Origin of the sequence: Corynebacterium sp. MSK204 (assembly GCF_030229885.1) — a bacterium.
In the GTDB taxonomy this organism is placed as follows: Bacteria; Actinomycetota; Actinomycetes; order Mycobacteriales; family Mycobacteriaceae; genus Corynebacterium.
The window spans coordinates 56,810-172,152 of the sequence record NZ_JASPGQ010000002.1 but is presented as its reverse complement, the minus strand read 5'-3'; the positions used below and the strand labels follow the sequence as shown (position 1 = coordinate 172,152).

Sequence of the window (115,343 nt, the reverse complement as noted above, 5' to 3'; positions counted from 1 at the left end):
GCACAGCATCCACGTGCATGGGAATACCGGATTGTTGCGCGAGGGAGGCAAGCTCCTCGATCGGCTGAATCGCACCGGTTTCGTTATTGGCCCACATGCAGGTGGCAAGATCGGCAGGTTCTGCGAAGGCGCCCCCATCGCTGATATGCCCGCTGCGGTCCACGGGGAGCAGGTCCACGGTGGCGCCGGCTTGGGCAAGCTTGCTCACGGTATCGCGCACGGCTGGGTGCTCAATATCCGTCGAGATGATGCGGTTGGTATTTCCCGCCGCATAAAGTCCCTGGATAGCGATATTATCCGCCTCGGTACCAGAGGAGGTAAAGATGACCTCGATGGGTTCGCACCCAAGGAGGGAGGCGACTTTCTCGCGGGCATCGTCAAGCACGGAGCGTGCCCTGCGGCCAGAGGCGTACTGGGCGCTGGAGTTGAGCGAGCCGGAGGCGGCAACCCATGCGTCGATGGCGGATTGGCGCATCGGCTGGGTTGCTGCGTAGTCGAAATAGTGCGGCATTACTGGCGCGCCTTCAATTCCTCGGTCAGGGCTGGGGCGATTTCGTGCAGGTCACCGACGACGCCAAGATCAGCGATCTGGAAGAACGGCTCATCCTGGTCTTGGTTGACCACCACGATGGTGCCGGAGGTCTGCATGCCCGAGGTGTGCTGAATGGCACCGGAAATGCCCAAGCCAATGTAGAGATCTGGCGACACGGTCACGCCAGTCTGGCCCACCTGGTGGGTGGCATCGTAGAAGCCTTCATCGACGGCGTCGCGGGTGGCACCGACGGCGCCACTGAGGGCATCGGCAAGCGGCTCAACGATCTCGGCGAAGTTATCGCCCACGCCGCGGCCGCCGGAGACCACGACCTTGGCTGCGGTGAGCTCGGGGCGGGCGGACTTCTCAGCGGGAGTAAAGGAATTAACCTTGACGTCTTTCTCGGTTGCCGCAGGCAGCGGCATGGGGGCCGGCTGGGCTTCCACCTGCTGGGGCTCCGCCGCAACGGAACCAGGCTGCAGGGTATAGATCGGGCAGCTGCCGGAAGCCTGCGAGGTGGTCTCGTAGGTGCCACCGAAAATGGTCATGGTTGCAGAGCCATCCGCCTTGATGGAATCCACATTCGCGAGCGCGCCGGAAGCCAGGCGGGCAGACAGGCGGCCCGCAATCTCGTTATTCGTCGGGCTGGCGGCCAGGACGATGGGCGCCGGATTGGCTGCGCCCAGGGCGTGCAAGGCATCAACCTCAGGGGTCACCAGGCGCTGCTCATAATCCTCCGCCGTCGCCTGCACCACCTGGGCGGCACCGAGGGCAGCTAGTTCGGCATCGAAGGCATCTGCCTGCTTGCCGACGACCACCGCAGACACCGTACCCAATTCGCGTGCGGCGGTAATGAGCTCACCGGTGACGGGGAGAATGCTGTCTGCATCGTGTTCAACAAGTACGTAAACGTGAGACATTTTTACTCCTAAATCAAGTTCTTTGCGGCTAGGAAGTCAGCAATCTTCTTCGCAGCATCCTGCGGCTGCGGCTCAGAGATAACCTCGCCGGCCGTGCGCGGCGGGCGCTTGGAAGATTCGGTAACGGTCGTGGTGGGCGCAATGGCTTCGATGCCCAAGTCCGCCACGCTCAGAGTGGTGATCTCCGCCTTCTTTGCGGCCATGAGTCCCTTGAAGTTGGGGAAACGCGGCTTATCCGCCTTATCGGTGACGGAAATAATCGCAGGAAGGGCGGCCTCGAGCTCCCAGGTTCCGCGGGCGTCCTCGCGGCTGCCTTTTACCGTACTGCCCGAAAGCTCCACCTGGTGCAGCTCGGTCAAGGCGGGCAGCTGGCGGTATTCAGCGAGCAATCCCGCGAGCGTTCCGGTCGAGGCATCGGAAGCCTCATTGCCCAAGGTGATCAATTGAACATCCTCTAGCGTGTTAATCGCTGCGTTCAGTGTCCAGGCGGTAGACAGTGCATCGGCGCCGGCTAGGGCGTCATCGGATACGAGGACCGCGTCGTCTGCACCCATCGCAAGCGCCTTGCGGAGGGCCTCATCTGCTTGTGCGGGGCCCATCGTTACAGCGACAACACGGTAGTTTTCATCCGGATTTTCATCGCGCAGGCGCAGCGCCTGTTCCACGGAGTATTCATTAATCTCATCAATGATGTTGTCCACGGAGGTGCGATCCAGGGTGTGGTCATCCTCCAAAGATTTGGTGGACCACGTATCCGGTACATGCTTGACCAGAGCCACAATCGTTGGCATTAAGGGCACTCACCTTTCCGATAGATTTATATTGCGTAATTATCTTCGGACGATAATACTCGGGGTTGGCAGAGCAAAGCGATACCCTGTGAGCCAATTCGCGTAATGATGACCGCGAAAGGCCGCGATCCCTTCAACTTCATCTGTTTTCTTAGCTGGTCAGGGTCCACATCTACGCCGCGCACAAGGATTTCTAGGCTGCCTGCATCATAGGCCTTTAGTACAGATTTTAGGCGCTTTAGGGGGACCTTTTCTATGAATGGAAATCCCGACGTTCCCTGTGGAATGCGCTCGCCCGTCAGGTACGCAATTCGCGGATCAATCTGCCACAAGCCCTCGCGCGCCGCATAGTGCTGCACGAGTCCAGCGCGCACCACTGCCCCATCTGGATCAATGAGGTAGGTGCCGATCTCGCCAGCCTCTGGCAGGTTCTGCTCTTCATCCGTGAGGACATCAACTGACTCGCCCTGAATCATCACCGCGTGCCTGCCCGTTCCGAGGCCTGGTGTGTAGAGGCACGCTTCCTTAACTGCCCCATTGACGCTGCTGACGGTGACCAATCCGTCCCAGTCACTGAAATCAAGGCCGGGTGCGCACTTAATGGCCACGTGGGCGTCCCTGTGCGCGGCGATCAGATCCGGTAGCGGTGGCAGCAAATCCTCCGGACGGGAGATGCGACGCCCCGCCTTCCTACGGGCGGGATCGGCGATAATGACGTCCGCTGTGGTGGTCGTAGTGAGCGCATCTGCTTGAAAGAACGCGTTAGATGCCAAATTATGCCGGGCCATGGCAAGGCGCGAGGCATCGATATCGGAACCGAAGTAGTCAAGGCTCGTTCCATACCCTTCGGTGCCGATGGAACACGTGACATCGTGGACGGTGCGCATTCCCCGCTGCCGCAAGAACTCGGACCGATAGCGCGCGACGGGCAGCGGGGTGGCTTGCTGGGCGGAATCGGCATCCATAAGCCAGGTCTCGGGCAACTTTCCGCCCCGCCGGGCAGTAAGTAGCTCCATGGCACAGCGCGCATAATCGCCGTAGGCCGCTTTCAGCTTTTTCAGATCCTTCAGCTGCGAAGCCTTGCTCAGCTCCAAGTCCAAGCTAGCCAGTTCGGCGTTGTGCTCGCTTAAGAAACGGACTTCATCGAGGTTAAAACTCATATGCGCTCTGTAGGGGTGGTGGCGAAATATTCCGCATACTGCGGGTCATCGCGGGGATCGCCGATGACGGGGCGAAGGTCGGACGAGGAGGCATCATCAAGCACCTCCTGGACGGTGGAGTACTTGCATAACCGTTGCATTTGCGCCCACGTGGGAACTACAAGGCGGACGAGGCCTGCCCGCCAGCCTTCTAGGATGAGCTGCGGCGAAAACCATCCGGCATCATCCGCCTCGTGAGTGTCCCCGTCCGGCTCCTGCCCGCTCGGAAGCAGGCCAACGAAGAAAAAAGTATCAAACCAATGGTTTTTGCTTTGCCCCACCCACCGAGCCCAGGGAAGGAGCATATCGGCATCGACGCGCATCCCGTTATTGCTAAGGAACTCGGTGAAGGAGATGGTGTGGCTTTCCAAGAGACGTCTCTCTCGGTGATACCGGCGCGCATTAGAAATCGTGCCGTCATCCCGGATCGCAAACAAGGTACCAGATTCCTCGAAGAGCTCGCGGGCCGCGGCGAAGACGAGGGCGTGGGCCTTGTATTTGGTGACTCCCATCCGCCGAGCCATAGCCACAACAGACTTTCCGGCCCACAAGTCACCGGAATCCCACGAACGCGGTGGGAAATCGCGCGGGTCTACCCCACCGCCAGGAAATACGGCATGGCCTGGGTAGTTGCGCATGGTGCTCACGCGTTCTTGCACCCAGACCTCGAGCCCGTCGGGGCCATCGCGAAGCAAGAGCACAGTCGCCGCCATGCGCCCACCGTTAAACCCGGTGGTATCGCTGGCGTCGATCGCATCGAGCCGGTCATGAATCTCGTTGTTCATTAAGATATCCGGCGGGCAAAGTATCGCTGCCCAATGCGATCTACCTGAATGGGCTGGTGGAAGGCCTGGGATAGATTCTCCGAGGTCAGCACGGAGTTAATGAGACCCTTTGCTACCACTTCTCCTTCATCCAGAAGCATCGCGTGGGTAAAGCCGTACGGGATTTCTTCCACATGGTGGGTAATCATGACGATGGCTGGGGCGTCCGGATCCATCGCGAGATCGCCCAAGTATCCCACGAGGTCCTCGCGCCCGCCGAGGTCCATGCCGGCCGAAGGCTCATCGAGGATGAGTAGCTCCGGGTTGGACATCAAGGCGCGGGCGAGGATGACGCGCTTCTTCTCGCCTTCCGAAAGCGTCGTCCACGTACGGTCCTTTAAGTGGCTAGCGCCAACCTGGGCCAAGATGTCATCGGCGCGGGAAAAGTCCATGTCTTGATACTCTTCGCGCCACCGGCCCAAGACTGCGTAACCGGCAGAAATGACGAGGTCATAGACCCGCTCATCCGCGGGAATGCGCGATTGCACGGCGGCAGAGGAAAGACCAATCAGCGCGCGCAGATCACGCATATCGGTCTTGCCAATTTGCTCGCCCATCAAAAAGGCCGTGCCCTTGGAGGGAAATTCCTCCGCGGCCGCCATGCGAACCAGGGAGGTCTTTCCGGCACCGTTCGGCCCGATGATGACCCAGCGTTCATCGAGCTCGACCTGCCAGTCCACGGGCCCTACCAAGTTCTTGCCACCGCGGCGAAGCTCCACGCCACGGAAGTCGATGAGCCAGTCTTGATCAGTTGGGGTTACGTCGTTCACGCCTTCCATTGTGACTGATCTATTCACCGCCCGCAGTAATTGACACAGCTCCGCCGACTTTAATACAGCGCGCTTGCCAGCTTCGTGCGCGCTTCAAGAACGCGCGGATCATTGCCGGCAAAGAGGCCAAAGAGCTCAAGCAGGCGTTCCCTGAGCTGCGCCTTTTCATCACCGGCGGTAACCTTCATGGCCTCGATGAGGCGGTCAAAGGCCTTTTCAGGGGCACCTGCGACGACTTCTGCATCGGCGGCACGCATTTGCTTATCGATGTCCCCCTTATCCCCATCCGCAGCAGCAATCGGGTCCTCGGTTTGGTTGGCCGGGTCCAGCCGCTTGAGAAGCTTCGTTGTGTCCCGCGCCTGCTTAATCTGGGTATTATCCGGTTCCGATTCCAAGATGGATTCGTAGACCTTAATAGCGCCGTCGAAATCGCCGGAGTTCAGGAAGGATTCTGCCTCCTGCAGGCGAGGGTCGTCCTCTTCTTCCTCCTCCGCTGCGGCCGGTGCGGACTCAAGCCCCTTAAGCTGCGGTCCGACGTTTTCTACCAAGCTATCCAGCCACTGCTTGAGAGCATCCTTTGGCTGGGCTCCCTCGAAATTAGTCAGCGGCTGGCCTGCGCCAATGGCTATCACGGTAGGTAGGTTCTTCACGCCGAAGGCCTGCGCGACCTGTGGAGTGGCATCCGCATCCACGTAGCCTACGAGGAAGCTAAGGTTTCCCGCCGCGGCTAATTCCTGCAGGTCCTGCTTCAGCTGGTCGGACTGGGTAGAGCGCGGGGTGCCGACAAGGACGACGACCGGCACCTCAGTGGAGCGGCGCACCACCTCGGTCTCGAAATTCGCCTCGGTGACCGTAAAAAACGGCTGGACTCCGTTAGACTGCGGCTGCTCTTGCGCCTGCTGGCGGGCTTCCGCACGCGCCTTGACCTGGCTAAGATCGAGGGCGCCGCCTACATAAGCATTATTCGCAGAAGTCATTAATCCTCCTTAGCTAAACGACGATTCACGGCGTCTACTTTATCTGTCAACTGATTCGTCACGCCTTCGCGGATATCGGCCTTAATAACCAACGAGGTGCGCGGCGATACCGCACGTACCGCTTCGGTGGCCTTCTTAATCGTGCCGAAAACCTCGTCCCACTCGCCTTCTACAAGGGTAAACATGGCGTTGGTTTCATTAGGCAGGCCGGATTCCCGCACCACGCGGACCGCCTCCGCCACGGCATCGGCCATCTCGCCGGAGTCATTATCCACCACTGCGGGTGCTACTGAAAATGCAACAATCATGCCCGTAAGTCTACCTTCGCTCCCAGCAATGCCGGTGCCAATGACGGCGGTCATCGCCCTGCCTGCCGGTATCGCGCGGCCAGGCGACGATGTGGGCAACCCCAGGCGGAATATTTTGGTTACATCCCGGGCAGATATAGAACTTTTGCGCCCGCGCGGAACCAATGTGCCGCATGATATAAGGCTCCCCGTGCGTCCAGCTGGGGCCCTCGACCGTCTGCGAACCGAAGAAGGTGGAGCCGTCCTTGGGCAGTGGCCGGAATTCCTGCGGTTTCCGCCTATTTCGCCGTGGCATTAAAACAACCGCAATTCTTTCGACTCGAGCCCGCGCAGCTCTTGGTAATCCAAGACCACGCAGCGGATGCCGCGGTCTTCGGCAAGCGTTCGAGCTTGCGGCTTAATCTCTTGCGCAGCAAAGATGCCAGATACCGGCGCGATTAGTTCATCGCGGTTCAATAGCTCGAGGTAGCGGGTCAATTGCTCTACTCCGTCGATCCCGCCGCGGCGCTTGACCTCCACGGCAACATTCCGGTTATCGGCATCTTTAGCCATGATGTCTACCGGGCCAATGGCCGTGGGGTACTCGCGGCGCACGAGGGTGAAATTGGAACCCAGCGTGTCGATCTTTTCGGCCAAAAGCTCCTGTAGGTGTGCCTCCACGCCGTCCTTTACCAGGCCGGGGTCTTCGCCCATCTCGTAGGAGATATCCTCGTGGATTTCCGCGATAGTGATGCGCAATTGCTCACCCTTCGGGTTTTCCACTAGCCACAAGACCTCGCCGGTGTCATTGCCATCCACGTCCTCGATGACGGATTCTTGCACCGTACACGGCGGCGTCATCCAATTGAGGGGCTTATACGCGCGGTCATCGGCATGCACAGATACCGAGCCGTCTGCTTTGACGATGAGCAGGCGGTCCGCCAAGGGCAGGTGGGCGTCGAGCCGTCCCACGTAATCAACTGAACAACGGGCGATTACTAAGCGCATGGCTACTACCCTAGCCTGTTGCTATTGGCGCTTGGACTGCCGGGTGGCTCGCTCCCGCAACTGCTTGTAATCAAAGCGCTGTTGCCGTTTGGACGGCGCAGCCTCGACCCAGGCTTCGAAGGCCATGATCCCGCGGGCATCGGAAGCCAGCTCGTATTCCGCATCCCCGGTGCTAAAGTGCACCACCTCGGTGGCATCAGACATAAAAGAAGCCTCGTCATCATCCAAAGAACGAGAGTTCAAAATCGTGATGTCGAGGCGGTTAAACCACAGGTTATAGCGTGGGAATACGGAGCGCAGTTTGAAGTATTCAACAACTTCTCCGGTATAGCGCAGCACGCCATGGCGCCAGGAAAAGCTATCCTTCGCCGGCATTGAGCGCAGCAACACCGCGGTGCCGCGCGAGCGCAGGGTAAAAAATCGCAGGGCCGCCAGCAAGACCACCAGCAGTACCACCAACGCTAAGGCCCACAGGACCACCGAGATAACCGTTGAATTCATGGGCTCCACACGCCATCCTTGGTTAGTGAAAGAACAATTATTTGGATTGTAGCGCCTGATTCCTCCTCCGCGCCAATAAGAAAAGGCAAAGAAAACGTGAAAAAGCGCACCGGATACATTCCAGTGCGCTTTTCTGAGAGCAGGAAGGGCGGCTATTGCTGCCCTCTCCTACCAATCCAAGGTTTATTCAGCCTTTGCTGCGCGGCGAAGTGCACGCAATGCAGCCTCACCGCGGGACTTGGTGAGCTCATGAGCCGAAGAGGAGTCCTCTTCCGCCTGGGCCTCATCCACCTCATCGGACCAGATGGCCCAATCAGCGAGGACGGTAATCTTGTCCTGGGTAACGGAGAGGAAGCCACCCTGGACGGCGGCAACGCGCCGCGCGCCATCAACTGGGTGGATGGTCACTACGCCATTGTCGATCAACTGACCGATCACAGGCTCGTGACCGGGAAGCACGCCGATCTCACCCTCGGTGGTCTCAGCCGTCACTATGGAGGCCTGACCAGACCACAATGAGCGCTCGACGGAAACCAATTCGGCGGTGATGTCAGCCATGTGCCTCTCCCTACTTCTCGTTCAACTTCTTGTATGCAGCTTCGACGTCGTCCAAGCCACCCAAGCCGTTGAAGGCCTGCTCTGGGTAGTGGTCAAACTCACCGTTGCAGATGCGCTCGAAGGCATCGATAGTGTCCTGCAGCGGCACGTAGGAACCCTCCAAACCAGTGAACTTCTGCGCGACGAAGAAGTTCTGGCCCAAGAAACGCTCGATACGGCGGGCACGCTGCACGGTCACCTTATCTTCTTCAGACAGCTCGTCCATACCAAGGATGGCGATGATGTCCTGCAGTTCCTTGTTCTTCTGCAGAATACCGATGACGCGCTGTGCTACCTCGTAGTGCTTCTCGCCCACAATGCCTGGCTCGAGGATACGAGAGGTAGAGGTCAGCGGGTTCACTGCCGGGTAAATACCCTTGGAAGCAATGGCACGGTCCAGCTCGGTCGTCGCATCCAAGTGGGCGAAGGTCGTGGCTGGGGCCGGGTCAGTGTAGTCATCGGCGGGCACGTAAACGGCCTGCAGAGAGGTAATGGAACGACCCTTGGTGGAGGTAATGCGCTCCTGCAACACACCCATCTCATCAGCCAAGGTTGGCTGGTAACCCACGGCGGAAGGCATGCGACCCAGCAGGGTGGATACCTCGGAGCCGGCCTGGGTGAAACGGAAGATGTTGTCAATGAACAGCAGCACGTCCTGGTTCTGCACATCGCGGAAGTACTCCGCCATGGTCAGGCCGGACAGAGCCACGCGCATACGAACTCCTGGTGGCTCGTCCATCTGGCCGAAGACAAGGGCGGTATCTTGCAGAACGCCCATCTCTTCCATTTCCAGGAAGAGGTCGGTGCCCTCACGGGTGCGCTCGCCGACGCCGGCGAAGACCGACGTACCGGAGAACTCGCGGGCAATACGGGTAATCATTTCCTGAATCAGGACCGTCTTACCCACACCTGCACCACCGAAGAGGCCAATCTTGCCACCCTTAACGTAAGGGGTCAGCAGGTCAATGACCTTAATACCGGTTTCGAGGATCTCGGTCTTGCCCTCGAGCTGGTCGAACGCTGGTGGCTCGCGGTGGATACCCCACTGCTCGCCATCGCGGCCGAGGCCTGGCTCATCGAGGCAGTCACCGAGGGCGTTAAAGACGTGGCCCTTGACGACGTCGCCGACCGGAACGGAGATAGGCTCTCCGGAGTCGACTACCTCGGCGCCACGGACGAGGCCATCGGTAGGTGCCATGGACACGGTACGAACGAGGTTGTCACCGAGGTGCTGAGCGACCTCGAGGGTGACGGTCTTTGCCACAGCTTCGAGCTTAATCTCGACGTGGAGTGCGTTGTACAGGGCCGGAAGTGCCTCGCGTGGGAATTCCACGTCCACCACCGGACCGATGACGCGCACGACACGACCGGCGACTGCCGAAGACTGTGCATTCTGCTCTTGCAGAGCTGTAGTCATAATCTAGTCACTTTCTGCGCTGTCAGATAGCGCGCCAGCGCCACCGACGATCTCTGAAATTTCCTGGGTAATCTGCGCCTGACGGGCCTGGTTGGCCACACGAGACAGGTCATTGACCATCTCGGTTGCATTGTCAGTTGCAGATTTCATAGCTGTACGGCGTGCAGCGGACTCGGAAGCCGAAGCCTCCAAGAACATAGCAAACAGGATACGCGAGACGTACTGCGGAAGCAGCGCTTCCATCAGGGTATCCGCGTCCGGCTCGAACTCGAAGTCCGCGGAAATGTTTTCCGTCGGCTCCGGATCTTCCAGTGCGGAGTCACCCATCTCGTACTCCTCGCCCTGCACTACCGGCTCAACAGGCAAAAGCTGCTGTGCACGCGCGGTTTGAGTCAGCATGGACTCAAACTCGGTGTAGACGACGTGTACCTGGTCGAAACCGGTGACACCTGCGCCTTCACCTTCCGCATGCAGGCCCTCGCGGCCCTTGGTAGTGCCCTTCGAACCAGCAACGAAGCCATCGATCATGTGGCGACGCACATCGTGGGTGCCCTCCCAGGTTGGATCCTGAGAGAAACCATCCCAGCTGCCTGCTACCTCTTCCTCGCGGAAGTTGTAGTGGCCGATGCCCTTGCTGCCGGTGACGTAGCGAACTACCTCGTAGCCCTTGCTTTCGAGGAGGGCCTTGAGCTGGGCTGCCTTCTTGAAGACGTTGTTGTTGTAGCCACCGCACATGCCTCGGTCAGAGGTGATTACGAGAATCGCGGCGACGTTGCCGTCTTCACGCTCGCGCAGCATAGGGTGCTCTAGCGTCGACGCTGCAGCCAACCTGTTCATGACATTGGTCAGCTCAGTCGCGTACGGCTGAGAGGCTTCCACCCGAGCCTGCGCTTTGGTAATGCGCGAGGTAGCAATGAGCTCCTGGGCTTTAGTGATCTTCTTAGTCGAGTTCACGGACCGAATGCGGTCGCGCAATTCGCGAAGATTAGCCATCGTTTCTCCTCCCTTCTTTCATATAGACGGTTAATTACGAGAGCTGAACTCTACTTAGCCGTCTTCCGGGAGACGTTGAGCTCGGTGCTTTTCACGTCATTTTCGTCCAAAGGATCTACAGGCTCTTCGGTACCCAAGTTGTGGCCCTCGGAGGTGCGGAACGTAGGAGCGAACTCCTTGGCTGCGGCCTCGAGTGCTTCCTTGGACTCATCGCTGAGCGCCTTGCCGCCGGCGATCTGCTCAAAGACCTCTGGAGTATTGGCGTTGAGGTACTCGTGCACCTCGGCCTCGAAGCGGCGAACGTCTTCGACGGGAACGACGTCGAAGATGCCTGCCTCGGCGAGGTAGATGGATACCATCTGGTATTCCACCGGCTGCGGCGAGGATTCGGACTGCTTCAGCAGCTCGACCAAGCGAGAGCCGCGCTCCAGCTGTGCCTTGGAGGCAGCGTCCAGGTCGGATGCGAAGGCAGCGAATGCCTGCAGGTCACGGTATGCAGCCAGGTCAAGACGGAGGTTACCGGCAACCTTCTTCATACCCTTGGTCTGTGCCGCACCACCAACACGGGAGACGGACACACCGACGTTAATAGCCGGGCGAACACCCTGGTTGAAGAGGTCGGACTCCAAGAAGACCTGACCGTCAGTAATGGAAATGACGTTGGTCGGAATGAAGGCACTGACGTCATTGGCCTTGGTCTCGATGATGGGCAGTGCGGTCATGGAGCCGGCACCCATGTCATCGGAAAGCTTGGCAGCGCGCTCCAGCAAGCGGGAGTGCAGGTAGAAGACGTCGCCTGGGTAAGCCTCACGTCCCGGCGGGCGGCGCAGCAACAGCGAAATTGCGCGGTATGCCTCAGCCTGCTTGGTCAGGTCATCGTAGATAACCAGGACGTGGTTGCCCTGGTACATCCACTGCTGGCCCAATGCAGCACCGGAGAACGGTGCCAGCCACTTGTAGCCGGCGGAATCAGAAGCCGGGGCCGCCACGATGGTGGTGTAATCCAGCGCGCCGTGCTCCTCAAGGGTGCGGCGCACGCTGGCGATGGTCGAGCCCTTCTGGCCGATGGCGACGTAAATACAACGGACCTGCTTGTCCTTGTCGCCGGACTCCCAGTTAGCCTTCTGGTTCAAAATGGTATCGATGGTAACCGCGGTCTTACCGGTCTTACGGTCACCAATGATCAGCTGACGCTGACCACGGCCGATCGGGGTCATCGCATCGATAGCCTTGATGCCGGTCTGCATTGGCTCCTCAACCGGCTGGCGCTGCAGCACGGAAGGTGCCTGCAACTCGAGGACGCGCTCCTCTTCGCTTTCGATTGGGCCCAAGCCGTCAATGGGCTGGCCCAGTGGGTTAATAACGCGGCCGAGGAAGTCCTCGCCCACGGGGATGGAAAGGACCTCGCCGGTCCTCTTAACCTCGTCGCCCTCCTTGAGGGACTCGTAGTTACCCAGGACCACGACACCGATGGAGTTGGTGTCAAGGTTCTGTGCGACGCCAATTACGCCGCCGGGGAACTCGAGCAGCTCATTCGCCATAACGGATGGCAGGCCAGAAACCTGCGCAATACCGTCAGCTGCCGAAATGACCACGCCGACCTCCTCACGGGAGGCCTCCGCGGAGTAGCTCGAGGTGTAGTTCGCAATCGCACTACGGATCTCGTCGGAGGAGATCGTCAGCTCCGCCATGTTCTTCCTGCTCTCGGTAGTATCTTCCAGCACTTACTTAAATCGTTTCTGTCGTTTCGGCTATACCATCTGGGCACGGAAGCGGGCAATCTTGCCTGCCGTCGAGCCGTCAATGATTTCATCGCCGACGCGGATGCGCATGCCACCGAGGAGGCTGGTGTCAACCTCAGAGTGAATGGACATCGCACGACCATAAATTTTGCCCAGCTTCTCAGCGAGTACTGCCTGCTGGCCTTCATTCAATTCACCCGCAGCGACCACGCGCGCGATGGTGCGATCCTGCAGGGCTGCTGCAGTATCGGCCAATCCGGCTACGTCATCAATGGGGTTTTGCTCTGGGCGGCTGATGGCCTGCAGCGCGAGCGCCTCAGTAAACATCGTAACCTTGCCGTAGAGCACGTTTGCCAGCAATCCGCGCTTGCGTGCGGATTCAGCAGTTCGATCGGAAAGCAGCTGGGTAAGCTCGCCCTCGCGGTCCAGAATCTGCGCCAAGCGGAAAAGCTCGTCTTCGACCTGGCCCAACTGGCCCTGCGCCTCGGCTGCGCGCAGCAATGCGCGGCGGCCCAAGGATACAAGCCCGTTGACGAAGTCCTTCGGCGAAGACCATTGGTTCGCCGCAGCTTCCTGCAGGATGCTCAGGGCACCCGCAGAAATCTTGGAGCCAAAGAGATTCTCGGCCAAGGACTTGCGTGCTTCAGCCGGGGCTGCAACGTCGATGAAGGACACGCGCAATTCGCGGTCCCCATCCAAGACGTCGGCGACCTCGAAGATATCCAGGCCCGCTTGGACTGCACTAGCGACATTCTTATCGCCAGCGAGGATTTCATCCACACGGGATTGTGAGTTCGCGAGTGCTTCGCGGCTAGCTGCCTTCATAGTTGCCTACTTTCCGGCCGGTGCCACAGAGTCGAGCTCGGACAAAAAGCCATCGATGGTAGAGGACTTCTTGGAGGCGTCAGAAAGCTCGCCGCCCAGAATCTTTTCTGCCAGGTTGATGGAGTTCTGTCCCATTTCGGAACGCAGCTCAGTAACAACCTGCGCACGAGAAGCTTCCAACTGCTTTTCGCCATTGGCGACGATGCGGCGGGATTCCTCTTCCGCTTGGCTCTTCGCGTCAGCCTCGATCTGCTTGCCGCGCTCGCGCGCCTGCTCGCGGATCTCGGCTGCCTCTGCGCGGGCATCAGCCAGCTGAGCATTGTACTTTTCTAGAGCAGCCTTGGCCTCGGCCTGCTGGGCCTCAGCGCGCTTCATGCCGCCCTCAATCCGGTCTTCACGCTCTTCGAGCAACTTGGTGTAACGAGGAAGTACGAACTTCCAGAACAGCCAGAGAATTACGATGAAGCACAGCAAAGACCAGAAAATGTCATAGTTCTTGGGCAGAAGAACGGAGAAGCTACCCGAACCTGGGTTCTCCTCGCCCTCTGCTGCAAGCATATAAACGACGTTATTCATAGGTCTCCCGTCTTAAAAGTTTCGGTTTGGAAAACTCGTACTTTTAGAACAGGAAGCCGGCAACCAGGCCGATAAGGGCCAGGGCCTCGGTGAAGGCGATACCCAGGAACATGGTGGTACGCAGCTGGCCGGCCATCTCCGGCTGGCGAGCCATAGCCTCAACGGTCTTGCCGGCAACGATGCCGATACCGATACCTGGGCCGATAGCAGCCAGGCCATAGCCGATGGTGCCGAAGCCCTCGAACGTCGTAGCAGCATCCTGTGCCAGAATGATTTCGTTCATGGTGAAAGTCGTTCCCTTTCGTAAAAATCTTCAGTCCGAACCGGACCGAATGTCAGTGTTGTGTAATTAGGTGGATTACTCGGTCGCGCTCGTCGACCTCGTCCTTAGTGCGAATCAGCGTGCAAGGACAACTCGATGTACACCGCCGTCAACAAAGCGAAGATGTACGCCTGCAAGAAGATAACCAGAATCTCGAACAGGCTCATAGCCAAGCCCAAGACCACGGTCAGCCCAGACAGGACGGTCCAACCATTTAGCTGCCAGAAGAAGAAGTTCGTAGCAGAGAAGAGAAGAACCAAGATGATGTGTCCAGCAAGGAAGTTCGCCATGAGACGAATTGCAAGGGTAACCGGTCGCAGAATGAACGTAGAGAAGAACTCAATCGGTACCACCAAGAGGTGCAATGCCGGTGGCAAGTTCGGAATCACTACGGAGGAGCGAATGAACTTACCAAAGCCGTAACGCTTGGCGCCGGCGTAAATCATGACGATGTACGAAACGGCTGCCAACACAATTGGCATACCAATACGACCGTTGGGCGAGACGTTAAGTCCCGGGATAACGGTCGCGACGTTCATAAACAGAACCGCGAAGAAGATGCTAGCGATAATTGGCAGGAATCGCTTTCCCTCCTTCTTACCCAAAATGTCCTCGGCGATGTGGACGCGGACGAAGTCGACCGCGTTCTCGCCCACATTCTGAATGCCAGAAGGAACCAACTTAGGGTTCTTAAAGGCAGCCCAGAAAAGGATCACCACAATTAGCGTCATCAAAATGCGAATCAGCATCAGGCGATCAAGCGCGAACCATCCGTCGGCGAAGTCACCAAAAAACAGATGGTCGGCATCAATTTGCCCCGGGAAGAATTCTTCACCTAGATCGGGCGTATGGAAGTGCCCTTTCATAGCCAATGTTGTAACGCTCAGCGTTCTCTCCCGTGTTCGGGCCACACAGCCAATAGCTGGCTTCTGTGGTGCGATGGACGTCTCAAACTCTCTGCCTTGAACACGGACTCCGTCGCACATCAGCGTGAACAAGACAGGGATTTACCGTGCAGGATAAAAGCGCAACACTTAACCCCGCGGTAACCCGAAGCAAATCGTATCAGCTGGATCGACAGTTTTCGCACGTGGGGGCCCCATAAGCCACACCCGATACCGCCATATCCGCCTTTTGGCAGACAAAACCGCGTTATTCCTGCCTAATTCACAAACGTGCATTTGATCACACCCCCGAGCCGACACACCTCCTCGGGGGTGGTCACCTTCCATTAATGCCAGCATGCAGGCATAAAAAGGCCGCCGCGCACCACCCCAGTGCGCGACGGCTAAGCCCTAATGTGGGCACGAATTAGGACACGTAGGTGACCCGAGAGGTGACCACGGCCCAGACTTCCGAGCCTAAGGTAACGATGAGCGCGACGACGACGGTAAGAAAGAGCGCCCACGTGTCATAGAAATCCATGTCCCGGATAATGGCTAGCACGCCGATAAGCACGATCAGCTTGATAAGCCAGCCGCCCAATACCACCGCGATAGTGGTTGAGGGTGTCGAGTTCGCGGTAAAGAGGACCGACAGCGCGGTAAACAAGACAAAGCCGCCGCCGAGGGCAGCACCGACGATAACGCCCCAGAGCCCGGCGACACCTTGTGCCCCTCCCCAGACGGCGAGGGAAATGATGGTAAAGATGCCGAGGGCGGTAGCCCCCTTCTTTACGGCGCGCTGCAGCGGCAGGCGCGGGTCATCGAAATTAGCATTTTCCGTTGTGTCACTCACGGACATTCACCCTACATCACGCGCTCGCAGAGTCATGCAATACGCAATCATCCGAGGACCTTAGACCAATCTTGCCCTGCCGCAGTGGAATCAAGGTCGTGCCAAAGGCAACCAATAATGCCGTGATGGACAAGCCGACCGCTACCGGGGCCGGCACGATGGAAAAGGACACCGCACCGAAGGCCACCGCGGATACCCAGAGGTACAGCACGAGCACAGTGCGCCGGTGCGTATGCCCCAACGACAACAGGCGGTGGTGGATATGCGCCTTATCCGCAGAAAATGGCGAACGGCCCTGGGATAGGCGGCGAATAACCGCCCAGACAAGGTCTAAGACTGGAATAAACACCGCTGCGATCACCACGAGGATGGGCGACATTAGCGCCACCATGTCCACGGTGCCGTAGAGAGACATATTGATCTTGCCCGAGGCCGAAGTAGAAGCCGCGGCGAGCAAGAGCCCGATAAGCATGGAGCCGGAATCGCCCATAAAGATTCGCGAGGGTTCAAAGTTATGGGGCAAAAAGCCCGCACACATCCCCACCAGAGCGGCGCTGATAATAGCGGGTGGATAGGCCGATACCGCCCCGCCCTGGTCATGCAGGACGGTGAGCGAAAAGACTAAGATGGCGCCACCGGCGATGAGGCCAAGTCCTGCTGCGAGGCCATCGAGGCCGTCGACGAAGTTGATGGCATTGATAAGGAGCACGGTGAAAAACGCGGTAAGCAACGTGCTTTGAATCTGGTCGAGCACTACCGTGGTGCCGCCGCCGAAGGGGATGAAAAGCAGCGTCCACGTCAGGCCCAGGCCACTCATGAGCGCGGCGGCAAAGAGCTGCCCGAAAAGCTTGATGAGGGCGCCGAGTTCCAAGTAGTCATCGGCAACCCCGACAAGCACGATGGCCAGCGCCGCCCACATCACCGCGCTCATCTCCGGGGTGACGGGCATAAACCCGCGAGTCAAGGCTGGAAGCTGGGCTGCGAGGAATATCGCCGCGCCAAAACCGGTAAACATGGCGAGCCCGCCCATGCGGGGCGTGGGCTGGGAGTGGGAATCACGCAGGCGAATTTCTGCCACCCGGCCCGTGCGGACCAAAAAGGATCGCACCACTCCGGTGGTCAGGTAGGTAAATGTCGCTGCTACGAGGATGACCAAGGCCAACTCGCGCAGCGGTACGCCAGTGCCGCTCACGCGAAATGCTCCTTCTATCCTTGGGGCCGGGTCCGCAGGGAATCAGCGGAGACGCCGAGGACCTCACCGATTTCCTCCGCGGATAATGCACCCTCGCGCAGTAGGTATGGATGATCACCGGAGAGATCGATAATGGTCGAGGGCTTGCCGATGTCCGTTTCTCCCCCATCCAAGTACACGGTGACGGCCTTGCCCAATTGGTCCTTGGCCATTTGCGCCGTAGTTGGTGGTTGGTGTCCGGAGATATTGGCAGATGAAACCGCCATCGGTCCTACCTCGCGCAAGAGCTCGATGGCAATCGGGTGAAGGGGCATCCGCAGCATGACGGTGCCGCGGGTATCTCCCAAGTTCCACGGCAAGGATGGCGCCTGTGGCACCACGATGGATAGCCCGCCTGGCCAAAAGGCCTCGACGAGGTCGCGGGTGGAATCGGGGTACGAGGCGACGAGTCCGCGCACGGTATTCCACGAGCCAACGAGCACGGGAACCGGCATATCCGGCCCGCGCTGCTTGGTGGCGAGCAGGTTGGCTACCGCGTCATTATCGAAGGCATCGCAGCCCAAACCGTACAGCGTATCGGTGGGCATGACCACGAGCCGCCCAGACTTTGCGGCCTTGGTGGCGATGCTCACGCCTTCCTCACGCTCGGTGTCATCGGCGCAATTATAAATTTTTCCTTGCATCAATTATCCCCTTCTTGCCCGACGGTGATGCCTTAGTCTACCGTGCGCTGAGCGGTAATAAAGCGCGGCGTGCCTGTTAAGTCCCTAAGCGGCGCGATATGGGCAAAGCCACCGTGGTCACGCACCGCATCGCGCACGGCATCGCCAGTCGTATCGTCGTGTTCAATCGCTATGAGCCCACCGGGCCGCAAAAGCCTGGCGATGGTGGGAATCAACCCGCGGATTACTCCCATGCCGTCATCGCCACCGAAGACGGCCACGTGCGGATCGTGATACACCTCCAGTTGCAGGTTCGGATCTTCCGGTACATAAGGCGGGTTGGTCACTACGAGATCGACCGTGCCATTCCAGTCCGCCAGAGTCTGACTGTCGGTCGCGTCCGCCTGCACCACCTCTACCCCGGTGCCGAGAGTATTGGCGCGGGTGAACTCGAGGGCGGCATCGGAAAGCTCTACTGCCTTAACCTCCGCCTGCGGTACGTAATGCTGCAGGTAGAGCGCCAGCGCGCCCGAACCCGAGCACAAATCCACCATGCGCGGGCCTGGTGCGTGGTGGACCGCCCAGTCCGCCATCACCTCCGTTTCCGGGCGCGGAATGAACACGCCTGGGCCCACCTTTAGGTCTAGGGGCCCAAACCACGCCGTACCCAGCACGTATTGCAGCGGCTCGCGCTGTTCCCGCCTGCGCAAAAGCGCCTCAAAAGCCACCTCGAAGCCGGGCATGGGTGGCTCGTGCAGCGGGATATCCAAATGCCCGCAGTGAATGAGGTGGGAGATGAGGATCCGCGTATCCCACTCGGGACTTCCTACTCCAGCAACGCGAAGGCGCTGCACCCCATGGCGCAGCGCCTCACCGTACGATTCCATCGACCGCGATTACCCCTCGGCCTCAAGGCGCTCGGCGCGCTCCTGGTCCTGCAGGGCCTTGATGAGATCCTGCATATCGCCGTTTAGCACGGAATCCAGGTTATTGGCCTTGTAGCCAATGCGGTGATCCGTGATGCGGTTTTCGGGCCAGTTATAAGTGCGCACGCGCTCGGAGCGATCCATGGTGCGCACCTGGGAGGCGCGCTGCTCGCCAGCCTCGGCCTCGCGGGCCTCGCGCTCCATCTGGTCCAGGCGAGCCTGCAGCACCTGCAGGGCGCGGGCCTTGTTCTGGATCTGCGAACGTTCCTTCTGGCAGGTAACAATCAACCCCGTGGGCAGGTGGGTAATGCGCACCGCGGAGTCGGTGGTGTTCACGCCCTGACCACCCTTACCGGAGGAGCGGTACACATCGACGCGGATATCCTTGTCATCGATATTGACCGATTCCACCTCTTCGGGCTCCGGGTACACCAGCACGCCAGCAGCGGAGGTCTGGATGCGGCCCTGCGATTCCGTGACCGGCACGCGCTGCACGCGGTGCACGCCGCCCTCGAATTTGAAGACGGACCACGCGCCATCGCGCGTCGGAGACTTAGCGCGGAAGGAAATGGTCATGTCCTTTACGCCGCCCAAATCAGACTCGTTAAGGCCCAAGACCTCCCACTTAAAGTCGATCTTATCGGCAAAACGCTCGTACATGCGGGCCAAGTCGCCGGCAAAGAGCGCGGCCTCTTCGCCGCCGGCGCCGGCCTTGATCTCCATGATGATATCTTCCGAGTCCTGCTCATCGCGCGGGGCGAGCAGGTCAGCCAGCTTTTCTTCCAGCTCTTCCACCGACGCTGCTAGGCGGTCCGCTTCTTCCTGGAAGTCGTGGTCTTCATAAGCCATCTCCTTGGCGTCCGCGAGATCCTCGCGCGCCTGGGTCAGCTCCTCGTTGACCTTGATGATGGGGCGCAGCTCCGCGTACCGCTTGGATAGCTTGCGAAAAGCCTGCTGATCGCCGGCGATTTCTGGGTCGCCCATCTGCATTTCAATGCCCTGGTATTCCGACACAATGTCATCAACCATGGAAACTTGATTAGACATAGTCTTCCTCGTCCTTATCCGCAGCCATCGGTGCAGAAGAAGCCACCTGCATGAGGAACTCGCCATTCGAGCGGGTCTTCTTAAGCTGCTTGATCAACAGGTCAATTGCCTGGTGGGAATCCAGGGCCGACAGGATGCGGCGCAGTTTGGTCATGATGCGCGCCTCTTCAGGCACCAGCAGGAGCTCGTCCTTGCGGGTTCCGGAGGGGTTGACATCCACAGCTGGGAATACGCGGCGTTCCGAGATCCCGCGGTCCAGCTTCAATTCCGCGTTGCCCGTGCCCTTGAATTCCTCGAAGATGACGGTATCGCCGGTCGAACCGGTCTCCACCATCGCGGTGGCGATGATGGTGAGCGAACCGCCCTCTTCGATATTGCGGGCAGCGCCCAAGAAGCGCTTTGGCGGGTAGAGCGCATTGGAATCCACACCACCGGACAGGATGCGGCCCGATGCCGGGGAGGAGTTGTTGTACGCACGGCCCAAGCGGGTGATGGAATCCAGCAGCACCACAACATCCTTGCCCTGCTCCACCAGACGCTTTGCGCGTTCGATGGCCAGCTCGGAAACGGAGGTGTGCTCTGATGGCGGGCGGTCAAAGGTCGAAGAAATGACCTCACCCTTCACGGAGCGCTGCATGTCCGTGACCTCTTCAGGGCGCTCATCCACCAGCACCACCATGAGGTAGCACTCAGGGTTATTGGTGGCAATCGCATTCGCGATATTTTGCAAAATCGTGGTCTTACCGGCCTTTGGCGGCGAGACGATGAGCGCGCGCTGGCCCTTACCAATCGGCATGATCAGGTCGATGACGCGGGTGGTGAGGATCTTTGGATCCGTTTCCAAGCGCAGGCGCTGGTTGGGATACAGCGGCGTGAGCTTATTAAAGTGCGGGCGCTGCTTTGCCTCTTCGGGATCGATCCCATTGACGGTATCGACCTGCACCAACTGGTTGTACTTGCGGCGGTTGCGGCCATTGCCGTGCGTGTGGGTAGGCCCAGCCACCTTGACCTGACCGGTAATGGCATCGCCAGAGCGCAGGCCCAAACGGCGCACGATGTTCTTATTAACAAAGACATCCGCATCGCCCGCGCGGTACCCAGTGGTGCGCAGGAACGAGACGTTATTGTCTACGACATCTAAGATGCCGCCGACAGCCTGCAGCTCATCGCCCTCGCGTACCTGCAGGTCATTGCCGCCGCCGTGGTTATCATTATTGCCCCGGCCGCCCCGGCGATTCCGGCGGTTGCGACGGCCACGGCGGTTACCGCGGTCAAAATTATTATCGTCATTGCGATTATTGCGGTGATTATTATCGCCGTTCTTATCGCCCTGCTTGTCTCCCTGGTTATCGGAACCATCCTGGGAGTCATCGCGGCGATCCTGGTGGCGATTCTGGTTCTGGTTGTGCGCGTCGCCCCGGTTATTCTCGCCCCGGTTATTATCGTCCTGCTCTAGACGCTCCTGGCGGCGGGCGCGGTTGCGGCGGGCACGGCGGGCCTGCGACCGCGATTCATAGCGCTGGTCGTCGCTGTTGTCCTTGCGGTCTTTGCCGCGGTTGTCCTGCTGTTCGCTGGACTTGCCGTTATCGCTCTCGCCGCGATCGTCCTTCTTAGACGGCTTATCTTTCTGCTTGGCAGGCGCCGCATCCTTAGCGGATTTCTCGGCCTTCTCGGCCTTCTCGGCCTTTTCTGCCTGCTCTATTTTTGCCTTCGCCTTTGGGGGAACCTGACCGGTCTTAATGGCGGTGATGAGATCCCCTTTGCGCAGGGCAGAGACGCCGCGAAGGCCGCGCTCGGCAGCCATTTTGCGCAATTCCGGCAGCTTCAGGGATGCGAGATCCTGTGCCGCGGTGTTGTCCGTATCGCTCACGGATATCCTTTCGTTGCTTGACCAGGTCCATAGTTGGGATCCGCCCTCCCCCACTTCAGGGAAGCTTGGGCGGTTGCACTGGAAGCCGATGTGTATTTTTCTTATCTTTTCGCCCTCGTGCCAAGGCGCTAGCGCACCCTGCCGGGCAATAAGCATGAGGCCTCTTCCGGTTACCGTATGGGAATTCCCCCTTGTAGCTCGTACGCGGGGCGGAAGAATTCAAGAAACGACTGTGGGCAATGTTTAACGATGGGACCTGTCACTGGGCCCGATTGCATAGGATTGGGAAGATTTCCCGCTTTCCTATCAGTCGATGGCAAGTATAGCGCATTCGCTACACCGTGAGTACTTGGACACCGCTACAGTGGAAGCATGCTTTCCACAATGATGGATATTCCCCTGTCTTTAACCCGTATTTTGGAATACGGCGCGTCGGTGCACGGCAATACCACTGTTACCACCTGGCACGGTGAGGGCACCGGATCCGAGTTTGGCCCCGCAGAAAAGGTCACCTTCCGCGATATCGCCGCCCGCGCGGCGGCCTTTGCCCATGTTTTACACGATGACCTTGGCATTACCGGTGATCAGCGCGTGGGCAGCTTCATGTGGAATTGCGCCGAGCACCTCGAGGTCATGTTTGGCTCCGCCTGCAAGGGCGCGGTTTTTACCCCGCTGAATAAGCAGTTGATGAATGACCAGATCCGGCACATCATTAGCCACGCTGAGGTCTCCGTCATCGTGTGTGATCCCCGCCTCGCCCCGCAGTTGGGCACGGTTTTACACGGCGCGCCATCCGTGTATTCGGTGATTTTCACCGGCTCCCAATCGCCGCAGCGCTTTGCCCACCATTTCCCGCGCGGCATCGAGTTTTATTCCTACGAGGCGCTGCTAGATGGCCGCTCTACCATCTACGATTGGCCCGAGCTCAATGAGCGCACCGCCGCCGCTTTGTGCTATTCCACCGGCACCACCGGCGCGCCGAAGGGCGTTTTATATTCCCACCGCTCGCTGTACCTCGAGGCCATGCAGCTGCGTTCCTCGGATTCGCTGTGCATTACCCACGGTGAGACCTTCCTGTGCTGCATTCCCATCTATCACGTGCTGAGCTGGGGCGTTCCCTTTACGTGTTTCATGACGGGTACCCCGCTCGTGCTTCCCGATGCCGATGTTTCCGCCCCCACCCTTGCCAAGGTCATTGCGGCCACGTCGCCGCGCGTGGCCCACGGCGTGCCCACCATCTGGATCCAGCTCTTCGTGCACTACATGCACAATCCGCCAGAGCGCATGACGCTGACGGAAATTTTCGCCGGCGGCTCCCCTGTGCCGCCGCAGCTTATCAAGATGTGGGAGGAGCATTACGGCGTCGACGTCGTGCACGTGTGGGGCATGGTCGAAACCTCGACGGTCGGCAGCGTTGCCCGCCCGCCACAGGGCGCGTCCGGCGATACCCGGTGGGCCTATCGCATCTCCCAGGGAAAGATCGCCGCCTCGCTGCAGTACCGCGTGGTCAATGATGGCCAAGTGGTATCCAAGACCGACCGCAATGCCGGTGAGCTCCAGGTGCGCGGCAACCTCGTGACCGGTTCTTATTATCATTCGCCCACCGCCGAGCCGGGCGAGGTGGCCTCCGAGTTCCGCGGCAAGCCAGTCGAGGCCGCGGAATCCAAGTTCACCGCAGATGGTTGGTTGCGCACCGGCGATGTCGGTTCCGTGACGAAGGACGGCTTTCTTACCGTTGAGGACCGCGCCCGCGATGTCATCCGCTCCGGCGGCGAGTGGATCTATTCGGTACAGCTGGAAAACCTCATCATGGCCAATTCCGATGTGGTGGAAGCCGCGGTGATCGGCTACCCCGATAAGCAATGGGTGGAACGCCCGCTTGCCGTCACCGTCTTGGGCGAGCAGGCCTCGCCCACCATCGAGACCGCCGAAAAGTTGCGCCAGAGCCTGCGCAAGGAATTGCCCAGCTGGATGCTGCCGGAGTACTGGACCTTCGTAAAATCCATCGATAAGACGTCAGTGGGCAAGTTCGATAAGAAGGATTTGCGCGCCCACTTGGCCGAAGGCGATTACAACATCATCCGCCTCAAGGGCCCGGGTGAAGCCCAGCGCCTTGACGATATCGACGAAAGCGATTTTAACCGGGAAAACGAGGAATAATCCCCGGCCAGGTGGCGTTGTAGCTTGGTGTACCTTGTTCCCCACTCTTAGACTGGCAGCAATGACTTCACCAACGCCTTCTTCTTCAGCGGTCTCCCTGCCCCTGCCCACCGTGGGCCGGTCGCAGCCGCCGGAGGACTTACCTGCCGCAGCAAGCGACGGCACCCGCGCCTTGGTTGATCGCTACGGCCGCAGGGCCCGCGACCTGCGCGTGTCGCTTACGGATCGCTGCAACCTGCGCTGCACGTACTGCATGCCGGCCGAAGGCTTAGAGTGGATGCCTACGCAGCAAACGCTATCCGATGAAGAAACCATCCGGCTTATCCGCCTCGGCGTGGAAAAGCTCGGCATCCGCCAGGTGCGCTTTACCGGCGGCGAACCGCTGTTGCGCAAATCCTTGGCAGATATCATCGCCGCCACCAAGGAACTCACCACGGATGAAGGCATCGCACCGTCCACGGCGCTGACTACCAATGGGTTGGGTCTGGAAAAGCGCGCCGCAAAGCTTGCCGCCGCGGGGCTCGACCGCATCAATATCTCGCTGGATACCATCGATCCTCAGCGCTATGCCGCACTCACCCGCCGCGACCGCCTATCCCACGTGCTCGAGGCCATCGCCGCTGCGGCCGATGCCGGATTGAATCCCGTCAAGATCAATGCCGTGGTCATGCCCGGCGTCAACGAGGAAGATATCGTCCCGCTGGCGGACTATGCCCTGCACCAGGGCGCCCAGCTGCGCTTTATCGAGCAGATGCCTCTCGGCCCGCGCGAAAAGTGGCGCCGCGAAGACATGGTCACCGCCGATGATATTTTGCTCAGGCTCCAGGACCACTTTTCCATGCGCCCGGCGCGGGAGCCGCGCGGATCGGCCCCGGCCGCGTTGTGGGATGCTATCGCCCCCGATGGCACCGCCGGCAAGCTGGGCATTATCGCCTCGGTAACCCATCCCTTCTGTGGCGACTGCGACCGCACCCGGCTTACCACTGATGGCGCCGTGCGCAACTGCCTTTTTGGCAATTCCGAAACCCAATTGCGGGATCTTATGCGCTCCGGGGCCAGCGACGAGGAGTTGATGGAGGCATGGGCCGGGGAAATGTGGACGAAGAAACCCGGCCACGGCATTGATGATGAAGGCTTTTTGCAGCCGGATCGTCCCATGTCTGCCATTGGCGGCTAATCTAATTATTTATGTCCGCATCGCGTTCCATTTCTGAGCACCTTTCCGCGGTTCTGGCGCTGGCGCCGGCCCCGCGCGCAGAGTCCGTTCCCGTGGGCCCAGCGCTGCGCGGCCGAGTATTAGCAGAGGATGCCACCGCGCGTTTTCCCGTCCCGCCGTTTGCTAATTCCGCCATGGATGGATTCCTCGTCCGCGCCACTGATATTTCGGGCACGGGCCCGTGGACGCTGCCGGTCGCAGGCGATGTCCCCGCCGGTGCAACCGCTCAGGCAGTTCCCGCCGGCCAGGCCGTTCGCATCATGACCGGCGCGCCGGTGGGTGATGCCACTGGCTTAATCGTCGTCCCAGTAGAAGACACCACCGTCCCGCCTGGGCCCACACAGTTGCCGAGCGAGGTCACCATCACCGCCGCGCCCACAAAATCGCATATCCGCACCGCAGGCGAAGATATACAGCCAGGCATCATCGTTGCTACGGCTGGGATCACCGCGAATGCCGCCGTGATCGCAGCGCTTATTTCCACCGGAATCTATTCCGTGGAGGCTTACCGGCGCCCGCGCATCGCGGTGATTTCTTCCGGCAATGAGCTATCCCCGTATCCGGACGAGCTTTCCCCAGGGCGCCTGCCGGATTCCAATGGACCGATGCTCGCCTCCCTTGCCTACACGGAGTCCTACTCCCACGTCGGCGACGACCCCGCGGAGTTATCCCGGCTGCTTGATGAGCTCACCGAATCCCACGATCTCATCATTACCTCCGGCGGGGTATCGACCGGCGCCTTTGACGTGGTGCACGGGGTGCTGGGCACGGGCGATGATTCGTGGTTCGGGCACGTTCATCAGCGGCCGGGCGCGCCGCAGGGCATCGGCACGTGGCGGGGCGTTCCGGTGCTCTCGCTGCCGGGCAATCCGGTGGCGGCGTTCGTCGGTTTCCAGCTCTATGCCCGCCCGCTTATCGCCGCCTTATCGGGCCAGCCGCACCCGCGGGAGGCCGTCCAACTGCGCGCGGAGGTCGCGGTACCGCTGCCACCTGCACACACGCGCCCCTGTATCGTTCCGGTCACCGTCAGCTTTGCGGGAAAACCCAGGATTACTGGCGCGTTAAGCCGCGGCAGCCACCGGGTGGTCTCGCTGGCAGGTACGAATGGGTATTGCATCATCGATGGACCTGCCCCCGCCGCGGGCGAAGAGACCACCGTCTATCTGTATTAAAGAGGAGAATTTTCTATGGAGTTTACCCACCTCAATTCCGCCGGCACCGCCTACATGGTCGATGTGACCGAGAAGCAGCCAACCGTGCGCACCGCCACCGCCGAGGGCGAGGTCGCCTGTTCCCCGGAGGTCATGACCGCGCTGCGCGAGGGCACCGTACCCAAGGGCGACGTGCTGGCGGTCGCGCGCATCGCCGGCATTTCCGCGGCAAAGAAGGTTCCAGAACTCCTGCCACTCGCCCACACCATTGGCGTGCACGGCTGCGCGGTAGATCTTGAGCTTGCCGATACCCACGTGAAGATCACCGCCACCGTGCGCACCGCCGACCGCACCGGCGTGGAAATGGAGGCGCTGACCGCGGTCAACGTTGCCGCCTTAGCGCTCATTGACATGGTCAAGGGCGTTGATCGCTCCGCCTTTATCCGCCGGTGCGGCATCGTGGCGAAATCGGGCGGCCGCTCCGGCGATTGGTCTAGGACCCTCCCGGAGGCTTAATGGACGGCGCGATCATTCTGGCCGGCGGGCAATCGCGCCGCATGGGCGGGGCCGATAAGGCACAGGTGCGCGCCTTTGGCCTGCGCCTGGTGGATCGCCTGCGGCACCAGCTTCCCTATGGCATGCCGTCTATTGTTATCTCCCCGTATTACCTCGGCCTGCCGCAGGTGTGCGAGTCCCCACTTTTCGGCGGCCCCGTCGCCGGCATCGAGACCGGGGCGCGCGCACTCTCCCAGTGCGACCGCCTGGCGCTCTTCGCGGTGGATGCGCCCGATTCCCCACAGCTGCTGCCATGCCTTGATAACGCCTTAAACGCCGCGCCCACCGCCGGTGCCGCGATTACCCGCGCCGCGGATGGGTACTTACAACCGCTGTGTTCGTTGTGGCATACCGCTGCGCTCTTTGAGCGCTTGGGCGCGCTGGAGTCGACCCGCAATGTCTCCGTGCGCAGGCTTATCCGCGGCGCCGATTTCGTCGAGGTGGCCGGCACCGGCGCCGAGCGCGATTACGATACCCCTGCCGAATTGCAGGCCATTCCGCCACACCCCGCCCTTCGCGCTCACCGGCGCGGCTAATCTAGCCACACTCCACCCACCCCGTGAGCGCGAAGGGCGGGTTACGGGGAGGGGTGAGAGAGATTATTCGCCGCGGGAGCGGAAGACATCGGCAAGCAGCGGCGCAATAACCCCAAGGGCATCTGCGACGGCGCCGGTGGATGAGGCGCAATTGATGATGAGGCTGCCGCCGCCGTGGTCGGTCATGCCAATGATCCCGCGGGAGAGGCCCGCCTTGGGCGAGGACCCGAGCCCGCGCAGGAGCACCTGGGTCTCCAGGCCGTAGAGGCGGGCCTTGATATAGCGCTCGGTGACCTCTGGGGTCAGGTTCGTCGCCCCGATGCCAGTGCCGCCGATGACCACGACGATATCGGTGCCGGTATCCACGGCGGTGCGCAGCGCGTCGTCGACTGGCGTATAGCCCTCCGGCACGATGCTCGGTGGCGCGACATCGATGTCGTGGGTGCGCAGGATTTCTGCCGCTTTCTCCCCGGCGCGGTTCGGTTTTTCCCCGGACAAAATGCGGTCCGAGCTGACGATTATCTGTGCCTTCCTTTGGGGCATAAGTCTCATTCCTTTCCCATTGTGGAGTGTGGTTAATATCACATTATTCAGTTTTCGATACCAACACACTTGGGACATGGGGCTAACCTGCGATATCGGAATCGATCAAGAATTACGCAACATTTGTATGCCGTAATTAGATACGGATTTTACCGTTTTTATTTATCTGTTCGAGCATAGTCGCCGGTAAATTGAGGAGTCGAACGACCTACTACCTGTGAGGAAATCATGACTGCTCTTGATACCTCAGGCAAAGTCATCCAAGGTTGGGATCCAGAAGATTCTGACCACTGGGACTCTAAAATTGCCTGGCGCACGCTGTGGATCTCCACATTTGTCCTTATCATTGGCTTTGCCACCTGGTACCTCGTATCGGCAATTGCCCCACAGTTGAACCAGATCGGTTTCGACTTATCCCGCAGCCAGCTCTACTGGCTGACCGCCATCCCCGGATTGGCCTGCGGTATCTTCCGCCTCATCTTCATGTTCTTGCCGCCCATCCTGGGCACGCGCAAGCTCGTCTTCAGCTCGTCGCTGCTATTTATCATCCCCATGCTGGGTTGGTTCTTCGCGGTGCAAGACTCCTCCACCCCATACTGGTGGCTGCTGACCCTCGCCTTCCTCTCCGGCATCGGTGGCGGCGTGTTCTCCGGATTCATGCCCTCGACCGGTTACTTCTTCCCCAAACGCCTGTCCGGTACCGCGCTGGGTATCCAGGCCGGCATCGGTAACTTCGGTATCTCCTTTATCCAGCTGGTCGCCCCATGGCTCATGGGCTTTACCCTGCTGGGCGTGGGCTTTGTCGCCCCGCAGCGCACCGATGACGGCGAAATCTTTGTCCACAACCCCGCCATCTTCCTGGTGCCGTGGGCCATCGTCGGCGCATTCCTCGCGTGGACCCTGCTCAAGGACGTTCCCGTGAAGGCGAATTTCCGCCAACAGATGGACATCTTTGGCAATAAGAACACCTGGATTCTTACCGTCGTCTACTTCATGACCTTTGGCGCATTTTCCGGCTTCGCGGCGCAAACCGCGCTGCTTATTAACCAGATTTTCGGCGAAGGCTCCGAATTTGCCGGCACCTACGATAACCTCCCTGCCGGCGCGAGCTACGCCTTCCTGGGACCACTCATCGGCGCGCTCGTCCGCGCGCTGTGGGGCCCGCTGTGCGATAAGTTCGGCGGCGCCATCTGGACCTTCATTGGCTGCCTGGGCATGACCATCTTTACCGTCGTGGCCACCTTCTTCCTCACCCCGGACGAGCCGGATGAGGTCTGGTGGTTCCTGGGCACCATGCTCATTTTCTTCTTCTTCACTGGCCTGGGCAATGCCGGCACGTTTAAGCAGATGCCCATGATTTTGCCCAAGCGCCAAGCAGGCGGTGTCATCGGTTGGACCGGTGCCATCGGCGCCTTCGGCCCGTTTGTCGCGGGTGTCTTGCTCTCCATGATGTCTGCACCGACGTTCTTCTGGGGCTGCGCCGTCTACTTCGCCATCACCACCGTGCTGGTGTGGATCTACTACGCCCGCCCCAACGCCCCTTTCCCCGGATAATTAGGAGCTTTCATTCCCCATGACTGCATACTTCGCGCCCGAAAAAGGCAACTCAAATCCACTCTTTAAGCTCGGTGCCTACCTGCGCAAAGGCGAAGCTACCGATTCTGGTCAGCAGCTTTTCTTAAAGGGCGGCCGCCAGGCAGACGTCTTCTACCGCAACCGCTGGGCCTTCGACAAGATGGTGCGCTCCACCCACGGCGTGAACTGCACCGGTTCATGCTCGTGGAAGGTTTACGTCAAAGACGGCGTCATCACCTGGGAGTCCCAGGCGGTGGATTACCCCACCACCGGCAATGACATGCCGGAATACGAGCCCCGCGGCTGCCCGCGCGGCGCCTCCTTTTCCTGGTACACCTACTCTCCTACCCGCGTGCGCTACCCGTATGCCCGCGGCGTGCTGGTGGATATGTTCCGCGAGGAAAAGGCAAAGCACGGCGATTCCGTCCTGGCATGGCGCGCCATCCAGGAGGACCCAGAAAAGCGCAAGGCGTATATCTCCCAGCGCGGCAAGGGCGGGCTTATCCGCATCTCTTATGAAGAGGCCATCGATATCGCCTCGGCCGCGCACGTCTACACCATCCGCAAGTACGGGCCGGACCGCATCAACGGCTTTACCGTGATCCCGGCCATGTCCCAGATCTCCTATGGCGCGGGCATGCGCTTCCTGCAGACCATCGGCGGCGTCGCGCTCTCCTTCTACGACTGGTACGCCGACCTGCCCCCGGCATCGCCGCAGACCTTCGGCGACCAGACCGACGTCCCCGAATCCGGCGACTGGTACAACTCTTCCTACCTCATGATGTGGGGCTCGAATATCCCGGTCACCCGTACCCCGGACGCCCACTTCATGGTGGAATCGCGCTACAAGGGCACCAAGGTCGTCGTGGTCTCGCCCGACTTTGCCGATAACACCAAGTTCGCCGATGAGTGGGCTCGCATCGAGCCGGGCACGGATGCCGCCCTCGCCTTTGCCATGGGCCACGTGATCTTGAAGACCTTCCACGTAGACCGCCAGGAACCGTACTTCCTGAACTACATGCGCAAATACACCGACTCACCCTTCCTGGTATCCCTGGAAGACCGCGGCGACGGCACCTACACCCCGGGCAAGTTCCTCACCGCCTCGCAGCTTGCCGATGCCACCTTGAATTCCTCCCCCAACGCCACCCACCGTGGCCTGGTGATGGAGGAAGACGGGTGCATCGTTGACCCAGGCGGCACCGTGGCAGACCGCTGGGATAACGAAAGCGCCAAGTGGAACCTGGCGCTAGATAACGCCGATCCGGTCATGTCCATCGCAGAAACCGATAGCTTTGATACCGCCGAGGTGCTCTTCCCGCGCTTCGACCTGGATACCAACCCAGAGGACGTGGGAACCGATAAGCCCATTGGCGCGGGCATCGTCCACCGCGGCGTGCCAGTCCGCGAGGTCGACGGCAAGCTGGTTACCACCGTCTTCGACATCATGCTCGCCCACTACGGCGTCAACCGCGAGGATCTCCACCTGCCGGGTAGCTGGCCGAAGGACTTCCACGATTCCAGCGAAGTCGGCACCCCCGCCTGGCAGGAAGAGCTCACAGGCGTGGCCGCCGATACCGCTATCCGCATCGGCCGCGAATTCGCGCAAAACGCCGCGGATTCTAAGGGCCGTTCGCAGATCATCATGGGCGCTGGCGTCAACCACTACTTCCACGCCGATAATATCTACCGCACCTTCTTGGCACTGACCTCCATGTGCGGTACCCAGGGCGTCAATGGCGGCGGTTGGGCGCACTACGTGGGCCAGGAAAAACTTCGCCCGATCAACGGCTGGACCCAGTGGGCCATGGCCGCCGACTGGCAGCGCCCGCCGCGCCACATGATTTCCACCGGCTTCTACTACTTCGCCACCGAGCAGTATCGCTACGATAATTCGCGTGCCTCCCACTTGGGATCGCCGCTTGCTAGCCACGGTTCCATTGGGGACAAGATGGTCTCCGATACCATGGCAGAATCCATGCGCCGTGGCTGGATGCCGGCCTACCCGCAGTTCAACCGCAACTCCCTCTTCCTTGCCGATGAAGCCGATGAGGCCGGCATGGACATCAACGACTACGTGGTCCAAGAGCTAGAAAACGGCCGCCTGGAATTCTCCTATGACAACCCGTCTGCCGAGGAGAACTGGCCGCGCATCCTTCTCAACTGGCGCACCAACCTGCTCGGCTCGTCCGCCAAGGGCACCGAGTTCTTCCTGCGCCACCTGCTGGGCATCGACTCGGACGCCACCGCGGAAGAACTAGCCCCCGAAGACCGCCCACGCAGCATTAAGTGGGTGGATGAGGCACCGGAGGGCAAGTTGGATCTGATGATGACCACGGACTTCCGCAATACCTCCACCACGCTGGTCTCGGATCTCATCTTCCCGGCCGCTACCTGGTACGAAAAGCACGATATGTCCTCTACCGACATGCACCCGTACCTGCACTCGTTTAACGCGGCGATTAACCCGCCGTGGGAGGCACGCTCGGACTATGAGGTCTTCCGGGACCTGGCCGCGGCACTCTCTGATAAAGCCACCAAGTGGCTTGGCGTGCAACGCGATGTCATTACCCAGCCGAGCCACCACGACAGCCCAGACGAGCTCGGCATGCCCAATGGCATCGTCCCCGACCCCGAAGAACAGGGCCTTATCCCTGGGGTCACGATGCCGAAGCTGCATGTGGTCGAGCGCGATTACACCAAGGTCTACGAAAAGTGGGCCCACCTGGGCCCGCTTCCCGCCAAGGCCGGCACCGGCGTGCACGGCACCAAGTTCAACGTGGAAAAGCAGGTCAAAGAGCTCGAGCTTATCTGTGGCACCACGGAGACCTCGATGGGCGAGCTGGTGGACCTATCCAAGGACACCAAGGTCATCGACGCCATCCTGCACCTTTCCGGTGTCTCCAACGGCGAGCTAGCCAAGCAAGGCTTTGAGTTCCTATCCTCGCGCACCGGCAAGGATCTCACCCCGCTGGGCGCTCCCGATGAAGACGTACGCATCACGTGGGACGACATCAAGGAACGCCCGAAGGAGGTCATCACCTCCCCGGAGTGGACCGCCGATAAGCGCAATAAGCGCCGCTACACCGCCTTTTCCATCAACGTCGAGTTCGACAAGCCCTGGCACACGCTGACCGGCCGTATGCAGTACTACATCGACCACGACTGGTTCATGGACTACGGCGAAGCGCTGCCGATCTTCCGCCCACCGCTCGACCACGTCCACATGCACGGCGAATTCGCGCCGGGCACGGAATTGACCAATGACCGGGGCGAGGCCGAGGTCACCCTGCGTTACTTGACCACGCACAATAAGTGGTCCATCCATTCGCAGTACTTTGACAACCTGCACGTGCTCTCCATCTCGCGCGGTGGCCAGGTGGTCTGGATGTCCAATAAGGACGCCGAGAAAATCGGCGTGACGGACAATGACTGGGTCGAGGTATATAACCGCAACGGCGTCGTCTCCGCCCGCGCCATTGTTTCCCACCGCATTCCGGAGGGAACCATGCTGTGCAACCACGCACAGGAGCGCACCGTGGGCACACCTATCAACGAGCACACCGGCCGCCGCGGCGGCACGCACAACTCGCTGACCCGCATTTCCATCAAACCGGTGCACATCGCTGGCGGCTATGGCCAGCTGACCTACCACTTCAACTACATCGGCCCTACCGGTAATAACCGCGATGAAGTCACCCGCGTTCGCCGCCGTTCCCAGGAGGTATCCTACTAATGAAAGTCATGGCCCAAATCTCCATGATCATGAACTTGGACAAGTGCATTGGCTGCCACACCTGTTCAGTTACCTGTAAACAGGCATGGACCAACCGCGAAGGCACCGAGTACATCTGGTTCAATAACGTCGAAACCCGCCCCGGCCTCGGCTACCCGCGCACCTGGGAAGACCAGGAAAAGTGGAAGGGCGGCTGGGAGCGCACGGCGTCCGGCAAGATCAAGCCCAAGGCCGGCGGGCGCCTCAAGAAACTGGCTACCCTCTTCCACAACCCCAACCTGCCCACCATCCAGGATTACTACGAGCCCTGGACCTACCAGTACGAGGACCTGATGGGCGCCGAGGCGGGCCAGAAGACCCAGCCGACCGCCAAGCCGGTCTCCCAGATCGACGGACGGGACATCGGCAAGATTGAATGGTCCTCCAACTGGGACGATAACCTGGGTGGCTCTACTGCCACGCTTGACGATGACCCCGTTCTCCACAACATGAACCTCGAGGTCAAGAAGGAAATCGAGGACTCGTTCATGTTCTACCTGCCGCGCATTTGCGAGCACTGCATGAACCCGACCTGCGTATCCTCCTGCCCCTCCGGTGCGATGTACAAGCGCACCGAAGACGGCATCGTCTTGGTGGACCAGGACCGCTGCCGCGGCTGGCGCATGTGCGTATCCGGTTGCCCGTATAAGAAGGTCTACTTCAACCACAAGACCGGTAAGGCCGAAAAGTGCACGCTGTGCTACCCGCGCCTCGAGGTGGGCCAGCCCACGGTGTGCTCCGAGACCTGCGTGGGCCGCCTACGCTACTTGGGCGTTATCCTCTACGATGCCGACCGCGTCGCCGAGGCCGCCTCCACCGAGAATGAGCAGGACCTTTTCGAGGCACAAAAGTCGATCATGCTCGACCCCCACGACCCAGAGGTAGTCCGCGCGGCCCAGGCGGAGGGCATCCCGCACTCCTGGATCGATGCCGCGCAGCAGTCGCCGATCTACGACCTCATCTTCAAGTACGGCGTCGCTCTGCCGCTCCACCCGGAGTACCGCACGCTGCCGATGGTCTGGTACATCCCGCCGCTGTCGCCCATCGTTGACAAGGTGACCGCAACCGGCAACGACGGTGAGGACCACAAGATCCTTTTCTCGGCGCTATCGAATATGCGCATTCCGCTGGAATACTTGGCGGGCCTATTTACCGCCGGCGATACCGTCCCGGTGGAAAAGTCGCTGCGCCGGCTCGTCGCCATGCGTTCGTATATGCGCGATATCAACCTGGGCAACGAGCCGCAGGAGGAAATCGCCCAGGCAGTCGGCATGACGGGCAGGGATATGGAAGGCATGTACCGCCTGTTGTCCATCGCTAAATACGATGACCGCTACGTTATCCCCACCGCCTCGCCGGAATCCCCGCGCGGCATTACCGATTTGGATCCGTTCGGCGATGTGGACCCGGCCAAGGCCTCCGAGGACGTCTTCCACGACCTTGGCATGGGCGCGCCCGAAGCTTGCACCCACGGCGCCGAACCGCAAGGTAAGGTCTCGCTGCTCTCCTGGAGCGGCGACCGCCCCGATGCCATGTTCCCGCCGCGGAAGTAGGTTAGCCGTGAATATCTTCGATAAACTCCGCAAGCGCCAGGAATCCCTGCAGCGGCAATCTGCCCCGCAGGGTGCCGATGCCCCCGTGGCCGGGTTCGGAACTCCCGCCGGCATCGGTTCCATGGGCGGTGCCAAGGACGTCGAAAAGACGCTGCGCACCCACACCGGTCAAGTCCCGCGCGAATTCGTCACGCCTGTCGAGGTCACCGAAGACCAGCGGCGGATAGTCGCCATGGCCGTGTCCGTGCTGCTTAATTACCCAGGCGAAGACATCTTTGACCGCCTCTCCGTGGTCGAAGACCAGGTAGATGACCTGCCGCTGGCCATTGTCACCGACTTCATCAACTTCGCCGAATGGGCCCGCAGTATCGGCCCGCGCGGCTTGGAAGAGCACTACGTCGAGACCTTTGATCAACGCCGCCGCTGCGCGCTGTACCTGTCCTACTTCGCCGTCGGCGATACCCGCCAGCGCGGAATGGCCATCTTGTCCTTCCGCCAGCAATTGGAATCGCTCGGCTTCGAAATTTCGGATGAAGAACTACCCGATCACCTCTGCGTCGTCCTCGAAGCCCTCGCCATGAGCGAGGGGGACACGCACGAGCGCGCCGTCGAATTGGTAGCCAGCTACCGCGAGGGAATCGAGGTGCTGCGCGCGGCCCTCGCCCACGAGCGCTCGCCGTACGTCAGCTTGATCGTGGCGCTGTGCAAGGCCCTTCCAGAAGTCGATTCTGATACCGCGCAAAAGTACGTCGATCTCATCCGCACCGGCCCACCCGCCGAGATGGTCGGCATTGCAGACCTTCCCTTCCCCACTACCCAACCAGACCTCGTCTAGGAGCCACATCATGTTTGATAACTTCCTCTGGGGTGCCTTCCCGTGGTTAGCCATCGCGGCATTCTTCGTGGGCATCTTCTGGCGGTGGCGATCCGACCAATTCGGCTGGACCACCCACTCCTCCCAAATCTATGAATCCAAGCTGCTGCGTTTATCCTCGCCGCTCTTCCACTGGGGCATGGTTTTCGTGGTCATCGGCCACCTGATGGGCTTGGCATTCCCCAAGTCCTGGACCCAGGCCGTTGGCATCAGCGACCACGCCTACCACCTCCTGGCCACCATCCCCGGCTCCATCGCCGCACTGGCGGTCCTGCTGGGCTTTGCCGGATTGCTGTACCGCAGGCTAAAGAACCGCTCCGTATTCTTGTCCACCTCCACCTCGGACAAGGTCATGTACGCGCTGCTCGGCCTCGCGCTGGTATCGGGCTCGTTTGCCACCTTTACCCTGCAGCTTTTTGACCTCGCTGGCACCGGCGGATACGACTACCGCGAGACCATTTCCCCATGGCTGCGCCAGCTGTTGATTTTCAACATTCAGCCCGACCTCATGGCCAGCGCCCCGTGGCAATTTAAGGTCCACGTCCTCTGCGGTTTCACCATCATCGCAGTATGGCCCTTTACCCGCCTCGTCCACGCATTCTCGGCACCGGTTGGCTACGTCACCCGCCCCTACGTGGTGTACCGCTCCCGCGATGAACGCACCACCCCGATGCGCTCCAATACCGCGTGGGAGCCTATCCGCTCCAACCGGAAGCAATTGGAGGGAGAAACCCCTGGCCACGGTGCCTAGGTAGTTCCTCGGTCCTTTTCACCACCGCGCGTCGTCCAGTATTTGGATGGCCCGCGGCGGTTTCCTTATGTCTGAATCTACTCCGACGCTACCCACGCGCCCACCCCGCGCCCCCACTCGCCCTTCGCGCTCACCGGCAAAGCGGCGCGGCCGTGAAATCACCACCCGGTGAGCGCCAAGGGAAGGTGCCGATCAACCCCCGCACCCTTCGCGCTCACGAGGAAAGCGGCGCGGCCGTAGATACTTCCGCCCTGTGAGCGCCAAGGGGGAGGCTGCGATCAAAGGACCCCCGCCCTTTGCGCTCACGAGGAGAGGTGGATCTATCTCTCTACAGTGCCCTGGTGAGCGCCAAGGGCGGGGGAACGAAGTGCGCGGGAACGAAGGGCGGGGAACTAAGGCCGCTTTATTCGGTGACGACGAACTTGCCGTGCTGTCCCTTTTCCGCGTTAGTCATGATGTGGTTGACAAAGGAATACGTTCCAGGCTCGTTGAAGGTCATCTCCACGAACCCGCCTTGTGCGGGGAGCAGGTCGAGGGCTTGCGAACCGGTCTTATCCTCGTCCTTGATGAGGTAAGCACCTTCCTTATAGGCAGTATCGAATTGCTCGCCCACCACGTGGAAGCTAAGCGGCTGATCGGGGCCCACGTTCAGGATCCACAACCGGACGGTATCGCCCACCTTGGCCTTGATGGGGTCGACGTCGTACTGGCTGGGGTAGTAATTAAAGGCCATGAGGTCGAAGTCGCCATCGGCCACGCGCTGGGCGTCGGCGCCGGTCTTTTCCTCACCGAGGAATACATCGTTGGCGATGAAGTTGTACTCGGCATCTACGTCCTTGAGATCTGGTGGATCGATGATGACGTTACCGGCCATGCCGTTGGCGATGTGCAGGGACATCGGGGCGGTTGAGCAGTGATACATCCAAATGCCGGAGCGATTCGCGGTGAATTCGTAGGTTAGTTCTTCCCCGGGCTGGATGGACTTCATGTTTTCATCCGGGTTGACCTCACCGGCGTGGAAGTCGATGGAATGGGCCATGCTGCCCTCGTTCTTGATGGTGATCTTGAACTTATCGCCCACCTTGCCGCGCAGCGTCGGCCCTGGCGCCTGGCCATTAAAAAGCCATTGCATCTGCTTAACTCCTGGGGCTACCTCAACGATTTCCTCGGTCATCGACCAGGTTTCTTCGTGCGTGGTGGTATTAGCCGCCGGCGCCAGGGAGGCGTCATAGGCGCTAAAACCTTCGCGGGAGGCACCGAGTTCGGCGGCGCTCGGAACATCAACGTGCGGGTTGGATGCCCCTGCCACGGCGTGGTGGTGATCGTGCCCGCCGGTGCTTGGCGCGGAATCGTCCACGTTGACGTCAAAGGTCATACCTTGCAGGCGGTGACCGGCAATGGTGCAGTAGCCTTCGATGCTGGATTCGATGACACCGGCATCGAGCTGCACGGTATCGCCGGGATCGACGCGGCCGGTTTCGGCATCACCAATCTTTAGATCGTGGACTTGGTCCCCGGTATTGGTGAAGTTAACCACCAAGTGGGTGCCGGGATCGATATCAACGTGGTTGGGGACGAAGGCCATACCATCGACTTCTACGTCAATGGTGTGGGTTTCACCTTCGGCAACAGAGCCCGCCGGTTGAGAGTCCTTAGAGATGGTATTGACTAGGGCGAGCGCGATCACCGCGGCCAGCGCGATACCGATAAGTAACCACGAGGCCCATTGGGAGTTACCGGACTCCGGCGGCTTATCCTGTGGCTGTGGGGAAGAAACACTAAGCATTTAATTCTCCAGATTCTGTTGTTGGTAGACGGCGCGTCCCACGGCAAGCACGTTTAATGCTAAGCCTATCCCCATGAGGATAAGCCCAGCAGAAAGGGCGTTGACAAGGCTCAGCAGGGCGCCGAGGTTGATGAGGACGAGTCGGGCAAAACCGGCGCGGTCCGCGGTATCCCGGCCGTGGTGCACCTTGGCAGGACCGCCTCCCACCAGCGTGGGCAAGAGATGGTGCAAGACGCCGGTGACCAGCTGCAAAATGCCGCCGCCGATGAAGGCCGGAACCACAAACAGCGTGATGACGCGCGGGTAAGCGCCGAGCGCTGCGGCGACGGCATCGCCGGCGCACAGGGCCACCATCCACAGCAGTCCTGCGATAACGGATACCGATGCTGTGGTGAGCCGGGGGTTGCACCCCAGCACAGTGGCCAGTACCGGTTGGATGATCATAATTGCAGCTAGCACGACAAGCAGCTGGGCGATGCCCGCCGCGCGCGTCCACCCCACCGCGCCACAGACCATGGTCAGTATTAGCCCGGTGCAGTGGACGATGAGCCCGCGTGTGCACCGCATCCGCGCGGTGGGCGAAATCGCGGTATTAGACAAGGTGGGAAGCAGCGTCACGATGGTGCCCACGATGGTCAGCCACGCAAACCCCCAGACCATGCCGCGCGAGTGCGCTGCCACTAGGAAGGAATAGTTACCCACGCCATTGCCGCTTAAGATCACGAGCACCACGGAGGCGATCATGAAGATGGATGCGGCCGCATAAAACGGCACCGTCACCGCAAAGGATCCGGAAAGCGAGCCGCGCAAACGCGTATAGGTGAATACGAGCTGCCAGGCAAGGGCGGCGATGATGAGGAGGGAGGCGGCATCGGCAAGCAGGCCCCAGTCATAGCCCGCGCGATCGATCATGAGCAGGATGAGGCCCACCTGGATGAGCGCCACGCGCGCGCCCACGCCGCGGTAACCATTATTGGCGGTGCGGGTGAGCGCCTCGGTGAAATGGGTGGAAAATACGATGATGGCGGTGGTCAGCGCGCCAATGGTCAGCGGGTGGATGAGTTCCCACCACACCACGGGGGCGCCCAGGTGGCCCGCCACGTTGATGCCGATGCCGATGAGTACCCACGCGCCGATAAGCGCGGCGGTAAGGATATGCCAGCGGCTGCGGGCGGCCAGGGAGATGTCATTAATGCGCACGGTGGGCCTCCTTCACCGTCAACGTAATGCCGCAGGCGAGGAATACCAAGACGGCGGCGATGGTGGTCAGGCCACCTACCTGGTAGGCAACGGTGTGGCGGGCGACATCGGCAAGAATGCGCAGCGCCAGCCCGCCGTGCAGGACCGCTACGGGGAGAAAAAGCACCGGATGGTAGGGCAAGTGGCGGCGGATGACGGAGGTAATGATGATGGGGGCATGGGCAAAAATCATGGACATGACAAAGCCTAAAAAGATGGCGTGCACCGAGGCGTCGTAGGCAAAGCCCGAGCTTTCGCCATAAAGCAGCCAGAAATATCCGCCCAGGGCCAGCCAAAAATACCCGGCGAGCATGCAGGCTGCGGAATAGCGCGGCAGCCCGCGCGAGCGCACTAGGTTCTTCGCCACATCCACGCGCACGGTAGAAACCGCAACGCCGATAAGCGCCGCACCCATCGCGCGGTAGCCCACGGCCGGGGAAAGGATATAGACCACGCTGAGCGCCGCCAACCCCAAAACCCACAGGGTAATGCGCTTTTCCGCCTGGGTGCCGGCCATGGTGATGCGGGCAAGCTCCATGCGCTCGCCGATGATCGTCGCTACCACGTAGAGCACGCACAGCGGCATCGCCGTAGAAAAGGCCGGCTCCATGGCCCACAGCAGTGCCGCTGCTACCCCACCGATGACGCCGGTGGCCTGCACAATGATGGGCAGGGCCGGCTGGCGCCGGTGGATGGTGGCATAGATCAACCCCAGCACGATGAAGCCGGCGGCGAAGCACAAGGCCGGGACCTGCCGCGGTAAGCCTGCCACGATGCCCACGAAACCGGCTACGTGGAAGATGGGTCCTGCCCAGGCCCACCGCGTGCGCACGGCGACGGCGCGCTCTAGCCCAATGGCGCCGCCGACAAAGCCAAAGACCATCAGCGGGCCGTGATCGGCGGCGACGGAGGCTGCCGACGAAAATCCCACGCCGAGCAGGGATGCCCCGGCGGCGAGCCCAACCAGCAAGGACAGCCCCGCGCAGGCAAGGAAGAAGAAGCGGTGCGCGAGCCTATTATTTATCACGGCTTTAATCGTACTAATATTGGTGGCAAGGTAAAACCCTCGCCCCACCTCCGAAAGGATGATCCTCGCCATGGAACTTCCCATCACCGATTCCTCCCAGCAGAACTCCATCCCCACGCTCAACGCCACCGAAATCCCCCACGCCGTGCGCCACGGCGCCATCCACGGCGCTTTGGGTACGCTGAACGTGGGCCAAGCCATGGTCCTCATCGCCCCGCACAACCCGCTGCCGCTGCTCAAGGAAGTAGAAGAGCGCGCGGAGAAATTTGAGCTGTCGTACCTCAAGGAAGAAGAAAACGACTATCACATCAAGTTCACGCGAATTTCGTAACGTATTTCCTTGCAAGTCGATACGCTATGTGCTGATAACTCCATCTCTTATACCCTGTTGCCTACATAACACGGAGCATTCACTATGAATAAGAAATTTGCCGCAGCCGCCGTTGCTGCGACCGGCTTGGCGCTCTCCGCCTGCTCTCCCGATACCTCCACCACCTCCGATGCAGAGCAGACCAGCTTGAACCTCTTGGCTGCATCATCCACCCGCGTCATCAACGACGAACTAGAAAAGCGCGCTTCCGAGCTCGACACCCCGGTTGACCTCGAGTTCCAAAATGGCGGCTCTTCTGACTTGGTCAATAAGCTGAGCGAGGGCGCTCCTGCGGACCTGCTGCTTACCGCGTCCAAAAAGACCATGGACAAGGCAATCAATGACGGAACTGTGAAGGACCCGAAGGTGCTTGCCACCAACGTCATGGTGATGGTCGTACCGAAGGGCAACCCGGGCAATATCCACTCCATCGAGGATCTGCAGAACGAAGACCGCTTCGTCATCTGTGACCCGCAGGTTCCCTGCGGCGATATCTCTTCCCAGATCATCGAAGAAAACGACCTGGACGTAAAGCCCGCCTCCCAGGAGCAGCAGGTCGCTGACGTTTTGGGCAAAGTCGTCTCCGGTGAGGCCAATGCCGGCTGGGTCTACTCCACCGACGCCGCGGCCGCTGGCGATGATGTAGAGGTCATCGAGATCCCGGATGCTGATAAGTTTGCCAACCAGATCCTGGGCGCAGTCTCCGCCGAGGCTGAGCACCCAGAAGAGGCACAAAAGGTCCTCGACCTGTTGGCCGATGACTTTGATAAGACCTGGGAAGAGTACGGCTTTAACCCAGCAGATTAATCAATGACCCCTCCCCAGCCCATTCGCCTTCAGTCTCCCCTCGTTATCGGCCTTATCGGCCTCATCGCGGTCGTTGTTATCCTCGTTCCCGTAGCCTCGCTGGGTCTGCGCGTACCGTGGGACCGCATCGGCGAATACCTCGCCAAACCGGAAATTTGGGACATGCTCAAGCTGTCCTTCACCGCGGCATTCCAATCAATGCTGCTGGCGATGGTACTGGGGACCGGTCTTGCCTTATGGGTCCAACAGCTTGGCCGGGGCAGCGGCGTTATCCGCCTATTCATCTATTTGCCCCTGGCCATGCCACCCGTCGTGGGCGGTTTGGCGCTGACCGCCGCCATTGGCCGCCGGGGCTATTTGTCCCCGCTTCTTGACGCCATCGACTTCCATTTTGCTTTTGCTTTCCCGGGCGTCATCGCCGCGCAGTGCTTCGTCGCCTTGCCCTTCGTCGTGGTGGCGGTCGATTCCGCCCTGCGCCAATTGGATCAGGAGATTTTGGCCTCTGCCGCCAGCATAGGCCTTTCCCGCTGGGAGGTACTGCGCAAAATCACCATCCCCTCCATCGCCCCTGCCTTGGCCACCGGCGCCGGCCTTGCCTTTGCCCGGTCCCTCGGCGAGTTCGGCACCACGCTGACCTTCGCGGGCTCCCAGCCGGGCGTGACCCGCACGATGCCGCTCGGCATTTACTTGGAGCGCGAGGTCGATACCGATGGCGCCTACGTGCTCTCCGCCATCCTCATCGCGATGGCGATTGTCTGCCTCGCCCTCGCCGGGCTGCCCTCGCTCCTCCAGCATTCCTATCAGGCGCAGGCCCGCGAGCTGCACAGCATGGACTACGAGAAACTCCGCGCCCTGACCGCCCCGGATAATGCCCCTGCCCTATCCGTCACGGCGGATGGGGAGACGACTGAATTTACTCCGCGCGCGATCACCACCATCGTCGGTTCCAATGGATCGGGCAAAACCACGCTGATGAGCCGCATCGCCGGGCGTCTGACCGGCGCGGAGATTAGCGCCAACCAGGATGACATCGTCCTGCTGACCCAGCGCCCCGGCCTGCCGCCGCAGGCTACCGCCAACCAAGCCATCGCGATGGTCACCCGCGATAAGCAGCGCGCCACGCAGTTGCTGGAGGCTGCGGGCTTGCGTGAGCTTAACGATGTCCCCGTGCCAGCCCTTTCCGGCGGCCAAGCCGCCCAAGTCGCCTTCGTCCGCGCGCTCGCCGCGCGGCCCGCCATCCTGATTCTAGATGAGCCCTTGGCGGCCATCGACGTGGAATCCGCCAGCAAGTGGCGCCGCTTCCTGCGCGCCACCCGCCGCGACCGGACCACGCTGCTGGTGACCCATAATGCGCTGGATATTGCTGGGCTTGCCGATGACATGGTGGTCATGAATTCCGGCAACGTCATCGCCCACGGCTCGGCTGCGGATTTACTCGATGTCCCGCCCACCGGCTTCGTGGCTTCCATCGCCGGGCTCAACCGCGTAGAAGGTACCGTCAAAGCCGCCACCGCTACCGAGACCATCGTCTCTTGCGGGAGCACAACCATCACCGGTGACGCGAGCGATCTCCGCGCCGGCGATAAGGTAGTGGTCACGTTTAAGCCAAGCGACATGCACCTTACCTCTGAAGCCTCTACCGGGGTCAATCACTGGTCTACCAAGGTCATCGCGGTGGAAGCGGCCAGCATGGCGGGTGCCCGGCTGAGCCTGGATATGGGCGGACACACCATTACCGTGCCGGTCAGTAGGCAGACGGCTTTAGGCATTGATACAGGAAATACCGTATCCTATAGCGTGGCTAAAGATAAGATTTCTGTTAATCAAGCCCCTCATCAGCACCCAGAGATACGAAGTTAATCGCATGCCCAATTCGCTCCCACGCCCCAGCTCCGACCTTTTCCCAGAAGCGCTCAAGCTATCTCCTAAGCAGCGCGAGGTGCTCACGCAGCTGCAGCATTATTCGCGAGGAGCCCGTGCAGCGGAGGTAGCAAAAGATTTAGGCATGCACGTCAATACCGCGCGCGGGCACATCGATGAGCTCATTCAGGTTGGCGCCATCACCGCCGTTCCAGAACGCAGCTCTGGGCGCGGGCGCCCTTCCCTGGTGTACCAGGCCCGCGTGCCGGATAACCGTGCCATCGCAGAGGAATACGTCAGCCTCATTAGCGTGCTGACCTCCATGCTCGCGGGCAAGGAAGAGCTCGATGATTTCTCTTCCCCACAGGCCCGGGAATTGGGGCGGCAATGGGCGCGCGCTACGGGCGCGGATATCCAGAGCGGCGCGCTCGATACCCTCTTTGCCACCCTGCGCGATATGGGGTTTGATCCTTCGCAGGGCGCGGATCCTTCCGAAATCGAGCTGAATGCCTGCCCGTTCGTCTCCTCCGGGACCACGCCGAGCCCCTTTGTCTGCGCCATACACGCTGGCTTTTTGCAAGAAGCCAGCGGCACGGACACGGACATTGCCTTAACCCCGATGCAGCGCCCCGAGGTCTGCCAGATCGAGATTAAGCCTGTGTAACTTCCACGCGGACTGGGCCCGCGACCTTGAGATCGAAGACGCGCAGGCCCTGCTCGCGGGCATCATCAAGAATGCTCTCGTCGATGTCCTCCGTGTGCAGCACCATCACCGTCGGCCCCGCCCCAGAAAGATAGGCGGCGTACCCGCGGTTGCGCAGGCGGTTCACCCACTCCGCGGTCACGGGGAGCACGTCTGCGCGATACGGCTGGTGCAAGCGGTCGCGGGTGCCTTCCCACAGTAATTCCGGGTAATTCTGCAATGCGGCTACCTGGACGGCGGTGCGGGAGACGTTAAAGGCGGCATCGGAATGCGTCACGTGCGAGGGCAGCACGCGGCGCACCGCCTGGGTGGAGGCGTGGGAATCCGGCACCAACGCGGTCGCCCGGATATCGGGATGCACGTTGATGGTAGCGGCCTTGTATTCCGGCAAGGAGCGGCCATCGACGGGCACCGTCGTCCACGAGACCACGGCGCTGCCCAGCACCGAGGCCGCGGCATTATCCGGGTGTCCCTCAAACGCCGAGGACAATTGCACCAGCTGTTTTTGGATCAGCGGGCTGCCTGCCAACGCATTGCCCGCGGCCACGCCGGCGACCGCCGTGGAGGCAGAAGAGCCCAAGCCGCGCGATTGGGGAATCGTATTATGCGATACCACGCGCAGCCCTGGCACCGTGGCTTCGGCGGCAGATAGTGCGGACCGGATGGCCTTGACCATCAGGTGCGATCCATCGCGTGGGAGCTCTTCTGCCCCCTCGCCAAAAATCTCCACCTCGAGGCCGGAGGGAATGACCTCCACCTCGGCGGTGTCGTACATGCTCAGTGACATGCCGAGGGTGTCATATCCCGGTCCCAAATTCGCCGTGGAGGCGGGGACGGTGACTATCGCTTTGGTGCCGACTTCAACTTCGATGCTCATGGTGACTAATATATCGAACCGATTTAGCTGCCCAGGCGGATGACCGAGTGAACGGCCTTGACCTCATCGAGCTCGCCCAAGGCGGAGACGATGTTTTCCAGGGTTGCTTCCTTGGCGGCGTGGGTGACCACGATAAGGCGCGCGGTGTCCTCGCCGTCTTCTTGGCGCACGGTGCGCAGGGATACCCCATGCTGTGCGAAGAGCGCCGAAATGGCTTCCAAGACGCCGGCGCGGTCCTGGACTTCCATATCGATGTGGAAGCGGGTATCGACCTCGCCAAAGTCTGCAATGGGCAGGTTGGCGTAGGTATTCTCGCCAGGCGCGCGACCGCCGTGCACGATATTGCGGGCGGCACCGACGACATCGCCAAGCACTGCCGAGGCAGTAGGGTTGCCGCCGGCACCATTGCCGTAGAACATGAGCGACCCGGCGGCTTCAGCCTCGACGAAGATGGCGTTATAGGACTCACTGACAGAAGCCAGCGGGTGATCCTTAGCCACCAGGGTCGGGTGCACGCGCGCGTTGACCACTTCGGATCCATCCTCGCGGCGGAGGCGCTCACAAATGGCCAGCAGCTTGATGGAATAGCCGGCATCGTTTGCCGCGGCGATATCGTCTGCAGTGATATCGGTAATGCCCTCGCAGTGCACGTCCTCGAACTTCACGCGGGTGTGGAAGCCGATGGAGGCCATGATGGCGGCCTTCGATGCTGCGTCGTGGCCCTCCACGTCCGCGGTGGGATCCGCCTCGGCATAGCCCAAGCGGGTAGCTTCCGCCAGGGCTTCGTCATAGGTGGCGCCGGTGGACTCCATGGCATCCAGGATGTAGTTGGTCGTGCCGTTGACGATGCCGGAAATGCGCTCGATTTGGTCGCCCGCCAGGGAGCGGCGCAGCATACCCACAACCGGAATGGCGGCGGCCACGGCGGCCTCAAAGTAGAGGTCAACCCCGGAGCGTTCCGCAGCCTCGGCCAATTCATCAGCATGCGCGGCAACGAGCGCCTTATTAGCCGTCACCACAGACTTGCCGGAATTAAGCGCGGTCAAAACCAGCTCGCGCGGGAAATCGATACCGCCGATAACCTCCACCACCATGTCGATATCATCGCGGGAGATCAGGGCCTTGGCATCATCAGTCAGCAGCTCATTAGGCACGCCCGGGCGCAGCTTGTTCTTGTTCTGGATTGCGATGCCGCGGATCTCTGCCGGCCCGCCGATGCGGTGAGCAAAGGCATCCGCATTTTCATCTAAGAGGCGGAAGACTTCCGCGCCCACGGTGCCGAATCCAAGCAGTGCAATGCCAACGGTTTCGCCTTCGCCCTTGCCGGTACGCGAATGTAGCTGTAGCTCACTGTTTGAAGCATCCATAGTCCGTCTCCATGTTGGTTTAGTGGTGGAAAATGTCCCCCGCTTTACGCGGCTACAGGACACTATACAGAACGAGCTGTCTATATTGCGACATGCGGGGGATAATATTCGTTCAGCTACAGAAAACCCCCGCCGCACGGGCCGAATGCGGCACCTGCTTAACGGGGGTAGTACTGACTTAATCCACTTCCAAGGACAAGAGGTCCTCGATGGTTTCGCGCCGCAGCATGGGTTTGGTATTTCCCACGCGCGTTGCCACCACAGCCGGGCGCACCGCGCCGTTATACCGAGACGACATCATGTACTGATACCCACCGGTGGCCGCGAAGGCGAGCAAGTCCCCCGACTGGATATCATTGGGCAATTCGCCTTCTTCTAGCAAGATATCGCCGGATTCGCAGTGGAAGCCCACGATGCGCGAGGGCACCATCTCACCATCGCTAAAGCGGTTCACCAGGCGCACATCGTATTCGGAACCATAGAGCGCGGGGCGGATATTATCGGACATTCCCCCGTCGATGGAAATATAACGGCGCACCGGCAAATCGGCCTTGCCGGTTTCCACGTCCTTGACCGTGCCCACGCGGTAGACGGTCACGGCAGAACCCGCCACCAAGGAGCGACCCGGCTCCACGAGGAGGAACGGCGCCTTAATGTCGAGTTCTTCCGCGGTTTGGTCCACAGCTCGCAGCATGTCCTTTGCCACGCGGTCAATATCCAGCGCTTCCTCATAGGGCATATATGGAATACCAAAGCCGCCGCCCAAATCCAGCTCGGCAAGGTCAACGCCCAGCTCGGTGTGGATTTGGCGGTAGAGCTCCAGCACGCGCTCGGCGGCGAGCTTAAAGCCCTCAGCATTAAAGACCTGGGAGCCCACGTGGCAGTGCAGTCCGCTCAAGTGGAGGTTATCCACCTCGAGGCAGCGCTTCGCGGCAGCAAAAGCCGCACCCGTGGCCAGGGAAATACCGAATTTCTGGTCCTCGTGCGAGGTGGCCACGAACTCGTGGGTATGCGCGTCCACGCCCGGCTTGACGCGAATCATCACCGGCTGCACCACGCCCGCCTCACCGGCGATACGGTTGAGCTCTTCGAGCTCCTGCTCATTATCGATGACCACGTGGCCCACGCCCGCATCCACGCACAGGCGCAGGTATTCCTCGTCCTTATTATTGCCGTGCGCGGTAATGCGCGCGGCTGGGAACTCTGCGGCGAGCGCAATCTTTAATTCATTGAGCGCGGCAGCATCGAGGCACAGGCCCTCTTCATTGACCCACTGCACTACCTTTTTGGAAATGAACGCCTTGGAAGCATAGTGCACGTGATCCGGCCCGCCGAAGGCACGCGCCATATCTTGGCACCGCGAGCGGAAGTCGTCCTCATCGAAGACGTAGAGCGGAGTCTGGAATTCCTCTGCCAAATCCGGCAAGGGCACTTCCGCCACGGTAACGACGCCGTCCTCTTGGCGGCTCACGTTCCGCGGCCACACGTGCGCGGGTAGCTCGTTGAAATCAGCCATTTACATCTTCTCCGGTGCGCTCACGCCCACCATGGTCAAGGCATTGGACAGGACGACGCGGGATGCTTCCGCCAATGCGAGGCGTGCGCTGTGAATGGGCTGCTCTTCCTCCCCCGCCTTGGGCAGGACCTGGCAGGTGTCGTAAAAACGGTGGAACACGCCCGCCAGCTCTTCGGCATAGCGCGCCACTCGGTGCGGCTCGCGCAGTTCCGCGGCATCTGCCACCACGGCGGGAAACTCGCCGAGGGTGCGGATAAGGTCGCCTTCGCGCTCATGCTCCAGCAGCGACAGGTCCGCACCTTCGGAACTAACTCCCAGCTCCGCTGCCTTGCGCCCGATCGAGCACAACCGCGCGTGTCCGTATTGCACGTAGTAGACCGGATTATCCGAGGACTGCGACTCCCACAGGCCCAGATCGATATCGATCGACTGATCCACAGAAGATCGCACCAGCGAATACCGCGATGCATCGACGCCGATGGCGGCGACCAGATCCTCAATGGTGATCACAGTGCCCGCGCGCTTGGACATGCGCACCGGCTTGCCATCGCGCAACAGGTTGACCATCTGACCAATGAGCACCTCCACGCCATCGGCGTCATAGCCCAAGGCAGCTGCCGCCGCCTTCAAGCGCGGGACATAACCGTGGTGGTCAGCGCCCAGCATATAGATATTGAGGTCATGGCCACGGTCGAATTTATCGGCCACATAGGCGATATCGCCGGCGATGTACGCGGCATTGCCGTCCGATTTCACCACGACGCGATCCTTAGAATCGCCATAGTCGGTCGATTTCAGCCACCACGCGTTGTCCGCCTCATAAAGGTGACCTTCAGACTTCAGGGTCTCAAGCGCCTTGTCCACCGCCCCAGATTCGAACAGTGAATTTTCGTGGAAGTAGACATCAAAGTCCACGCCAAATTCATGCAGGGACTGCTTAATCTGGGCAAACATCATCTCTACGCCATCGGCGCGGAAGGCCTCCTGCACCTGCGCAGCATCGCCCTCGAGCGCGTTGGGGTTCTTTTCCACAACCGCGTTTGCGATGTCGCGAATATAATCTCCGCCGTAGCCGTCCTCCGGCGTGGGCTCGCCTTTAGCTGCGGCAACAAGGGAGCGCGAGAAGCGATCGATCTGGCCGCCGTGATCATTGAAGTAGTACTCGCGGGTGACTTCTGCACCGGAAGCCGTGAGTACCCTGCCTAGCGAATCGCCGACGGCGGCCCACCGCGTCCCGCCCAGGTGAATCGGGCCCGTGGGGTTGGCAGACACAAATTCCAGGTTAATCTTCTTGCCTGCAAAGGAGTCATTCGAACCGTAGTCCGCGCCTGCCTGCAGAATCTGGGCGACAATCTCACCCTGGGCAGCGGCGGCTAAGCGGATATTAATAAATCCAGGCCCGGCAATATCGGCTTCCGCAATGGCATCGTGCTGGGCTAATTTTTGCGCTAACCAGCCACCAAATTCGCGCGGATTCGCGCCGGCTTTCTTGGCCACCTGCAGTGCAAGGTTGGTGGCGTAGTCACCGTGTTCTGGGTTGCGGGGGCGCTCTACCGTGACAGATTCCGGCAATACGGACGCGTCTAGGTCATGTTCTGCCATGACCTCGGTGGCGGATTCTTTAACTAAGGTGGCCAAATCAGCTGGAGTCATGTGGCAAGAGTCTAGTTCACTGCCCCGACACGTGCGAAAAGAAGCACTGGCTAACATTTCCGCGGGCGGAGATCACTCATTTAATAGACCTCTTAGGCAAACCTATATTGCGATATATATTACAAAATATATGCTGGTAGAACGTGATTCACACTACATTCCACGCAGTGAATGTGTAGTGTTAATGACACCTCCATGACTTAAAAACTAATAAGGAGCACCGTATGCGCATTGCGCTTTTTTCTACTTGCATTGGTGACACCCTTTTCCCGGACGTCCAAAAGGCGACGGCATTGGTTCTCTCCCGGTTAGGTCACGAAGTTGTCCTTCCGGAGGAGCAAACCTGCTGCGGCCAGATGCACATCAACACCGGCTACCAAAAGGAAACTCTGGGGATGATCCGCTCTTATGCGGATGCCTTCGCAGATCCTTCCATTGACTACGTCGTGGCCGCCTCCGGTTCCTGCGTTGCAGCAGTTCGCGACCGCCACGAAAGCATTGCCGACCGCTTCGGCACTTCCGCCGATGTCGATGGCGCGCAGAAGACCGCGGGAAAGACCTACGATCTCACGGAATTTTTGGTCGATATTGAAGGCGTGACCAACGTCGGCGCTTTCTTCCCACACCGAGTGACCTACCACTCAGCCTGCCACGGCCTGCGCTTCCTTAAGCTGGAAGACCGCCCCTACAAGCTTTTGCAAGAAGTCGAGGGCATCGACTTGGCACCACTAGCCAATAGCGAAGAGTGCTGCGGCTTCGGCGGCACGTTTGCCCTGAAGAATGCAGAGGTGTCCCAGGCAATGGTCTCCGATAAAACCCGCCACATTAAAGACACCCAAGCCGAGTACGTTACCGCTGGTGACTCGTCCTGCCTGATGAATATCGGCGGCGCGCTCCACCGCCAGCGCTCCGGCATTCGCGCCCTACACATGGCAGAGATTTTGGCCTCCACGAAGGAACACCCGTGGCAGCCAAACTCCGCCGCTTACTCCAAGGAGACGATGCTCTAATGACCTCTTTCCTCGACACCACCCCACCACGCGCCCCTGAAGGCTACGGCAACCTGCGCGGCAGCAAGGCCTTCGTCCCGCTCGCGCACGTCGGGCTGAATAACGCTACCCAGCGTCATAACCTGCAGCACGCGACCACCACCATCCGCCAAAAGCGCGCTAACACCGTGCAGGAAGTGGATGACTGGGAGCTGCTCCGCAACGCCGGCTCTGCCCTCAAAGAGGACGTCGCAGCCCGCATGCCGGAATTGCTCGAGCAATTTGAGAAGGCCGTGTCTGACCGCGGCGGCATCGTCCACTGGGCACGCGATGCCAAGGAAGCCAACGAGATCATTGAAGGTCTCATCCGCGAAACGGGCGAAACCGACGTAGTCAAGGTTAAGTCCATGGCTACCCAGGAAATCGGCTTGAACGAGCACCTCGAAGACGCCGGAATCCACGCCCAGGAAACCGACTTGGCAGAGCTCATCGTCCAGCTTGGTGACGATATGCCATCGCACATTCTGGTGCCCGCAATTCACCGAAACCGCGCGGAAATTCGCGATATCTTCGTCGATAAAATGCCCAATACGGACGACTCGCTGAAGGCCGAGCCCGCCGAGTTGGCCGAGGCATCCCGCCAGTTCCTGCGCCAGCAATTCATGAAGGCCAAGGTCGCCATCTCCGGCGCCAACTTTGGTGTGGCAGAAACCGGCACCGTCAACGTTGTCGAATCTGAGGGCAATGGCCGCATGTGCGTGACGTTGCCGGAAACGCTGATTACCGTCATGGGCATCGAAAAGCTCGTGCCTACCTTCCAGGACCTGGAAGTCTTCCTGCAGCTGCTGCCTCGTTCCTCCACCGCGGAGCGCATGAACCCCTATACCTCCATGTGGTCCGGTGTGACGGAGGGCGATGGCCCGCAGAACTTCCACATCGTCTTGCTGGATAATGGGCGCACCGCAGCACTGTCTTCGCCCGTTGGTCACCAGGCGCTAAAGTGCATCCGTTGCTCGGCCTGCCTCAATGTCTGCCCAGTCTACGAGCGCGCCGGCGGACACGCCTATGGCTCCGTGTACCCGGGCCCCATCGGTATCTCGCTGACTCCGCAGCTTACCGGCATGAAGGACCACAACGATCCATCAGCAAGCCTGCCGTATGCTTGCTCGCTGTGCGGGCGCTGCGATGACGTGTGCCCGGTGAAGATTCCGCTTTCTGATGTCATCGTGGAAAACCGCCATCAGAAGGTCACCCACGCTGCCTCGCCGATCGAGCCGAAGCTGTTCAAGACGGTGCAGCTGCTCTGGGACAACCCGAAGATGTGGGATAAGGTCACCCACCTCGTGGCACTTGGCCGCGTGATGGGCGGATTCAACGGCACCATCGAGTCGCTGCCGCTATTTATGTCCGGTTGGTCCGATGGCCGCGATACCGCGATTCCGCCGAAGAAATCCTTCCGCCAATGGTTCGACTCCGATGAAGGCAAAGAGCTGCTGGCTAATGCCCGTAAGGAGGCCACCAAGTGAGCGCAAAGCAAGACATCCTAAACCGCATTCGTTCGGCGCAGAAACAGGCTGGGCTCCCAGATCACGTCGATGTGCCGCGCGAATACCAGCGCGAAGGCACGCTGAATGATGATGAACTGCGCGAAATTCTGGTCGATCGCCTCGAGGATTACAAGGCAGAAGTCCACGTCACGGAGGAACGCGATCTGAAAAAGACGCTGGATACCATCGTCCACGACCGCAACTGCACCGACATCCGCTACGCCCCAGGCATGAATGCCGATTTTTTTGATGGCCTTCCTGCCCGCCCGGACGACGAAGACGCGGATCCGCGCGAGCTTGACGATGCCGATGCCGTCGTCACCGAGTCCCTCGTGTCCTCCGCACAGACCGGCACCATTGTGTTGCAGTCCGATTCCCGCTGCGGCCGCCGCGCCCTGACGCTGGTACCGGACCGTCACATCTGTATCGTCCGCCGCGACGAGATTGTCTACGGTATCCCCGAGGTCATTTCCCGGATGAACCCTGACGAGCCCGCAACGTGGATTTCTGGCCCTTCCGCGACCTCCGATATCGAGCTCTCGCGCGTCGAAGGCGTGCACGGCCCGCGCGATCTGATCGTGATTATTGTGAAGTAGCGTGGCTAGGGTGCCGAGTTAGGGCACCCGTCACGTGGAAATTCCTGCCACGAACCTGAAAGAAGCATAAGCTAACTCTGACAAACGTTATAGGAGTCGGAGCTTTAGCTTATGCTTTCTTTTTCTCGAAAAATCTCTACCGTAGTGTGCGCTAGCGCCCTCGCGCTGGGCGTGGCAGCCCCCACCGCCGCGGCGACGGAGCCGGACATCACCTGGGAGGATTGCCCCGAACAGGTCAACCTCAATGGCGCCGAGTGCGGCCGGGTAGAGGTGCCTACCTACTACGATAACCCCGCGGCCGGCACCATTAGCGTCGGGTTCGTTCGCGTGCCCGCGGCACAACCAGATGCGCGCCGCGGCGCGCTCTTTACCAACCCAGGTGGCCCAGGCGGCGACGCTTATTCTTGGGCTGGAAACGATGCCGTCGAATGGCCCGAGGAAATTCGCAACGAGTGGGATCTGATCGGCGTCCAGCCGCGCGGCCTGCCCGGTTCCACCCCGGTGGACTGCGCTACCACCCCGAACTTCAATCCCATCGAGGCCACCACCCAGATTGGCAAGGCTACTCGTGACGCCTGCGAGCAGAATACCCCTGGCTATACCAACTCTTTAACCACCGCCAATACCGCCCAAGACTGGGAGATGGTGCGCCAAGCGCTGGGCGAGGACGTCATTGACATCGCCGGTGTTTCCTACGGCACCTACCTTGGTTCCGCCTACGCCACCAAGTATCCGCAGCACACCGGCAAGGTGCTGCTCGATTCCGGCATGAGCCCCCAGTTGGCGTGGAACGGCATCTTCGCCTCGCAGCAGCAGGGTTATGAGAATGCGCTGCACGATCTGTTCCAGTTCATTGCGGATAATGACGCCACCTATCACTTAGGCACTACCCCACTTCAGGTCTATGAAAAGTGGTCGCAGAAAGTCGCCATGGAAGCCGGTGCCCGTCCCACCGTATTGCCACCGGATGCGAAAATCGGCGACCTTCCCCCAGGGCTCGAGTTCGCCGGCCAGCCGGGCGCGGACATCATGACCGCCACGGGTGAGCTGCGCGTACAGGCGGAATTCCTCGCCAACAAGGCGCTTAACCCACAAGCGGACCAGCGCGCCTCAATCACCTTGGGTAAGACCCGCGAGGTCGTTCCTATGCCCGCGCACTGGGATGAGTTTGCCAAGTACTTAAACGGCAGCACGCCCCTCGAGGTCGTCGATGACCCGGAGCTTGCCCGCGCGGTGCAACAGCAAACTATCCAGATGATGAATATGCAAAACCTCATCGTCTGCAACGAGAACACCGTCGCCGGCAACCCGTGGCTCTTCCCCACTTATCTATGGTCCAACTTTGTCACCGGCGATATTTTCTCCCTGGTTAATTCCATGTATGGATCTGGCGCCGGGTGCGGCGGCCGCGGACCCGTTACAGGCGGGGCTCCACTCGATGGCTCGCACCTTGCCACCAAACCGCTGCAAATCCAAGGTACGGGCGATCCGCAGACCCCGTACCAGTATCACGAGGCACTCTCCCAGCCCATGCAATCGCGCGTCGTCACCGTCCACGGCCCCGGCCACGGGCACTTTGCGCTGGGTAATAAGGCCGTCGATGAGATTGGCGTGCACTATCTGCGCACCGGTGAGGTAACCACCGCAGACGCACCGGGCCTGATTTAGTTCCGCGGCTGCCGATGCGCTAGAATCACATCGTTGGGAATTTTCCCAGCGATGTCTCCGTAGCTCAGCGGATTAGAGCATCGGTTTCCGGTACCGAAGGTCGCAGGTTCGATCCCTGTCGGGGACACAAAATTTTTAGCCCCTCGCTTTTGCCAGCGAGGGGTTTCACTATGCGCCCCGTTTTCGGATTATGTAGCCACCGAGGGTTCAGGAAGGACCAATCATCCCGAACGCCGAACGAAAATTGTGAGACGGGCTGGGTCTAGCAAGGTCAAAGTCGCGGGCTCCGCTTTAATGTGAGTAAAGATCCCCATATTTAGTCTCTATCCATAGAACATAGAAAATTCCACCGTCTTTCCAGCCAACGAATGGAAGGTTTTCTTGGTGTCGGAACACGCGGAATTTGGTTAGCTCTTGGAACTGCCTAGGGATTTGAGCTTTGATTTCCTTTTTCGGGATAAATTCTGAGCCGAGGCCGTGCCTGTGGTGATTAACAAACTCTGTCCAAGAAATTAGTGACCGTTTGTGCCATTTGTCGAGGAATTCTCTGCGCATTCTATCGGTCATTTGCCCGAACCCCCATCCGCTCTGCAAAAACCTAGTGGACAGGAGTGGGTATTCGTTTGATGCTGCTCTTATGGCACTCAAGACGCTTGTATCGGCACCACTTTGGCTCTTTGAGGCAGGCCGAGTGCTACGTCTCTTACTTTTCTTTCCCATATCTAGTCGAAGTACTCTTTGAGGTCTGCATCAGAAACCTCGAGCCCCCGTTCTTCTTCAACGAAGTTTTTCTTCCAAGGCGACTCCGTGTGGGTTTTATTACGTAAAGCCCATGCGGAATAGGGCCCGTACTTATTCCATACTTCAATCAAGGTATCTTCCACAGGCCGGTAATCGTCCCAGTTGAAGTCATCAGAAATAAACGTATCGGGGTCGATGGGGCTCTTACCGTACTTTTTAAGCTCGTGGTAGATGTCTACAACGACAGGTCCGTGGGCCCATGCTTCCATCCGTTCATTGAAGAGAGGAACCCCTCCGGAGGCTGGCATGTAAAACCCCTTTGCATAGTAGAGGAGCTTTTGAAGTTTCAGTGGTGTCAGCTCGGCTTCTTCGGTTTCTTCAGCCCAAGCTACGAGCCATTCTGCGATTTGGCGGGCAGTGAATTGCTTCATTGTGCACCCCCTTCCTGCATGTTCTTAACGTTACAGCACCTAGATAGCACTTTCTATTCCTACCTACTCAGCAGGGGCTTGACCCATGCAACCTGGCTTTCGATGGATTCCATTGTCAAACTATTAGGCTTATGAAATACTAAGGTACTTAGAACCACGACAGTTATGCAGTATAGGCGCGACATGGAGGAGACCCCTTGCCCACCTTAGAAATCGACCATCTCAATAAATCTTTTGGCAGTGTTCGCGCGCTGCAGGATATGACCTTTAACGTGCAGGAGGGCGAGATCTTCGGTTTCGTCGGTTCCAATGGCGCGGGCAAGTCCACCACCATGCGCATCGCGCTGGGCGTGCTCGCGAAAGACTCCGGCGAGGTTTATTTCGATGGCTCCCCCATTAATGACGATAATCGCCGCCGCATTGGCTATATGCCCGAAGAGCGTGGACTCTACGGCAAGGAACCGCTGCTTAGCCAGCTGACTTTTCTGGGCACCCTGCATGGCATGAGCAAGCAGGCCGCCCAGAAATCCGGCACGGAGCTACTGGAACAGTTGGGGCTGGGTGAGCGCCAGGACGACAAGCTGGATGATTTATCCTTGGGCAACCAGCAGCGCGTGCAGCTGGCCGCGTCCCTCATTCACGATCCGGATATGTTGATTCTGGATGAGCCCTTTTCCGGCTTGGACCCCGTCGCCGTCAATGTCATGTCTGACATGCTGCGCGAGCGCGCCGCCCGCGGGGTGCCGGTCATCTTTTCCTCCCACCAACTGGACTTGGTGCAGCGCCTGTGCGACCACGTGGGCATCGTCACGCAAGGCCGCATGGTGGCAGAGGGCACGGTAGATGAGCTGCGCACCCAAGGGGCCTCGCGCTATGCGGTGGAAACCCCTGCCCGCGGTTGGTATCCGGAGGGCACCCACCTAGTAGAGGAAACGGACCAGGGCGTAGTGCTCGAAGCCGATGACGGCACCGATGACCAAGCCATCTTGCGCGCTGCCATGGCCGCTGGCCCCGTCCACTCCTTCGGCCTCAAGGTCCCAGACCTTACCGAGCTATTCCAAGACGTCGTCACCAGCACCACCACCGAGGAGGCCTAGCCCTTGCAGTATTCGGCAATGAAGACCATAGGGACCGTCGCCAAGCGCGAGATGGCGGTTGCCCTTAAGACCAAATCCGTTGTCATCATGATGCTGCTGCTTATCATTGGTGCCATCGCCACCCCTATCATCATTGACTTGCTGTCCGGTGGTGACGATGAACCAGATTCCGTCGCCGTGGTGGGCCTGGAGGCAGACGCATTCGCTGATTCCGGACTGGAGACGCAGGCCGCAGATGACCGGGATAGCGCGGTGCAGCTTATCGATGACGGCGACGTCGACGCCGCCCTCGTGCCCGCCGACGACGAGGGGTGGGAGCTTTTGGCCAACGGCACCGTCTCCACCACGATCTCCACCACGGTCAATCAAGTGGTCGCGGCGCAGGCGCAGGCAGAGGCACTAGATACGCTGAATATTGATGCCCAAGACCTTGCCGACGCCACCCCATCGACCAAGGTGACCGCGGTAGATCTGGAAACAGATGAGGCCTCCGAAGAACAGATGGGCAATGTTGCCATCGTCCTTATCGCCGCCATCGTGGTGGTCTTTTCCATCATGACCTTCGCAGGGCTCATCGGCGGCCGCGTTACCGAAGAGAAGTCTTCGCGCGTGGTCGAAATAATCCTTTCCACGGTGCGCCCGGTGGATTTCTTGGCAGGCAAGGTCATTGGCAATACCATCATCGGGCTGCTCGGCACCTTCCTCATCTTGGCCGGCGGCGTGGCTTCCCTGGCATTTACTGGCGCAGCAAGCGAAATCCAGCTCGACTATGGTCTAATCGCTGCCCTGCTCGTCGGGGAAATCCTCGGTCTCTTATTCTTCGGCAGCCTCTATGCCGCAGCCGGCTCCATGGTGCAGCGCACCGAGGATCTGCAATCGACGCAGATGCCCATCCTGCTCATCGTCTTTGCCACCATGTATGTCCCCATGTTTGGCTGGACCAACTTGGATGCCACCTGGATGCAGGTCATCGGCTGGGTGCCGCCGGTCTCCATGTTGGTCGCTCCCCTCCAAGTTGCTGGCGGCAATATGAGCTGGCTGGGCTTGGCGGGAAGCTATGCGGTCCTCGCTGTAGTTACCGCGCTGATCCTCATCGTTGTCGCGCGCATCTACCGCCGTGCCATCTTGAATAACGGCAAGAAGATGACCTGGCGCCAGGTGCTCAAGAAATAAAAATAAATCCGGCCTCCCACTTTCCAAGGGAGGCCGGATTTTTCTATTGCGCCGAATTACTCAACGATGAATTCGTTGGTGATCGGCTGGGTGATATCCAGGGTGCCGTGCTCGATGTAGTACATGCCAAAGAACATGGCGCCGAGCAGCACTACGGACAGCAGCATGCAGGGAATCCACTGGACAAAAACGGAAACCCAGCCCTCGGATTGCTGGCGGGCCGCTGCCTCGCGTTGTTCTTGAGCCTCGCGCTCGTTCATAATGATAAAACCTCTCACTTCACCGAAGATTAACTAAAAGTATCTTAACAGTTTATGGTCTCCGCGGTGGCATTAGATCCCCGGATCTTCATCATTTAATAAAGCCTCGAGGAATGCCTCGCGGTCCGCGAACATTTTCTCGATATCCTCTTCCGCGCCCACGATCCAGGCATTGGCATCCTCATCAAAGGTCACCGCGGAATCGGGATAGGTTTCCAGGGCTTCCTCCATCGCAGCAAGCTGATCGGCATCGGCACGGTCCTCAGCAAAAGCCTCTGGATCGCCAATACGCTGGCCCAGCTCACCCAAGGCCGTCAAGCCATACGTTTTATGCTGCTTTTTCGGGTACTCGAAAAGTTCTTGGCCCATCATGGCGGTATTATTTTCCTCCATTCAATAAAGAATCCGGGACGAATCCCGAATAGCCGGGGATATTATTGACCTGCAATACCCCATGGAAAAAGCGCTTGAGCGCGGGAACGTCATCCTCGTGGAGGTGGTCGAAGACCAACCGCCGGACGGATTCCACGTGCTCGGGGGCCGCGCGCTCGAGGTGGTGGAGCCCAGCCTCCGTGATGTGCACGTTGACCCCGCGGCCATCATCGGTGGTCTTTTCCTTGACCAAGAGCCCGCGCTTTTCCATGCGCGTGACCTGGTGGGAGGCGCGCGAGCGATCCCAGGCCAGTTCCGTGCACAGGTCGCGCAGGCGCAGGTGCTGATCTGGGGCTTCCGAAAGGGATGCCAAGACCGCGAATTCCGAGACGGAAATCTCCCCGCCCGCCTTAAGGGTCTCGTCCATGCCCCTATCTATCTTGCGGGTCGCAGCCAATAATAGGCGCCATAGCTCCTGTTCATCATCGTTTAACCAGCGGGTTTGTTCAGACATAAGGACTAGATTACCCCCTTCAGCATGGCGATGTCGCGCTCGCTGCGCCCGAGCACCCGCGAATAGCGCTGCGGCATGCAGGTAAAGACCAAAACCTGGTTCTCGCGGCCCACCTGTGAGAACAAGGTGGACATGAGTTGCAGGCGGTGGGCGTCGGTGGAGCCTAGCGCATCATCGACGATGACCGGCACGGTTTCCTCCCCCGCCACCAAGCGCGCGATGGCAAAGCGGGTAAGGATGGCCAGCTGCTCGCGCGCGCCGCCAGACAGGCTGGTCATGGCCACCGTTTCATTATCGCGGGTGCGCGCGGTAACAGAGAGATCGTCCGCCAATTCAAAGCTGATATCCCCGCCGTAAATAGTGCGGGCCAGCTGGGCGAGCGCCGCCACGAAGGGCTCGGCATAGCGCTGGCGCGCGGCATCGCGGTGCTTGAGCAGCAACTCGCGCAGGTAGCGTGCCGCCAGCGCGCGCTTTTCCACGCTTTCTAGCACCGCCTGCGCCATTTCTGCTTCCGCTTGCGCCTGCTGCTCGCGCTCTGCCGCGCCGGAGTGATAATTAATTTCACTCGACAGCTTGCCCAGCTCCACCTTGGTATCTTGCACCTGGTTCTGCAGGTACTCTAGGTGCGATTGCGCACCCTCCACCAAGCTCTGAGCGGTGGCCAGGTCCACGGCCTCCATCTCAGATAGCTGTTCCTGCAGCCGGGTCACCAGCGCACCCAACCGCTCCGCTTCTTCTGCCAAGCCGGCATCGGAAGTTTTCTCCCGCGCTTCGGCCAGCTCGCGCTCGGCGCGCTCGGCCTTCTCGTTGGCGGCCTCAAGCTCGGCTTCTAAGCGCACCACGTCGTGGGCGATGCGGCTATCGCGGAAGGGAATAAGCTCGCGGTCGAGGGCATCGACAAGCTCGCGCGCCTCTTCCTCCGCCTCCTCCGCAGCGGATAAATCCTTGGCAGGGGCATCATCGAGGCCGGCGACCTTCTCCTTGAGCGCCGCGTGTTGGGCGCGCAGTTCACCTAAATCATCCGGCCCCAACTCGCTTTCGAGCTTGCGCGTTGCCACATCCAAGGCGGCATTCTGCTCGCTGTGCGCCTCGTGCAGGTTCTCTGCGGCGGCGATGGATTCCACGCCGGTGGCATCGAAAAGCTCCTGCAAACGCGCCTCGGCCTGATCCACCTCGCGCTGGGTCTTATCGGAAGAGTACGCGCCAGCCACGAAGCGGGCGGTGATATCGCCGATGGTGATCTCGCGGCCATCGACAAGCTCAATTGCGGGCTGCTTGCCGATGTCCACCTGCGTCCCATCCACCCCAATCTCCGCGCCCTCAGGCCCGGAAAATTCCACCTTAGCGGCGGTGGCATCGTGCAGGCGCTTGGCCAGCGACAGATCGGCATCCGCCTTGCGGAGTTCCTCGACATCCGCGGCGGTCATCTCGCGCCCGCGCTGGGCTATCTCCGTTTGGGCCTTCTCCACGCCACGTACCAATTCTTCTACCTTGAGCAGGCGTTTATCCAGGCGCTTAAAGGTCTCCTTGTCCTGATACGCCCGCGCCTGTTTGAGCGTTGCGCGCGCGGTGGCGTAGTCCTCCTTCGCGGTGGACAGTTTCTTTTCCACCGCTTCTTTCTTCTCGTTTTCCTCTGCGGCCTTCTCGCGGGCGGCCGCGAGCTTATCCGAGGCGCTCGCCTGCGCCGTGCCAGCGGCCTCGAGCGCCTCTGCCATCTCCCGGCGCTGGGTTTGCGCATCCTTCGCGCGTTGGAAATCCTCCTTGGCGCGGGTGAGCTCGGCCTTGTGTGCATCCACCTGGTGCTGGGCCTTCACGGCCTCGTCCGCGGCGGACTGTTTCTCTGCGAGATCCTTGCGGGCAGCGGGAAGCTGCGCTTCCGCCTCTTCTTGCTGGTGTTCCAGGTGCTCGTAGCGCTCCACCACGGAATCGAGCCCGCGCACCGCAGCGGTTGCTTCCTCCAGCTCTTGCTCGGCACGCTCCAAGGTCTCCTGGGCCTTCTTGTATTCGCCAGCCGGTTTGCCCCACCTTGCTCCGTAGTAGCGCTTATATTCCCTATCTACCTTGCCCAAAAGTTGGGAGTCGTCGCCGGATACCTCGTCTTCAGCCAAGCCGGACTCCTGCTCGAGGGCCTGCGTCAACGTGGGAATGCCCGCTGCGGAGATGGCGTCATTGGAGTCATCCTGGCGCATAAAGAGGACATCGAGAAGCTGGCGGTCCAGGTTCTCGCTTAAGATCTGATCCAGCTCATCATCGGCCTGGCGGCCGGTATACTGCGCGTGGCGCGGGGACGAGATGGCCAATTCACTGTACTTCTTCTTCAGCCAGCGCTTGGCAATGCGAAAGCGGTACTCCCCCACTGATATATCCGCGATGACCTCCGGTGAAACGTCCTTGCCTACCGGCTGCAAGTCCTTTGTAGCTTTCGTCCATGTGTGTTTTTCCGTCAGCACCACATCGAGGGCCTCCACGATGGTGGACTTACCGGCCTCGTTCTCGCCGTGGATGACCACCACCCCGGTTTCTGGAAGGTCATCTAAAACCAGGTGCTCGATGCCGCGAACATTTTTAATCTCTAAGCTGTGGATGCGCATGTGGTTTATCCTTCCAGGCGAAATAGCAGGTTGGCGGCGTCGCGGGCCACCGGATCCTCGCGGTTATCCAGCAGCTCCTGCAGGGCGTCGGCGGCATAGCCGGAAATATCCAGGTTGGCTAGTTCGTCTTCGCTCGGTTCCAAGAACAGGTACATGGTCCGCTCGCGCGGGCGCAGCGAGGCGAAGACCGCCTCCAACTCATCCAGCCCGCGCTGCAGCCGGGCGTGCGCCGCAATACCGAGGGTCCCCTGCAGGCTGTATTTAATCGCCGTGCGCACCTTATCCGGGTACTCCTCCAGGCTGCGCAGGAAGCGCTCGACGTCCTCGGTGGAATTGACGGAGGCATCGAGGGCTTCAAAAGTCCAGCGCCCGATGCTGCGCTTATCGATGTCTATGTCCTCCCCCTCAATCCTTACCACCAGCGCATTCCCGGAATCGGCCTCGCCGCCACCGGTGGAACATTCCTTAAAGTCCGTAGTCTCCGGGCTGCCAGAGAACCAGACGCGGCCGGTCTTTCCCAGGCTGGCCGTCGAGTGGGTATCGCCCAGCGCCAAGTAATCGATCACCCCGCGCTCCAAGCACTGCTCTACGAATTCCAGGTCGATGGTATCGGCATCTCCCCCGCTAGAGCGCGAATCCACCTGGCCATGGCCCACGGCAATTCGGATTCCTTCCGTGGGTTCAAGCGGCTCCAACGCCTGGCGCACCAAATCGTGGTTGGCGCGCTTAGACAGGTACGGCGCGCCCACCAATTCCACGCCCTTGCCCACCTCGATGGGCTCTGAATCCGCGATGACGTGCACATTATCTGCGCTGGTACGATAAAATACCGAGTCCGCGACCAGCGGATCGTGGTTTCCCGGCAGCACATATACAGGCACGGGCAAGCGCTTAAACATCTCGGTGGCACGCGCCAAGATTTCCCGGGAGAGCGCATTGTGTTCAAATACATCGCCCGCAACGACGATGAACTGCGCGCCAACCTCCTCCGCGAGCTGGCCTAGGTGCATGATGGCGGACTCGCGGTCATCGTTGAAACGACCTTGCGCCTCCCCCTTTAAGAACCAGCGGGTCATTCCCAGTTGGAAGTCGGACGTGTGGATAAAGGTCGTTGCAGTCATAATCAGTGCGTTAAGTGGTAGTAGAGGTCTTCAATATCGGACACGGCGCGCAAGAGATCAATATTGGTATGCGATACGGCTCGAAGGGCCTTGCGCAAGAGGTCAGGATCGGAATCTTCCAATGCTGGGGCCACCTTGGGGTGCGGCAGCTTAGGCATCTCGCGGCCATTCCAGAACACGTCGTTCTTTTCTTCCGCGGATAAATCGCTGGCGCCAAAGCTTTCACGGGAGATCTGCTGCGATTGCTCCATGACGGCCTTTTCCAAACGCGCAAAATCCAGCCCGCGCATATTGAAAATCACGGCTGGATCCGCATCCGCGCGGGTGGCGAGCCTATCTCCCACCGCCACAATGTGCTTGCAGGTATAGGCGGAATCCGGGCACGTGCAGGATAGACGCAGTTCTTCGGCCTCGCTGGCAAAAAGCGTATCCAGCGCTTCCTCAGATAACAGGCCCTTGCGCGCATTCGCTACGGAATTAGGGGTGCGCGCGAATTGGCCGGCGAGTGCCGCAATATCGTCATTATCGCGGTACGGCAGCTGAATGAGTATGGAAAAAGGCTCGTTTTGGGAACCAGCCACGCGCCCATGGATGGCACCATTGCGGATCTCCAAACCAACGACGTGACCGCCTTCGGCGTACTGGCGCCCGCGGCTAATCCGCCCCCGGTCCGCATCATAGCTGGTAAAGGACGAAATCCGGGCGGCGGTCTTGGACAGCAGCCGCCCGCTGCGGTCGACATGGTTGACCTCGTCCGGGGTACTCACGCGCTTGCGGGTACCAAAGTTCGCGTAGATGACATTGTCATCGCCCTTAACGGCCATCCGCTTACTCCTTTCCCCGGTAACTCATGAGCTCTGCCAGCTGGTCCGGCTCCAGTTCCGTGAGCCAGCCCTCGCCTTCGCCGACGACGGCGCCAGCCAGCTGCGTCTTGCCATCCAAGATGTCTTGGATGGATTCTTCCAACGTGCCAGCCGTAATCATCTTATACACCTGCACGTTGCGGCGCTGACCAATGCGAAAGGCGCGGTCCGTGGCCTGGTTTTCCACCGCGGGGTTCCACCAGCGGTCCATGTGCACCACGATGGACGCCGCGGTTAGGTTCAGGCCCGTGCCGCCTGCCTTGAGCGAAAGGATCATCGCCTGTGGGCCATCATCGGCCTGGAAGTCCTCCACCATCTGGTCGCGCTTATTCTTGGTCACCCCGCCGTGCAGGAAGGGAATCTCGTGGCCCAGTTGCCCGCTCAGGTAGGGCTGCAAGATATCACCGAAGGCCTTGTACTGGGTAAAGATCAGCAGGCGCTCGCCGGATTCGGTGGCGGCATCGACAATCCGCACCAGCTCCTTCACCTTGCCCGAGCGGTGCTTGCCCTTGATAACCACCGGCGAATCGTCTCCCAAATAATGCGCCGGGTGATTGCAGATCTGCTTAATGCGCGTCAGGGAGGCCAAGACGATCCCGCGCTTGCTGATGCCCGTAGCATCCTCCAAGCTCTTCTTCACCTCATTGACCAGCGCCTTATACAAAGCCGCCTGCTCTGTAGTCATGGATACCGTAAGAATCTGCTCGGACTTTTCCGGCAGGTCATCGATGATATTGGGATCGGTCTTGACGCGGCGCAGGATAAGAGGTGCGGTCAGCGCGCGCAGGCGCTCGGACATCTCCTCATCATTATTGCGCTCGATGGCCTTGGCAAAATGATTGCGGAAAAAGGACGCCGTGCCCAAAATGCCTGGGTTGCAAAAGTCCAAGATGGACCGCATCTCGGACAGGCGGTTTTCTACCGGCGTACCGGTCAGCGCCACGCGGTGTTCAGACGGCAGCGATCGCACCGCCTTGGAGGAACGCGTGGCCGAGTTCTTAATGGCCTGCGCTTCATCAAGGACCACCCGCTGCCAGGACACCTCACCCAAGAGGTTGAAATCCCGGCTCACGGTGCCATAGGTAGTAATGACGAGATCTGCTTTTCCTGCGGCCTCGAGGAACTTCTCCCCGCTCGGCCGTCCCGCGCCGTGTTGCACCATGACCTCGAAATCCGGCACGAAGCGACGGGCCTCGCGAGCCCAGTTGCCCACCACGGAGGTGGGTGCGACGACCAAGGTAGGCCCGGTCTGTTCACCGCGTTCCTTCTCCACCGCCAAAAGGGACAGTAGTTGGAGTGTTTTGCCGAGCCCCATGTCATCGGCAAGCACGGCACCAATATTATTGCGCGACATCCAATACAGCCAGTCCACGCCAGTGCGCTGATACTCGCGCAGCTCCGCGTGGACGGCCTCCGGAATGTCCACGCGCTTCGGCGCAACCGTATCCATGCCGCCGAGCAACGCGGTATGCCACGTGCTGCCAGTAAATTCGATGGGCTCCTGAGCCATCGACTCGAGCGCCAGCTCCCGCAGCTCCGCCACCGTGACCTGGTGCTCGCTCTTCTCGTTGAACTCTGCTCGGCGACGCTCGACCTCTGCCATGAGCTGCTGCCAGCCCGGCTCACCTAGCTTCTTGGCCATCTCCGCCGAGGCCGCCAGCTGCTCGAGCTCCTTCTTGGCGCGCTCGCGGGACTTATCCGCCAGCTCCTCCATATAAAAAGAAACCTTGGACACGACCTGGGTATCGGCCATGACCCACTTGCCGCGCAGCTGAATGAGCCCGGACTTGGAATTGACCAGCTCATTCATCTCGGATTCGGTAAGTTCCACATCGCCCACGGACATGCGCCAGTTATAGTCCACCAGCTGGTTCATACCGATGTGCTTCTTTGTCGCGGCCTCTGCCGGATCCCGTGCCTCGCGGGTTTCTAGCTTGGCCTTCGTATCCATCTGCGCCCACGATTTGGGCAGCATGACGGTAATGCCCCGCCTCTTCAGCTCGGGTACCTCGTGCGCAATAAACTGCGTGAGCTGTTCCGTGTCCAGGTAGACGTCCCAATCGCCGTCGCCTGGCTGGGGCATTTGCGTGCTCTGGCCCAGGCTCGGCGCCGCGTGCAGGGCCTTGCGGTGGTTTTCGCGCAGCTTCTCGATGCTCGCCCGATCCAGCTCCTCCGCCAACACCGGCCGCGGCGAATCCGTTCCCGAGCGCACCCGCACCCGAATCGGCCACGCTGCATCCTCGGGGTCCTGTTCTTCAGGCTCCTCCACGATGTAGACGAGTTGGAGTTCCACCTGGTAAATGGAATTTTTCCATTCATTGAGCGCGCGCAGTAGTTGCGCGCGGCCGCGGCGAATGGGCGACGTCGTCAGTAGTGCACGGGCGAAGTCGTGCCACGGCATTGACCGGGGTTCATTGAGCAGCGGCTGCAATTCCCGGTTGGCAATCCAATGCGTCAGTTCATCCGCTAGGTCATCTGAAAGGGCTCTATTATTTATATGGAGAATCCCGGGTGCCGCGGCCATCATCTCTGCGAGCCAACCGCGCTCGCCCAAACCTGAGGCCAACTGCCACATGGGGAACCACTCGTTGGCCTGGTAGGCCAGCCGGAACGTCACCCTGCCCGCGCGGACAAACTTGCTCAGGCCGCTATATGCGTGAATGAGCCAGTGCAGATCCGGCGCAATTGATGCCGGTGGATGATGATCCAGGTATTCCAGCTGGGCTAGGGCTTCTACCGCTTCTTCCGGGGCAAACATGGCCATGGGCACCATGAGCGAGACGTCCTTACCCTTTGGCGTCCGTAGTGATACTCGCGCCCGGTTCCGGAATGATTTCTTAGCCAAGATGGCATCAATAGCCTGCGGAAACGTCCCTTCTGGCACGGCCGAAGGCATAACAATCTTGTGCCCTTCTACCTGCTCAATCCATAGACCAAGCCCCGAGACCGGCAGCCAAAGGCCATGCACAAGGTAAGAAGCCATAGCCGCCAGCATAGCAGCCCGGCAAAGTTTTGTTACAAGCTCGTTATATTCACGTCTTTACGCAGTTAAACGGTGAAAAATATCACCAGAGATCTATGCCACAGCTGGATTTTAGCTTGGTTGAACCTTAAGTCACCGTTAACGTAAGAATGTCCGACAAATCACTACAAGGAGTGAAACGTGCAAGAATCAACTTGGTACGTCATTGCGATGATTGTCTATTTCCTCGTAATGGCAGCCATTGGCTACTGGAGCTACAAACAAACCGACGAATACGACGATTATGTTTTGGGCGGCCGTGGCCTGCACCCATTCGTAGCTGCTCTCTCCGCCGGTGCATCTGATATGTCCGGCTGGCTGCTCATGGGTCTGCCTGGCGCGCTCTTCCTTTCCGGTTTTTCCGAGCTGTGGATGCCTATCGGCCTCCTTATCGGTGCATGGGCAAACTGGAAGTGGATTGCGCCGCGTCTGCGCGCGTACTCGGAGGTTGCGGGCGATTCCATTACGGTCCCCTCCTTCTTCGAGAACCGTCTGCGCGATAAGTCGCGCCTGCTGCGTATTATCTCCGCAGTTATCATTATCTTCTTCTTTACCTTCTACGTCTCTTCCGGCATGGTCTCCGGTGGTCGTTACTTCGAGTCCACCTTCGGTGGCGACTACATCACCGGTATGTTGGTCATCGCCGCAGTGACCATTTTCTACACCTTCATCGGTGGCTTCTTGGCAGTGTCCTACACCGATGCTATGCAGGGCATGCTCATGTTCGTCGCCCTGCTGATCGTGCCAATCATGGCGCTTTTCGCTCTTGACGATGCCGGCGCGATCTTCTCCTTCGCTACCGAAAACAACTACGCTACCGACGGCGCACTAGAGCCAAACGATAACTACTTCTCTCTCTTCGCTGGCGTTTCCGCTGGTGTTATCGTTGGTAACGCCGCTTGGGGTCTTGGCTACTTTGGTCAGCCGCACATCATCGTGCGCTTCATGGCGCTGCGTAAGCCTTCTGACGCCAAGCAGGGCCGTTTCTACGGCATCACCTGGATGGGCCTTTCCGTCATCGGCGCTATCTTCGTTGCGCTGACCGGTACTGTGTACTTCACCCAGTTCGGTGAAACCATTACTGACCAAGAGAACTTCGAGACCATCTTCTTGGATATGGCTCAGGCCATGATGCACCCATTGCCTGCTGGTTTCATCTTGACCGCAGTCTTGGCAGCGATCATGTCCACCATGTCCTCCCAGATGCTCGTGGTTTCCTCTTCCCTGATTGAGGACCTCTACCTCATCATCGCAAAGCGCAAGCCTGACGAGCGCATCCTGATTAACCTGTCCCGTACCGCCGTTGTGGTCATCGCGGTTATCGCCGCACTCCTGGCTATCAACCCGTCCGACTCCATTCTTGGCCTGGTCGGCTTCGCATGGGCTGGTTTCGGTTCCGCATTCGGTCCGCTGGTCATCCTGGCTCTGTACTGGAAGCGCCTCAACGCAACCGGTGCAATCGCCGGTATGGTCACCGGTGCAGTCGTCGCCATCGGCTGGGGCATGTCCCCGCTCGGCGATTCCCTCTACGAGATGGTTCCGGGCTTCTTCTCCGCACTCATCGTCACCGTTCTGGTCACCTTGGCTACCAAGCAGCCAGACCAGGAGGTCTTGGACGAGTTCGAGGAAGCCGAGAAGCTTGCCAAGCTCGTTGAAAAGGACGACTCCCTGGACTTCGAGGAAGCAGCAGAAAAGGTTTCCGATAACAAGTAGGAACCTTCCCGCACCTCGCGGAGTCCAATAGGACATGAAGTCCTATTACCTGGCCGCGCTATCATGCATAACCGCTCTCGTTATCGCATGGTATGCGTGGCCTTTTCCGCGTTTTGATGTCTCCACCGTGCCAGCTCGCACGGAATTGCAAGGCTACGACCGCGACGAGTTCGGCGGCTGGCAGCCCAACGGCGCATGCACTACGCGGGAGGCCATCATGGAGAACCAAGCCAGCGAGGCCTTCGCTGACTGCCGGCCACAATCCGGCACGATCTATGACCCCTACGCGGGCGAGACGATTTCAGCCACCTCCCCCATTGAGGTCGACCACATCTTCCCTCTTTCTGCCGCCTTTGACATGGGTGCCGCAGAATGGGACCAAGACACCAAGAGGCGTTTTGCCAACGATCCTCTCAACTTGGTGGCCACCAGCCGGAAGCTCAATCAAGAAAAGTCCGATTCCCTTCCTTCCGAATGGTTGCCGCCTGCCAACCGCTGCGATTACTCGCGGCGCCTCGCAGAGATCGCGCGGAAGTACGAGCTGCCCTTGTCCCGCGCGGACGTCCGTGCAATGAGAAGGCAATGTCGGTTCGATTTCTAGCAGGGAAATTGATTAGGGTGAACAAGGCAACTTTTCTTAACTGAAGGGCATCCTCCATGACTACTTTGTTCATCTTCCTGCACGTGGCAGCGGCCATCGTCCTACTTGGCCCCGTGTGCATTTCCACCTCCATCTACCAGACTCAGCTGCAGGGCGCAGCGCAGGGCGAAAAGACGGCCCTCGGAGCCGCCCGCAACCTGCACAACATCACCAATACTTACGGCTACATTTCCGCCCTCGTGCCGGTCCTTGGTCTTGCTGTGTTCCTGTCTGATATCGAAACCTTTAAGAGCCAGGTCAACTTCCACATCGCCATCCTTGTGGCCATCATCGCGTGGTGCCTGCTCTTCTTCCTCATCCTTCCTAAGCAGCGCACGGCGCAGGCAGCCCTAGAGTCCGGCGATACCGCCAACCTGGGCTCCATTAAGAAGTCGCTGTCCGCTTTCGGCGGCGTCTTCAACCTCCTGTGGATCATCTGCCTTATCCTGATGTACCTCTAGGAAGCCATTTACTTTTCGGGGACAGTGTCATCGCTGTCCCCTTTTTCATGCGTGGACTCCTCCCTAAGCTCTTCTTTTAGTTGCTGCGCACCTGCATGCGCATTCTCCCGCCGCTTCTGCGTGGCCTGCGCCACCGTCTGCGCCCACCTGCGGTTCTTCGGCGCCAACGGTCCGCTCGCGGAGTCGTAGACCCACGTAGAGTCATCGAAAAGCCAGACGATGTCCCCACTTATCGGGTCCTTGATATAAAACGCCCTCCCATCGGTCTTTATATTGTGATGGTGCTGGCACAGGCAAGTGAGGTTTGCCGCCGAGGTCGGCCCACCATCTGCAAAGTCGTGCCGATGGTCCATCTGGGACGCCACCGCCGGCCGCGTACAGCCTGGCCACCGGCACGTGCCATCCAAGCCCTCTACAAACGCCCGGATATCTGGCGGAGTCACATAATTCGGGCTCTCCGCCTGACCGGCCTTCTCCATGTCCCTTGTCGTTGTCGCCCGAGCCTCTAGGTCATCCGCGGTCTCCGGGGATACCCAGCCTAAGTTTTGTACAAACGCGGGTGCATCCGGCAGGTCGCAGCGATACATATTCAACACGACCTTGGCCTTTGGTTGCGCCTTTCCGGTCAGCAGCTCCACTGCGGCCTCAGCCATCGTGAGGTCCTTGTCCGTAGCGATATCCCGAATATTGCGGTCGATTATCTCCGCGGTTTCTAACCCGACGTCCAGACAAACCGCAGCCCACTCCCCGCCTGTAGGTTCAACGCTATAGGCTTGCTTGCGGCGCGGATCCCGCGCGGCAATTGAGGGATCGAGGCGCACGATGAGCTCGCGTAACTTGCGGCGGAGATTGCGGTGCGAGGGCAGCTTTTGATTGGGGCGGGTTGGGGTCAAGTAGTTGGTCAGGGCGTCATCGATAGTAAACTTCTTCTCCGCATCAATGGCGCCGAGCTTGGCTAGGGTTTGGTCAATCGTAATCAGGCGGTCTAAATCTAAATGGAAATGCTGTTCTTGCCGGGCGCGCAGCCGCGGCAGCTCCTTTAATCGCTCGAAGGCGAAGATAATATTTCTAATTCGGGACTGACGCGCCCCAGTTAAGTCAGACAGGGATTGGCTAATAACTTCGATATCATCATCCGGGTCAGGGTGAAGCCTCTCCCAGAACTGGTATTCCGCTTTCCTAATCTCTGTAGCTGCACGGGAGGTAGAATTTTCCGGATTAGTATTGGCATAATATGGCGCATTCATGGACTTTCTTTCGAGAGATTTACTAGAACATGCTTTCGCCATACACCATACAAAACCGCCCCGACACACTACCCCCATTTATAGTAAAAGCGCAGTTCACAGGGCATGAAAAAAGGGCCTCTAAAAGAGGCCCTTTGGAGGTTTAATTAGTCGCGGAAGCGACCACCATGTTTGCGTCCACCGCCGCCGCCATCACGGCGAGGCGGGCGCCCAGTATCCTTCTGAATCTTGATGAGCTGCCCAGAAATCCGGGTATCCTTCAGACGGTCCAGCACAGCTGGGTCCATGTTCTTCGGCAGGTCCACGAGAGTGTGTCCCACCGCAATGGTAATGCGGCCGAAGTCCTTGGCGGACAGGCCACCTTCGTTGGCGATTGCACCGACGATGGCACCTGGGCGGACATTCTGGCGCTTGCCGACGTCCAACCGGTACGTCTCAAAGTCACCATCCGGCCGCTTGGAGCCGCCGCGGTTCTTGCCGCCGCCCTTGAAGTCACGGTCGCGCTTGCGGTCATCGCGATCGCGGCGGTCCTTCTTTGGCTTGGGCAAAGGCTTGTCTTCCAATAGGAAGTTCTTGCCACCCTGGTGCATGACGGCCAGCGCCGCGGCGATGTCATCCATCGCGACGTCATTTTCTTCCGAGTACTTGCGCACCAAGTTGCGGAAGAAATCGGCCTGCTTGTTGTCCATGGACTGGGTGATGGCCTGCGCAAACTTTTCCTTGCGCTTTTCATTGACCTCATCGACGGAGGGCAGGTCCATCTCTTCGAGGCGTGCGTTGGTCACGCGCTCGATGGAACGCAGCATGCGGCGCTCGCGCGGGGTGACAAACAGGATTGCCTCACCGGAACGGCCAGCACGACCGGTGCGGCCAATGCGGTGCACGTAGGACTCGGTATCGTTCGGGATATCGAAGTTCACCACGTGGGTGATGCGCTCCACGTCGAGGCCACGTGCGGCGACGTCAGTGGCCACGAGGATGTCTAGGCGGCCATCCTTGAGCTGGTCGACGGTGCGTTCGCGCTGCGCCTGGGCGATGTCGCCGTTAATGGCAGCAGCGCTGTAGCCGCGATCGCGCAGGGCCTCGGCCACTTCTTCGGTCTCGTGCTTGGTGCGGCAGAAGACGATGATGGCGTCATAGGTAATGACCTCGAGGATGCGGGTGAACGCATCCATCTTTGCACGGTGCGGAATCAGCAGGAAACGCTGCTTAATGTTGTCGTTGGTACGGCGCTCAGACTTAACGGTTACTTCCGCCGGGTTGTGCAGGTACTGCTTGGACAGCCGGCGGATGGCATTAGGCATGGTGGCGGAGAAAAGCGCCACCTGCTTGCGGTCCGGGGTGCTTTCGAGGATGCGCTCGACGTCTTCCTGGAAGCCCATGTTCAGCATCTCATCGGCCTCATCGAGGACGAGGAACTGCAGCTGGGACAGGTCAAGCGAGCCCTTTTCCAAGTGATCGATGACGCGACCCGGGGTACCCACGATGACCTGGGCGCCGCGGCGCAGGCCAGACAGCTGGATGCCGTAGGCCTGGCCACCGTAGATGGGAAGAACCTCGATACCCTTGAGGGTTTCTGCGAAGGATTGGAAGGCATCTGCAACCTGCAGGGCGAGCTCGCGGGTAGGCGCGAGGACGAGTGCCTGCGGGTGGCGCGCATGCGGGTCAAGCTGGGACAAGACCGGCAGCGCGAAGGCTGCGGTCTTGCCGGTACCGGTCTGTGCAAGGCCCACGACGTCGCGGCCTTCCATCAGGATCGGGATGGTTTCTGCTTGGATGGGGGACGGCGTGGTGAAGCCTACTTTCGCAACGGCTTGCAGAATTTTATCTGGCAGGCCGAGGTGCTCGAACCCCTGGGAGTTGTCGTTGGCCGAGTCCTTGGACTCAGCGCCGGTGCCCTCAGAAGTATTCGCAGCCCTGGTGTCCTGGTTGACACCTTGCGAGTTGTCCTGAGATTCCGACTTATTAAAATCTTCCGGCTCGTTTACGCCGCCGGTGGCGTTATCGGTAATGCTCATTGCTCATCCAACCCTACGCGATACCGGCGGCAAACTCCATTCCTCGCTATACCCCCGCCACGAACGTGCGGTAGCTCAGCGGCATGCCCGGCCGGTAGGCCAAGTGCACCGCGCTGGGAGCATCGAGCACGTGCAGGTCAGCGGCAGCTCCTTCCACCAGGGTGCCCTTCGCGGGGCGGCCCTGCGGGTCGAGTCCGTTGCCCACATTATGGCGGCGCAGCGCCGTGGCACCACCGGTGGTGGCGGCGTGGATGGCCTCGTCGACGGATAGGTGCTGCTGCAGGACGGCCGTGGTCACGCAGTAGTTCATCGACGAAGTATAGGAGGTACCTGGGTTGAGGTTGGAGGCGATGGCGAGGGTGGCGCCGGCATCGAGAAGCGCACGGCCAGGCGCCAAGGGCTCGCGCGTGGAGAGATCGCAGGCCGGGAGCATGGTGGCCACGGTCTCGGATGCGGCGAGCTTTTCGATGTCACTATCGCTCAGGTAATTCACGTGGTCCACCGAGGCGGCGCCGAGATCGACCGCGAGGCTAACCCCCGGGCCCTCGCCAAGCTGGTTGCCGTGCACGCGCAGGCCAAGCCCCAACTTTTTACCGGCTTCGAGAACCCGGCGCGACTGCTCTTCATTGAACGCGCCGCGCTCGCAGAAGACGTCGATCCACTGGACGTATTCGGCAACCCCGTCCAGCATGGGGCCGACGACCTCATCGAGGTAGTCTTCCGCATCCGCTCCCGGCGGCACGAGGTGGGCACCCAGGAAGGTGACGTCATCGACATGCTGGGATGCCACGCGCGCGGCTTCCACTTCAGATTCCGTGTTGAGGCCGTAGCCGGTCTTGGTCTCGAAGGTGGTGGTGCCACCGCGGCGGCCGGCTGCCACGCGCTCGGCGACGAGCTTATCCAAGCGGTCTGCCCCCGCCTCCCGGGTGGCGTCCATGGTCACCGCGATGCCGCCTGCCTCGTAGGAACCGCCGGACATGCGGGCCTCGAACTCGGCGGAGCGGTCACCGTCGAAGACCATGTGGGTGTGCGAATCCACCCAGCCCGGCAGGACGGCGCGCCCGCCCAAGTCCACCTGGTCATCGGCGGCAGGCGCCTGGGAAGCGGGGCCAATCCAGGCGATGGTGCCGTGGTCGGCGATAAGGGCGGCATCGTTAAGCGTGCCGTGCTCGCTGACCGTGCGGAGTTCAGAAATTCCGGTAAAAAGTGTGCTCATTTAATCCCTTGCCTTAAATTCCATGGGAACGCGAACGCCGCGCTCCTTGGCTACTTCCTCTGCGCGAGAGTACCCGGCATCGACGTGGCGGATAACACCCATGCCTGGGTCATTGGTCAGCACGGCGCGCAGCTTGGCGGCGGCGAGATCGGTGCCATCGGCAACCGTGACCTGGCCGGCGTGGATGGAGCGGCCCATGCCCACTCCGCCGCCGTGGTGGAGGGAGACCCAAGTCGCGCCGGAAGATACGGCGGTCATGGCATTAAGCAGCGGCCAGTCAGCGACGGCATCGGTGCCATCGAGCATGGCTTCGGTCTCGCGGTACGGGGAGGCAACCGAGCCGGAGTCGAGGTGGTCGCGGCCAATGACGATGGGGGCCTTGATCTTGCCCTCGCGCACCAAGTCATTGAAGAGCAGGCCGGCCTTGTGGCGCTCGTTGTAGCCAAGCCAGCAGATGCGGGCGGGCAGGCCCTCGAACTCGACGTATTCTTCGGCGGCGTCCAGCCAGTTGTGCAGGTGCTCGTTCTCTGGGAAGAGCTCCTTCAGGGCTTCGTCGGTGACCTTGATGTCTTCGGGGTCGCCGGACAGCGCTGCCCAACGGAACGGGCCCATTCCCTCGCAGAACAGCGGGCGGATATAGGCGGGAACGAAGCCGGGGAACTCAAATGCGCGCTGGTAGCCGGCGTGGCGCGCCTCATCGCGGATGGAGTTGCCGTAGTCAAAGACCTCGGCGCCCTCGTCCTGGAATTCCACCATCGCCTGGACCTGTGCGGCCATGGATTCGCGGGCCTTTTTGGTAAAGGTCGTGGGATCGGCCTTGGCCTCGGACTGCCAGTCATCCACGGTGATTTCGGTGGGCAGGTAGGACAGTGGGTCGTGCGCGGAGGTCTGGTCGGTGACGATGTCTACCTTGAATTCCCCGGCGCGCTGGCGGCGCAGCACCTCGGGGAAGACCTCGGCGGCATTGCCCACCAGGCCGACAGAAAGGGCCTTTTTGTTTTCCTTGGCATCGAGAACCAAGCGCAGGGCCTCGTCCAGGTCGGTGACCACTTCATCGAGGTAGCGCTTGTGCTGGCGGCGGCGCAGGCGGTGTTCATCCACGTCCACGATGAGCACTGCTCCGCCGTTCAGCGTCACGGCGAGCGGTTGGGCACCGCCCATGCCGCCGCACCCGCCGGTCAGGGTCAGGGTGCCGGCCAGGCTGCCCTCGAAGCGCTTCTTGGCCACGGCCGCGAAGGTCTCGTAGGTGCCCTGCAGGATGCCCTGGGTGGCGATGTAGATCCAGGAGCCGGCCGTCATCTGGCCGTACATCATCAGGCCCTCGTCCTCGAGCTTGCGGAAGTGCTCCCAGTTGGCCCAGTCGCCCACCAGGTTGGAGTTGGCGATGAGCACGCGCGGTGCCCATTCATTGGTCTTCCAGATGCCCACCGGCTTTCCGGATTGGACGAGGAGGGTTTCATCGCTTTCTAAGTCCTTCAGCGATTCCACAATGGCATCGAAGGCCTCCCAGCTGCGCGCTGCACGACCGGTACCGCCGTAGACCACGAGGTCCTCGGGGCGCTCGGCAACCTCGGGATCGAGGTTATTCATCAGCATGCGCAGTGGCGCTTCGGTTTGCCAGGATTTTGCGTTGAGTTCGGTGCCGCGGGGTGCGCGGACTTCGCGTGGTTCAGACATGGCTTCCTTTCGCTCGTGCTTATCGACGCCGTGCCCTACCCCAAGGCCGGTTTCCCGGGGCTGTCTCCCGGGGGCTTGGCGAGCGTCACAGATATCAATTTAGTGTGATACACAACGTATTTAGAGCATTCACAATCACCAACTGTCTGGCATTTCAGACTCGACGGCTACGATGGCAGTCATGCGCCACGTATTGCCCGCCCTCGCCGCCGCCTGCCTGCTGGCAGGATGCTCCTCGCAGCCGCAAGAAGCCCAAGAAGCCACAGAAGACCCCGAAAACTATGTGGCGCTCGGGGATTCCTACGCGGCGATGGGCTCGACGACGCTCCCTCTCGATCCGCCCGATTCCTGCGCACGCGCACAAGATTCCTATCCAGAACTCGCCGCGCAGGAGATCACCACCAGTTCTTTCCGCAACGTCGCCTGCCAGGGCGCGAGCACGCTGGATGTTTTATCCTCCGCGGGCGAGCACCCCGCCCAGGTGGACGCACTGGCCGCGGATACATCCCTTGTCTCCTTGAGCATCGGCGGCAACGACGTAAGCTTTGTGCGCCTGACCCAATGCGCAACGGACGATATATGCCAAGACGAATCGGGAGCGCAGATAGACCTGGAGCTACACGATCTACCCCAACGCCTGGACAAGGTCTACGGGGAAATCGCCCACCGCTCGCCCGAGGCAAAGGTCATTGCCACCGGCTATATCCCCCTCATCAACCCCGGCGAGACCTGCCCCTTCATAGAAAAAATCCCGGCCACAGACCGGGAGTGGTTGGCAAATACCATCCAGCGCATCAACCAAGCGGTGCGCGAGGCCGCCGAGCGCAACGGCGCCACCTACGTGCTGCCTGACGATACCCCGCAGCACTCCGCCTGCTCAGGCAAACCGTGGGTGGACTTTACGGGGCAGGATACCGATTCCTTCCCCATGCACCCCACCCACGCGGGCCAGCGGGCTATGGCCGATGCGCTACGCGCTGCCCTCTAGTCCGGCGCGCGGCGTCGTCGGAGCCGGGCACGCGCATCTCGAATTTTTCTGTGACCACGGTGTAGTCAAAGTAGCCCATGCGCGCGATGGGCTTAATCTTGAGGATGTCAAGCTTGCCTTCCTCATCGATGACAGATTCATCGATATGGATAGTCTTTACATCCGCCACCACGAGGTCGATGCTGCCCACCTTGGAATTGCCAGGCACGCGCAGCGTGGTCTTGTACTGGCACTCGAACTTCACCGGCGATTCTTTCACCATGGGAATGCGGTAATTGTCCGCATATTCCTTGGTAACGGACAGGCGGTCCCACTCGCTGTCGCCATAGTCGAGCACCTGGGCGGATTTATTGACTTCCTCGCGAAGATCATAGGTGGCCATATTCCACACGAACCAGCCGGTCTCCTCCGCGTTAAGCACCGTGTCCTTGCGACGACCATCCGGATACTGGTTGGCCGAAAACATCACCATGGGCGGATCGAAGGTGAGGTTTTGCCACTGGCTATAAGGAGCGATATTTTCGCGGCCCTCACCATCCACGCTGGAAAGCCATCCAATGGGGCGCGGTACCGTGCTGGCTTTGAAAGGGGAAAACGGCAAAGGGTTGGGCTCAGATTGCGGGTGCCAAGAGATGGTCGACATATTAATCACGCAGCTTTCCAGTAGCATTCTCGACAGCTTCGACAAGCGCGCCCTCCTTGACTAGGCGCACGGTCTCCTCGATTTCCGGCGAGAGGTAGCGGTCCACACCTGGCCCCTTGACGGTTTCGCGCAGCTTGGCGATTACCGCGCCGGTTCCCTTGGCCGGGGTACCCTCGCGCATGTCGATAGCGCGGGCAGCGGTGAGGATTTCTACGGCAAGCACGCGTTGTAGGCCATCGACGGCCTTGCGCAGCTTGCGGGCGGCGGACCAGCCCATGGATACGTGGTCTTCCTGCATGGCAGAGGAAGGAATGGAATCGGCCGAGGCCGGGGTGGCCAGGCGCTTTAATTCGCTGACGATGCCAGCCTGGGCGTATTGGGCGATCATGTGGCCGGAGTCGACTCCGGGGTCATCGGCAAGAAAGGCGTTCAAGCCGCGGTTGCGGGCCGGATCCAAGAAGCGGTCGGTGCGGCGCTCAGAAATGGACGCCAGGTCCGCGGTGACGATGGACAGGAAATCGAGCGCATAAGCCACCGGGGCGCCGTGGAAGTTGCCGTTGGAGACCACGCGGCCGTCCTTAGCCACGACCGGGTTGTCCACGGCGGCGGCGAGCTCGCGCTCTGCCACCTGTGCGGTATGCGCCAAGGTATCGCGGAAACCGCCGGCCACCTGTGGCGCGCAGCGCACGGAGTAGGCGTCTTGGACCTGGTTCTTCTTGAACTCCTCCAGCGCTGCGGCGAGGATCTCGGAGCCGTCCGCCACCTGGCGGATATTGGCGGCAGAATCGGCCTGGCCCGGGTGCGGGCGCAGCTGCTGGAGGTCATCGGCAAAGACCACGAGGGTGCCAAGCAGGCCTTCTACCGTCATCGCGGTGGCGATATCGGCGGTCTTGGCGGCCGCACGCAGGTCAGTAATGGCCAGGCAGAGCTGGCCCAGCATGCCATCGGTTCCGTTGATAAGCGCAAGGCCCTCCTTCTCGCGCAGCTCCAGCGGCTCGATGCCGGCGGCGGCAAGAGCCTCGTCGGCGTCCTTGAGCTCGCCGCCCACGCGTACCTCACCCTCACCCAACAGCGCTAGGGCGCAGTGAGCCAGCGGGGCCAAGTCGCCGGAGCAGCCCAGCGAACCGTATTCGCGCACCACCGGCACGATGCCGGCGTTGAGCGCCTTGGCATAAGTTTCTACCACCACGGGGCGCACGCCGGTACGGCCGGTACACAGGGTGGATAGGCGCAGCAGCATGAGCGCGCGAATTACTTCTTCTTCCACCTCAGGGCCGGTGCCGGCCGCGTGGGAGCGCACCAGGGACAGCTGCAGCTGCGCGCGCATCTCTTCTGGAATGTGGCGGCGGGCAAGCGCGCCGAAGCCGGTGGAGATTCCGTAGACCGGCGTGGGATCCTGGGCCAGTTCTTCGACCCGGTCGCGTGTGGAGGCGACCTCGTCCAAAGCCTCGGCGGAGATTTCTACCGTGGCACCGTAGCGGGCAACGGCCACGACTTCCTCAATGGTCAGCGCTCCGACGCCGACTGTAACGGTGGATGGGTATGCATTAGGCATGATGACTCCTAGTGTCTTTAGGGCAACAAAATATAGCTCACGTCACAGCCTAACGCGCTAGCCCGCATGGTACCTCACTTTTCGCGCTGGCGATACATTTTCCCCGCAACTTTCTCCGCGGCCTGGCGCAGCGCCGCAATGAGCTCCTCTACCCTATCCGCCGGCGTGGACACGGGATAGGTCACCGCAATGGCCGCCGCAGGCCGCTCCAAGTGGTCCAGGATGGGCACCGCCACCGAGGCCTGGCCCCGCGAGATTTCTTCCACCTCCTGATCCCACCCGCGCGCACGGGCCAGGTGCAGCTGCTCTTTGAGGAAACCAAAATTTTCCCCGCCCGCGGTATCAAAGGCGGCCTTGACCTCGGATTCCGGCAGGTGCGCCAGCATCACCCTGCCCGAGGCCGTCTTATGCGCCTGCAGGCGCACCCCGACCTCCGTAACCAACGAGGTCGCGCCCGGCGCGCGGACCTCCTGCAGGTATAAAATCTCCGAGCCCGCCATACGCGAAAGGTGCCCAGATCCACCTACCAGCCGCGCGCATTCCTCCAGGTCGCGCGTTGCCATGCGCACTAGCGGCTGCTGGGTTACATAGGCAGAGGCCATCGAATACGCGGCCAGCCCCAGGCCGTAGGTCTTGTGCTCGGGCAGGTGGGCAACGAAGCCGGCATCGACCATCTCCGCGAGCAGGTGGTACGTGGTCGAGCGCGGCAGGCCGAGCTCGCCTTGGATGCGGGCGGCGGAAATCGGGACATCGATAGTCGATAGCAGCTTGAGGATGTCCAGGGCATGGCGCGCAGCGGGGACTCGATTAGCACTCACAGCGCCCAATTATATTCCGCTACTGCCAGACAAACTCACCGCACGCTTCTAGTATCGGCACTATGAATACCGAATCAGCCCCACTTTTTACTCCCGCCCCCGAGTGGTCCGGCCGCTCCGATGGTCCCGGCCCCGAGCACGCGCGCTGGCATAGCGTTATCAACCAAGCCGAATCCGCGCCCGTAACCCTGCTGGGGTTTGCCTCCGATGAGGGCGTGCTGCGCAACGGCGGCCGCCAAGGTGCTGCCGCCGGCCCCGCCGCCCTGCGCACAGCCCTCGGATCCCTCGCGGTTCACCACGGCCATGCGCTTGCCGATGCCGGAACCATCACCACCCAAGCCGACGATCTCGACGGCGCCCACGAGGCCCTATCTGACAAGGTCGAAGAACTCGTCCGCAGCGCTACCCTGCCGATTATCTTGGGCGGCGGGCACGAAACCGCCTTCGGCTCCCACCGCGGCCTGTTCCGCGCGCGCGGTGCCACCCCGATCATCAACCTGGATGCCCACTTCGATCTCCGCCACGCGGACCACGCCACCTCCGGCACGCCCTTTACCCAGATTTCCCAGCTCACCGATGACTTTGAGTACACCGTCTTCGGTATTTCCCGCCCCAATAACACCGCGGTGCTCTTCAACGATGCCGATAAGCTCGGCGTCAACTACACCCTGGATGAGGAGCTGGTGAACCTCACCCCGGCCGAATGCGGCGCGCTCGCCACCCAGGCCACCGCCGCTGCGGACAAGGTCCACCTCTCCATCGACCTGGATGTCCTTCCCGCCTCCACCGCGCCGGGTGTATCCGCTCCGGCCAGCCTCGGCGTTGCCTACGAGCGCATCCGCGCCCTGGCGGTCGCCATCGCCGCGACGGGCAAGCTCGCGCTTGTCGATGTCGTCGAGCTCAACCCCACCTTCGACATAGACAACCGCACCGCCAAGGCAGCGGCACGGCTTATCGATGACATCGTTAACGCTCACCTCACTGCGGTAAGCGGGCAATAAACCTCAAAACAGCAGGTGCGCAATCGGGGTCGCAATCACGATGGTGAGGGCCACCCGCTCAAACCAGATGATGACCAGGTGAGATAGCTTCACCGGAATCTTGGTGGCCAAAATGCACGGCACCAGGGCGGAGAAGAAGATGATGGCAGAGACCGCCACGACCCCGATGACGAATTTCAGCACCATGGAATCGCTGTCGGCCACCGCTGTGGCGGGTAGGAACATCTCCGCAATGCCCATCGCCGCGGCCTTGCCGCCAAGTGCCGGCTCCGGCAGCTGCACTATCCAAGCAAAGGGATAAAACAGGTACCCAATCCATTCAAAGATCGGGGTAAACCGCGCAAGCAGCAAGCCAATAAGGCCCACCGACATGATGGACGGCACGATGGCCGCGGCCATGCGCACGCCATCGCGCAGGTTATCCCAAATGGCCTGCGGCAGCGACGGCGCGCGCTGCAAAGCCAGCATCGCTTCGCGCCACGCATTCTTAAAACGCGATCCTTCCACCGGCTTTTCTGGGTCAGGCTCTACACCCGCGCAGTATTCATCCGGAATCGTCCGCAGCGGCGGGATGCGCACGGTAATGGCCGTAACCAGGAACGTCACCAGCAGCGTGACGGCGAAATAGGTGCCCCAGATATTCATCAAATCCAGTTGCTTGGCCACGATGACCATAAACGCCGCCGATACCGTGGAAAACCCCGTGGCAATAACTGCAGCCTCTCTGCCGGTATAACCGCCCTTTTGATAGACACGGTCCGTGACCAAGATGCCCAGCGAATACGACCCGACAAAGGATGCCACCGCATCGATGGCGGAGCGCCCCGGCGTCTTCCACAGCGGACGCATGATGGGTTGCATCAGCACCCCAACAAATTCCAAGAGCCCAAAGCCAATGAGAAATGCCAGGAAGGTACCGCCGATGGGCACGATAAGCCCCACCGGTGTGGCAATGGAGTTCCACAAGAAGGGAACCAAGTCCTCATCGCCCAATACCCACGGCAGCGCGTCAATGACCATGAGGAAGGAAATGACCGCACCGGCGATATTGAGGACCGCAAAGACCGCCTGCAGCGCACTTTGCTTAAACGCCCCAGTGCTAAAGCTACGGACCGTGCCATACACGGCGAGCGCAAAAATAAGCCACGGCACCACCGCCGGAATGCTATCGCGCACGATGGTGACCATGTGGTCCAAAGGAATGGAGTTCTTTTCCTTATACGTCACAGGAAAGAAGAACACGAACGCGCCAATGGCGCTATAAACAAAGAGTTTCCACCGTCCCTCAGGCCGCGGGACTTCCCCGTCATGGCTCTGGATGGAGGAATTAACTGAATCAGTAGAAGTCACGATAGACCGCCCCTCAAGCTTGCATGATGATCAAGCCCGCGCGACAGCCTGACGCGAACATTGCGATTATGTTAGCTAAATTACATCTTCTTGTCTAGCGTTTCTTAGCTCAAGGCACAATGGGACTATGTCTAACCCCATCCGCGTCGTCGGCGCCGTCTTTCACGATGGCGATCGCTTCCTCGCCTGCCGCAAGAAACCCGGAAAACCCCTAGAAGGACATTGGGAATTTCCGGGCGGAAAAATCGAACCGGGAGAATCACCCGAACAGGCTTTAGCCCGCGAAATTCGCGAGGAACTCAACCTTACTGCCCGCGTAGGCAGCAAACTCACGACGACCATCTACGAGTACGACTTTGCCACCATCGAACTAACCACCTTTTATTGCACGCTCACCAGCGGCGAGCTTCGCCTGAGCGATCATGACGCAACCAGGTGGGTTACCCCCGCAGAAGCAATGGAGCTGACCTGGGCGCCAGCAGATATTCCAGCCGTGGAAAAACTTTGCCCTTAGAATCTTGTAGCTATGAGTCATTCCTTGGATTCCTCGCTCCCCTTCGGCGTTTACGAAACCCCGGTGACCTCGCGCATTCGTGAGCGAATGGAGGAAACGCAAAGCCGACACCCATCGGCGGGATTCGGGGTAGGAAACGGCACAGATGATAGCGCTCGCGGGCGCTATACCTCGGCCATGTCTCAACACATCGGCGATTTACTAGAGCAACGCCTCATGGGGCTCAAATCCTCAGCAGACCGAGTAGCCCTTATCAATACAATCGCTGGAATGCTTGGCGAGGACGAAGATATTGATACCGAGCAACTCCTCTACGCCGTCTACAACACTTCTTTAGCCGAGCCTCCGCTGCTTCCGGATGTATCGCTGACTAAGAGCGCGCTTTTTACTAATGCCCAGGGCGAGACCAGCCTGACCAGCGAGGTTGAGCGGGAGATAAAGACAGCCGATTCCGTCGACTTATTGTGTGCCTTCATCAAAAGCTCCGGAATCAGTGTCCTTGACCAGCAATTGCAGTTCCTGCGCGACAACCAGATTCCATTCCGCCTATTGACCTCTACTTACTGTGGGGCTTCCGATGCGGCGGCTCTTAAACGCCTGGTAGAAAAATATCGCGCCGATGTAAAGATTTGCTATGAGCATAAATCCACACGCCTGCACGCCAAAGCATGGCTATTCCGACGGGATTCTGGCTTCGACACCGCTTTTATTGGAAGCTCGAACCTTTCGAGGTCTGCTCTTATCGATGGCTGGGAATGGAACGTGCGCGGCTCTGCTACGGCGACGCCTGAGGTCATCGAAAAATTCATAAAGACTTTCGACAGCTACTGGCACGATAGCCACTTCAAGACTTTTGACCCCGCCAGGGATATGGATCGCCTGCAGGAATCCCTGCGCATTGCAAAAGGCACGGAGTCCCCACAAGCTTTGCGCCAATTAGAGCTTTCTGGCCTAGAAGTTACTCCCTATCCTTATCAAGAAGAGATGCTCGAGGCGCTGCGGTCCGAACGTGAGGTAAAGGATCGCCACAAAAACCTACTCGTTGCGGCGACAGGCACCGGCAAGACCGTCGTAGCTGCCCTGGATTACCTCAATCTTTGCCGGCAGTGGAAGCGTCGCCCACGTTTGCTCTTCGTCGCACACCGCAAAGAAATTCTTCACCAAGCGCGGCGTACGTACCGCGAGGTGCTCAAGGATGCCAACTTTGGCGAGTTGCTTGTCGATGGCACCGAGCCCCGGCGCTGGGACTTCGTATTTGCGAGCGTTCAGTCGCTCAATTCCACTCGCTTAGAAAAGCTCGCGCCGGATCAATTCGATGTGGTGGTCATCGACGAATTCCACCATGCAGAAGCTCCAACATATAACGCGCTTCTTAGCCATTTTGAACCAGACGAATTACTTGGGCTGACCGCAACACCTGAGCGCGGCGATGGCAAAAATGTCCAACAGTACTTTGACTACCGCATTGCCCATGAGCTTCGCCTCTGGGATGCTTTGCGCCTGCAACTTTTGGTTCCCATGCATTATTACGGAATTGCAGACGGTACGGATCTTTCTTCGCTTACGTGGAACAGGGGCAAGAAAGATTACAACACCAACGAGTTGTCAGAGTTTTATATCAAGTCTGGTGAAAAACGGACGCGCTTTATTCTTAATGAACTGGATAAACGGATTTTCGATCTTTCTGAAATGAAGGCGATCGGCTTTTGCGTCTCCATTGCCCACGCAGAGCATATGGCCCAGCAATTTCAGCACTTTGGAATTCCAGCCCAGGCCGTAACGAGCAAATTAACTTCTTCTGAACGCGCAGAAGCCATTCAACAACTCGAAAGCGGCGCCATCAAGGCTCTCTTTTCCGTTGATATTTTCAATGAGGGCGTCGACATCCCAGCGGTCAATACACTGCTCTTGCTCCGGCCAACCCAAAGCCCGGTTATCTTCCTACAGCAACTTGGCCGCGGTCTTCGCCTTGCTCCCGGAAAGGATTCTTGTACCGTATTCGATTTCATTGGCCAACAGCATGTTGAATACGATTTTGAGCGTAAATTCAATGCATTAACGAGAAAACGCGGGAAACATCTACTCACCGAGATAGAGCAGGGCTTTCCCACCACGCCGCCGGGAACGCACATCCAATTCGATGAATCGACGACGGAACAGGTCCTCAACAACGTAAAGAAGACGACACGGAGCAACTTGCGGAAAGTGCGTGCGCTGGTGGCGGAATTGCGAACTACCGATCTCAAAGAATTCCTCGACGAGGCAAACCTCGAATTGGAGGATATTTATCGCCCCAACAAATACTCCTGGACCCGCCTCCTGCGCGAGGAAGGCCTCCTCGAGCCACGTGACGATGAGATGGAAAGCTTCTTACTCAACCGGATTAAAGTTTTCCTCCACGTCAATGATGCGACACGCATTGAGGCTTATCTTCGAATCCTAAAATCCTCCACTTCGCAATTCGGCGATATGTCGCCCACTGATCAAGCCTTTGCACGAATGCTGGTCTTGGGCTTTTGGGCTAATTCCAATGCACCCAGCCCGTCTTCTTTTGACCAAGCGCTGGGGATATTGCGAGAGCACCCGCGAGTTATTTGGGAACTTGAACACGTCATGCGGCTACAAAACGATGCTTCGCGCATTATCCCGCAGCCTAGTGACGACACCGTTCTGGAAACTCACGCAGACTACTCTCTGGCAGAGTTAGTCGGCGCCTTGCAAACTGGCGAATTAGAAAAACTGGTCAGCCTTCCGCGCGAGGGAGTGAAATACTTCCCCGAGATGAACATGGACTTATTCTTGGTGACTTTCCAAAAAGACGATCAAGTTAGCGCCACCACGAATTACCGGGACTACCCGATTTCACCGGATCTCCTCCACTGGGAATCGCAATCGACAACAACTCTAAAATCGAAGGCCGCACGTCGTTATATTCGGCATGATGAGCTCGGCGGGAAGATTCTTATCGCCTCTCGCTTTACTAAGAAGAACTCAGTGGGCACCGCGAGCGCCTATACATTTTTGGGTGCTGTGGATTATGTTTCCCACCACGGTGAAAAGCCCATTCAGTTCCAATGGAAGCTGCAAAGAACCATGCCAAAGGCGCTGTACGCTGCTGGCCGGACCGTCGCTTAGCACGCATGGTTGAATAATTGGGCTGCACTCTACCAGTCAAGAGTGATACATTTCTCTTAAGTGATTCACACCATAGCCACTTAAGGAAGTGTCATGAGCCATTCAGATAACCACACCGGCGTAACATCCGCCGAAGGCCAACAGACACACAACTCTGAGCCACAAGCAAAGGTGAAATGGACCCTCGTTGGTCCGGGTTTGGTCGCCGCAGCTACCGGCGTCGGTGCCGCCGACCTGGTGGCAACCATGATTGCCGGCCAGCGCTACGGTTACGCACTGTTGTGGGCCGTCATCGTCGGTACGATTATGAAAATCGTGCTGGTGGAAGGCGTCGGCCGCTATAGCTTGGCCACCGGAAACACCATGTTCCACGGCTGGCGGGAACTAGGGCGCTGGACCTCGTGGTACTTCGCGCCCTACATCGTCATCTGGGGATTGGTATATGGCGCCGCCGCCATGTCCGGCACCGGCTTGGCATTGAGCGCACTCTTCCCCGGGACAAGCTTGACCATGTGGGCTATCCCGACCGGCGTATTGTGCTTTGCGCTTACGTGGTTGGGTCAATACCAGCTCTTTGAAAAGCTTGCCGCCGTATTAGTTGGCATCATGTTCGTCACTGTGGTGGGCATCGCCGCAATTACAGCGCCTAATTTGCCAGAGATTCTGCGCGGCCTCGTCCCCACCATCCCGGATGGGTCTTTCGTCTACGTGCTCTCCATCGCCGGCGGTGTCGGCGGCACTATTACCCTTGCTGCCTATGGCTACTGGCTGCGAGAAAAGAAGTGGTTCACGCCCAAGTGGATGAAGGTCATGCGCATGGACAACTCGGTGGCCTATGCCGTCACCGGTATCTTCGTCCTAGCTACGCTGGTCCTTGGTGCCGAGCTTTTGTACAGCGCTAATGTCGCTGTCTCCGATAACGACCAGGGCTTGGTGGACATGGCGGACGTGCTGGAGGCTCGCTACGGAACCTTTATTTCTAAGTGGTTCATCGTCGGATTCTTCGCTGCCGCATTCTCTTCCTGCTTGGGCGTGTGGAACGGTGTGTCCCTCATGTTTGCGGACTACGTTGGGCACCTGAAGAACCTCCCACAAGGCCACCCCAGCACCAGCACGGGCGGTAAGTACTACCGCGCTTACCTCATCTGGTTGACCTTCCCACCGATGCTGCTCCTGCTGCTGGGCAAGCCCACCGGGTTGATCATTGGCTACGGCGTCTTGGGCGCATTCTTCATGCCCTTCCTGGGACTTACTCTCTTGGTTCTGCTGAATACCAAGCACACCCCGAAAAAATGGCGCAATGGCTGGTTCATCAACACCCTGATGGGCATCATTTCTGCGGCCTTTGTCTACCTGTGCGTGTCCCAGGTCGCAGGGCTCTTCTAGCCCTGTTGCTCGTAATCTTCAAGGTACGCGCCGATCACCCTTAAGCTCTCGACCTCGTAGAGAGGGATGCGCCGGCGTGTACCGTCCTCAAGCCGGCGAAGCACCCAAGTATTTTCTTCCATCCACCAGGCGCGGCCTACAACTACGTCTGCATTATGAAGCCGTACCCAAATAATCAAAGCGTTATTAACCGCATCAAGAAAGCGCGCGTTTAAGTCATCCACACGCGCATAACTTAGCCGGCACTGAGCGGTTGCCGTCAACTATTTTTTCGGCATTCGCTCTACTTCCACCGTGGACTCCTGGCGGGGTTCGCGGCCGAAGAGCCAGGCGATAATGCCGAAGATGGCAATGGCACCGCAGACGGTGAAGGCTGTGGGGAAACCATAGACATCGGCAAGCAGCCCAATGAGCATGGGTCCCACGATCTGGCCGAGGTCTCCTGCCATCTGGAAGGCGGACAATACCTTGCCGCCGGAGCGCTCGTTGCCCACGATGTCTGCCACCGCGGCGGTCTGGGAAGGATTGATTAGGCCCGATGCTGCACCCGCAAGGGCGGATACGAGCAAGAGGAACCACACGCTGGTGGCCAGGCCCATTAGCACCATGAAGATGGCGGAGCCGACCAAGCCAATCAAGATAAGCGGCTTGCGGCCATGGAGATCGGACCACCGGCCGGAGAACTGAAGAATAATCGCATTGCCTGCGGCGAAGGCGGCGAGGGCTAGGCCCGAGGCTGCGGCGCCATTATGGAAAATCGCGGCGGCGAAAAGCGGCAGGACGGACACGCGTACGCCCATATTGATCCAACCGTGGGCGAAGTTGGAGGTCAGCACCGCGCGGAAAGCGGTATCACCCCAGGCCTCCTGCAGGCGCATGGGAGGCAGGTCCGACGTAGTGGATTGGGAGTGGTTGACCCGCGGCATCTGCCACCAGACAACGAACGCAGCAAGCATCACGCCAATGCCGTAGATGAAAAATGGCCAGCGAAAGCCCAGGAAGGACAGGCTGGCGCCGAGCACTGGGCCGGCGACATTGCCCAGCAGGAATGCCGTGGCATAGGTGGCGGAGCACTTACCGCGAATCGACGGTGGAGACAGGCGCACGATAAGGCCCATCGCGGAGACAGTAAACATGGTCGAGCCAAGACCTGCCAGGGCGCGCAACACCACGATGTGCCAATACTCTTGGGCAATGGCGACCAAGCCCGTGGTCACGGCAACGGTCATCAGGCCCACCAGGTAGACGCGGCGCGAGCCGACGCGGTCTACCAACGAGCCAGACACGGGCGCGAAGATCAGCCGGGAGGCGGCGAAGATAGAGACCACCAGGCCGGCGGCGGCCATCGAGACATCGAAGCTGACCACGAACTGCGGCAAAAGCGGTGCGATAAGGCCATAACCTAAGGCGATAATGAACGCCGCCGTTACCATTACCCAGATTTCCCGCGGCACCTTGGGCTTTTCGTAGGGCGCCGGTTCGGCATTAGCACTCTTCATAGCACGTGCAACCTTATGCCTTTGAAGGTCTGAAATCTATTTAAGCTACCTTTTCGAACTTGTGTTTGTATTGTTCGAACTCGTGTCGGCCTTGCGGTTTAGAGTAAGGGCCATGCACAACGTAGATAAGAACTTTTCGCACACAGTACCCAGTCAGCCCAGCGCCACGGCTACGGAAATCGCCGCCGACTTGGCCTATCACCACTATGAGACCGTCAGCTCAATTTCCGCCATCATGCACCACCCGCGGTCCTTGGCTCGCCCCACCCCGACGTGGCGCCCGCCCATAAAGCAACTGCCACCCACACCAGGCGGCGCGGACTACAGCATGAGCATTACCCGCCACCGCGTGGGAGCACGAGTAAAGGCGCGGATCCGCGGGTTCGGCGAAAGCCGCATCCCCGCCTACCTCATCACCATTCGCATCACCGATAACTTTGGGCAGATAGTCGATCCCGCCACGGCGGAAGGATGGGTGCGCACGCTTGTCCCCGCCGAGTTAGCTGGCGCCGTCCACGAGATTTCCCGTGGACCCAATGCCACCTACGTGTGGCTGGTGGATAGCGCCTTTAAGCCCGTACGCTCTCCGGAATCCCTTTTCGCGGGATTCCAGCAAGCGGCTTAGGGGCTTAGTTGTTGTCGCCCTCGTCGTCAGCGTCAGCGTCGTCGTCTTCGGTGAAGGTATCGAAGAACTCAAGGGCCTCGTCCGCGTCATCATCGGCGTCTTCGCAGAAGATGTCGTAGACGTCTGGTTCTTCGAAATCGTCCTCATCGAAGTTGACGAGCTGGGCTTCCCAGTCCAGGGCCTGCTCCGAGACCAATCCGAGCACGTCAAAGAGGCGGTCGAAATCGGTGTAGGTGCCCAGTTCCAGGGCCTCAGCGGGGACTTCCACGATGGGGATGTCATCGGAGTCAGTGTTGTCAAAGAGGGCAAGGCGCTCGTTTTCATCGAGGTCCTCGCCTTCCTCGTCCACCTGCCACAGCTCCGTCACGGCCTCATCCTCGAGCTCTTCCATGTCTTCTTCATCGAAGTCGAAGGCCAAGAAGCGCACGATGGCAGAGGGCACGCCGTCGATGGTTTCTACCAATACGCGCAGCTCAGAATCGTTGCCTACTTCCGCGACCACCAGGTGCGGGTTGAGTTCATCCTGGTCAAACTCCAATTCCGCGATGCGCTCATCGGTGCCTTCCAAGAGGTCCCGGAGGACGGTAACAACCTGGTCGGTGGCGATGTGGCGGGAGACGGCCTCTACGGCGTCGTCGACGGAAAAGGCGACGGAGACCAAGACGGCCTCGAATTCTTCATCGTCTTCATCCACATCCGCGGCAGCGATGTACACATTGGCCGCCGGCAAGAGAGGATCGATTTCAACAAACTGGATTTCCAAATCAGAGGTGATTGGAACGAACATGACGTCTTCGTTGACGCGGGACTCAATGCCCTCGGCGTCCAATGCGGAAGCGATATCTTCGAAAAAGCTCATGGTGGTGAAAAATCCATCCTTCGGAAGCAGAGGTCCCCGCGGTGGGCAAGACGCCGCCCGCGGTCACCCTGGATTCTACCGCTAATCCCGCCGGTGTGGTTGGAAACCAAGGGAGCGCACCAGCTCTGGGCGCCCACTTCCCCACTCCACCATGTGGTAATCCTCCCACGCCTTGCGGCGACCGTCATTGGGGGCGTGCACGATATAGGCCTGTTCATCAAAGATCATGGTCGCGCGCTCACCGCCCTCATAGCGCGGCCACTGCGCCTTCGGGCTGCCGCCGTGGATGAACGCGGCCCAGTGCTCCTGCATGGTGGAGGTCAATTCCTCCATCTCAGCCCGCGAGCCCCAGCCAGTTAGCAAGGAGGCGCGCGAGGATCGGGGATCACCAAAGACATTGCCCAATTCCATCGAGTGCATGGCGCCTAAGCCCAGCCACTTCAAGACGGCAGAGGCGAAGTCGAAGCGGTACATCCACGTATCGGCCACTTCAGAGTGGGCGCTGGCGATGCGGGTGGAAGGTGCCCAGAAGAGGGCATCGGCAAGCAAGTGCGCAAAATCTTCCCGGCGGACCGCACCGCGGTAGGCGGCGACGACCTCGGGGGCGTGGTGGGGATCGTAGGAGGCCAAGAGCCGCAGGGCGGCGCGCTCTCGGGCGCTTTGGCGCTGAAAGAGGAACTTGCCAAAGCTGGCTTCGTCCGAATTCGTGCCTATCAGCAGCGGGATTTTGTGCTGGTGGCCCTGCTCAAAGGCGGTGATGGGGTGCTCGGGCAATAGCTCGCCGTCCACCGTGGGCGCGTAGCAGGAGTTTAAGTGCAGTAGCTCGCCGGCGCGCCACATCATGGATTGGCCGGAGCGCACCACATCCGCACAGTCTTCCTGGCGCAGGTCATCCACGCTCACCCGGCGCGGCAGGCCCACCCGGCGTGCGAGTTCGCGGGCCCACAAGGTGGATTGGGCGCGGGAATGCACCAACGCAATGGGTGGGGACTGGGCAATGGCGCGGTGGAAGAGCCCTTCGGCGGGCGGGCTGGTCATCAGTGCCAGCACCGCGGCGCCGCCGGCGGATTCGCCCATGAGGGTGACCGAGTCTGGGTCGCCGCCAAAGGCAGCGATATTCTCCCGCACCCATTTCAGGGCCAGAATCTGATCCGCCACGGCGGGGTTGGCGCTGCACTCGCCGCCGAGGCTGCGCAGATCGAGATATCCCAGGGCGTTGAGGCGGAAGTTGATGGATACGTAGACCACGTTCATGCGGGTGGCGAGCTCAAACCCGCGCAGCATGAGCATGTGGGACGAGCCCATGATGAAGCTGCCGCCGTGCAGGTACACCACCACGGGCAGCTTTTCCTCCGTGCGGGGGCGCACGATGTCGAGGTACAGGCAGTCCTCGGAGCCGACAATGCGGTCGGTCCAGGAGTACGTGGGTTGTGGGGCAATTGGCCCGAATTGGCTGCAATCGCGCACGCCCTCCCAACGCGGTGCCGGGCGTGGGGCGCGAAAGCGGCTGTCGCCGGCCGTAGAGGCACCGAAAGGAATGCCGCGCCACGTGCGCACCGGCCCGGCGCTAATGGGGCGATCTACTCGCAGGTCTTCTTCGATGACCCCGCGCACCCAGCCGGAGGTCGTGCGCACGGTGACCTCATCCGCGTAGGCATTCTGTGCCCGCTCGTGGGCCTGACGGGCGCGCTCGTGTGCGCGCATGGCCCGCAAGCGCGCGGCAGCGGTGGACTCTTCGGAATAAGAGTCCCTACTGTCGCGTTGACCATCCTGCGGGTAAGGCATACTCCCTACCTTAGGTAGGTTGCGCGCCGGTGGCGATCTGAATCGCACCTGGCGGCCCCTTCTTTCAAGGTCAGGGCTATGCTAGGTAAAAAATCAATTGATACCACTACCCCAACAAACTAAGGATTGGTGTGGGAGAAGGCATGTCCATATTTAAAAAATCCACCCCGGATAAAGCAGCTACTGACACATATGACATCGATCCGGAGCACAGCGGCCGTTTTACCAAGGCGCTGCTGAATTCCTTGGACCGCGCCGTATCCGTGCAATCTGGTGTTATTTCCAAATACGTCACGAGCCTAAAGAAGCACCACCCAGAAGCCACTGACCAAGAATTGCAGGGCTTTATTAACAAACACTTCATCAATATCACATCCGGCACGGGCGCGGCCGCTGGTGCCTCCGCATCCGTGCCCGGCATTGGGCTATTTACGGGCGCGGCCACCATTGGTGCGGAATCCGTAGTCTTTCTTGAAGCCGCTGCGTGGTACATCCTGGCGTCCGCGTACCTGCGCGGCGACGATATCTCCTCGCCCGAGCGTCGCCGCGCCCTCGTACTGGTGGTATTGACAGGCTCGAAGGGCTCCGCGGTGGTCGATACCTTCGTTGGAGACCTCGGCACGGTCACGGGGGCGCGTTCGGTTGCCTCGCTCTCCCGCTTTTCCGGGCCCACACTATCTGGCATCAATGGCAGGTTGACCAAGGTATTTACCAAGCAGATCACCAAGCGCATGAAGTGGGCATGGGTGGGCAAGCTCATGCCTATGGGCATCGGGGCGGTCATCGGTACAAAGGCCAACCGCAAGCTGGCCAATCAGGTCATCGAATACGCCCGCCAGCAGCTCTCCCCTCTTTCCCACACAAAGGCGGGTTAGTGGTGATCGTTTAGAGCGAATTCGCTACCCCTGACATAGTGAAGGTGAGGGATTGGCCCGTATCATATAGGCAGACACTTTGGCGGGTGAGAAATGCGCTCGTACAAAGTCCGGACTAAAGTCGAATAAACGACCATTTTAAAGCAGAGAAATGAGGCGAATACCTGCCGTGAGCACATCGAGCATCTTCGGCCCGAATGCGTGGCTGATAGACGAGCAGTTCCAGCAGTACTCCAAGGATCCTAGCTCCGTCGACAAGGAGTGGCGCGACTATTTCGAAGCAAACGGCGCGCCCAAGGCGCAGCCAGAAGCTGCGGCTCCTTCTCAAGCATCTAAGCCACAGCCAAAGAAGGCACAGGCAGAGTCTAAGTCCTCGGCCAAGAAGACCGAAGGCACTACCACCGCCCGCAAGCAAGAGGCCCGCGATACCAACGTGAAAGAGTCTGTATCTAGGGCCAAAGAAAAGTCCGCGAAGGCAAAGCATTCTGCGGGCAAGAATGCGCAGTCTCCGCTGGATAACCTAGAAGATTATAAGGGCGGCGACGAGCGCCAGCTCAAGGGCATGTTCAAGGCTATTGCTAAGAACATGGAAGAATCCCTTGAGATTCCTACCGCTACCACCGTGCGCGATATGCCGGTCAAGCTCATGTGGGAAAACCGCTCCATGATCAATGACCACCTGAAGCGCACCCGCGGTGGCAAGATCTCCTTTACCCACATTATTGGCTACGCCATGGTCAAGGCCGTACAGCTGCACCCTGGCATGAACGTGCGCTACGAGGAAAAGGACGGCAAACCCTTCGTCGTCCAGCCTGAGCACATCAACCTGGGCCTGGCAATCGACCTCCCGCAGAAGGATGGCTCCCGCGCCCTCGTGGTTGCCGCCATCAAAGAATGCGAGACCAAGTCCTTCGCTGAGTTCATTGAGGCTTACGAAGACATCGTTACCCGTTCCCGTAAGAACAAGCTCACCATGGATGACTTCTCAGGGGTCACCATTAACCTGACCAACCCGGGCGGCATCGGCACCCGCCACTCCATTGCCCGCCTGACCAAGGGCGCAGGCTCCATTATCGGCGTTGGTTCCATGGATTACCCGGCAGAGTTCGCCGGCGCCTCCGCTGACCGCCTGGCTGACCTCGGCGTCGGTCGCCTAGTCACGCTGACCTCCACCTACGACCACCGCGTCATCCAGGGTGCAGAGTCCGGCGAGTTCCTGCGCACCATCGGCAAGCTCATCGTTGATGACGCCTTCTGGGACGAGCTCTTCGAGTCCATGGGCGTTCCTTATGAGCCCTTCCGCTGGGCTCAGGACATCCCCAACTCTGGCGTGGACAAGAACACCCGCGTCATGCAGCTCATCGAGTCCTACCGCTCCCGCGGGCACTTGCTTGCCGATGTCAACCCGCTCGGCTGGTCCCAGCCCGGCCTGCCTAGCCCCGATCACCGCGACCTCGACATCGCTACGCACGGCCTGACCATCTGGGATCTGGACCGCGTCTTCAACGTCGGCGGCTTCGGTGGCAAGGAACAGATGACCTTGCGTGAGGTGCTCTCCCGCCTGCGCGCTGCTTATACCCTGAAGGTCGGTTCCGAATACACCCACATCTTGGACCGCGACGAGCGCAGCTGGATGCAGGACCGCCTCGAGGCCGGCATGCCAAAGCCGACCAATGCCGAGCAGAAGTACATCCTGCAGAAGGTCAACGCCGCCGAGGCATTCGAGAACTTCCTGCAGACCAAGTACGTGGGCCAAAAGCGCTTCTCCCTCGAGGGTGCCGAGACCCTCATCCCGCTGCTGGATTCCATCATCGACACCGCTGCGGGCCAGGGCCTCGACGAGGTCGTCATGGGCATGCCGCACCGTGGCCGCCTGAACGTGCTGTTCAATATCGTCGGCAAGCCGCTGGCAGATATCTTCGGCGAGTTCGACGGCAACTACAAGGGCGGCCAGCTCGGCGGCTCTGGTGACGTGAAGTACCACTTGGGCTCCGAGGGCGAGCACCTGCAGATGTTCGGCGATGGCGAAATCAAGGTCACCCTTGCCGCCAACCCGTCCCACCTCGAGGCCGTCGACCCAGTCATGGAGGGCATCGCCCGCGCCAAGCAGGACATCTTGGACAAGGGCAAGGACGGCTACTCCGTCGTTCCCGTCATGCTCCACGGCGATGCGTCCTTCACCGGCCTCGGCGTCGTGCAGGAGACCATCAACCTCTCCCAGCTGCGCGGCTTTACCAACGGCGGTACCGTCCACATCGTGGTCAACAACCAGGTGGGCTTTACCACCACCCCGGACTCCGGCCGCTCCACCCACTACGTCACCGACCTGGCCAAGGGCTTTGACTGCCCGGTCTTCCACGTCAACGGTGATGACCCAGAGGCCGTTGTCTGGGTAGGCCAGATGGCCGCAGAATACCGCCGCCAGTTTGGCAAGGACGTCTTCATTGACCTCGTGGTCTACCGCCTGCGCGGCCACAACGAGGCCGATGACCCATCCATGACCCAGCCGCAGCTGTACTCGGTCATCGAGAACCACGAGCCGGTGCGCGAGCACTATACCAACGAGCTCATCGGCCGTGGCGACTTGTCTGCTGAAGACGCCGAGGCAGCGGCGCGCGACTTCCACGACCAGATGGAGTCCGTGTTCACCGAGCACAAGGAAGCCGAGAAGGCCGGCCCGAAGGAACAGACCGGTATTACCTCCTCGCAGGAGCTCACCCACGGTCTGGATACCTCCATCACCGCTGAAGAGATGGTCGAGCTTGGCGATGCCTACGGCAACCCACCCGAGGACTTCGAGTACCACAAACGCGTGGCCAAGGTAGCCAAGGACCGTGCGAAGTCTGTCCGCGAAGGCGGCATCGACTGGGGCTGGGGCGAGCTGCTCGCCTTCGGTTCCCTGGCTAACCAGGGCAAGGTTGTGCGCCTGGCCGGCGAGGATTCCCGCCGCGGTACCTTTACCCAGCGCCACGCCGTGACCTTCGATCCCCGCAATAGCAACGAGTACAACCCGCTCAACTCCTTGGCCGTGTCCAAGGACAACGGCGGCAAGTTCATGGTCTACAACTCCGCGCTGACCGAGTTCGCCGGCATGGGCTTCGAATACGGCTACACCGTGGGTAACCCCGATGCCCTCGTGGCATGGGAGGCTCAGTTCGGCGACTTCGCCAACGGTGCCCAGACCATCATCGATGAGTACCTGTCTTCCGGTGAGGCCAAGTGGGGCCAGCTGTCCAGCCTGGTTCTCCTCCTGCCGCACGGCTACGAGGGCCAAGGCCCGGACCACTCCTCCGCCCGCATCGAGCGCTACCTGCAGCTGTGCGCGGAAGGTTCTATGACCGTGGCCCAGCCGTCCACCCCGGCTAACCACTTCCACTTGCTGCGCCGCCAGGCTTTGGGCGAGATGAAGCGTCCGTTGGTCGTCTTCACCCCGAAGTCCATGCTGCGCAACAAGGCCGCTACCTCCTCCGTTGAGGAGTTCACCGAGGTCAAGAAGTTCCGCTCCGTTATCAATGACCCCCACTTCGTGGACGTCAATAACAAGAAGGTCGGCGACACGGACAAGGTCAAGACCATCATGCTGGTCTCCGGCAAGCTCTATTGGGACTTGGAGAAGAAGCGCGAGGCCGACGGCCGCGATGACATCGCCATCGTCCGCGTGGAAATGCTCCACCCGATTCCGTTCAACCGCCTAAGCGAGGCATTCGAGATGTACCCGAACGCCACCCAGGTCCGGTTCGTACAGGATGAGCCCGCCAACCAGGGCCCATGGCCGTTCTACAACGAGCACCTGCGCGACCTCATTCCGGATATGCCGGAAATGGTCCGCGTCTCCCGCCGCGCCCAGTCCTCTACGGCTACGGGTAACGCCAAGGTACACCAGATTGAGCAGAAGAACCTGCTTGAAGAGGCCTTCGACGTTTAACCACGTGTAACCGCTGAAAAGGCACCTAGCGCGCTGCAGCGCTGAATGCCCCAGTGAGGTTATTTCCTCACTGGGGCATTTTCATGGTTTCTGCTGCCTTCTCCTCGGTCCTCCTACCTCGCCGCCGTTCCTGCTCTCCCTACCTTCAGCTCCCCTCCTTCGCCTCACACCGGTCACCTACTCGTCCTTCGCGCTCACCGGCGAGATGGTAGGGGCATCGACAAGCTGCGCCCGTGAGCGCGAAGGGCGGGGCGGTAGCTGATGGCGACGCCGGGCGCCCTTCGCGGTCACGGAGGGGGCGATCGCATGTTAAAGGGCGGCTGCCCGTGAGCGCGAAGGGCGGTAAGTGGGTAGCACGGACCGCGCCGCTTACTTAAGAACTGCTCAGATCCGAGCCACCGGAGGAGCCGGAGTCGCTTTCTTCATTGACAATGTCCAGTCCGGAGGCTTCCATCCATTCGTGGACGACCTTCTTCAGCTCTTCGCCATCCTCTAGAGCCTCCACCATGTCAGAGATGTCTTTTTGCGTGATGAATTTGGTGACCGCGGCGACGGATTTTTCTTCTTCGCGGTCAAAGAGGCTGTCGCTATAGATGACCACGAAGTTTTCTGGCAGCTCTGGTTGTGCATCCTCACAACCGTGAGCGCCGGATGGCTCGACGGTAGCAAGTTGGGTGGGCAAGGTAGACATGAGCGCGATATGGGTGCGGGCAAGAAAGTCTTCCCCGCCCGGCTCACTGTCTTCTTCTGCCTTTTTATATTCCGCCGAGATATCGCGCGCCTCACCGGGATTAAAGTGGCTTAAAAAGTTGCCGGTGCAGCCGACGTAAAAGTTGCCTTCCGGGTTTAGGGAACTGCCCTTGCCTCCATGTGTTTTGAAGGTTTCTTCTTCCTTCAGCTCGGCTGTGCGTCCTTCCTCCAAGAGCGACTGCCGGAATACCTCGCCCAAGATGAGCTGATCTGTTTCTGCAGGGTCAACGACGATCTGCACCTGTTCCGGCTCGGATTGTGCCGCAGCGGGACTGGTATCGACTTTGTCTGAACACCCAGCAAGCAATGCAGCGCCTACCACCGCGGTAACAGTAGCGCGGGCATATCGACGGGCGGGGCTGCGCTTCACTGAGTGTGCTCCTTCTGATTCTGCTAGGTCACCGATACAAACGGATGGATTTAAGTGTCCCACAGAGTCTACCGTGCAAGCGTGTTTACCTGAGGTAGCGCCGTGACTAAGATGGCAAGAGTTATGTCTAGCTCTATTACCGAATCAGTCGTACGCGAGGCTCTTTCCCACGTACAGGATCCAGAAATCGGCCGCCCCATCACCGAACTGAATATGGTGAAATCGGTCGATATCGAAGGAAACGACGTCACCGTTGGCGTTTATCTGACCATCGCGGGCTGCCCCATGAAGTCCACCATCGAGACCAATACCCGCGCCGCGGTCGAGGACATCGACGGCGTTGGCAAGGTTACCGTGACCATGGACGCGATGAGCGATGAGCAACGCCGCGAGCTGAAACAGAAGCTGCGCGGCGGCCAGGCCGAACCCGAGATTCCTTTTGCGAAGCCCGATTCGACGACCCGCGTCTTTGCGGTGGCGTCGGGTAAGGGTGGCGTCGGCAAGTCCTCGATGACCGTCAACCTAGCCGCCGCGCTGGCGGATAAGGGCCTGAAGGTGGGCATTGTCGATGCCGATATTTACGGCCACTCCGTGCCCAGCCTGCTCGGCTCGACCGACGGCCCCACCGTGCTTGATGATGAAATGCTGCTGCCTCCCATCTCCCACGGCATTAAGCACATCTCGATTGGGCAGTTCGTGGAGGGTAACGCGCCCGTCGTCTGGCGCGGACCTATGCTCCACCGCGCACTGCAGCAGTTCTTGGCGGACGTATTCTGGGGCGATCTCGATGTTCTCCTCCTCGACCTGCCTCCGGGTACCGGCGATGTCGCGCTGTCCGTTGCGCAGCTCATCCCGAATGCAGAGCTGCTCATCGTCACCACGCCGCAAGCAGCTGCGGCAGAAGTGGCCGAACGCGCCGGTTCCATCTCCCAGCAAACGCGCCAGCGGGTGGCCGGCGTGATTGAGAACATGAGCGCCATGGTCATGCCGGACGGCTCCACCATGGACGTCTTTGGTGAAGGCGGCGGCCAGATTGTTGCAGACCGCCTCGGCGTCATCCTGGGCCACGAGGTGCCACTGCTGGCCTCCGTGCCGCTGGATCCGGCCCTGCGCTCGAATAGCGATGCCGGCACACCCATCGTACTCGAGGCACCTGACTCCCCTGCCGCCAAGGAAATCAGGGCGGTGGCTGATCAGCTCGCCATCCGTTCCGATTCCCTCGTGGGCAAGAGCCTCAACTTGGGTGTGAACTAAGAGCGCGTTGTATTAGGTAACGTCGCTCCACTCAGAGCCGCCGCCGGTGGAATCTTCCCCACCGCGCTGCGGCTTTTGTTGTTGCTGGGGCGGCTGCTGCGCCGGCTGCTGGGTCGTTTCGGTGGTATCGCCATATACCTCGGCATAGTTAAAGGTGGGCCGGGTAGCACCACTGTTGTCCTGCGCGCGCTGTTCGGGTTCTTTCGGCGCGGTGCCGGATTTGATGTCTTCGGCCATCTTCTTGGGGTTGAAGTCGTCCCAGGCGGAATCATCGCCATCGAAAAGCGCCTTGGTAATAGCGCCTTTGGGGCCTAGCCGCGTCCACTGCGCCGCCTGATTGAGCGGGCCGCGGATATCATCGAATTCCGCGGAGATCGACCCCATTTCGCCATTGAGCTCGGCCTTCGCGTTGTTGATGGCCTTGCGGGCGGCATAGATGGCCGCGCGCACGTCCTTGATGACCTCCGGCATGCGCTCCGGGCCGATGATGACGATGCCGAGGAGGACAATGACAATAATCTCAGGCCAGCCAATGGAAGAAAACACGATTAAATCCTCGCCCTCCGTTTAGTTCTGCCCGCGCTGATTGTGTTTAATCGCGCGTACCACCGTCTCGACTTTATCCAGAAAATCCTGCTCCGGCCGGTGCGCCGGGGTCGACGCATCGGGCCCCGGCGCCACGCCCTCCGTAGCCATTCCCGCCAGCTTAGCCAATAAGGACTGCGGGGCCTTCACCGCGGAATCATCGCTGCAGTGACGTACCCACTCGGAGGCGTGGCGCTGGTGGTGCACGTCGGCGCGACACTCCGCGCAGTGTACTAGATGGATGCGCACGCGGTGCATGGCTTTGGGTTCCATCTCCCCATCGACGAAGGCAACGACGGCCTCTGGGCCAAGGTGACCGATGGAATCGCTGCGCCGCGCCCGCGCCTTTGCCTTATCCCGGGCCTTCGCCTGCGCGGGGGTGAACTCGCCCCGTACGCTGAGCCTGGAGAGGGTGCGGCGTCCTCGCAGTGAGTCCATCGACACCCTCCTCACGTTCATTCCACAGACGGATTACTCACACTTAAGTCCCCCTGCCACGCGGCAGGGGAGGTAATGATTCGATTCTAGCGCGTGCGCAGCAAGATGCGCGCTTCCGCATTGGTCTGTGCCTCTTTTTCCAGCGCCGCGCGCAGTTGGGAGCGGCCGCGGTGGATGCGCGAGCGCACCGTGCCCATCTTTACGCCGAGGGTCTCGGCGATTTCGTCGTAGCTCATGCCTTCGATATCACACAGAACCACGGCAACGCGGAAATCCGGCGCCAAGCTATCCAGCGCGGACTGCAGCACCGGGTCCAGGTTCGCCACGGTATAGGCCTGCTCCGGGGTCATATCCGTCCCCGGAACGCGCTCATAATCCTCTGGCAGGGACTCCATGCGAATCTTGGAGCGGTGGCGCACCATATCCAAAAAGAGGTTCGTAGTGATGCGGTGCAGCCAGCCGCCGAAGGTACCCGGTTGGTACTTATCCAAGGAGCGGAAAACACGCATGAAGGTCTCTTGGGTGAGATCCTCGGCATCCTGCTGGTCACCGGATAAACGGTAGGCTAGGCGGTACACGCCATCGGCATGCTCTGCCACCAATTCGGCCCACGAAGGCATCGTAGCTTCCCCAGCATCGAACGCCGCGGTACCGGTCAACTCCACGTTCGCATCGGTGGAGGCAACGGACTCGGCATCGCGCTTCGTTTCTGTCATGGGTGTCATTTTTCTATACTCGGCGCGGAAACTCCAGCTGCTGCGCTGATAATATCCTGTGAGTCCGTCACATACTTCCCACAGACCACAATTTCGCTGGCTAGGCGCGTTTTTGCCACCCTTGCGCGCAACTTTACCTATTGTCTTAATCGTGACTACTACCGCATATGACGCACTGCGCTCCTATATCGATTCCACCAGTGAGCCTTCGGCGGCTCTCCGCGGCGCCCGCGACCACGCCGAGGAATACGGCCTGCCCGTCCCGGATGAATCCACCGGCCAGCTTCTCACGACGCTGACGGCGACGTCTTCCGGTGTGGTAGACCGCCCCCAGGCCGTGGCGATTACCCCCGCCGCCTCCGTCGTGGGCCTCTACCTGTTCGCGGGCATGCCGGATAACGGCATCCTCACGTGCATCGACCCTGAGACCGAGCATCAGCGCAGCGCCAAGGCCGCCTTCCGCGAGGCCGGCTACGCCCCCACCCGCGGTCGCTTCCTTCCCTCGCGCCCCCTCGACGTGCTCGGACGCCTGGCTACCGAGGCCTACCAGATCATTTACGCGGACGTCGCTGCCCTCGACCTCCCTGCCCTCATCAAGGCGGCCTGGCCCCTGCTGCACCAGCACGGCACGCTGGTGCTTGCCAATGCGCTTCTCGATGGCACCGTTGCCGACACCTCCCGCACCGACCGCGATACCGCCGCCGCGCGCGAAGCCGATGAATACCTCCGCGAGCTCGAAGGCGCCACCGTGACCCGGCTCCCACTGGGATCGGGGCTGACATTGGTGACGAAGCTTTAAGGGAGCATCGGCAAGCAAGGGCCCCTGCACGCGCTAAAAGATATCCGTATTCTGGGTGTACATGACAGCCGGACACTGGCCCATAAAGTTCGCGAAAGCACCGCGTGGCAGGTCAACGAGTTTCCTCCCCGGCGTAGCTGCCACCCCAACCCAAGCTTGTAACCCGCACCTGATTTAAGAGAGGAATGCCGTGACGACTCACCGCCCCGAACTCCACTTCATCCCCGATGCCGGCATCCTAGACGCGCCCGCCGGCGTCCTTCGTGATGGCGATACATGGCACATGTTCTACCAGTACCGCCCCACTCCCGATGCCCCGGCCCGCTGGGGACACACGTACTCGGAGGAAGTACCGTTTAACTGGCTGGACTGCGATGACGTCCTCGCGCCCGTCGGCGGCGAGCTCGCCCTCCGCGCGGGTTCCGTGGCCCAAGGTGAGGACGCCATCAACCTCTATTTCACCTCTGTGACCGCGACCGGCACCTCCATTCGCCTCGCGCGCTATTCCGGCATCGACGATGTCTGCGAGGTCTCCGATGACTCCTCAGCCCTCGACCCCAACGTCGTGCGCTTTGGCGAGGTGGCCGGCAATACCACCGACCACACCCGTTTCCGCTCGCCTTCCGTCGTGCCCGATTGGGCCACCGATGACCGCGAAGACGGCCACATGGGTTGGCTCATGCTGGCGCTATCCGGCCGCACCGAAACCCCGCAGCCGGTCATTCTAGAAAGCCACGACGGCATCTCATGGTCCCTGCGCGGCAGCCTCACCTTCGAGGGTGACCCAGGCTTCCTCGACGGCGAGGTGCCCGCCGATTCCCCCATTCCCCCAGTGGTTTCCCCGCGCATCGTGCGCCTGCGCGATGAAATCGACGAGGAAATCTACGACGTGCTTTTCGTCACCCTCGAGCGCGACGGCCGCGATGTCTCCGGCTACCTCGTGGGCCAGCTGGAAGATACCACCTTCACGGTGGTCTCCGGTTTCCGCCGCGTGGACTTCGGCCACGATTTCTCCCGCCCGCGCAATACCAACGCCACCGCAGGCACGATTCCTGAAGAAAGCCGCTACGAGCGCGCCGTCATCCTCGGCCTGCTCAACGGCAACGGCCGCGGCGATGACGCCACCCAGCACGCCTCTTGGGATGCCGAGGGCTGGTCGAATGCCCTCTCCCTGCCGCGCCAGGTCACGCTCGAGGGCGGCGTCTTGTACCAGGCACCGGCCACCGGCCTGCCCGAGGCGGTCAAGCTTTCGGATTACGCGCGCTCCTGGACCGGCGTCATGGAGGTTCCCACCGGCTCCAGCGTCACCATCACCCTTCGCGATGGCAACGGCAACCCCGCCGCCACCATCTGCCACTCCGGCGAGGAAATCAGCCTCGATCGTTCCATGAACAAGGCCTTCGATCACTTCTTCGCCGATTCCGCTCCCGCCACCGCCACGCTTGCCGATGGCGACTCCGACACCCTCACCATCATCCAAGACGGCTCCACGGTAGAGGTCTTCGTCGACGGCGGCCTCATCGCCATGGCCTCCCGCGTCTATTTCGACGGCGGCTGCTCCGGCATGGATGTCGAGACCACCGGCGACGCAGTCATCGAACAAGACTGGCAGCGCTCCGGTTCCAAGCTCTAATACTGCTACCCTCCCCCTGCCGCCACGCGCCTTTTGGCCAGCCTCTCGCCACCCGCCTTTCGGCGCCCGCCCTTCGCGCTCACCGGCGAGGCGTCGCGACATCGGCAAGCAGCTCCCCGTGAGCACCAAAGGAGGCAACGGTGGCTGGCTGACTCCACACCCACCCTTCGCGCTCACCGGCGAGCGACTCCGGCCATCAGAATGTGCTTGCCGTGAGCGCGAAGGGCGAGTATTCCTTCCATCTGTCCCTAGGACCGACCGCACGAGTCAAATGATGCCGTCCTTAGCCGCATTCTGCACCCTCGTTTTCCGTCAGCCACCGCCCTGCCGATGCCACCAGCTCTTCGCGCTCACGGGCAAGGTGGAGGGGTATCGGCAAGCTGTTCCCTGTGAGCGCCAAGGGAGGGTACGGTGACTGGCCTATTCCACACCCGCCCTTTGCGCTCACCGGAAACACAAATGAACCGCCCCGGGCGCTGCTGGTGAGCGCGAAGGGCGGTATGTATGCCGAAGGCGAGGTGAACCTGCGTTTATTAAACCGCGCGGAGGCGGTCTAGGCGAGCGCGGGCGGTGACCGTCAGCGTGGGTGGAAAGGCGGCCATTCGCTCGGCGAGCTCATCGGCGCTGATGTGGCGGGCGGACGGGCTCATTCCTACCTGTGCGGCGATGGCCGCTTTATCCAGGTGAATGGGGAAGGAAATATCGACCGGGTCGGCCGCTTGCTCGAGGTGGCCTTCTGCCTGCTCATACATGCGCTCGACCTTGCCCTCTTCCACGCCGAGGATGCCGAGGGGTTCGCGCAGCTCATCGAGGTGCCCCGCGCCCGGGGTCAGAACGATGACCTGGCCGCCGGGGGCGAGGACGCGCTGGAATTCGGATGGGTTGCGCGGGGCGAAGACCACGGAAATCGCGTCGATGGATTCATCGCGGATGGGAAGTTGCTGCCAGACATCGGCAACCACGGCACCCACGCGTGGGTGGCACTTAGCCAAGTGCTTGGCCGCATGCGGGGAAATATCGAGGCCGACGCCGCGCGCGCCGTCGATGGAGTCAAGCGTGTGGGCCAGATAGTAGCCGGTTCCGGCGCCGACCTCGAGAAGCGAGGCGGGCGTAGAGGCAGACAGCGAGCTGGCATCGAGCGCGTCTTGTACTGCGCCGGTCACAGACTCAACGAACGGCGCGAAATGGCCGGTGGCTAGGTACGCTTCGCGGGCGTTGACCATATCCATGTCATCGCCCTTGTGCTTCAGGCCAGCACCGGCCGCTAAGGTCACATACCCTTGCTTGGCCACATCAAAGGAATGGCCGGATTCCGAAACGAGGCGGGAAAAATCATCGGCGCCGGAAAGCGCCGTGCCGTCGTTTGGATCGGCCAGAATGTCGACGATATGAGAAAGCATGTATCCAGACTAGCTAGAAACCTCGGTCAACAAAGAACCGAGCTCCGCGGCCTCTTCTTTGTTCAGCTCGATAACGATGCGCCCGCCGCCGTCGGATGGGATGCGCATGACGATCTTGCGGGATTCCACCACCGCTTCCATTTCGCCGCCAGTGGTACGTGGCTTCATTGCTGCCATAGTTGGGCTCCTTAACTTTCTTCGTTTCTTTCCAGCTTAGTCCCTTTTTGCCCGCTTTTCCGCGCGGCCGCTAATTCCAGCTCCAGTTGCGCGAGCAGATCATCAACCTGATCTTGGCGGTACCCACGCGGCACGACCTCGAATTGCACGTCCTCAAAACGGCCCTGAGCTGCGGCGGCGCGGTTATTTTCCAGCACCTTCTGCGGCTCATCGGGCGGGTCCATCACGGTCCCGGGGCCAAAAATCGAACCCCACAGCCACGTTCCGATCACAATGAACGCAATGAGCACCACGATGAGCACAATCCAGGACAGCATGACTTAAATCCTACCTAGCAGCGGTGGGCGCTGAGCAATCGGCGCACTCACCCCGGCGCGCGAGAGCAGCGTGCGCGCCACGATATCCGCCATCGGCGCGAGCTCATCAAGCGGCCGATTGCGGTGGACACGAGTGCCTAGGTCGACTTCTGTCAGCCCGCCGCGCTTGCCGATGTCCACCAACAGCCCCGCTTCCACCCCATAGCCCTCCACGAAGGGCACTTCTAGCGCGGCAGAGCGGCGAAGCGCGTACTCGCCGCCCAGAGGCTGATCGATGTGGGCTAGCTCCGGGAAGAATTGCCGGATGAGCGGCTTTGCAGTCAATTCGGTCACGCGCCCGCCGCCGGTGGGTTGGCCATTGAGACTACGGCGATAGCGGGCCTTGACCATGTTCACACCCGGATCCTTAAAGGGCGCCGCGAGCGCTGTGACCATGCCGGGCGCGGCGGATTCTAGATCGGCGTCAATAAAGACGACGATGTCCCCGCGCGCGGCGGCGACCCCGCGCCACAGGGATTCCCCCTTGCCGGGGCGCGGCGGTTCGGGCAGGATATCGCGCCAATTGCGCACGTCGGCACCGGCTGCGCGCGCCACTGCGGCGGTGTCGTCGGTGGAATCGGCGTCGATGACGAGCACTTCGAGGGGGTCATCGGCAAGGCAGGCGCGGATAACGCCGGCCACGGTGGGCTCCTCGTTGAGGGCGGGGATGATGACGGAAACGCTCATGCGAGTCCACGGGTGGTGTCAAGGGGCGCGGCCGTGCCCTGGATGGCGGCGGTCATGCGGATGACGTCTATGGTTTCAGCAACCTCGTGGACGCGGAAGGCGGCCACCCCGTGCGCTGCGGCCCAGGCGGTGGCGGCGAGCGTTCCAGCGACGCGATCTCCTACCCCGCGCGCGAGGGTCTCACCCACGAAGTCCTTATTGGATAGCGCCATGAGCACGGGCCAGCCGGTGTCGACGATCTCATCAATGCGCCGCAAAAGTTCTAGGCCGTGATAGGTGTTTTTACCAAAGTCATGCGTGGGATCGATGAAGGTGAGATCTTCCGGGCAGCCAAGCCCCGCAGCCTTTTCTGCCAGGGCGGTGGTCTCAGCAATGACATCGGCAACGACGTCATCAAAGTGCACGCGGTGTGGGCGGGTGCGCGGGGTAATCCCGCCGGTATGCGAGCACACGTAGCCTACGCGGTGGTGGCCGGCGACCTCGATAAGCTGCGGATCCCAGCCGGCCCAGGTGTCATTGACCAGCCCGGCCCCGGCGGCGATGGCGGCCTCGGCGACCTCGCTGCGCCAGGTGTCCACGGAAATGAGTACCTCTGAGTGGCGCTCGTGCACGCGGGCAATGGTGGGCACGACGCGGTCGATTTCCTCCGCGCTATCCACCTCCTCGCCCGGTCCGGCCTTGACCCCGCCGATATCGATGATGGAGGCTCCCGCCGCAATGGCCTCATCGCAGCGCTTGAGGGCGGGGTCCATGTCAAAGGTGGCCCCCTTGTCATAAAAGGAATCCGGGGTGCGATTGACTATCGCCATCACGCGCGCGAGGCTCAACGCGGCTCCCTAATGCGCTTATCGCTCATCACCTTGTGGCGCTCGATGATGTGGGCGACGGCCTCATCGGGGTCATCGGTAAGCAGGAAAAGCTCTTGGTCATCTTCGTTGATGTACCCGCCAGCGGCGAGGGTATTTTTCATCCACTCCAGCAGGCCAGACCAATAATCGGTGCCCATGAGCACGATGGGATAGTTGGTGACCTTACCGGTCTGAACCATGCAGAGAACCTCGAAGAACTCATCCATGGTGCCCATGCCGCCGGGCAGGCAGACGAAGGCCTGGGAGTACTTCAAGAACATGGTCTTGCGGGCAAAGAAGTAGCGGAAGTTCAGGCCCAAGTCCACGTACTCGTTGAGGCCCTGCTCGTGCGGCAATTCGATGCCGAGTCCCACCGAGAGGCCATCGCCCTCGTGCGCGCCCTTATTCGCGGCCTCCATGATGCCGGGGCCGCCGCCGGTGATGACGGCGTAGGCGCACTCGGCGAGCTTGCGGCCGAGTTCTTCGGCCATCTGATAGCTCGCATCCTCAGGCTTGGTGCGCGCGGAGCCAAAGACCGTCACTGCCTTGGGCAGCTTGGCCAGCGCATCGAAGCCGGCGACGAATTCGCCTTGGATGCGCAGCACGCGCCACGGATCGGCATGCTGCCATTCGTGGTCCGCGCCGGATTCCAACAGGCGCTGGTCAAAGGTGGAGCCTTGTTCTCCTTCGCTGCGCAGCAAGAGCGGGCCGCGCAGGGTACGCATGTGGTCAGGGGTCATTTTTATCCCTTCAAGTAATTAAGCAGAGCGGTAGAAACTTCGGTGATTTGCGCCGTGGGCACCTGCTCGTCCTTCTTATGCGCAAAGCCCGGATCGCCGGGGCCAAAATTCACGGCCGAAATGCCCATCTCAGCAAAGCGCGAGACATCGGTCCAGCCGAACTTGGCGCGGACGTTGCCACCGACGGCATCGACAAGCGCACGCGCCGCAGGCTGCCCCAGGCCAGGCAGGGCGGCGCCAGCAATGTCGTCGATCTCGATGGTGACGTCCTCATGCTTGCCGATGACCCCCTTCATGTACTCCAGTGCCTCCTCCGTGCTGCGGTCCGGGGCGAAGCGGAAGTTGACGAACATCCAGGCCTCGTCCGGCAGGGTATTGGTGGCCACGCCGGCCTCGAGGTGGACGATGTTCAGCCCCTCGTGGTAGGTGCAGCCATCGATGGTGACCTCGCGCGGCTCGTAGTCCGCAATGCGCGTCATGACGGGGGCAAGCTTGTGCGCGGCGTTGGAGCCGAGCCACGCGCGGGCCGAGTGCGCGCGGGTGCCATGCGCCGTCACGCGCAGGCGAATCGTGCCCTGGCAGCCGGCCTCGACCATGGCGCCGGAGGGCTCACCCAGGAGCGCGAAATCGCCCTGCAACCACTCGGGGTGGTCCTTTTGCAAGTGGCCCAGCCCATTAAATTCAGTGGATACCTCTTCGCCCTCATAAGCGATGACGGTCAGGTCGTGCTGAAGCTCTTCCGATTCATGCAGGTGAGCAAAGGCGTTGAGGTATACCGCCATGCCGGATTTCATGTCCACAGTGCCGCAGCCGAACATGATCTCGGCGCCATCTTCGGCGGTGTCCATGCAATGCGGTACGTTATCTGCCAATGGAACGGTATCGATGTGGCCTGCAAGAACCACGCGGGAATCCATCCCGCGGTTCGTGCGCGCGCACACGGTATTGCCAAAGCGGGCGACCTCCACGTTGAGACCACGCAGGGCTTCTTCCACCGCATCCGCGATGGCCTCCTCGTGGTGGGAGGGGCTCGGGATATCGACGAGCGCCTTGGTCACTTCAATGGGGTCGGCATATAGATCTAAAGTCACAAGCCGCCATGGTAGCGCCCCGCTGGGTCCGTTGCATTGTGTAATGTTCACTTCACTGCAAAAAATAACCTCTCACAAGGTGGTAATTATGGCCGAAGCCACACAATTGAAATCGCGACACCTCACCATGATGGGCCTTGGCTCCGCGGTGGGTGCCGGTCTCTTCTTGGGCGTCGGATTGGGAATCCAAATCTCCGGCACCTCGGTGCTCATCTCTTATGCCGTCGCCGGCGTCCTCATCGCGCTCATCATGTGGATGCTCGGGGAAATAGCCGCGGCGCGTCCCTCCCTGGGTTCCTTTTCCACCTACGCCGGCCAAGCTTTCGGCCACTGGGCGCGCTTTACGATGGGCTGGATCTACTGGTTCATGCTCATCATGGTCATGGGTGCCGAGATCACGGGCGCCGCCGCGATCATCGGCAGTTGGTTCGATATCGCCCCGTGGATTCCCGCGCTCATCGCGGTGGCCTTTTTCGCCGTGGTGAATTTCGCCGCCGTCCGCGGTTTCGGTGAATTCGAGTTCTGGTTCGCCATCATCAAGGTCGCCGTCATCCTCGCCTTCCTCGTCGTCGGCATCCTCATGGCACTCGGCATCCTGCCCGGCATGGATCTCTCCCGCGCCGGCACCAACTTCACCGATAACTTCCTGCCCAATGGCATGCCGGGCTTCGCCGCGGGGCTGCTCGCCGTGGCCTTCGCCTTCGGCGGCATCGAGCTGGTCACCATCGCCGCCGCCGAGTCGGAGGACCCCGCCCGCAACGTGGCTACCGCAGTGCGCGCCATCATCGTGCGCATCATGATCTTCTACATCGGCTCCATCGTGGTCATCACCATGGCCCTGCCATTTAGCCAGATTCAAGATGCCGATGCCGCCGCCGATTCGCCGTTTACCTTGGTGCTCGAGGCCGCCAAGATTCCTTTCGCCGCAGGCTTCATGGAGGCCATCATCGCGCTGGCCCTGTTGTCCGCCTTTAACGCCCAAATTTACGCCACCTCCCGCTTGGTCTTTGACATGGCCAAGGACCACTGCGCGCCCAAGTTCTTCCTCAAGACCAACCACTCCGGCTCCCCCATCAACGCCGTCATCTTGTCCATGATCTTCGCCTTCGCCTCGGTGGGCCTCCAATTCTGGAACCCGCCGGGACTGCTGGCCTTCCTCTTCAACGCCGTCGGTGGCTGCCTCTTGGTTGTGTGGGCGTTTATCGTCGCCTCCTTCCTCAAGCTTCACCCGCAGTTGAAAGCGAACGGCGAGCTCACGGATATCCGCGTGCCCGGCTACCCCTGGTTGCCGTGGGCGACCGCCGCCGCGCTGGCCGCGCTGACCATCTTCATGCTCTTTGATCCCTCCGCCCGCAACCAAGTCATCGCCGTCATCATCCTCTTTGCCGCACTCGTCGCCTTGTCCTTTGTGGTTCCCGCGGGCAAGCGCGAACAAGTACGACAGTAATTGCTAAGCTAGCCACCATGACTTCTGCATCCGCACGTGGCCTGGCAACCATTACCCACGACGGCACCGTCTTGGACGTTTGGTTCCCAGCAGTTCATACCGATAAGCAAGTAGAGACCACCGGCACGACGCGTTTGGAGGAGACTCCGCAGCAGTTCTCCGCCCTCGTCGGCCCCGATGAGGAGCGCGGCGTGGCCCGCGTGGCGGTGGAAACCTCCATCGCTGACCTCGACGAGGCCCCGACCGATACCTACGACGCCTACCTGCGCCTCCACCTGCTCTCCCACCGTGAGGTAAAGCCGCACGGCCTCAACATGGACGGCATCTTCCGCCACCTCAATAACGTGGTGTGGACCAACTACGGCCCCTGCGCCGTGTCCGATTTCCAGATGGTGCGCGGCCGCCTCGCCTCCCGCGGCCCCGTCGTGGTCTACTCCGTGGATAAGTTCCCCCGCATGGTGGACTACGTTGTCCCCTCCGGTGTGCGCATCGGTGACGCCGACCGCGTCCGCTTAGGCGCCCACCTCGCAGAGGGCACCACGGTCATGCACGAGGGCTTCGTCAACTTCAACGCCGGTACCCTGGGCGCTTCCATGGTGGAAGGTCGCATTTCCGCGGGCGTCGTCGTGGGCGATGGCTCCGATATCGGCGGCGGCGCCTCCATCATGGGCACCCTGTCCGGCGGCGGCAAGGAAGTGATTTCCATCGGCGAGCGCTGCCTGCTCGGCGCTAACTCGGGCATCGGCATTTCGCTTGGCGATGACGCCGTTATCGAAGCCGGCCTCTATGTCACCGCCGGCACCAAGGTCGCCGTCTTTGGCAAGGTGGCTGAGGCCCTGGGCGTCGGCAATGGCGAGGCCGTCAAGGGCTCCCAGCTCTCTGGTGCCTCCGGCCTGCTGCTGCGCCGCAATTCCGTCTCTGGTGCCGTCGAGGCCGTGGAGTGGAATGCCGAGGCCGTCGCGCTGAACGAGGACCTCCACAAGAATTAACGCCACCCCAATTCCCGTGCCCTGCGGCCGAGAAATACCATGGAGAAGTGTCTGATAACTCTTCTGCCCTTGGTTCTGGCCTGAAGGTCCGCCACCTGACCATGATGGGGCTTGGCTCCACCATTGGCGCCGGTCTCTTCCTTGGCACGGGCGTCGGCATTTCCGCCGCTGGCCCAGCGGTGATCATCGCCTACGCGATCGCCGGCTTCCTCGCCATCCTCGTGATGCAAATGCTCGGAGAGATGGGAACAGTCATCCCCGCCTCCGGCTCCTTTTCCGAATACGCCGAGCACGGCATCGGCCGCTGGGCGGGCTTTACCCAAGGGTGGATCTACTGGTGCGCCACCGTCGCCGTCCTCGGCGCCGAAATCACCGGCGCCGCGGGCTTCATCGGCTCGTGGTTCGACGTCCCGCCCTGGATCCCCGCCGCCATCTGCGTCGCCGTCTTCGGCCTCGTCAACCTGCTGCGCGTGCGCACCTTCGGCGAGTTCGAGTACTGGTTCGCGCTCATCAAGGTCGTCGTCATCATCGCCTTCCTCATCATCGGCGTCCTCCTCATCTTCGGCCTCCTGCCCGGCCACACCTTCGTGGGCACATCCGTCTTCCTTGCCGATGGCTTCATGCCCAACGGCCTCGGCGGCGTCGCCGCCGGCTTGCTCGCCGTCGCCTTCGCCTTCGGCGGCATCGAGGTCGTCGCCATCGCCTCCGCCGAATCCGAGGATCCCGAAAAGTCCCTCGTCAACGCCGTGCGCTCCACCATCCTGCGCATCTCTGTGTTCTACTTGGGCTCCGTCCTCGTCATCACGTTCCTGCTTCCCTATTCCAGCCTGGACGCCGCCTCCACCGCCGCCGAATCGCCCTTTACCATGGTCCTCGACCGCGCCGGCATCCCCGGCGCAGCCGGCATCATGGAGGTCATCATCGTCCTCGCGCTGCTATCCGCCTTCAACGCGCAAATCTTCGCCTCCTCCCGCATGATGCACTCGCTCGCCTCCCGCGGCGAGGCCCCGCGCATCTTCGCCGCCACCAATACCGAGGGCGTGCCCACTACCGCCATCGCCTTGTCCGTCGCACTGTCCGCGCTCATGGTCGTCCTCAACTACGCCGATACCGGCTGGTTGCTCACCTTCATGCTCAACGCCGCCGGCGCCTCCCTGCTCATCGTGTGGGTCTTCATCGCAGTCAGCCAGCTGCGCCTGCGCCGCCAACTCGAGGCCCTGCATCCCCTCCCCATCCGCATGTGGGCCTTCCCCTACCTCACCTGGTTCGCCCTCGCCCTCTTCGCGGCCATCGCGGTGCTCATGCTTACCGATGCCACCGCCCGCACCCAACTCCTCTCCGCTGCCGCCATGTTCACGGTGCTCGCCATCGCGGGTGTGCTCAATTCCAAGGTTCGCGGCATCGACCCGACCTCCACGCTCCCGCTGACCTAGCGGCCGCTCCCCGCCTCCGGCCCACCATCACTGCCTCACACCCCGTTACCCCGCCCGCACGCCCTACCGCTGACACCCGTCCCTGCCCTCACGCCCCATTACCCCGCCCTTCGCGCTCACCAGCGCTGGGCGGGGCACTGCGTTTTCACCTCCCGGTGAGCGCGACGGGTGTGGGACCGCCCCTCGCGGTCACGGGGATGAGGAAATGGACATCGGAAAGCGTGGGCGTGAGCGCAAAGGGCGGGCTGGGACCACACTCGCCCTTCGCGCTCACCAGGGGACGCTCCAGCGCATCTAAGTGGCCCCCGGTGAGCGCGAAGGGGACGTCGAGGGAGGCATGGAGGGAGTTATCCACAGGGCGGCGACGAAAATGGACCGTGGGACCGTGAAATGGGACGGTTATCCACAGGCTGGCGAAAGCCGTATGGACGGGGAGGCTGCTGCTTCTTTAGGTTGAAGCCATGGGGGCATGGACGACTGCGCAGTTGCGCGAGCAGGGGCTGGGCAAGGACGCGATTCGCCGGCGGGTGCGCGCGGGCAAGCTGCACCGCGTTCACCGGGGAATTTATACCGACGAGTGGTCGCCGCTGGCGGTGGCGAAGGCGCTAGTGCATGGGCTGAGCCGCATTCATTTTACGGGGAAGACCGCGCAGGAGATTCACCTTGACCGGCCGCTGACCTTTCCGCTGGAAGCGGAGGGGCCGCGGACGCTGAGGGGCAAGAATTTCCGTGTCTCGCATTCCCGGCTCAAGGCAACGAGCCTGGTCAAGGGGCTGCCGGTAGTGCAGGTCCTGTGGGCCGCTCGGAAGATTGCTAGGGCCTGTAGCCCGCTGCTGGAGGAGTTTTATCGCGGAGAGAAGGGGCCCGGCCGGCTGGAGCGGGACCGCAAGCGAATGGGCCGGACACCGCGCGCGTTGAAGGAGACGATTCGGATTTCGGCCATCGGCGCGGATAGCCCGCCGGAGCGAAAAGTCAGCCGCGCGCTGCGCGCAGAAGGCATTTTCCCTGTTCACAACGCCCTGGTGTGTGGGTACCGGTTCGACCTATTGATGGGCAAGCTCATCGTGGAAATCGACGGCTGGACCTACCACAGCCACAGCGTCGCGTTTCAGGCCGACCGCTCCAAGCAGAACGCCGCAACCGCGCACGGGTACACGGTTTTGCGCTTTACTGCCGATGACGTCACGCACCACCTTGACCAAGTCATTCTCCTCATCAAAGCCACCCGTGACCTGCTCAAAGGCCGCAAGCCACAGCTGCCTATATCCGCCACCCAGCCATATTGGCGCTGGCATCTGTGCGTCTAACCCTTGCCATAATGTAAAGTTTGCTTTACATTAGGTCATGTAAACACGACACGAGAGGTGATGTTGTGGCCGGACAACCCAACATGGTCCGCAAGTGGCGGCGCTGGCGCGAATGGTCGCAAGGCGAACTAGCAGAGCGCGTCGGCGTCTCCCGGCAAACTATCGCAAATATCGAACGCGGCAACTACTCCCCGTCCGTGCACCTCGCATTAGACATCTGCCACGAACTAAACAAAACAGTCGAAGAAATCTTTGGAGCTGAACAACATGATTAACGCCATCGCCAACATATCCCTCAACCAGATGGAGCGCGCCTCCACCGACGAGTTCGAACGTGACATCCTCACCAAGGCCTCCGCCATCACCCTCACCCCAATCACCTTCCTCGAGCTCATCGTCGCCGCCATCCTCGCCTGGTCCCTCCCCGGCCGCCTCAGCCTCCTCGCCCCCTCGCCATCGTCCCTTCCCTCGCCGGCACGTCCCTCAGCGCCGCCTGGATGCGCAGGCACATCGCCACCCCCACCGTCCACTCCAACTGGACTTTGACCGCCCTCTACCTCATCCCGATGTTCCTCTGCTTCGCCGGCATCGCCTACCACGCCTTCACGCTTTCCGATGTCCCTGCCGCCCCCCTACCTCATCTGCTCGACCGTAGGCGCCGTCACGGCCGTCCTCATCTCCCCCGCACTCCGACGGAAACAAAACCGCCGCGACCAGTCCCGCCTCGACGCCGAGCTCGAGGACTAATGCTCACTCCCACCGCTATCACGCACTCCACCACCCGCCCTTCGCGCTCACCGCGGACGGCGGGTGGTTTCCGTTTTCTACGCCCCGTGAGCGCGAAGGGGTGCTAGCGTCAGCGGCTCCCGGCCTCCCCACCCTTGCCGCTCACGGGGAGGAGATTTCGCCGACGGCAACCGTTGGCGGTGAGCGCGAAGGGCGAGGCCTCCCGTGCCGCTCACCGGGGGCGAGCGCTGCGCACGAAGTCCACCTCCCCGTGAGCGCGAAGGGAAGGGTGCCTCACACGCACCTGCTTGGCGATGCCCCTCCCTGCCCTTGCCGCTCACCGGCGGGCACAAAAAGACCCCAGCGCCCCACGCTGGTGAGCGCGAAGGGCGGCTGGGGCGGCTGGGGCTGTGCGGATGGCAGGGCCGTGGCCGGCGGCGAAGGGCGGGTAGTTAAACCGGCGCGACCTCGTCGACGACGACTGGCTTATTGGGCTTGGAGCGGAACGTCCAGAGCTTGTTGATGATGAAGTTGATAGGCATCGCCACGACGATGGAAATGGCCTGCGCCCAATAGGACTTGGTGCGCAATCCGGTGGAGTTATCAAAGACATCGGTGGGCAGGCCCACGGGCGAGTTGGGGTTCATTAGCAGCGTCAGGATGACCTGGCTGACGATAAACGCTCCGATTCCCGCCAAAAGGAACGGGAAGAAACCGCGAATCCAGGACACTTTGGACACGGTCCGAAAGGTCCACATGCGGTTGAGCTGGTAGTTCCAGGTATTGGCCACGAGGAAGGAGATGGTGGCAAAGACGTGGTACCAGCGGATGTGGAATGCAGAACCGAAGAGGTTCATGAAGGGGTCCTCGGCAAAGATATCCGCCGCACCAAAGAGTTTCTGCGCGAGAAAATACACGAAGAGGTTAACCGCGGTACCCGAGCCGCCGACAAGACCGAACTTAAGGAATTGCCCAAAATTGGACGCAAAGCGCGCAACGCTGAGGTCTGCCATGAGCCGCCTTTCTTGCCGGAGGTTAGTAATTACCTGATTGTAGTTCCTAAGCCCCGCGAA

The 115,343-nt window shown here is 60.5% G+C and carries 108 protein-coding genes and 1 tRNA gene (2 of these 109 running past the window's edge); 42 read left to right on the top strand and 67 right to left on the bottom strand.

Going from position 1 to position 115,343, the window contains the following annotated elements; all coding sequences use genetic code 11:
* The 25 genes from QP908_RS02100 to rho all read right to left on the bottom strand — a co-directional run.
* Positions 1–511, bottom strand: partial view of a cysteine desulfurase family protein gene (locus QP908_RS02100; protein ID WP_284771536.1) — the 5' portion only. The gene continues 605 nt to the left of window position 1, outside the view; only the first 511 of its 1,116 coding nucleotides appear in the window; its start codon is at positions 509–511; its stop codon lies off the left edge, out of view.
* Complete coding sequence (locus QP908_RS02095) at positions 511–1,452, bottom strand: electron transfer flavoprotein subunit alpha/FixB family protein (RefSeq protein ID WP_284771535.1); 942 nt, start codon at positions 1,450–1,452, stop codon at positions 511–513. The genes QP908_RS02100 and QP908_RS02095 overlap by 1 nt, the downstream gene beginning before the upstream one ends.
* Before the next feature lie 8 nt (positions 1,453–1,460).
* Complete coding sequence (locus tag QP908_RS02090; RefSeq protein ID WP_237791994.1) at positions 1,461–2,243, bottom strand: electron transfer flavoprotein subunit beta/FixA family protein; 783 nt, start codon at positions 2,241–2,243, stop codon at positions 1,461–1,463.
* A 26-nt stretch (positions 2,244–2,269) separates the two neighbouring features.
* A complete protein-coding gene (locus QP908_RS02085) occupies positions 2,270–3,403 on the bottom strand; it encodes a THUMP-like domain-containing protein (RefSeq protein ID WP_284771534.1) in 1,134 nt (377 codons plus the stop codon).
* Positions 3,400–4,227: an NUDIX hydrolase gene (locus QP908_RS02080; protein WP_237799706.1), complete on the bottom strand. Its 828-nt coding sequence runs from the start codon at positions 4,225–4,227 to the stop codon at positions 3,400–3,402. Before QP908_RS02080 ends, QP908_RS02085 begins: the two co-directional genes overlap by 4 nt.
* On the bottom strand, positions 4,227–5,045 hold the full coding sequence (locus tag QP908_RS02075; RefSeq protein ID WP_005280209.1) for an ABC transporter ATP-binding protein: 819 nt from the start codon (positions 5,043–5,045) through the stop codon (positions 4,227–4,229). Before QP908_RS02075 ends, QP908_RS02080 begins: the two co-directional genes overlap by 1 nt.
* Before the next feature lie 50 nt (positions 5,046–5,095).
* The gene (locus QP908_RS02070; protein ID WP_284771533.1) at positions 5,096–6,013 is read right to left on the bottom strand and encodes a tetratricopeptide repeat protein; all 918 of its coding nucleotides are present in this window, start codon (positions 6,011–6,013) and stop codon (positions 5,096–5,098) included.
* A complete protein-coding gene (locus QP908_RS02065) occupies positions 6,013–6,321 on the bottom strand; it encodes a thiamine-binding protein (protein ID WP_034653892.1) in 309 nt (102 codons plus the stop codon). Before QP908_RS02065 ends, QP908_RS02070 begins: the two co-directional genes overlap by 1 nt.
* Positions 6,322–6,331: 10 nt before the next feature.
* Positions 6,332–6,616 (bottom strand): Rv1322 family protein, encoded by a 285-nt coding sequence (locus QP908_RS02060; RefSeq protein ID WP_237791990.1) that lies wholly within the window; start codon positions 6,614–6,616, stop codon positions 6,332–6,334.
* Positions 6,616–7,308 carry an endonuclease NucS gene (gene nucS, locus QP908_RS02055; RefSeq protein WP_023017790.1) on the bottom strand — a complete coding sequence of 231 codons (693 nt, stop codon included), beginning with the start codon at positions 7,306–7,308 and terminating at the stop codon, positions 6,616–6,618. Before nucS ends, QP908_RS02060 begins: the two co-directional genes overlap by 1 nt.
* Before the next feature lie 21 nt (positions 7,309–7,329).
* Complete coding sequence (locus tag QP908_RS02050; protein WP_005280203.1) at positions 7,330–7,809, bottom strand: DUF2550 domain-containing protein; 480 nt, start codon at positions 7,807–7,809, stop codon at positions 7,330–7,332.
* A gap of 183 nt (positions 7,810–7,992) precedes the next feature.
* Positions 7,993–8,367 (bottom strand): F0F1 ATP synthase subunit epsilon, encoded by a 375-nt coding sequence (locus tag QP908_RS02045; protein WP_005280202.1) that lies wholly within the window; start codon positions 8,365–8,367, stop codon positions 7,993–7,995.
* A gap of 10 nt (positions 8,368–8,377) precedes the next feature.
* Entirely contained in the window at positions 8,378–9,823 is a 1,446-nt protein-coding gene (atpD, locus tag QP908_RS02040; RefSeq protein ID WP_005280201.1) for a F0F1 ATP synthase subunit beta, read from the bottom strand.
* Between the two features lie 3 nt (positions 9,824–9,826).
* On the bottom strand, positions 9,827–10,816 hold the full coding sequence (locus tag QP908_RS02035; protein ID WP_005280200.1) for a F0F1 ATP synthase subunit gamma: 990 nt from the start codon (positions 10,814–10,816) through the stop codon (positions 9,827–9,829).
* A gap of 50 nt (positions 10,817–10,866) precedes the next feature.
* Positions 10,867–12,507 (bottom strand): F0F1 ATP synthase subunit alpha, encoded by a 1,641-nt coding sequence (atpA, locus tag QP908_RS02030; protein ID WP_023017789.1) that lies wholly within the window; start codon positions 12,505–12,507, stop codon positions 10,867–10,869.
* A 60-nt stretch (positions 12,508–12,567) separates the two neighbouring features.
* Positions 12,568–13,383 carry a F0F1 ATP synthase subunit delta gene (locus tag QP908_RS02025; protein ID WP_239267752.1) on the bottom strand — a complete coding sequence of 272 codons (816 nt, stop codon included), beginning with the start codon at positions 13,381–13,383 and terminating at the stop codon, positions 12,568–12,570.
* Positions 13,384–13,389: 6 nt separating this feature from the next.
* The gene (locus QP908_RS02020; RefSeq protein ID WP_005280197.1) at positions 13,390–13,959 is read right to left on the bottom strand and encodes a F0F1 ATP synthase subunit B; all 570 of its coding nucleotides are present in this window, start codon (positions 13,957–13,959) and stop codon (positions 13,390–13,392) included.
* Positions 13,960–14,002: 43 nt separating this feature from the next.
* Complete coding sequence (locus tag QP908_RS02015; RefSeq protein WP_005280196.1) at positions 14,003–14,242, bottom strand: ATP synthase F0 subunit C; 240 nt, start codon at positions 14,240–14,242, stop codon at positions 14,003–14,005.
* Between the two features lie 104 nt (positions 14,243–14,346).
* A complete protein-coding gene (atpB, locus tag QP908_RS02010; protein WP_005280195.1) occupies positions 14,347–15,147 on the bottom strand; it encodes a F0F1 ATP synthase subunit A in 801 nt (266 codons plus the stop codon).
* Positions 15,148–15,592: 445 nt separating this feature from the next.
* On the bottom strand, positions 15,593–16,024 hold the full coding sequence (locus QP908_RS02005) for a Cg1360 family ATP-synthase-associated protein (protein ID WP_284771532.1): 432 nt from the start codon (positions 16,022–16,024) through the stop codon (positions 15,593–15,595).
* Positions 16,025–16,034: 10 nt separating this feature from the next.
* On the bottom strand, positions 16,035–17,210 hold the full coding sequence (locus tag QP908_RS02000; RefSeq protein WP_023017787.1) for an MraY family glycosyltransferase: 1,176 nt from the start codon (positions 17,208–17,210) through the stop codon (positions 16,035–16,037).
* A 14-nt stretch (positions 17,211–17,224) separates the two neighbouring features.
* The gene (locus QP908_RS01995; RefSeq protein WP_005282416.1) at positions 17,225–17,893 is read right to left on the bottom strand and encodes an L-threonylcarbamoyladenylate synthase; all 669 of its coding nucleotides are present in this window, start codon (positions 17,891–17,893) and stop codon (positions 17,225–17,227) included.
* 32 nt (positions 17,894–17,925) lie between these two features.
* Positions 17,926–18,759: a peptide chain release factor N(5)-glutamine methyltransferase gene (prmC, locus tag QP908_RS01990; protein WP_284771531.1), complete on the bottom strand. Its 834-nt coding sequence runs from the start codon at positions 18,757–18,759 to the stop codon at positions 17,926–17,928.
* A gap of 9 nt (positions 18,760–18,768) precedes the next feature.
* Complete coding sequence (prfA, locus tag QP908_RS01985) at positions 18,769–19,845, bottom strand: peptide chain release factor 1 (RefSeq protein WP_005282411.1); 1,077 nt, start codon at positions 19,843–19,845, stop codon at positions 18,769–18,771.
* Positions 19,838–21,715: a transcription termination factor Rho gene (gene rho, locus QP908_RS01980; RefSeq protein WP_284771530.1), complete on the bottom strand. Its 1,878-nt coding sequence runs from the start codon at positions 21,713–21,715 to the stop codon at positions 19,838–19,840. Before rho ends, prfA begins: the two co-directional genes overlap by 8 nt.
* Before the next feature lie 372 nt (positions 21,716–22,087).
* Between rho and QP908_RS01975 the strand changes: the two genes are divergently transcribed.
* From QP908_RS01975 to mobA, 5 genes are all read left to right on the top strand, one after another.
* The gene (locus tag QP908_RS01975) at positions 22,088–23,875 is read left to right on the top strand and encodes a long-chain fatty-acid--CoA ligase (RefSeq protein WP_284771529.1); all 1,788 of its coding nucleotides are present in this window, start codon (positions 22,088–22,090) and stop codon (positions 23,873–23,875) included.
* Positions 23,876–23,936: 61 nt separating this feature from the next.
* On the top strand, positions 23,937–25,052 hold the full coding sequence (moaA, locus tag QP908_RS01970; RefSeq protein WP_005280187.1) for a GTP 3',8-cyclase MoaA: 1,116 nt from the start codon (positions 23,937–23,939) through the stop codon (positions 25,050–25,052).
* An 11-nt stretch (positions 25,053–25,063) separates the two neighbouring features.
* A complete protein-coding gene (locus QP908_RS01965; protein ID WP_284771528.1) occupies positions 25,064–26,263 on the top strand; it encodes a molybdopterin molybdotransferase MoeA in 1,200 nt (399 codons plus the stop codon).
* Positions 26,264–26,278: 15 nt separating this feature from the next.
* Positions 26,279–26,758 carry a cyclic pyranopterin monophosphate synthase MoaC gene (moaC, locus tag QP908_RS01960; protein WP_239267767.1) on the top strand — a complete coding sequence of 160 codons (480 nt, stop codon included), beginning with the start codon at positions 26,279–26,281 and terminating at the stop codon, positions 26,756–26,758.
* Positions 26,758–27,333, top strand: a complete 576-nt coding sequence (gene mobA, locus QP908_RS01955) for a molybdenum cofactor guanylyltransferase (protein ID WP_239267769.1) — start codon at positions 26,758–26,760, stop codon at positions 27,331–27,333. Before moaC ends, mobA begins: the two co-directional genes overlap by 1 nt.
* A 63-nt stretch (positions 27,334–27,396) precedes the next feature.
* Here mobA and QP908_RS01950 read toward each other — a convergent pair whose 3' ends face one another.
* Complete coding sequence (locus QP908_RS01950) at positions 27,397–27,876, bottom strand: molybdopterin-binding protein (protein ID WP_239267771.1); 480 nt, start codon at positions 27,874–27,876, stop codon at positions 27,397–27,399.
* A gap of 228 nt (positions 27,877–28,104) precedes the next feature.
* Between QP908_RS01950 and QP908_RS01945 the strand changes: the two genes are divergently transcribed.
* Genes QP908_RS01945 through narI form a run of 5 tightly spaced genes read left to right on the top strand, consistent with a single transcriptional unit; the run spans position 28,105 to position 36,404 of the window.
* Entirely contained in the window at positions 28,105–29,430 is a 1,326-nt protein-coding gene (locus tag QP908_RS01945; protein ID WP_239267773.1) for a nitrate/nitrite transporter, read from the top strand.
* A gap of 19 nt (positions 29,431–29,449) precedes the next feature.
* Complete coding sequence (locus QP908_RS01940; RefSeq protein WP_239267774.1) at positions 29,450–33,187, top strand: nitrate reductase subunit alpha; 3,738 nt, start codon at positions 29,450–29,452, stop codon at positions 33,185–33,187.
* Positions 33,187–34,779 carry a nitrate reductase subunit beta gene (gene narH, locus QP908_RS01935; protein ID WP_126318814.1) on the top strand — a complete coding sequence of 531 codons (1,593 nt, stop codon included), beginning with the start codon at positions 33,187–33,189 and terminating at the stop codon, positions 34,777–34,779. The genes QP908_RS01940 and narH overlap by 1 nt, the downstream gene beginning before the upstream one ends.
* 7 nt (positions 34,780–34,786) lie before the next feature.
* The gene (narJ, locus tag QP908_RS01930) at positions 34,787–35,614 is read left to right on the top strand and encodes a nitrate reductase molybdenum cofactor assembly chaperone (RefSeq protein WP_284771527.1); all 828 of its coding nucleotides are present in this window, start codon (positions 34,787–34,789) and stop codon (positions 35,612–35,614) included.
* 10 nt (positions 35,615–35,624) lie between these two features.
* Positions 35,625–36,404, top strand: a complete 780-nt coding sequence (narI, locus tag QP908_RS01925) for a respiratory nitrate reductase subunit gamma (RefSeq protein ID WP_005280178.1) — start codon at positions 35,625–35,627, stop codon at positions 36,402–36,404.
* A 403-nt stretch (positions 36,405–36,807) separates the two neighbouring features.
* On the opposite strand, the gene QP908_RS01920 is transcribed toward narI, so the two are convergent.
* The 3 genes from QP908_RS01920 to QP908_RS01910 are packed head-to-tail and all read right to left on the bottom strand — an operon-like array spanning position 36,808 to position 40,456.
* Positions 36,808–38,190: a multicopper oxidase domain-containing protein gene (locus QP908_RS01920; RefSeq protein WP_239267776.1), complete on the bottom strand. Its 1,383-nt coding sequence runs from the start codon at positions 38,188–38,190 to the stop codon at positions 36,808–36,810.
* On the bottom strand, positions 38,191–39,390 hold the full coding sequence (locus QP908_RS01915) for a beta-carotene 15,15'-monooxygenase (protein ID WP_239267778.1): 1,200 nt from the start codon (positions 39,388–39,390) through the stop codon (positions 38,191–38,193). It lies immediately after the preceding gene.
* Complete coding sequence (locus tag QP908_RS01910) at positions 39,380–40,456, bottom strand: DUF8744 domain-containing protein (protein ID WP_239267780.1); 1,077 nt, start codon at positions 40,454–40,456, stop codon at positions 39,380–39,382. The genes QP908_RS01915 and QP908_RS01910 overlap by 11 nt, the downstream gene beginning before the upstream one ends.
* Before the next feature lie 70 nt (positions 40,457–40,526).
* Between QP908_RS01910 and QP908_RS01905 the strand changes: the two genes are divergently transcribed.
* The 4 genes from QP908_RS01905 to QP908_RS01890 all read left to right on the top strand — a co-directional run bounded on the left by QP908_RS01905 (position 40,527) and on the right by QP908_RS01890 (position 44,157).
* Positions 40,527–40,787, top strand: coding sequence for a DUF2249 domain-containing protein (locus QP908_RS01905; protein ID WP_239267782.1), 261 nt, complete (start codon positions 40,527–40,529; stop codon positions 40,785–40,787).
* Positions 40,788–40,871: 84 nt separating this feature from the next.
* Positions 40,872–41,633: a molybdate ABC transporter substrate-binding protein gene (modA, locus tag QP908_RS01900; RefSeq protein WP_239267784.1), complete on the top strand. Its 762-nt coding sequence runs from the start codon at positions 40,872–40,874 to the stop codon at positions 41,631–41,633.
* 3 nt (positions 41,634–41,636) lie between these two features.
* The gene (locus tag QP908_RS01895) at positions 41,637–43,493 is read left to right on the top strand and encodes an ATP-binding cassette domain-containing protein (RefSeq protein ID WP_239267786.1); all 1,857 of its coding nucleotides are present in this window, start codon (positions 41,637–41,639) and stop codon (positions 43,491–43,493) included.
* 4 nt (positions 43,494–43,497) lie between these two features.
* The gene (locus QP908_RS01890; RefSeq protein WP_239267788.1) at positions 43,498–44,157 is read left to right on the top strand and encodes a helix-turn-helix transcriptional regulator; all 660 of its coding nucleotides are present in this window, start codon (positions 43,498–43,500) and stop codon (positions 44,155–44,157) included.
* Here QP908_RS01890 and thrB read toward each other — a convergent pair.
* The 4 genes from thrB to argS all read right to left on the bottom strand — a co-directional run bounded on the left by thrB (position 44,144) and on the right by argS (position 49,609).
* The gene (thrB, locus tag QP908_RS01885) at positions 44,144–45,073 is read right to left on the bottom strand and encodes a homoserine kinase (RefSeq protein ID WP_239267790.1); all 930 of its coding nucleotides are present in this window, start codon (positions 45,071–45,073) and stop codon (positions 44,144–44,146) included. The two genes, QP908_RS01890 and thrB, sit on opposite strands and share 14 nt — an antisense overlap.
* 23 nt (positions 45,074–45,096) lie before the next feature.
* Positions 45,097–46,440, bottom strand: coding sequence for a homoserine dehydrogenase (locus QP908_RS01880; RefSeq protein ID WP_239267792.1), 1,344 nt, complete (start codon positions 46,438–46,440; stop codon positions 45,097–45,099).
* A gap of 178 nt (positions 46,441–46,618) precedes the next feature.
* Positions 46,619–47,956: a diaminopimelate decarboxylase gene (gene lysA / locus QP908_RS01875; RefSeq protein ID WP_239267794.1), complete on the bottom strand. Its 1,338-nt coding sequence runs from the start codon at positions 47,954–47,956 to the stop codon at positions 46,619–46,621.
* Positions 47,957–49,609, bottom strand: a complete 1,653-nt coding sequence (gene argS, locus QP908_RS01870) for an arginine--tRNA ligase (RefSeq protein ID WP_239267796.1) — start codon at positions 49,607–49,609, stop codon at positions 47,957–47,959.
* 224 nt (positions 49,610–49,833) lie between these two features.
* Here argS and QP908_RS01865 point away from each other — a divergent pair, with 224 nt between their 5' ends.
* The 5 genes from QP908_RS01865 to QP908_RS01845 all read left to right on the top strand — a co-directional run bounded on the left by QP908_RS01865 (position 49,834) and on the right by QP908_RS01845 (position 54,536).
* A complete protein-coding gene (locus QP908_RS01865) occupies positions 49,834–50,619 on the top strand; it encodes a (Fe-S)-binding protein (protein WP_239267798.1) in 786 nt (261 codons plus the stop codon).
* Entirely contained in the window at positions 50,619–52,124 is a 1,506-nt protein-coding gene (locus tag QP908_RS01860) for a lactate utilization protein B (RefSeq protein WP_284771526.1), read from the top strand. The genes QP908_RS01865 and QP908_RS01860 overlap by 1 nt, the downstream gene beginning before the upstream one ends.
* Complete coding sequence (locus QP908_RS01855; RefSeq protein ID WP_284771525.1) at positions 52,121–52,741, top strand: LutC/YkgG family protein; 621 nt, start codon at positions 52,121–52,123, stop codon at positions 52,739–52,741. Before QP908_RS01860 ends, QP908_RS01855 begins: the two co-directional genes overlap by 4 nt.
* A 111-nt stretch (positions 52,742–52,852) precedes the next feature.
* Entirely contained in the window at positions 52,853–54,409 is a 1,557-nt protein-coding gene (locus tag QP908_RS01850; RefSeq protein ID WP_239267804.1) for an alpha/beta fold hydrolase, read from the top strand.
* A gap of 53 nt (positions 54,410–54,462) precedes the next feature.
* Positions 54,463–54,536: transfer RNA gene (locus QP908_RS01845), tRNA-Arg, on the top strand.
* A gap of 595 nt (positions 54,537–55,131) precedes the next feature.
* Here QP908_RS01845 and QP908_RS01840 read toward each other — a convergent pair.
* Complete coding sequence (locus QP908_RS01840) at positions 55,132–55,581, bottom strand: Panacea domain-containing protein (RefSeq protein ID WP_239267806.1); 450 nt, start codon at positions 55,579–55,581, stop codon at positions 55,132–55,134.
* 197 nt (positions 55,582–55,778) lie between these two features.
* On the opposite strand from QP908_RS01840, the gene QP908_RS01835 reads away from it, so the two are divergent.
* Together QP908_RS01835 and QP908_RS01830 are read left to right on the top strand one after the other, a co-directional pair.
* Positions 55,779–56,678 (top strand): ABC transporter ATP-binding protein, encoded by a 900-nt coding sequence (locus QP908_RS01835; protein ID WP_239267808.1) that lies wholly within the window; start codon positions 55,779–55,781, stop codon positions 56,676–56,678.
* Positions 56,679–56,696: 18 nt separating this feature from the next.
* Entirely contained in the window at positions 56,697–57,851 is a 1,155-nt protein-coding gene (locus QP908_RS01830) for an ABC transporter permease (RefSeq protein WP_284771524.1), read from the top strand.
* Between the two features lie 56 nt (positions 57,852–57,907).
* On the opposite strand, the gene QP908_RS01825 is transcribed toward QP908_RS01830, so the two are convergent.
* The 7 genes from QP908_RS01825 to QP908_RS01795 form a co-directional block, all read right to left on the bottom strand.
* The gene (locus QP908_RS01825) at positions 57,908–58,111 is read right to left on the bottom strand and encodes a hypothetical protein (RefSeq protein WP_023017763.1); all 204 of its coding nucleotides are present in this window, start codon (positions 58,109–58,111) and stop codon (positions 57,908–57,910) included.
* 72 nt (positions 58,112–58,183) lie between these two features.
* A complete protein-coding gene (locus QP908_RS01820) occupies positions 58,184–58,504 on the bottom strand; it encodes a molecular chaperone GrpE (RefSeq protein WP_239267812.1) in 321 nt (106 codons plus the stop codon).
* Positions 58,491–58,997, bottom strand: a complete 507-nt coding sequence (locus QP908_RS01815) for a MarR family winged helix-turn-helix transcriptional regulator (RefSeq protein WP_239267814.1) — start codon at positions 58,995–58,997, stop codon at positions 58,491–58,493. Before QP908_RS01815 ends, QP908_RS01820 begins: the two co-directional genes overlap by 14 nt.
* A gap of 5 nt (positions 58,998–59,002) precedes the next feature.
* Positions 59,003–61,588, bottom strand: coding sequence for an AAA family ATPase (locus QP908_RS01810; protein ID WP_239267816.1), 2,586 nt, complete (start codon positions 61,586–61,588; stop codon positions 59,003–59,005).
* Between the two features lie 5 nt (positions 61,589–61,593).
* Positions 61,594–62,709, bottom strand: a complete 1,116-nt coding sequence (locus tag QP908_RS01805; RefSeq protein WP_239267818.1) for a metallophosphoesterase family protein — start codon at positions 62,707–62,709, stop codon at positions 61,594–61,596.
* Positions 62,710–62,711: 2 nt separating this feature from the next.
* Entirely contained in the window at positions 62,712–63,533 is an 822-nt protein-coding gene (locus QP908_RS01800; protein ID WP_239275312.1) for an SWIM zinc finger family protein, read from the bottom strand.
* A 4-nt stretch (positions 63,534–63,537) separates the two neighbouring features.
* Positions 63,538–66,555, bottom strand: coding sequence for a DEAD/DEAH box helicase (locus QP908_RS01795; protein ID WP_502868853.1), 3,018 nt, complete (start codon positions 66,553–66,555; stop codon positions 63,538–63,540).
* A gap of 180 nt (positions 66,556–66,735) precedes the next feature.
* Here QP908_RS01795 and putP point away from each other — a divergent pair, with 180 nt between their 5' ends.
* The 3 genes from putP to QP908_RS01780 are packed head-to-tail and all read left to right on the top strand — an operon-like array spanning position 66,736 to position 69,408.
* A complete protein-coding gene (gene putP, locus QP908_RS01790) occupies positions 66,736–68,307 on the top strand; it encodes a sodium/proline symporter PutP (protein WP_239267824.1) in 1,572 nt (523 codons plus the stop codon).
* 34 nt (positions 68,308–68,341) lie between these two features.
* Positions 68,342–68,908, top strand: coding sequence for an HNH endonuclease family protein (locus QP908_RS01785; RefSeq protein WP_255716798.1), 567 nt, complete (start codon positions 68,342–68,344; stop codon positions 68,906–68,908).
* A gap of 56 nt (positions 68,909–68,964) precedes the next feature.
* A complete protein-coding gene (locus QP908_RS01780; protein ID WP_284771522.1) occupies positions 68,965–69,408 on the top strand; it encodes a DUF2269 domain-containing protein in 444 nt (147 codons plus the stop codon).
* A gap of 8 nt (positions 69,409–69,416) precedes the next feature.
* On the opposite strand, the gene QP908_RS01775 is transcribed toward QP908_RS01780, so the two are convergent.
* The 4 genes from QP908_RS01775 to hutU all read right to left on the bottom strand — a co-directional run bounded on the left by QP908_RS01775 (position 69,417) and on the right by hutU (position 75,566).
* Positions 69,417–70,655, bottom strand: a complete 1,239-nt coding sequence (locus QP908_RS01775; protein ID WP_239267828.1) for an HNH endonuclease signature motif containing protein — start codon at positions 70,653–70,655, stop codon at positions 69,417–69,419.
* 146 nt (positions 70,656–70,801) lie between these two features.
* Positions 70,802–72,673 carry a DEAD/DEAH box helicase gene (locus QP908_RS01770; RefSeq protein WP_239267830.1) on the bottom strand — a complete coding sequence of 624 codons (1,872 nt, stop codon included), beginning with the start codon at positions 72,671–72,673 and terminating at the stop codon, positions 70,802–70,804.
* A gap of 46 nt (positions 72,674–72,719) precedes the next feature.
* Positions 72,720–73,889 (bottom strand): imidazolonepropionase, encoded by a 1,170-nt coding sequence (gene hutI, locus QP908_RS01765; protein ID WP_239267832.1) that lies wholly within the window; start codon positions 73,887–73,889, stop codon positions 72,720–72,722.
* Positions 73,890–75,566: a urocanate hydratase gene (gene hutU, locus QP908_RS01760; protein WP_239267834.1), complete on the bottom strand. Its 1,677-nt coding sequence runs from the start codon at positions 75,564–75,566 to the stop codon at positions 73,890–73,892.
* Between the two features lie 181 nt (positions 75,567–75,747).
* On the opposite strand from hutU, the gene QP908_RS01755 reads away from it, so the two are divergent.
* Positions 75,748–76,554: an SGNH/GDSL hydrolase family protein gene (locus tag QP908_RS01755; protein ID WP_284771521.1), complete on the top strand. Its 807-nt coding sequence runs from the start codon at positions 75,748–75,750 to the stop codon at positions 76,552–76,554.
* Here QP908_RS01755 and QP908_RS01750 read toward each other — a convergent pair.
* The 3 genes from QP908_RS01750 to QP908_RS01740 all read right to left on the bottom strand — a co-directional run bounded on the left by QP908_RS01750 (position 76,523) and on the right by QP908_RS01740 (position 79,570).
* Positions 76,523–77,197, bottom strand: coding sequence for a flavin reductase family protein (locus tag QP908_RS01750; RefSeq protein ID WP_284771581.1), 675 nt, complete (start codon positions 77,195–77,197; stop codon positions 76,523–76,525). The two genes, QP908_RS01755 and QP908_RS01750, sit on opposite strands and share 32 nt — an antisense overlap.
* A gap of 1 nt (position 77,198) precedes the next feature.
* On the bottom strand, positions 77,199–78,752 hold the full coding sequence (hutH, locus tag QP908_RS01745) for a histidine ammonia-lyase (RefSeq protein WP_239267838.1): 1,554 nt from the start codon (positions 78,750–78,752) through the stop codon (positions 77,199–77,201).
* A 74-nt stretch (positions 78,753–78,826) separates the two neighbouring features.
* On the bottom strand, positions 78,827–79,570 hold the full coding sequence (locus QP908_RS01740; protein WP_239267841.1) for an IclR family transcriptional regulator: 744 nt from the start codon (positions 79,568–79,570) through the stop codon (positions 78,827–78,829).
* Between the two features lie 62 nt (positions 79,571–79,632).
* Between QP908_RS01740 and hutG the strand changes: the two genes are divergently transcribed.
* The gene (gene hutG / locus QP908_RS01735; RefSeq protein ID WP_239267843.1) at positions 79,633–80,571 is read left to right on the top strand and encodes a formimidoylglutamase; all 939 of its coding nucleotides are present in this window, start codon (positions 79,633–79,635) and stop codon (positions 80,569–80,571) included.
* 3 nt (positions 80,572–80,574) lie between these two features.
* Here the strand turns inward: hutG and QP908_RS01730 are convergent, their stop codons facing one another.
* Positions 80,575–81,921 carry a YjiH family protein gene (locus tag QP908_RS01730; protein WP_239267845.1) on the bottom strand — a complete coding sequence of 449 codons (1,347 nt, stop codon included), beginning with the start codon at positions 81,919–81,921 and terminating at the stop codon, positions 80,575–80,577.
* 127 nt (positions 81,922–82,048) lie between these two features.
* On the opposite strand from QP908_RS01730, the gene QP908_RS01725 reads away from it, so the two are divergent.
* From QP908_RS01725 to QP908_RS01715, 3 genes are all read left to right on the top strand, one after another.
* Positions 82,049–82,435, top strand: coding sequence for a (deoxy)nucleoside triphosphate pyrophosphohydrolase (locus tag QP908_RS01725; RefSeq protein WP_239267847.1), 387 nt, complete (start codon positions 82,049–82,051; stop codon positions 82,433–82,435).
* A gap of 12 nt (positions 82,436–82,447) precedes the next feature.
* The gene (locus QP908_RS01720) at positions 82,448–85,570 is read left to right on the top strand and encodes a DUF3427 domain-containing protein (protein WP_239267849.1); all 3,123 of its coding nucleotides are present in this window, start codon (positions 82,448–82,450) and stop codon (positions 85,568–85,570) included.
* A 93-nt stretch (positions 85,571–85,663) separates the two neighbouring features.
* Positions 85,664–86,956, top strand: a complete 1,293-nt coding sequence (locus QP908_RS01715; protein ID WP_284771520.1) for an Nramp family divalent metal transporter — start codon at positions 85,664–85,666, stop codon at positions 86,954–86,956.
* On the opposite strand, the gene QP908_RS01710 is transcribed toward QP908_RS01715, so the two are convergent.
* Together QP908_RS01710 and QP908_RS01705 are read right to left on the bottom strand one after the other, a co-directional pair.
* Positions 86,953–87,180 carry a hypothetical protein gene (locus QP908_RS01710; RefSeq protein ID WP_239267853.1) on the bottom strand — a complete coding sequence of 76 codons (228 nt, stop codon included), beginning with the start codon at positions 87,178–87,180 and terminating at the stop codon, positions 86,953–86,955. The two genes, QP908_RS01715 and QP908_RS01710, sit on opposite strands and share 4 nt — an antisense overlap.
* A 39-nt stretch (positions 87,181–87,219) precedes the next feature.
* Complete coding sequence (locus QP908_RS01705) at positions 87,220–88,455, bottom strand: MFS transporter (RefSeq protein WP_239267855.1); 1,236 nt, start codon at positions 88,453–88,455, stop codon at positions 87,220–87,222.
* Positions 88,456–88,567: 112 nt separating this feature from the next.
* Here QP908_RS01705 and QP908_RS01700 point away from each other — a divergent pair, with 112 nt between their 5' ends.
* Positions 88,568–89,080 (top strand): hypothetical protein, encoded by a 513-nt coding sequence (locus tag QP908_RS01700; RefSeq protein WP_239275302.1) that lies wholly within the window; start codon positions 88,568–88,570, stop codon positions 89,078–89,080.
* A 4-nt stretch (positions 89,081–89,084) separates the two neighbouring features.
* On the opposite strand, the gene QP908_RS01695 is transcribed toward QP908_RS01700, so the two are convergent.
* A complete protein-coding gene (locus QP908_RS01695; RefSeq protein WP_239267859.1) occupies positions 89,085–89,939 on the bottom strand; it encodes a DNA primase in 855 nt (284 codons plus the stop codon).
* 81 nt (positions 89,940–90,020) lie between these two features.
* Positions 90,021–91,724, bottom strand: coding sequence for a carboxylesterase/lipase family protein (locus QP908_RS01690; protein WP_239267860.1), 1,704 nt, complete (start codon positions 91,722–91,724; stop codon positions 90,021–90,023).
* Positions 91,725–91,867: 143 nt separating this feature from the next.
* Between QP908_RS01690 and QP908_RS01685 the strand changes: the two genes are divergently transcribed.
* Complete coding sequence (locus QP908_RS01685; protein WP_239267862.1) at positions 91,868–92,599, top strand: EcsC family protein; 732 nt, start codon at positions 91,868–91,870, stop codon at positions 92,597–92,599.
* A 169-nt stretch (positions 92,600–92,768) separates the two neighbouring features.
* Complete coding sequence (locus QP908_RS01680; RefSeq protein ID WP_411697121.1) at positions 92,769–96,524, top strand: multifunctional oxoglutarate decarboxylase/oxoglutarate dehydrogenase thiamine pyrophosphate-binding subunit/dihydrolipoyllysine-residue succinyltransferase subunit; 3,756 nt, start codon at positions 92,769–92,771, stop codon at positions 96,522–96,524.
* Positions 96,525–96,897: 373 nt separating this feature from the next.
* Here QP908_RS01680 and QP908_RS01675 read toward each other — a convergent pair whose 3' ends face one another.
* Positions 96,898–97,644 (bottom strand): hypothetical protein, encoded by a 747-nt coding sequence (locus QP908_RS01675; RefSeq protein WP_239267866.1) that lies wholly within the window; start codon positions 97,642–97,644, stop codon positions 96,898–96,900.
* Positions 97,645–97,767: 123 nt separating this feature from the next.
* On the opposite strand from QP908_RS01675, the gene QP908_RS01670 reads away from it, so the two are divergent.
* On the top strand, positions 97,768–98,898 hold the full coding sequence (locus tag QP908_RS01670; protein WP_239267868.1) for an Mrp/NBP35 family ATP-binding protein: 1,131 nt from the start codon (positions 97,768–97,770) through the stop codon (positions 98,896–98,898).
* 12 nt (positions 98,899–98,910) lie between these two features.
* Here QP908_RS01670 and QP908_RS01665 read toward each other — a convergent pair whose 3' ends face one another.
* The 3 genes from QP908_RS01665 to sigE form a co-directional block, all read right to left on the bottom strand.
* Positions 98,911–99,444, bottom strand: coding sequence for a twin-arginine translocase TatA/TatE family subunit (locus QP908_RS01665; RefSeq protein WP_239267870.1), 534 nt, complete (start codon positions 99,442–99,444; stop codon positions 98,911–98,913).
* A gap of 21 nt (positions 99,445–99,465) precedes the next feature.
* On the bottom strand, positions 99,466–99,942 hold the full coding sequence (locus QP908_RS01660) for an anti-sigma factor family protein (protein ID WP_239267872.1): 477 nt from the start codon (positions 99,940–99,942) through the stop codon (positions 99,466–99,468).
* Between the two features lie 65 nt (positions 99,943–100,007).
* On the bottom strand, positions 100,008–100,637 hold the full coding sequence (sigE, locus tag QP908_RS01655; protein WP_239267874.1) for an RNA polymerase sigma factor SigE: 630 nt from the start codon (positions 100,635–100,637) through the stop codon (positions 100,008–100,010).
* Positions 100,638–100,788: 151 nt separating this feature from the next.
* Between sigE and QP908_RS01650 the strand changes: the two genes are divergently transcribed.
* Positions 100,789–101,436: an O-methyltransferase gene (locus QP908_RS01650; RefSeq protein ID WP_284771519.1), complete on the top strand. Its 648-nt coding sequence runs from the start codon at positions 100,789–100,791 to the stop codon at positions 101,434–101,436.
* 190 nt (positions 101,437–101,626) lie between these two features.
* On the top strand, positions 101,627–103,069 hold the full coding sequence (locus QP908_RS01645) for a GH32 C-terminal domain-containing protein (RefSeq protein WP_239267878.1): 1,443 nt from the start codon (positions 101,627–101,629) through the stop codon (positions 103,067–103,069).
* A gap of 533 nt (positions 103,070–103,602) precedes the next feature.
* On the opposite strand, the gene QP908_RS01640 is transcribed toward QP908_RS01645, so the two are convergent.
* From QP908_RS01640 to dapE, 7 genes are read right to left on the bottom strand one after another with little or no spacing between them, the layout of a single operon-like run.
* Positions 103,603–104,469 carry a methyltransferase domain-containing protein gene (locus tag QP908_RS01640; RefSeq protein WP_284771518.1) on the bottom strand — a complete coding sequence of 289 codons (867 nt, stop codon included), beginning with the start codon at positions 104,467–104,469 and terminating at the stop codon, positions 103,603–103,605.
* A 9-nt stretch (positions 104,470–104,478) separates the two neighbouring features.
* A complete protein-coding gene (locus QP908_RS01635) occupies positions 104,479–104,646 on the bottom strand; it encodes a DUF3117 domain-containing protein (protein WP_005280113.1) in 168 nt (55 codons plus the stop codon).
* 11 nt (positions 104,647–104,657) lie between these two features.
* A complete protein-coding gene (locus QP908_RS01630; protein WP_239267882.1) occupies positions 104,658–104,963 on the bottom strand; it encodes a DivIVA domain-containing protein in 306 nt (101 codons plus the stop codon).
* A 3-nt stretch (positions 104,964–104,966) separates the two neighbouring features.
* Entirely contained in the window at positions 104,967–105,689 is a 723-nt protein-coding gene (locus tag QP908_RS01625) for a glucosyl-3-phosphoglycerate synthase (protein WP_239267884.1), read from the bottom strand.
* Positions 105,686–106,498 (bottom strand): dihydropteroate synthase, encoded by an 813-nt coding sequence (gene folP / locus QP908_RS01620; protein ID WP_239267984.1) that lies wholly within the window; start codon positions 106,496–106,498, stop codon positions 105,686–105,688. The genes QP908_RS01625 and folP overlap by 4 nt, the downstream gene beginning before the upstream one ends.
* A 14-nt stretch (positions 106,499–106,512) precedes the next feature.
* On the bottom strand, positions 106,513–107,277 hold the full coding sequence (locus tag QP908_RS01615; protein ID WP_239267886.1) for an LOG family protein: 765 nt from the start codon (positions 107,275–107,277) through the stop codon (positions 106,513–106,515).
* A gap of 2 nt (positions 107,278–107,279) precedes the next feature.
* Positions 107,280–108,368 carry a succinyl-diaminopimelate desuccinylase gene (gene dapE / locus QP908_RS01610; protein WP_239267888.1) on the bottom strand — a complete coding sequence of 363 codons (1,089 nt, stop codon included), beginning with the start codon at positions 108,366–108,368 and terminating at the stop codon, positions 107,280–107,282.
* Positions 108,369–108,456: 88 nt separating this feature from the next.
* Between dapE and QP908_RS01605 the strand changes: the two genes are divergently transcribed.
* From QP908_RS01605 to QP908_RS01595, 3 genes are all read left to right on the top strand, one after another.
* Positions 108,457–109,815, top strand: coding sequence for an amino acid permease (locus QP908_RS01605; RefSeq protein WP_239275294.1), 1,359 nt, complete (start codon positions 108,457–108,459; stop codon positions 109,813–109,815).
* 17 nt (positions 109,816–109,832) lie between these two features.
* On the top strand, positions 109,833–110,804 hold the full coding sequence (gene dapD, locus QP908_RS01600; protein ID WP_239267892.1) for a 2,3,4,5-tetrahydropyridine-2,6-dicarboxylate N-succinyltransferase: 972 nt from the start codon (positions 109,833–109,835) through the stop codon (positions 110,802–110,804).
* Between the two features lie 101 nt (positions 110,805–110,905).
* Entirely contained in the window at positions 110,906–112,237 is a 1,332-nt protein-coding gene (locus QP908_RS01595; RefSeq protein WP_349819867.1) for an amino acid permease, read from the top strand.
* Positions 112,238–112,382: 145 nt separating this feature from the next.
* Here QP908_RS01595 and QP908_RS01590 read toward each other — a convergent pair whose 3' ends face one another.
* A complete protein-coding gene (locus tag QP908_RS01590; RefSeq protein ID WP_284771517.1) occupies positions 112,383–112,592 on the bottom strand; it encodes a hypothetical protein in 210 nt (69 codons plus the stop codon).
* A 106-nt stretch (positions 112,593–112,698) separates the two neighbouring features.
* Here QP908_RS01590 and QP908_RS01585 point away from each other — a divergent pair, with 106 nt between their 5' ends.
* From QP908_RS01585 to QP908_RS01570, 4 genes are all read left to right on the top strand, one after another.
* On the top strand, positions 112,699–113,544 hold the full coding sequence (locus tag QP908_RS01585) for a type IV toxin-antitoxin system AbiEi family antitoxin domain-containing protein (RefSeq protein ID WP_239267896.1): 846 nt from the start codon (positions 112,699–112,701) through the stop codon (positions 113,542–113,544).
* A gap of 65 nt (positions 113,545–113,609) precedes the next feature.
* Positions 113,610–113,819 (top strand): helix-turn-helix transcriptional regulator, encoded by a 210-nt coding sequence (locus QP908_RS01580; RefSeq protein WP_023017728.1) that lies wholly within the window; start codon positions 113,610–113,612, stop codon positions 113,817–113,819.
* Positions 113,812–114,090 (top strand): hypothetical protein, encoded by a 279-nt coding sequence (locus QP908_RS01575; RefSeq protein ID WP_239267898.1) that lies wholly within the window; start codon positions 113,812–113,814, stop codon positions 114,088–114,090. The genes QP908_RS01580 and QP908_RS01575 overlap by 8 nt, the downstream gene beginning before the upstream one ends.
* A 69-nt stretch (positions 114,091–114,159) precedes the next feature.
* Positions 114,160–114,291 (top strand): hypothetical protein, encoded by a 132-nt coding sequence (locus QP908_RS01570; RefSeq protein WP_255722656.1) that lies wholly within the window; start codon positions 114,160–114,162, stop codon positions 114,289–114,291.
* A gap of 431 nt (positions 114,292–114,722) precedes the next feature.
* On the opposite strand, the gene QP908_RS01565 is transcribed toward QP908_RS01570, so the two are convergent.
* Positions 114,723–115,283, bottom strand: coding sequence for a GtrA family protein (locus QP908_RS01565; protein ID WP_005280100.1), 561 nt, complete (start codon positions 115,281–115,283; stop codon positions 114,723–114,725).
* 29 nt (positions 115,284–115,312) lie between these two features.
* Positions 115,313–115,343: the 3' end of a pseudouridine synthase gene (locus QP908_RS01560; RefSeq protein ID WP_239267986.1), read on the bottom strand. 758 nt of this gene lie beyond the right edge of the window; 31 of the gene's 789 nt are visible here — the last part of the coding sequence; its start codon lies beyond the right edge, outside the window — the gene reads right to left on this strand; it ends in the stop codon at positions 115,313–115,315.

Excerpts from the sequence above, each read along its gene's own strand:
- QP908_RS01615 (WP_239267886.1), bottom strand. The coding sequence starts at position 107,277 with ATGACCCCTGACCACATGCGTACCCTGCGCGGCCCGCTCTTGCTGCGC.
- QP908_RS01750 (WP_284771581.1), bottom strand. The coding sequence starts at position 77,197 with ATGTCGACCATCTCTTGGCACCCGCAATCTGAGCCCAACCCTTTGCCG.
- QP908_RS01780 (WP_284771522.1), top strand. The coding sequence starts at position 68,965 with ATGACTACTTTGTTCATCTTCCTGCACGTGGCAGCGGCCATCGTCCTA.
- prmC (WP_284771531.1), bottom strand. The coding sequence starts at position 18,759 with ATGGAATCGTACGGTGAGGCGCTGCGCCATGGGGTGCAGCGCCTTCGC.
- mobA (WP_239267769.1), top strand. The coding sequence starts at position 26,758 with ATGGACGGCGCGATCATTCTGGCCGGCGGGCAATCGCGCCGCATGGGC.
- QP908_RS01945 (WP_239267773.1), top strand. The coding sequence starts at position 28,105 with ATGACTGCTCTTGATACCTCAGGCAAAGTCATCCAAGGTTGGGATCCA.
- QP908_RS01715 (WP_284771520.1), top strand. The coding sequence starts at position 85,664 with ATGAGCCATTCAGATAACCACACCGGCGTAACATCCGCCGAAGGCCAA.
- QP908_RS02060 (WP_237791990.1), bottom strand. The coding sequence starts at position 6,616 with ATGCCACGGCGAAATAGGCGGAAACCGCAGGAATTCCGGCCACTGCCC.
- QP908_RS01565 (WP_005280100.1), bottom strand. The coding sequence starts at position 115,283 with ATGGCAGACCTCAGCGTTGCGCGCTTTGCGTCCAATTTTGGGCAATTC.
- QP908_RS01725 (WP_239267847.1), top strand. The coding sequence starts at position 82,049 with ATGTCTAACCCCATCCGCGTCGTCGGCGCCGTCTTTCACGATGGCGAT.
- atpD (WP_005280201.1), bottom strand. The coding sequence starts at position 9,823 with ATGACTACAGCTCTGCAAGAGCAGAATGCACAGTCTTCGGCAGTCGCC.
- QP908_RS01660 (WP_239267872.1), bottom strand. The coding sequence starts at position 99,942 with ATGAACGTGAGGAGGGTGTCGATGGACTCACTGCGAGGACGCCGCACC.
- QP908_RS01860 (WP_284771526.1), top strand. The coding sequence starts at position 50,619 with ATGACCTCTTTCCTCGACACCACCCCACCACGCGCCCCTGAAGGCTAC.
- QP908_RS02095 (WP_284771535.1), bottom strand. The coding sequence starts at position 1,452 with ATGTCTCACGTTTACGTACTTGTTGAACACGATGCAGACAGCATTCTC.
- QP908_RS01950 (WP_239267771.1), bottom strand. The coding sequence starts at position 27,876 with ATGCCCCAAAGGAAGGCACAGATAATCGTCAGCTCGGACCGCATTTTG.
- QP908_RS02085 (WP_284771534.1), bottom strand. The coding sequence starts at position 3,403 with ATGAGTTTTAACCTCGATGAAGTCCGTTTCTTAAGCGAGCACAACGCC.
- QP908_RS01575 (WP_239267898.1), top strand. The coding sequence starts at position 113,812 with ATGATTAACGCCATCGCCAACATATCCCTCAACCAGATGGAGCGCGCC.
- atpA (WP_023017789.1), bottom strand. The coding sequence starts at position 12,507 with ATGGCGGAGCTGACGATCTCCTCCGACGAGATCCGTAGTGCGATTGCG.
- QP908_RS02035 (WP_005280200.1), bottom strand. The coding sequence starts at position 10,816 with ATGGCTAATCTTCGCGAATTGCGCGACCGCATTCGGTCCGTGAACTCG.
- QP908_RS01825 (WP_023017763.1), bottom strand. The coding sequence starts at position 58,111 with ATGAACGAGCGCGAGGCTCAAGAACAACGCGAGGCAGCGGCCCGCCAG.
- sigE (WP_239267874.1), bottom strand. The coding sequence starts at position 100,637 with ATGACAGAAACGAAGCGCGATGCCGAGTCCGTTGCCTCCACCGATGCG.
- QP908_RS01775 (WP_239267828.1), bottom strand. The coding sequence starts at position 70,655 with ATGAATGCGCCATATTATGCCAATACTAATCCGGAAAATTCTACCTCC.
- moaA (WP_005280187.1), top strand. The coding sequence starts at position 23,937 with ATGACTTCACCAACGCCTTCTTCTTCAGCGGTCTCCCTGCCCCTGCCC.
- QP908_RS01570 (WP_255722656.1), top strand. The coding sequence starts at position 114,160 with ATGTCCCTGCCGCCCCCCTACCTCATCTGCTCGACCGTAGGCGCCGTC.
- hutH (WP_239267838.1), bottom strand. The coding sequence starts at position 78,752 with ATGCCTAATGCATACCCATCCACCGTTACAGTCGGCGTCGGAGCGCTG.
- QP908_RS02065 (WP_034653892.1), bottom strand. The coding sequence starts at position 6,321 with ATGATTGTTGCATTTTCAGTAGCACCCGCAGTGGTGGATAATGACTCC.
- QP908_RS02015 (WP_005280196.1), bottom strand. The coding sequence starts at position 14,242 with ATGAACGAAATCATTCTGGCACAGGATGCTGCTACGACGTTCGAGGGC.
- QP908_RS01635 (WP_005280113.1), bottom strand. The coding sequence starts at position 104,646 with ATGGCAGCAATGAAGCCACGTACCACTGGCGGCGAAATGGAAGCGGTG.
- QP908_RS01880 (WP_239267792.1), bottom strand. The coding sequence starts at position 46,440 with ATGGATGCTTCAAACAGTGAGCTACAGCTACATTCGCGTACCGGCAAG.
- QP908_RS01785 (WP_255716798.1), top strand. The coding sequence starts at position 68,342 with ATGAAGTCCTATTACCTGGCCGCGCTATCATGCATAACCGCTCTCGTT.
- hutG (WP_239267843.1), top strand. The coding sequence starts at position 79,633 with ATGAATACCGAATCAGCCCCACTTTTTACTCCCGCCCCCGAGTGGTCC.
- QP908_RS01720 (WP_239267849.1), top strand. The coding sequence starts at position 82,448 with ATGAGTCATTCCTTGGATTCCTCGCTCCCCTTCGGCGTTTACGAAACC.
- QP908_RS01905 (WP_239267782.1), top strand. The coding sequence starts at position 40,527 with ATGGAACTTCCCATCACCGATTCCTCCCAGCAGAACTCCATCCCCACG.
- QP908_RS02020 (WP_005280197.1), bottom strand. The coding sequence starts at position 13,959 with ATGAATAACGTCGTTTATATGCTTGCAGCAGAGGGCGAGGAGAACCCA.
- QP908_RS02025 (WP_239267752.1), bottom strand. The coding sequence starts at position 13,383 with ATGAAGGCAGCTAGCCGCGAAGCACTCGCGAACTCACAATCCCGTGTG.
- QP908_RS01830 (WP_284771524.1), top strand. The coding sequence starts at position 56,697 with ATGAAGACCATAGGGACCGTCGCCAAGCGCGAGATGGCGGTTGCCCTT.
- thrB (WP_239267790.1), bottom strand. The coding sequence starts at position 45,073 with ATGAGCATCGAAGTTGAAGTCGGCACCAAAGCGATAGTCACCGTCCCC.
- QP908_RS01670 (WP_239267868.1), top strand. The coding sequence starts at position 97,768 with ATGTCTAGCTCTATTACCGAATCAGTCGTACGCGAGGCTCTTTCCCAC.
- QP908_RS02090 (WP_237791994.1), bottom strand. The coding sequence starts at position 2,243 with ATGCCAACGATTGTGGCTCTGGTCAAGCATGTACCGGATACGTGGTCC.
- QP908_RS02045 (WP_005280202.1), bottom strand. The coding sequence starts at position 8,367 with ATGGCTGACATCACCGCCGAATTGGTTTCCGTCGAGCGCTCATTGTGG.
- QP908_RS02070 (WP_284771533.1), bottom strand. The coding sequence starts at position 6,013 with ATGACTTCTGCGAATAATGCTTATGTAGGCGGCGCCCTCGATCTTAGC.
- lysA (WP_239267794.1), bottom strand. The coding sequence starts at position 47,956 with ATGGCTGATTTCAACGAGCTACCCGCGCACGTGTGGCCGCGGAACGTG.
- modA (WP_239267784.1), top strand. The coding sequence starts at position 40,872 with ATGAATAAGAAATTTGCCGCAGCCGCCGTTGCTGCGACCGGCTTGGCG.
- hutI (WP_239267832.1), bottom strand. The coding sequence starts at position 73,889 with ATGAGCACACTTTTTACCGGAATTTCTGAACTCCGCACGGTCAGCGAG.
- QP908_RS02050 (WP_005280203.1), bottom strand. The coding sequence starts at position 7,809 with ATGAATTCAACGGTTATCTCGGTGGTCCTGTGGGCCTTAGCGTTGGTG.
- QP908_RS01895 (WP_239267786.1), top strand. The coding sequence starts at position 41,637 with ATGACCCCTCCCCAGCCCATTCGCCTTCAGTCTCCCCTCGTTATCGGC.
- atpB (WP_005280195.1), bottom strand. The coding sequence starts at position 15,147 with ATGAAAGGGCACTTCCATACGCCCGATCTAGGTGAAGAATTCTTCCCG.
- QP908_RS01940 (WP_239267774.1), top strand. The coding sequence starts at position 29,450 with ATGACTGCATACTTCGCGCCCGAAAAAGGCAACTCAAATCCACTCTTT.
- QP908_RS01755 (WP_284771521.1), top strand. The coding sequence starts at position 75,748 with ATGCGCCACGTATTGCCCGCCCTCGCCGCCGCCTGCCTGCTGGCAGGA.
- QP908_RS01850 (WP_239267804.1), top strand. The coding sequence starts at position 52,853 with ATGCTTTCTTTTTCTCGAAAAATCTCTACCGTAGTGTGCGCTAGCGCC.
- narI (WP_005280178.1), top strand. The coding sequence starts at position 35,625 with ATGTTTGATAACTTCCTCTGGGGTGCCTTCCCGTGGTTAGCCATCGCG.
- moaC (WP_239267767.1), top strand. The coding sequence starts at position 26,279 with ATGGAGTTTACCCACCTCAATTCCGCCGGCACCGCCTACATGGTCGAT.
- QP908_RS01995 (WP_005282416.1), bottom strand. The coding sequence starts at position 17,893 with ATGCAAGGAAAAATTTATAATTGCGCCGATGACACCGAGCGTGAGGAA.
- QP908_RS01890 (WP_239267788.1), top strand. The coding sequence starts at position 43,498 with ATGCCCAATTCGCTCCCACGCCCCAGCTCCGACCTTTTCCCAGAAGCG.
- nucS (WP_023017790.1), bottom strand. The coding sequence starts at position 7,308 with ATGCGCTTAGTAATCGCCCGTTGTTCAGTTGATTACGTGGGACGGCTC.
- argS (WP_239267796.1), bottom strand. The coding sequence starts at position 49,609 with ATGACTCCAGCTGATTTGGCCACCTTAGTTAAAGAATCCGCCACCGAG.
- prfA (WP_005282411.1), bottom strand. The coding sequence starts at position 19,845 with ATGTCTAATCAAGTTTCCATGGTTGATGACATTGTGTCGGAATACCAG.
- QP908_RS01630 (WP_239267882.1), bottom strand. The coding sequence starts at position 104,963 with ATGCTGTCCTGGATTGTGCTCATCGTGGTGCTCATTGCGTTCATTGTG.
- hutU (WP_239267834.1), bottom strand. The coding sequence starts at position 75,566 with ATGTCTGAACCACGCGAAGTCCGCGCACCCCGCGGCACCGAACTCAAC.
- QP908_RS02075 (WP_005280209.1), bottom strand. The coding sequence starts at position 5,045 with ATGGAAGGCGTGAACGACGTAACCCCAACTGATCAAGACTGGCTCATC.
- folP (WP_239267984.1), bottom strand. The coding sequence starts at position 106,498 with ATGGCGATAGTCAATCGCACCCCGGATTCCTTTTATGACAAGGGGGCC.
- QP908_RS01770 (WP_239267830.1), bottom strand. The coding sequence starts at position 72,673 with ATGAGCATTACCGATAACGCCACCGGCGGCGTAAACGAGCCGGAAGAT.
- QP908_RS01605 (WP_239275294.1), top strand. The coding sequence starts at position 108,457 with ATGGCCGAAGCCACACAATTGAAATCGCGACACCTCACCATGATGGGC.
- QP908_RS01625 (WP_239267884.1), bottom strand. The coding sequence starts at position 105,689 with ATGAGCGTTTCCGTCATCATCCCCGCCCTCAACGAGGAGCCCACCGTG.
- QP908_RS01695 (WP_239267859.1), bottom strand. The coding sequence starts at position 89,939 with ATGAGCTTTTTCGAAGATATCGCTTCCGCATTGGACGCCGAGGGCATT.
- QP908_RS02080 (WP_237799706.1), bottom strand. The coding sequence starts at position 4,227 with ATGAACAACGAGATTCATGACCGGCTCGATGCGATCGACGCCAGCGAT.
- QP908_RS01795 (WP_502868853.1), bottom strand. The coding sequence starts at position 66,555 with ATGGCTTCTTACCTTGTGCATGGCCTTTGGCTGCCGGTCTCGGGGCTT.
- QP908_RS01685 (WP_239267862.1), top strand. The coding sequence starts at position 91,868 with ATGTCCATATTTAAAAAATCCACCCCGGATAAAGCAGCTACTGACACA.
- QP908_RS01815 (WP_239267814.1), bottom strand. The coding sequence starts at position 58,997 with ATGTCTGAACAAACCCGCTGGTTAAACGATGATGAACAGGAGCTATGG.
- QP908_RS01800 (WP_239275312.1), bottom strand. The coding sequence starts at position 63,533 with ATGGCCGTTAAGGGCGATGACAATGTCATCTACGCGAACTTTGGTACC.
- QP908_RS01640 (WP_284771518.1), bottom strand. The coding sequence starts at position 104,469 with ATGCTTTCTCATATCGTCGACATTCTGGCCGATCCAAACGACGGCACG.
- dapD (WP_239267892.1), top strand. The coding sequence starts at position 109,833 with ATGACTTCTGCATCCGCACGTGGCCTGGCAACCATTACCCACGACGGC.
- QP908_RS01805 (WP_239267818.1), bottom strand. The coding sequence starts at position 62,709 with ATGACTGCAACGACCTTTATCCACACGTCCGACTTCCAACTGGGAATG.
- QP908_RS01595 (WP_349819867.1), top strand. The coding sequence starts at position 110,906 with ATGATGGGGCTTGGCTCCACCATTGGCGCCGGTCTCTTCCTTGGCACG.
- QP908_RS01840 (WP_239267806.1), bottom strand. The coding sequence starts at position 55,581 with ATGAAGCAATTCACTGCCCGCCAAATCGCAGAATGGCTCGTAGCTTGG.
- QP908_RS01975 (WP_284771529.1), top strand. The coding sequence starts at position 22,088 with ATGCTTTCCACAATGATGGATATTCCCCTGTCTTTAACCCGTATTTTG.
- QP908_RS01585 (WP_239267896.1), top strand. The coding sequence starts at position 112,699 with ATGGGGGCATGGACGACTGCGCAGTTGCGCGAGCAGGGGCTGGGCAAG.
- QP908_RS01810 (WP_239267816.1), bottom strand. The coding sequence starts at position 61,588 with ATGCGCATCCACAGCTTAGAGATTAAAAATGTTCGCGGCATCGAGCAC.
- QP908_RS01705 (WP_239267855.1), bottom strand. The coding sequence starts at position 88,455 with ATGAAGAGTGCTAATGCCGAACCGGCGCCCTACGAAAAGCCCAAGGTG.
- QP908_RS01865 (WP_239267798.1), top strand. The coding sequence starts at position 49,834 with ATGCGCATTGCGCTTTTTTCTACTTGCATTGGTGACACCCTTTTCCCG.
- QP908_RS02005 (WP_284771532.1), bottom strand. The coding sequence starts at position 16,024 with ATGTCCGTGAGTGACACAACGGAAAATGCTAATTTCGATGACCCGCGC.
- QP908_RS01690 (WP_239267860.1), bottom strand. The coding sequence starts at position 91,724 with ATGCCTTACCCGCAGGATGGTCAACGCGACAGTAGGGACTCTTATTCC.
- QP908_RS01820 (WP_239267812.1), bottom strand. The coding sequence starts at position 58,504 with ATGGAGGAAAATAATACCGCCATGATGGGCCAAGAACTTTTCGAGTAC.
- QP908_RS01700 (WP_239275302.1), top strand. The coding sequence starts at position 88,568 with ATGCACAACGTAGATAAGAACTTTTCGCACACAGTACCCAGTCAGCCC.
- narH (WP_126318814.1), top strand. The coding sequence starts at position 33,187 with ATGAAAGTCATGGCCCAAATCTCCATGATCATGAACTTGGACAAGTGC.
- QP908_RS01920 (WP_239267776.1), bottom strand. The coding sequence starts at position 38,190 with ATGCTTAGTGTTTCTTCCCCACAGCCACAGGATAAGCCGCCGGAGTCC.
- QP908_RS01965 (WP_284771528.1), top strand. The coding sequence starts at position 25,064 with ATGTCCGCATCGCGTTCCATTTCTGAGCACCTTTCCGCGGTTCTGGCG.